General features: G+C 56.3%; 94 protein-coding genes and 1 tRNA gene (1 of these 95 running past the window's edge). 43 read left to right on the top strand and 52 right to left on the bottom strand.

All coding sequences use genetic code 11. The features are described from left to right. On the top strand, nucleotides 1-1,569 hold the 3' portion of the coding sequence (locus CA264_RS12375) for a polysaccharide biosynthesis protein (RefSeq protein ID WP_025607566.1). It extends 363 nt beyond the left edge of the window; 1,569 of the gene's 1,932 nt are visible here — the last part of the coding sequence; its start codon lies beyond the left edge, outside the window; it ends in the stop codon at nucleotides 1,567-1,569. Between the two features lie 184 nt (nucleotides 1,570-1,753). Here the strand turns inward: CA264_RS12375 and CA264_RS12370 are convergent, their stop codons facing one another. From CA264_RS12370 to CA264_RS12355, 4 genes are all read right to left on the bottom strand, one after another. Next, nucleotides 1,754-2,659 carry a flavin reductase family protein gene (locus tag CA264_RS12370; protein WP_036776124.1) on the bottom strand — a complete coding sequence of 302 codons (906 nt, stop codon included), beginning with the start codon at nucleotides 2,657-2,659 and terminating at the stop codon, nucleotides 1,754-1,756. A 41-nt stretch (nucleotides 2,660-2,700) separates the two neighbouring features. Beyond that, nucleotides 2,701-3,972: a fumarylacetoacetase gene (gene fahA, locus CA264_RS12365; RefSeq protein WP_025607563.1), complete on the bottom strand. Its 1,272-nt coding sequence runs from the start codon at nucleotides 3,970-3,972 to the stop codon at nucleotides 2,701-2,703. A 204-nt stretch (nucleotides 3,973-4,176) separates the two neighbouring features. Beyond that, nucleotides 4,177-4,446 carry a NifU family protein gene (locus CA264_RS12360; RefSeq protein WP_025607562.1) on the bottom strand — a complete coding sequence of 90 codons (270 nt, stop codon included), beginning with the start codon at nucleotides 4,444-4,446 and terminating at the stop codon, nucleotides 4,177-4,179. Nucleotides 4,447-4,451: 5 nt separating this feature from the next. Continuing rightward, entirely contained in the window at nucleotides 4,452-5,555 is a 1,104-nt protein-coding gene (locus tag CA264_RS12355; RefSeq protein ID WP_025607560.1) for an Mrp/NBP35 family ATP-binding protein, read from the bottom strand. Nucleotides 5,556-5,712: 157 nt separating this feature from the next. Here CA264_RS12355 and CA264_RS12350 point away from each other — a divergent pair, with 157 nt between their 5' ends. Both CA264_RS12350 and CA264_RS12345 read left to right on the top strand, forming a co-directional pair. Further along, entirely contained in the window at nucleotides 5,713-6,246 is a 534-nt protein-coding gene (locus tag CA264_RS12350; RefSeq protein WP_025607558.1) for an O-acetyl-ADP-ribose deacetylase, read from the top strand. A 197-nt stretch (nucleotides 6,247-6,443) separates the two neighbouring features. Next, a complete protein-coding gene (locus CA264_RS12345) occupies nucleotides 6,444-6,869 on the top strand; it encodes a helix-turn-helix domain-containing protein (RefSeq protein WP_025607556.1) in 426 nt (141 codons plus the stop codon). A 173-nt stretch (nucleotides 6,870-7,042) separates the two neighbouring features. On the opposite strand, the gene CA264_RS12340 is transcribed toward CA264_RS12345, so the two are convergent. The 4 genes from CA264_RS12340 to CA264_RS12325 all read right to left on the bottom strand — a co-directional run bounded on the left by CA264_RS12340 (nucleotide 7,043) and on the right by CA264_RS12325 (nucleotide 13,414). Next, complete coding sequence (locus CA264_RS12340) at nucleotides 7,043-7,666, bottom strand: hypothetical protein (protein WP_025607554.1); 624 nt, start codon at nucleotides 7,664-7,666, stop codon at nucleotides 7,043-7,045. Between the two features lie 156 nt (nucleotides 7,667-7,822). Beyond that, the gene (locus tag CA264_RS12335) at nucleotides 7,823-8,626 is read right to left on the bottom strand and encodes a relaxase/mobilization nuclease domain-containing protein (protein ID WP_025607551.1); all 804 of its coding nucleotides are present in this window, start codon (nucleotides 8,624-8,626) and stop codon (nucleotides 7,823-7,825) included. After that, on the bottom strand, nucleotides 8,601-8,981 hold the full coding sequence (locus tag CA264_RS12330; RefSeq protein WP_025607549.1) for a plasmid mobilization protein: 381 nt from the start codon (nucleotides 8,979-8,981) through the stop codon (nucleotides 8,601-8,603). Before CA264_RS12330 ends, CA264_RS12335 begins: the two co-directional genes overlap by 26 nt. A 563-nt stretch (nucleotides 8,982-9,544) precedes the next feature. After that, nucleotides 9,545-13,414: a phosphodiester glycosidase family protein gene (locus tag CA264_RS12325; protein ID WP_025607548.1), complete on the bottom strand. Its 3,870-nt coding sequence runs from the start codon at nucleotides 13,412-13,414 to the stop codon at nucleotides 9,545-9,547. 373 nt (nucleotides 13,415-13,787) lie between these two features. On the opposite strand from CA264_RS12325, the gene CA264_RS12320 reads away from it, so the two are divergent. Both CA264_RS12320 and dnaG read left to right on the top strand, forming a co-directional pair. After that, the gene (locus CA264_RS12320) at nucleotides 13,788-14,837 is read left to right on the top strand and encodes an acyltransferase (protein ID WP_084196219.1); all 1,050 of its coding nucleotides are present in this window, start codon (nucleotides 13,788-13,790) and stop codon (nucleotides 14,835-14,837) included. 151 nt (nucleotides 14,838-14,988) lie between these two features. Then, the gene (gene dnaG, locus CA264_RS12315; protein ID WP_025607544.1) at nucleotides 14,989-16,908 is read left to right on the top strand and encodes a DNA primase; all 1,920 of its coding nucleotides are present in this window, start codon (nucleotides 14,989-14,991) and stop codon (nucleotides 16,906-16,908) included. 1 nt (nucleotide 16,909) lies between these two features. Here dnaG and CA264_RS12310 read toward each other — a convergent pair whose 3' ends face one another. Further along, a complete protein-coding gene (locus tag CA264_RS12310) occupies nucleotides 16,910-17,845 on the bottom strand; it encodes a glycosyltransferase family 2 protein (RefSeq protein ID WP_025607543.1) in 936 nt (311 codons plus the stop codon). A gap of 184 nt (nucleotides 17,846-18,029) precedes the next feature. Here CA264_RS12310 and CA264_RS12305 point away from each other — a divergent pair, with 184 nt between their 5' ends. Together CA264_RS12305 and CA264_RS12300 are read left to right on the top strand one after the other, a co-directional pair. After that, nucleotides 18,030-19,277 (top strand): bifunctional 3,4-dihydroxy-2-butanone-4-phosphate synthase/GTP cyclohydrolase II, encoded by a 1,248-nt coding sequence (locus CA264_RS12305; RefSeq protein WP_025607542.1) that lies wholly within the window; start codon nucleotides 18,030-18,032, stop codon nucleotides 19,275-19,277. A 214-nt stretch (nucleotides 19,278-19,491) separates the two neighbouring features. Beyond that, nucleotides 19,492-20,220: a hypothetical protein gene (locus CA264_RS12300; protein ID WP_025607540.1), complete on the top strand. Its 729-nt coding sequence runs from the start codon at nucleotides 19,492-19,494 to the stop codon at nucleotides 20,218-20,220. Here CA264_RS12300 and CA264_RS12295 read toward each other — a convergent pair. Further along, complete coding sequence (locus tag CA264_RS12295) at nucleotides 20,173-20,943, bottom strand: ABC transporter permease (protein ID WP_025607538.1); 771 nt, start codon at nucleotides 20,941-20,943, stop codon at nucleotides 20,173-20,175. The two genes, CA264_RS12300 and CA264_RS12295, sit on opposite strands and share 48 nt — an antisense overlap. Then, nucleotides 20,943-21,842 (bottom strand): ABC transporter ATP-binding protein, encoded by a 900-nt coding sequence (locus CA264_RS12290; protein ID WP_025607536.1) that lies wholly within the window; start codon nucleotides 21,840-21,842, stop codon nucleotides 20,943-20,945. Before CA264_RS12290 ends, CA264_RS12295 begins: the two co-directional genes overlap by 1 nt. A gap of 347 nt (nucleotides 21,843-22,189) precedes the next feature. Between CA264_RS12290 and CA264_RS12285 the strand changes: the two genes are divergently transcribed. The 3 genes from CA264_RS12285 (at nucleotide 22,190) to CA264_RS12275 (ending at nucleotide 25,111) form a co-directional block, all read left to right on the top strand. Continuing rightward, nucleotides 22,190-22,837: an HAD family hydrolase gene (locus tag CA264_RS12285; RefSeq protein ID WP_025607535.1), complete on the top strand. Its 648-nt coding sequence runs from the start codon at nucleotides 22,190-22,192 to the stop codon at nucleotides 22,835-22,837. 2 nt (nucleotides 22,838-22,839) lie between these two features. Next, the gene (locus CA264_RS12280) at nucleotides 22,840-23,424 is read left to right on the top strand and encodes a DUF3267 domain-containing protein (RefSeq protein ID WP_025607533.1); all 585 of its coding nucleotides are present in this window, start codon (nucleotides 22,840-22,842) and stop codon (nucleotides 23,422-23,424) included. A gap of 199 nt (nucleotides 23,425-23,623) precedes the next feature. Continuing rightward, nucleotides 23,624-25,111, top strand: coding sequence for a S10 family peptidase (locus CA264_RS12275; protein ID WP_025607532.1), 1,488 nt, complete (start codon nucleotides 23,624-23,626; stop codon nucleotides 25,109-25,111). A 117-nt stretch (nucleotides 25,112-25,228) separates the two neighbouring features. Here CA264_RS12275 and CA264_RS12270 read toward each other — a convergent pair whose 3' ends face one another. Continuing rightward, a complete protein-coding gene (locus CA264_RS12270; protein ID WP_025607530.1) occupies nucleotides 25,229-25,855 on the bottom strand; it encodes an SDR family oxidoreductase in 627 nt (208 codons plus the stop codon). Between the two features lie 163 nt (nucleotides 25,856-26,018). Next, on the bottom strand, nucleotides 26,019-26,537 hold the full coding sequence (locus CA264_RS12265) for a cupin domain-containing protein (protein ID WP_036776118.1): 519 nt from the start codon (nucleotides 26,535-26,537) through the stop codon (nucleotides 26,019-26,021). A gap of 264 nt (nucleotides 26,538-26,801) precedes the next feature. Between CA264_RS12265 and CA264_RS12260 the strand changes: the two genes are divergently transcribed. After that, a complete protein-coding gene (locus CA264_RS12260; RefSeq protein WP_025607527.1) occupies nucleotides 26,802-28,109 on the top strand; it encodes a hypothetical protein in 1,308 nt (435 codons plus the stop codon). A 158-nt stretch (nucleotides 28,110-28,267) separates the two neighbouring features. After that, on the top strand, nucleotides 28,268-28,744 hold the full coding sequence (locus CA264_RS12255; RefSeq protein ID WP_025607525.1) for a Dps family protein: 477 nt from the start codon (nucleotides 28,268-28,270) through the stop codon (nucleotides 28,742-28,744). 66 nt (nucleotides 28,745-28,810) lie between these two features. Here the strand turns inward: CA264_RS12255 and CA264_RS12250 are convergent, their stop codons facing one another. From CA264_RS12250 to CA264_RS12240, 3 genes are all read right to left on the bottom strand, one after another. After that, the gene (locus tag CA264_RS12250) at nucleotides 28,811-30,568 is read right to left on the bottom strand and encodes a M14 family metallopeptidase (RefSeq protein ID WP_025607523.1); all 1,758 of its coding nucleotides are present in this window, start codon (nucleotides 30,566-30,568) and stop codon (nucleotides 28,811-28,813) included. 467 nt (nucleotides 30,569-31,035) lie between these two features. After that, a complete protein-coding gene (locus tag CA264_RS12245; protein WP_025607521.1) occupies nucleotides 31,036-31,488 on the bottom strand; it encodes a DoxX family protein in 453 nt (150 codons plus the stop codon). 40 nt (nucleotides 31,489-31,528) lie between these two features. Beyond that, nucleotides 31,529-32,134 (bottom strand): hypothetical protein, encoded by a 606-nt coding sequence (locus tag CA264_RS12240; RefSeq protein ID WP_025607519.1) that lies wholly within the window; start codon nucleotides 32,132-32,134, stop codon nucleotides 31,529-31,531. Between the two features lie 121 nt (nucleotides 32,135-32,255). On the opposite strand from CA264_RS12240, the gene surE reads away from it, so the two are divergent. Beyond that, nucleotides 32,256-33,032 carry a 5'/3'-nucleotidase SurE gene (gene surE, locus CA264_RS12235; RefSeq protein ID WP_025607518.1) on the top strand — a complete coding sequence of 259 codons (777 nt, stop codon included), beginning with the start codon at nucleotides 32,256-32,258 and terminating at the stop codon, nucleotides 33,030-33,032. A 78-nt stretch (nucleotides 33,033-33,110) separates the two neighbouring features. Here the strand turns inward: surE and CA264_RS12230 are convergent, their stop codons facing one another. The 6 genes from CA264_RS12230 to CA264_RS12205 form a co-directional block, all read right to left on the bottom strand. Further along, the gene (locus CA264_RS12230) at nucleotides 33,111-33,809 is read right to left on the bottom strand and encodes an energy transducer TonB (protein ID WP_025607516.1); all 699 of its coding nucleotides are present in this window, start codon (nucleotides 33,807-33,809) and stop codon (nucleotides 33,111-33,113) included. A 123-nt stretch (nucleotides 33,810-33,932) separates the two neighbouring features. Next, entirely contained in the window at nucleotides 33,933-34,205 is a 273-nt protein-coding gene (locus tag CA264_RS22015; RefSeq protein ID WP_237151216.1) for an energy transducer TonB, read from the bottom strand. Further along, nucleotides 34,115-35,209 carry a TonB family protein gene (locus CA264_RS12220; protein WP_025607514.1) on the bottom strand — a complete coding sequence of 365 codons (1,095 nt, stop codon included), beginning with the start codon at nucleotides 35,207-35,209 and terminating at the stop codon, nucleotides 34,115-34,117. Before CA264_RS12220 ends, CA264_RS22015 begins: the two co-directional genes overlap by 91 nt. Nucleotides 35,210-35,306: 97 nt before the next feature. Further along, nucleotides 35,307-36,617: a M56 family metallopeptidase gene (locus CA264_RS12215; RefSeq protein WP_025607512.1), complete on the bottom strand. Its 1,311-nt coding sequence runs from the start codon at nucleotides 36,615-36,617 to the stop codon at nucleotides 35,307-35,309. Further along, nucleotides 36,601-36,999 (bottom strand): BlaI/MecI/CopY family transcriptional regulator, encoded by a 399-nt coding sequence (locus tag CA264_RS12210; protein WP_025607511.1) that lies wholly within the window; start codon nucleotides 36,997-36,999, stop codon nucleotides 36,601-36,603. The genes CA264_RS12215 and CA264_RS12210 overlap by 17 nt, the downstream gene beginning before the upstream one ends. 315 nt (nucleotides 37,000-37,314) lie before the next feature. After that, on the bottom strand, nucleotides 37,315-37,899 hold the full coding sequence (locus CA264_RS12205; RefSeq protein ID WP_025607509.1) for a histidine phosphatase family protein: 585 nt from the start codon (nucleotides 37,897-37,899) through the stop codon (nucleotides 37,315-37,317). A gap of 359 nt (nucleotides 37,900-38,258) precedes the next feature. Here CA264_RS12205 and CA264_RS12200 point away from each other — a divergent pair, with 359 nt between their 5' ends. The 11 genes from CA264_RS12200 to CA264_RS12150 all read left to right on the top strand — a co-directional run bounded on the left by CA264_RS12200 (nucleotide 38,259) and on the right by CA264_RS12150 (nucleotide 50,639). Then, nucleotides 38,259-38,963, top strand: coding sequence for an SDR family oxidoreductase (locus tag CA264_RS12200; RefSeq protein ID WP_025607508.1), 705 nt, complete (start codon nucleotides 38,259-38,261; stop codon nucleotides 38,961-38,963). A gap of 83 nt (nucleotides 38,964-39,046) precedes the next feature. After that, nucleotides 39,047-40,165: an NAD-dependent epimerase/dehydratase family protein gene (locus CA264_RS12195; RefSeq protein ID WP_025607506.1), complete on the top strand. Its 1,119-nt coding sequence runs from the start codon at nucleotides 39,047-39,049 to the stop codon at nucleotides 40,163-40,165. 37 nt (nucleotides 40,166-40,202) lie between these two features. Then, a complete protein-coding gene (locus CA264_RS12190; RefSeq protein ID WP_025607504.1) occupies nucleotides 40,203-42,263 on the top strand; it encodes an SDR family NAD(P)-dependent oxidoreductase in 2,061 nt (686 codons plus the stop codon). A 3-nt stretch (nucleotides 42,264-42,266) separates the two neighbouring features. Then, nucleotides 42,267-43,277 carry an MDR/zinc-dependent alcohol dehydrogenase-like family protein gene (locus tag CA264_RS12185; RefSeq protein WP_211233396.1) on the top strand — a complete coding sequence of 337 codons (1,011 nt, stop codon included), beginning with the start codon at nucleotides 42,267-42,269 and terminating at the stop codon, nucleotides 43,275-43,277. Between the two features lie 4 nt (nucleotides 43,278-43,281). Further along, nucleotides 43,282-44,328 (top strand): Gfo/Idh/MocA family protein, encoded by a 1,047-nt coding sequence (locus tag CA264_RS12180; RefSeq protein ID WP_025607502.1) that lies wholly within the window; start codon nucleotides 43,282-43,284, stop codon nucleotides 44,326-44,328. Nucleotides 44,329-44,363: 35 nt separating this feature from the next. Beyond that, complete coding sequence (locus CA264_RS12175) at nucleotides 44,364-45,434, top strand: glycosyltransferase (RefSeq protein ID WP_025607500.1); 1,071 nt, start codon at nucleotides 44,364-44,366, stop codon at nucleotides 45,432-45,434. A 248-nt stretch (nucleotides 45,435-45,682) separates the two neighbouring features. Next, nucleotides 45,683-46,825: a CgeB family protein gene (locus CA264_RS12170; RefSeq protein WP_025607499.1), complete on the top strand. Its 1,143-nt coding sequence runs from the start codon at nucleotides 45,683-45,685 to the stop codon at nucleotides 46,823-46,825. Next, the gene (locus CA264_RS12165) at nucleotides 46,815-47,921 is read left to right on the top strand and encodes a CgeB family protein (RefSeq protein WP_025607498.1); all 1,107 of its coding nucleotides are present in this window, start codon (nucleotides 46,815-46,817) and stop codon (nucleotides 47,919-47,921) included. Before CA264_RS12170 ends, CA264_RS12165 begins: the two co-directional genes overlap by 11 nt. Next, nucleotides 47,918-49,027, top strand: coding sequence for a CgeB family protein (locus tag CA264_RS12160; protein ID WP_025607497.1), 1,110 nt, complete (start codon nucleotides 47,918-47,920; stop codon nucleotides 49,025-49,027). The genes CA264_RS12165 and CA264_RS12160 overlap by 4 nt, the downstream gene beginning before the upstream one ends. 121 nt (nucleotides 49,028-49,148) lie before the next feature. Beyond that, a complete protein-coding gene (locus CA264_RS12155) occupies nucleotides 49,149-49,964 on the top strand; it encodes a TIGR04290 family methyltransferase (protein ID WP_025607495.1) in 816 nt (271 codons plus the stop codon). Between the two features lie 111 nt (nucleotides 49,965-50,075). Next, nucleotides 50,076-50,639: an NUDIX hydrolase gene (locus tag CA264_RS12150; protein WP_025607494.1), complete on the top strand. Its 564-nt coding sequence runs from the start codon at nucleotides 50,076-50,078 to the stop codon at nucleotides 50,637-50,639. Between the two features lie 73 nt (nucleotides 50,640-50,712). Here CA264_RS12150 and CA264_RS12145 read toward each other — a convergent pair whose 3' ends face one another. The 5 genes from CA264_RS12145 to CA264_RS12125 form a co-directional block, all read right to left on the bottom strand. Beyond that, nucleotides 50,713-52,281, bottom strand: a complete 1,569-nt coding sequence (locus tag CA264_RS12145) for an NFACT RNA binding domain-containing protein (RefSeq protein ID WP_025607493.1) — start codon at nucleotides 52,279-52,281, stop codon at nucleotides 50,713-50,715. Nucleotides 52,282-52,382: 101 nt separating this feature from the next. Next, nucleotides 52,383-53,144: an MBL fold metallo-hydrolase gene (locus tag CA264_RS12140; RefSeq protein ID WP_025607491.1), complete on the bottom strand. Its 762-nt coding sequence runs from the start codon at nucleotides 53,142-53,144 to the stop codon at nucleotides 52,383-52,385. Next, the gene (locus tag CA264_RS12135) at nucleotides 53,141-53,416 is read right to left on the bottom strand and encodes a hypothetical protein (protein ID WP_025607489.1); all 276 of its coding nucleotides are present in this window, start codon (nucleotides 53,414-53,416) and stop codon (nucleotides 53,141-53,143) included. Before CA264_RS12135 ends, CA264_RS12140 begins: the two co-directional genes overlap by 4 nt. A gap of 3 nt (nucleotides 53,417-53,419) precedes the next feature. Continuing rightward, nucleotides 53,420-53,800: a response regulator gene (locus CA264_RS12130; RefSeq protein ID WP_025607488.1), complete on the bottom strand. Its 381-nt coding sequence runs from the start codon at nucleotides 53,798-53,800 to the stop codon at nucleotides 53,420-53,422. A 3-nt stretch (nucleotides 53,801-53,803) separates the two neighbouring features. After that, entirely contained in the window at nucleotides 53,804-59,026 is a 5,223-nt protein-coding gene (locus tag CA264_RS12125; protein ID WP_025607487.1) for a PAS domain S-box protein, read from the bottom strand. 284 nt (nucleotides 59,027-59,310) lie between these two features. Here CA264_RS12125 and miaA point away from each other — a divergent pair, with 284 nt between their 5' ends. After that, nucleotides 59,311-60,240: a tRNA (adenosine(37)-N6)-dimethylallyltransferase MiaA gene (miaA, locus tag CA264_RS12120; RefSeq protein ID WP_025607486.1), complete on the top strand. Its 930-nt coding sequence runs from the start codon at nucleotides 59,311-59,313 to the stop codon at nucleotides 60,238-60,240. Between the two features lie 127 nt (nucleotides 60,241-60,367). Here miaA and tamL read toward each other — a convergent pair whose 3' ends face one another. The 3 genes from tamL to pfkA all read right to left on the bottom strand — a co-directional run bounded on the left by tamL (nucleotide 60,368) and on the right by pfkA (nucleotide 69,028). Further along, nucleotides 60,368-62,746: a translocation and assembly module lipoprotein TamL gene (tamL, locus tag CA264_RS12115; RefSeq protein ID WP_025607485.1), complete on the bottom strand. Its 2,379-nt coding sequence runs from the start codon at nucleotides 62,744-62,746 to the stop codon at nucleotides 60,368-60,370. 7 nt (nucleotides 62,747-62,753) lie between these two features. Continuing rightward, a complete protein-coding gene (locus CA264_RS12110) occupies nucleotides 62,754-67,826 on the bottom strand; it encodes a translocation/assembly module TamB domain-containing protein (protein WP_472483255.1) in 5,073 nt (1,690 codons plus the stop codon). A 230-nt stretch (nucleotides 67,827-68,056) separates the two neighbouring features. Next, nucleotides 68,057-69,028 carry a 6-phosphofructokinase gene (gene pfkA / locus CA264_RS12105; protein WP_025607481.1) on the bottom strand — a complete coding sequence of 324 codons (972 nt, stop codon included), beginning with the start codon at nucleotides 69,026-69,028 and terminating at the stop codon, nucleotides 68,057-68,059. Nucleotides 69,029-69,343: 315 nt separating this feature from the next. Between pfkA and CA264_RS12100 the strand changes: the two genes are divergently transcribed. Together CA264_RS12100 and CA264_RS12095 are read left to right on the top strand one after the other, a co-directional pair. Next, nucleotides 69,344-69,772 carry a TerB family tellurite resistance protein gene (locus CA264_RS12100; protein ID WP_025607480.1) on the top strand — a complete coding sequence of 143 codons (429 nt, stop codon included), beginning with the start codon at nucleotides 69,344-69,346 and terminating at the stop codon, nucleotides 69,770-69,772. A gap of 8 nt (nucleotides 69,773-69,780) precedes the next feature. Then, the gene (locus tag CA264_RS12095) at nucleotides 69,781-70,116 is read left to right on the top strand and encodes a hypothetical protein (RefSeq protein WP_025607478.1); all 336 of its coding nucleotides are present in this window, start codon (nucleotides 69,781-69,783) and stop codon (nucleotides 70,114-70,116) included. Nucleotides 70,117-70,137: 21 nt separating this feature from the next. On the opposite strand, the gene CA264_RS12090 is transcribed toward CA264_RS12095, so the two are convergent. The 6 genes from CA264_RS12090 to CA264_RS12065 form a co-directional block, all read right to left on the bottom strand. After that, nucleotides 70,138-70,764, bottom strand: a complete 627-nt coding sequence (locus tag CA264_RS12090) for a hypothetical protein (RefSeq protein WP_025607476.1) — start codon at nucleotides 70,762-70,764, stop codon at nucleotides 70,138-70,140. 48 nt (nucleotides 70,765-70,812) lie between these two features. Beyond that, nucleotides 70,813-72,630 (bottom strand): SLC13 family permease, encoded by a 1,818-nt coding sequence (locus CA264_RS12085; protein ID WP_237151113.1) that lies wholly within the window; start codon nucleotides 72,628-72,630, stop codon nucleotides 70,813-70,815. Nucleotides 72,631-72,887: 257 nt separating this feature from the next. Further along, a complete protein-coding gene (locus tag CA264_RS12080; RefSeq protein ID WP_025607473.1) occupies nucleotides 72,888-74,084 on the bottom strand; it encodes an aspartate aminotransferase family protein in 1,197 nt (398 codons plus the stop codon). A gap of 265 nt (nucleotides 74,085-74,349) precedes the next feature. Next, nucleotides 74,350-75,531, bottom strand: coding sequence for an OmpA family protein (locus CA264_RS12075; protein ID WP_084196216.1), 1,182 nt, complete (start codon nucleotides 75,529-75,531; stop codon nucleotides 74,350-74,352). 12 nt (nucleotides 75,532-75,543) lie between these two features. Beyond that, nucleotides 75,544-76,539 (bottom strand): PorP/SprF family type IX secretion system membrane protein, encoded by a 996-nt coding sequence (locus CA264_RS12070; protein ID WP_025607470.1) that lies wholly within the window; start codon nucleotides 76,537-76,539, stop codon nucleotides 75,544-75,546. A 5-nt stretch (nucleotides 76,540-76,544) separates the two neighbouring features. Next, nucleotides 76,545-83,015: an Ig-like domain-containing protein gene (locus tag CA264_RS12065; protein ID WP_418313990.1), complete on the bottom strand. Its 6,471-nt coding sequence runs from the start codon at nucleotides 83,013-83,015 to the stop codon at nucleotides 76,545-76,547. A 103-nt stretch (nucleotides 83,016-83,118) separates the two neighbouring features. Here CA264_RS12065 and CA264_RS22120 point away from each other — a divergent pair, with 103 nt between their 5' ends. Next, nucleotides 83,119-83,325, top strand: coding sequence for a hypothetical protein (locus CA264_RS22120; RefSeq protein WP_211332053.1), 207 nt, complete (start codon nucleotides 83,119-83,121; stop codon nucleotides 83,323-83,325). An 873-nt stretch (nucleotides 83,326-84,198) separates the two neighbouring features. On the opposite strand, the gene CA264_RS12060 is transcribed toward CA264_RS22120, so the two are convergent. Then, entirely contained in the window at nucleotides 84,199-84,933 is a 735-nt protein-coding gene (locus tag CA264_RS12060) for a Dph6-related ATP pyrophosphatase (RefSeq protein ID WP_036776112.1), read from the bottom strand. A 241-nt stretch (nucleotides 84,934-85,174) separates the two neighbouring features. Between CA264_RS12060 and CA264_RS12055 the strand changes: the two genes are divergently transcribed. Further along, entirely contained in the window at nucleotides 85,175-85,363 is a 189-nt protein-coding gene (locus tag CA264_RS12055) for a hypothetical protein (protein ID WP_025607465.1), read from the top strand. Nucleotides 85,364-85,419: 56 nt separating this feature from the next. Here the strand turns inward: CA264_RS12055 and CA264_RS12050 are convergent, their stop codons facing one another. After that, the gene (locus CA264_RS12050) at nucleotides 85,420-86,517 is read right to left on the bottom strand and encodes an MBL fold metallo-hydrolase (RefSeq protein ID WP_025607464.1); all 1,098 of its coding nucleotides are present in this window, start codon (nucleotides 86,515-86,517) and stop codon (nucleotides 85,420-85,422) included. A 298-nt stretch (nucleotides 86,518-86,815) separates the two neighbouring features. On the opposite strand from CA264_RS12050, the gene CA264_RS12045 reads away from it, so the two are divergent. From CA264_RS12045 to CA264_RS12030, 4 genes are all read left to right on the top strand, one after another. Then, complete coding sequence (locus CA264_RS12045) at nucleotides 86,816-87,046, top strand: hypothetical protein (protein WP_025607462.1); 231 nt, start codon at nucleotides 86,816-86,818, stop codon at nucleotides 87,044-87,046. Between the two features lie 90 nt (nucleotides 87,047-87,136). Next, entirely contained in the window at nucleotides 87,137-87,397 is a 261-nt protein-coding gene (locus CA264_RS12040; RefSeq protein ID WP_025607460.1) for a hypothetical protein, read from the top strand. A 140-nt stretch (nucleotides 87,398-87,537) separates the two neighbouring features. After that, nucleotides 87,538-88,257, top strand: coding sequence for a dipeptidase PepE (pepE, locus tag CA264_RS12035; protein ID WP_025607458.1), 720 nt, complete (start codon nucleotides 87,538-87,540; stop codon nucleotides 88,255-88,257). Nucleotides 88,258-88,444: 187 nt separating this feature from the next. Continuing rightward, entirely contained in the window at nucleotides 88,445-90,253 is a 1,809-nt protein-coding gene (locus CA264_RS12030; RefSeq protein WP_025607456.1) for a DUF885 domain-containing protein, read from the top strand. Nucleotides 90,254-90,355: 102 nt separating this feature from the next. On the opposite strand, the gene CA264_RS12025 is transcribed toward CA264_RS12030, so the two are convergent. From CA264_RS12025 to CA264_RS11985, 9 genes are all read right to left on the bottom strand, one after another. Continuing rightward, nucleotides 90,356-90,811 (bottom strand): hypothetical protein, encoded by a 456-nt coding sequence (locus CA264_RS12025; protein ID WP_025607454.1) that lies wholly within the window; start codon nucleotides 90,809-90,811, stop codon nucleotides 90,356-90,358. Nucleotides 90,812-90,817: 6 nt separating this feature from the next. Next, nucleotides 90,818-91,246, bottom strand: a complete 429-nt coding sequence (locus CA264_RS12020) for a hypothetical protein (RefSeq protein ID WP_025607452.1) — start codon at nucleotides 91,244-91,246, stop codon at nucleotides 90,818-90,820. Between the two features lie 44 nt (nucleotides 91,247-91,290). Further along, nucleotides 91,291-91,830 carry an RNA polymerase sigma factor gene (locus tag CA264_RS12015; RefSeq protein ID WP_025607450.1) on the bottom strand — a complete coding sequence of 180 codons (540 nt, stop codon included), beginning with the start codon at nucleotides 91,828-91,830 and terminating at the stop codon, nucleotides 91,291-91,293. 416 nt (nucleotides 91,831-92,246) lie between these two features. After that, on the bottom strand, nucleotides 92,247-93,206 hold the full coding sequence (locus CA264_RS12010; RefSeq protein ID WP_025607448.1) for a transketolase family protein: 960 nt from the start codon (nucleotides 93,204-93,206) through the stop codon (nucleotides 92,247-92,249). Between the two features lie 59 nt (nucleotides 93,207-93,265). Further along, the gene (locus tag CA264_RS12005) at nucleotides 93,266-94,630 is read right to left on the bottom strand and encodes a vWA domain-containing protein (protein WP_237151112.1); all 1,365 of its coding nucleotides are present in this window, start codon (nucleotides 94,628-94,630) and stop codon (nucleotides 93,266-93,268) included. 68 nt (nucleotides 94,631-94,698) lie between these two features. After that, on the bottom strand, nucleotides 94,699-95,556 hold the full coding sequence (locus CA264_RS12000; RefSeq protein WP_025607444.1) for a transketolase: 858 nt from the start codon (nucleotides 95,554-95,556) through the stop codon (nucleotides 94,699-94,701). 163 nt (nucleotides 95,557-95,719) lie between these two features. Then, entirely contained in the window at nucleotides 95,720-96,169 is a 450-nt protein-coding gene (gene bcp, locus CA264_RS11995) for a thioredoxin-dependent thiol peroxidase (protein WP_025607442.1), read from the bottom strand. 96 nt (nucleotides 96,170-96,265) lie between these two features. Then, nucleotides 96,266-98,182: a M23 family metallopeptidase gene (locus CA264_RS11990; protein WP_025607441.1), complete on the bottom strand. Its 1,917-nt coding sequence runs from the start codon at nucleotides 98,180-98,182 to the stop codon at nucleotides 96,266-96,268. Beyond that, the gene (locus CA264_RS11985) at nucleotides 98,169-98,780 is read right to left on the bottom strand and encodes a fumarylacetoacetate hydrolase family protein (protein ID WP_025607440.1); all 612 of its coding nucleotides are present in this window, start codon (nucleotides 98,778-98,780) and stop codon (nucleotides 98,169-98,171) included. The genes CA264_RS11990 and CA264_RS11985 overlap by 14 nt, the downstream gene beginning before the upstream one ends. Before the next feature lie 369 nt (nucleotides 98,781-99,149). Between CA264_RS11985 and CA264_RS11980 the strand changes: the two genes are divergently transcribed. Together CA264_RS11980 and CA264_RS11975 are read left to right on the top strand one after the other, a co-directional pair. Continuing rightward, on the top strand, nucleotides 99,150-99,947 hold the full coding sequence (locus tag CA264_RS11980; protein WP_025607437.1) for a M48 family metallopeptidase: 798 nt from the start codon (nucleotides 99,150-99,152) through the stop codon (nucleotides 99,945-99,947). A gap of 14 nt (nucleotides 99,948-99,961) precedes the next feature. Continuing rightward, nucleotides 99,962-100,591 (top strand): hypothetical protein, encoded by a 630-nt coding sequence (locus CA264_RS11975; RefSeq protein WP_025607435.1) that lies wholly within the window; start codon nucleotides 99,962-99,964, stop codon nucleotides 100,589-100,591. An 88-nt stretch (nucleotides 100,592-100,679) separates the two neighbouring features. Here CA264_RS11975 and CA264_RS11970 read toward each other — a convergent pair whose 3' ends face one another. Both CA264_RS11970 and CA264_RS11965 read right to left on the bottom strand, forming a co-directional pair. Beyond that, complete coding sequence (locus tag CA264_RS11970; protein WP_025607433.1) at nucleotides 100,680-101,486, bottom strand: 3'-5' exonuclease; 807 nt, start codon at nucleotides 101,484-101,486, stop codon at nucleotides 100,680-100,682. Between the two features lie 3 nt (nucleotides 101,487-101,489). Beyond that, the gene (locus CA264_RS11965; protein WP_025607431.1) at nucleotides 101,490-102,875 is read right to left on the bottom strand and encodes a UDP-N-acetylmuramate--L-alanine ligase; all 1,386 of its coding nucleotides are present in this window, start codon (nucleotides 102,873-102,875) and stop codon (nucleotides 101,490-101,492) included. Between the two features lie 211 nt (nucleotides 102,876-103,086). Between CA264_RS11965 and dnaB the strand changes: the two genes are divergently transcribed. From dnaB to CA264_RS11940, 5 genes are all read left to right on the top strand, one after another. Beyond that, nucleotides 103,087-104,655, top strand: a complete 1,569-nt coding sequence (gene dnaB / locus CA264_RS11960) for a replicative DNA helicase (RefSeq protein WP_025607430.1) — start codon at nucleotides 103,087-103,089, stop codon at nucleotides 104,653-104,655. 306 nt (nucleotides 104,656-104,961) lie between these two features. Next, nucleotides 104,962-107,664: a D-alanine--D-alanine ligase family protein gene (locus CA264_RS11955; protein ID WP_025607429.1), complete on the top strand. Its 2,703-nt coding sequence runs from the start codon at nucleotides 104,962-104,964 to the stop codon at nucleotides 107,662-107,664. 148 nt (nucleotides 107,665-107,812) lie between these two features. Beyond that, nucleotides 107,813-108,541 carry a PASTA domain-containing protein gene (locus CA264_RS11950; protein ID WP_237151111.1) on the top strand — a complete coding sequence of 243 codons (729 nt, stop codon included), beginning with the start codon at nucleotides 107,813-107,815 and terminating at the stop codon, nucleotides 108,539-108,541. A gap of 120 nt (nucleotides 108,542-108,661) precedes the next feature. Further along, complete coding sequence (locus tag CA264_RS11945; RefSeq protein ID WP_025607426.1) at nucleotides 108,662-110,473, top strand: T9SS type A sorting domain-containing protein; 1,812 nt, start codon at nucleotides 108,662-108,664, stop codon at nucleotides 110,471-110,473. Further along, nucleotides 110,470-110,775 (top strand): rhodanese-like domain-containing protein, encoded by a 306-nt coding sequence (locus tag CA264_RS11940; protein ID WP_036776105.1) that lies wholly within the window; start codon nucleotides 110,470-110,472, stop codon nucleotides 110,773-110,775. The genes CA264_RS11945 and CA264_RS11940 overlap by 4 nt, the downstream gene beginning before the upstream one ends. A 211-nt stretch (nucleotides 110,776-110,986) precedes the next feature. Here CA264_RS11940 and CA264_RS11935 read toward each other — a convergent pair whose 3' ends face one another. Together CA264_RS11935 and CA264_RS11930 are read right to left on the bottom strand one after the other, a co-directional pair. Further along, on the bottom strand, nucleotides 110,987-112,273 hold the full coding sequence (locus tag CA264_RS11935) for a site-2 protease family protein (RefSeq protein ID WP_036776103.1): 1,287 nt from the start codon (nucleotides 112,271-112,273) through the stop codon (nucleotides 110,987-110,989). Further along, the gene (locus CA264_RS11930) at nucleotides 112,260-112,892 is read right to left on the bottom strand and encodes an HAD family hydrolase (protein WP_025607420.1); all 633 of its coding nucleotides are present in this window, start codon (nucleotides 112,890-112,892) and stop codon (nucleotides 112,260-112,262) included. The genes CA264_RS11935 and CA264_RS11930 overlap by 14 nt, the downstream gene beginning before the upstream one ends. A gap of 93 nt (nucleotides 112,893-112,985) precedes the next feature. On the opposite strand from CA264_RS11930, the gene CA264_RS11925 reads away from it, so the two are divergent. The 3 genes from CA264_RS11925 (at nucleotide 112,986) to CA264_RS11915 (ending at nucleotide 114,026) form a co-directional block, all read left to right on the top strand. Further along, nucleotides 112,986-113,059 (top strand) — tRNA-Ile (locus tag CA264_RS11925). Between the two features lie 155 nt (nucleotides 113,060-113,214). Next, on the top strand, nucleotides 113,215-113,418 hold the full coding sequence (locus CA264_RS11920; RefSeq protein WP_025607418.1) for an Arm DNA-binding domain-containing protein: 204 nt from the start codon (nucleotides 113,215-113,217) through the stop codon (nucleotides 113,416-113,418). 236 nt (nucleotides 113,419-113,654) lie between these two features. Further along, nucleotides 113,655-114,026 carry a hypothetical protein gene (locus CA264_RS11915; protein ID WP_157593699.1) on the top strand — a complete coding sequence of 124 codons (372 nt, stop codon included), beginning with the start codon at nucleotides 113,655-113,657 and terminating at the stop codon, nucleotides 114,024-114,026. Between the two features lie 414 nt (nucleotides 114,027-114,440). Here the strand turns inward: CA264_RS11915 and CA264_RS11905 are convergent, their stop codons facing one another. After that, nucleotides 114,441-115,019, bottom strand: a complete 579-nt coding sequence (locus CA264_RS11905; RefSeq protein WP_157593698.1) for a hypothetical protein — start codon at nucleotides 115,017-115,019, stop codon at nucleotides 114,441-114,443. Nucleotides 115,020-115,343: the final 324 nt, after the last annotated feature.

Raw genomic sequence — 115,343 nt, 5'->3', positions numbered from 1 at the left:
GTGTCTTCCACCTTGCTCACGCTGGTACGGATGGGAGCCAAAGCCCTGTTCGTGTTTATAAAACGCAGCTCCCCTTCCGTGAGGGAGAGAGTGCTGATCTACGGTGCCAACGGCTACTCTATCTTGCTGAAGCAGGCCCTGGAAGCCAGTGGCGAAGGCCGTTTCATTATCTGTGGCTTTCTGGACGACAACCCGAACAAGGTAGATAAGGACATTCACCAAAAGCGCGTTTACTACATCGATGATATTGAAAGGCTACAGCGGAAGCTCCAGGTTGATAAAGTGATCATTTTTTCAGAGGACCTCAAAACAGACAACCGAAAGCTGTTTGTGGAGCGGTGTATCGAAATGGGCATTAAAGTGCTCACCGTACCTCCTACAGAGCAGTGGATGTCCGGGCAGCTTAGCCTGAACCAGATAAAGGACCTGAAAATTGAAGACCTGTTGCAGCGCCCGCCGATTGTGATAGAGAACGACCGCATCTGCAGCGACCTGCGCAAGAAGCGCGTGTTGGTGACAGGCGGTGCCGGCTCTATCGGCTCTGAGATTGTAAGGCAGGTGCTGAGCTACGATCCGGCCCTCGTGGTTGTGTGCGACCAGGCGGAATCACCGCTGCACGAGCTGCAGCTGGAGATGGAGGAGCTCTACCCGGATGCGCAGATCGCCATCTTTATCGGCGATATCACGAACTCTGACAGAATGTACACTTTGTTTAAAGAGTATGAGCCGGACGTGGTGTACCATGCGGCAGCCTACAAGCATGTGCCGATGATGGAGAACAACCCTTGTGAGGCGATTCTGACAAACGTGCTGGGGACCAAGAACCTGGCGGACCTGTCGCTTACCTTTGATGTGGAAAAGTTTGTGATGATCTCTACCGATAAGGCGGTCAACCCGACAAACATCATGGGTACCTCCAAGCGCATTGCCGAGATCTACATACAGTCGCTAAACAACCTGCACCACGGCAAAGTTAACGGGCACACGCACCCTTACACCAAAGTAGTGCAGACGCGTTTTATTACAACGCGCTTCGGAAACGTGCTTGGGTCCAACGGCTCGGTTATCCCGCGCTTCCGCCAGCAGATCGAAAAAGGAGGGCCGGTCACTGTTACCCACCCCGACATAACCCGCTACTTTATGACCATTCCGGAGGCCGTGCAGCTTGTGCTGGAAGCGGGTACGATGGGTAACGGCGGCGAGATCTTTATCTTTGACATGGGCGAGCCAGTGAAGATTGTAGACCTGGCCAATAAAATGATCAAGCTCGCCGGGCTTATTCCTAATGTAGACATACCGGTTACCTTCACAGGGCTAAGGCCAGGGGAGAAACTGTACGAAGAGCTTCTGAACGAGGAGGAGCAGACAATTCCGACCCACCACAAGAAGATCAAGATCTCCAAAGTGCGCCACTACAGCTATGATGACGTGGTAAGCGATATAGACGAACTGATGAAGCTGAACAAGACAAAGGATGAACTGCAGGTCGTTAGAAAGATGAAGCAGATTGTACCGGAGTACATCAGCAAAAACTCCCGCTTTGAAGAACTGGACTTTCAGGTAAACTAGGTAAGGCCACTCATACATGTATAAAAGCAAAGGCCCGCTCCAATGAGCGGGCCTTTGCTTTTATACATGCTTACTGTTTGTGCAGTGGCCTTCTGCAACGTTGCAATGTGTGGGAGGAGGAACGTAGGCTGTGCTAAGGCAAAGACTTGAACCGCAGCACAAGCACCGTGTGCTGCGCCAGAGGCTACACGCTTCCGGCAAGCAGCAACACCTTCCATGCCTGCTCCACCTGGTTATCCTCCAGCAGCTTTTTTCCCAGCAGTTCCAGCTCCTGCCGGAGCTGGGCAGGTGTTGCTTTATACTTGTTCAGGATGTAACTCACGAGTGGATCGGCCCTGAAGGCTTCAGCCTCTGCTTCGGATGGCATCCTTTCTGTGTTGCCGAGCCGAGCCAGGTTGTTGCCGGTAAGGGTGTTGCTCTGCCGGATGTGGTCTGGTAACTGGTCAATGCCTATGCCCTTGTTGCGTATGGGCTTGGGCAGCTCAAAAATACAGTCACCGTTGGCGCGCAGGTAATAGTTGCCGCCCATACGAGCCACTGCGTCCAGCTTGTATGGGTCGATGCTGCCACCCTGGTCCAGCACGTTCTCATGGATGTGCATCAGCAGCACCTCACAGATTACCAGGTTGCCTGCGCCGCCTTCCGTCCCGAGCTTTACGACATCGTTCACTTTGCATTCGATGGCTACGGGAGCTTCCTGCACACGCGGGGGTTTTACCAAAACAGAGGCTTCGGGCGTTAAACCAGACTTTATAAACTCATTGATGCCCCGGTCATACTCTGTACTTGCCAGCGACATCTGCTCAACAATCGCGTGGTTTGCAATGTTGATAACCACTTCCCTTGTCTCCAGCACATTTTCCAGGGTGTGCTTCGACGAGTTGTCGCGGATGCGGCTAAGGGGAGAGAAAATCAGGATAGGAGGGTTGGAGCTGAACAGGTTAAAGAAGCTGAACGGGCTGAGGTTTACGTCGCCACCGGCATTGGTCGTGCTGGCAAAGGCGATAGGGCGCGGCGCTACTGCACCAGACAGTAAAGCATAAACTTCTGCCGTGCTGGCCTCTCTCGGATCAATCGTTATCGTACTCATTCTTTAGATTTATACTTGGCGGATCGTTAAACAGGTGGTGGCTACAGTGCCGGGAGTATCCGCGTCTTTACCTCCCCAAAGCCGATCCGGATGCCGTTGCGTTCGCCAAAGCCGCGCATGATCACAGTGTCGCCGTCGTTGATAAACTGGCGCTCAGAACCGTCTGAGAGCTGTATTGGCGCGGTGCCGCGCCAGGTAAGCTCCAGCATGGACCCGTAAGAGCCTTTGTCAGCGCCGCTGATGGTGCCGGAGGCGTACATGTCTCCCACCTGGATGTTGCAGCCATTGCTGCTCTGGTGCGCCAGCTGCTGGTTCATGTTCCAGTACATAAACTTATAGTTGGAGCGGCAAATGCTGTTCTCTGCCCCGCCGTCCGGCTGCAGCAGCACTTCCAGGTTCAGGTCGTAATTGTAGTTGCCGGTAAACTCCAGGTAGGGCAGGGGCTTTGGGTCCTGCACCGGGCCCTTTACCCTGAACGGCTCCAGGGCATCCAGCGTCACCACCCAGGGAGAAACCGATGAACCGAAGCTTTTGGCCAGGAACGGCCCCAGGGGCACATACTCCCACGTCTGAATGTCCCGCGCCGACCAGTCGTTGAAAAGCACGAGGCCGAAGATATAGTCGCTGGCCTCGTTCGGGCTGATGCTTTGGCCAAGCATTGTTTCTCTGCCCGTGATAAAAGCTACCTCCAGCTCAAAGTCCAACAGTCTGGAGGGGCCGAAGGTCGGCGTGTCCGCATCCGGGGCCCTTGTCTGGCCTTTCGGGCGGTGTATAGCGGTGCCCGAAACCACAATGGAGGAAGCACGGCCGTGGTAGCCAATCGGAATGTGTTTCCAGTTTGGCAGCAGCGCGTTCTTAGGGTCGCGGAACATGGTGCCGACGTTGGTGGCGTGCTCCATGCTGGAGTAAAAGTCCGTGTAGTTGCCCACCTTTACCGGCAGCAGCAGCTCCGCCTCGTCCTGCCTTACCAGCAGGGCGTGCATCAGATTGCTGTTGCCGCTGATCTCGTCGTTGTCATTCCGCAGGAGCTCCGAAACACGGTTGCGCACGGCACGCCAGACAGGTTTGCCCAGGGCAATGAAGTCGTTCAGGTACGGGCGGTGGAACACGTTTGGGTCCAGGTCTATGAGCTCGAAGAAGTCGCGGCGACCCAGCTCGCACAGGTCCAGGATATAGTCCCCGATGGCAACACCCACGCGCGGGTCGCGGTCTGGTGTGCGGAAAATGCCGAATGGCAGGTTCTGAATCGGGAAATCGCTTTTGGCGTCTATTTGTATCCAGGAGTGGAGCGAGGGGTCGTTAGCTTTTATCATCGTGTCAGAAGGTTCTGGTTAGCTATACAAATATAGCATTTTTACCTGCTGATGTTAAAGGTATCGGCTGTTTTCGCGGAAGGCCTGCTGGCGGCGAGGCAGGCAGGGACCTGGAGAGGGAGTGGTTTGAGCCACAGGTAAAAGCAAAGCGGGTGCAGCCACTCTCGTAACTGCACCCGCCTCTATAGTATCTGCTTCGTTTTGTTACACGGCAGTGGGAGTCACGTTTACGGCCTCCACCGCTTTTATCTCAGGTACCGCCTTCAGAACCGATTGCTCCACGCCGGCTTTCAGCGTCATGGCCGACATCGGGCAGGACCCACAGGCTCCCAGCAGTTCCAGCTTCAGCACCATTTCATCTGTTACCTCCAGCACTTTCACGTTTCCGCCATCGGCCTCCAGGTAAGGTCTTATCTGGTCGAGGGCCGACTCAATGCGGAGCATGAACTCTTGATCTACGTTTAGGACTGCCATGTATCTTAGCTTTTAATTTCTACTGGTTTTGTTCTGGCCATGGTCGCGTTGCGCAGCGACACTTGCTGGGCAACAGACTGGGCTAGCTCCTTGAAAACACCGCTTGCCGGAGAATCGTTCTGCATAACGACAGGAGTTCCGTTGTCGCCGCTTTCACGGATGCTCTGCACAATCGGCACCTGGCCTAGCAAGGCCACGTTGTACTTATCAGCAAGGGCCTTGCCGCCGCCTTCTCCGAAGATGTAGTATTTGTTCTCCGGAAGCTCGGCAGGTGTAAAGTACGCCATATTTTCCACAACGCCCAACACCGGCACGTTGATCTGCGGCTGGCGGAACATCTGCAGCCCCTTCATGGCGTCGGCCAGGGCTACTTTCTGCGGCGTGGTCACGATAACGGCACCGGTGACAGGCAAGGCCTGCACCATGGTCAGGTGGATGTCTGAAGTCCCGGGAGGGAGGTCCAGCAGCAGGTAGTCCAGCTCGCCCCACTCCACATCAGAAATAAACTGGCGCAGTGCCGAACTCGCCATCGGGCCTCTCCATACTACAGCGCCGTCCTGCGGCGTCAGGAAGCCGATCGACATCATTTTAACCCCGTGCTGCTCTACCGGCAGAATGTAGTTTTTGCCGTGGTCTCCCTGCACCATACGGGGGCGCTCCTGCTCCACACCAAACATGGTAGGGATAGAAGGGCCGGAAATATCCGCATCGATAAGGCCAACCCTTGCCCCGCTTTGCGCCAGGGCAATCGCCAGGTTAGAGGTAACCGTAGACTTGCCCACGCCGCCTTTACCGGAGGCCACTGCAATAATGTTCTTTACCCCGTGCAGTACCTCGGAGGTATCGCCGCGGCCGGAGGTTACCCGCGAGGTCATGTTCACCGTCACGTCCGCCTCTTTGTCTACCATCGTGTGGATGGCGGTAACGCAGGCATTGCGGATCAGGTCTTTGAGTGGGCAGGCCGGTGTGGTCAGTATAACCGTGAAGCTTACGTTCTTGCCGTCCACCTGCACGTCCTCCACCATGTTCAGCGTTACCAGGTCCTTACCCAGGTCCGGCTCCTCTACATAGCTGAGGGCTTTTAGTATATCTTCTTTTGTGATAGCCATAGGATGAATTTGCAATTGCTCTGCAAAGATACAAACAAAATATTCCTCTTGAAAAGGCAGAGCGTATACTGTGCAACAAGTTAGCGAAGGGATTAGTTTTAAATAGTGAAACTATGGCCTGGGCCACGCCACAGGCACAGCAGAAGCAACACGAACAATGGATAAGACAAGTATAAGAGTGCAGCAGGGAGATATAACGAAAGCAGCGGTGGAGGCAGTGGTTAACGCTGCCAACAGCAGCCTGTTAGGCGGTGGCGGTGTAGACGGGGCGATACATCGGGCCGGAGGGCCAGCCATTCTGGAGGAGTGCAAGCAGATCAGGGCCAGGCAAGGCGGCTGCCCCACCGGGGAGGCGGTGATCACCACAGGAGGAAAGTTGCCTGCCGCGTACGTGATCCATACGGTTGGGCCGGTATGGCAGGGCGGAAGCAAAGGTGAGCCGGAACTGCTGGCCAGCTGCTACCGCAACAGCTTAAGGCTTGCCGCGGAAAGGGGCCTGACAAGCATAGCCTTTCCCAATATCAGCACTGGCGTGTACGGCTACCCGAAAGACAAGGCCGCCAAGATAGCCGTGGAGGCGGTAAAACGATACCTGCAGGCGCATGAGACAAGTATAGCGCAGGTGGTGTTTGTCTGCTTTGATGATGAGAACTACCGCTTGTGTCGATCTCTTCTTGCAATCGACGCTTGATAGTTTAGGTAAAGAAGATACCGTTGGTAATATTGATAATAGCTTATATCTTTAGCAGCTTCTTTGCTGTTTGCCTAGGCTTACTACTGATCCAGACGACTCGCAGGGAAGTTTTTTTAAGTTTTAAACAGCTGATTTATTGTGAATTACACTCTTTTTAGATTGGGTAATTACAATAATATCAGTATATTGTATGTATGGAAACAGCAGTTAGAAAAAGACCCATACACCTGGGTGACCACGTAAGAAGAATGAGAACCGCTTTGGGAGTAAAGCAGGCTTCTCTTGCCAGTGAGTTGGGAACTACGCAGCAAAATATTTCCCGCATTGAACAGGAAGAGGAGATGGATAAAGCCACATTGGAGAGAATAGCCAAGGCCCTTGGCGTGACACCGGAAGCAATTGAGAACTTTACGGAAGAAGGCGCGATGTTTAACGTTCAGACATTGCATGACAATGCTTCAGGAAACCTTACTTCAGGAAATTTCAACAGTTATACTTTTAACCCCATAGATAAGATCGTCGAATTATACGACGCCTTGCTGAAAAGTGAGCGAGAGAAAAATGAGCTGCTGGAAAAACTGATGAGAGAAAAGGAGAGTAACAGCGCGAGTAGAGTCTGATATGTGGAGCTTCAAGCAAGCTACTGGTACAACTGTTAAGATCACTGTTACTCTTACTCTTACGACTATTGAGGCTGTGGACTTGTGGGTAACCCGACAGCGTTATCCATAAATCCACAGCTGTTTTTTGTCTGTGCCGCTACGAATGTGCAGGGCCAAATTGTCAGTCAAATTTAGCGGGAGGCAGGAAGCTTCTCTTTCCCATTCAAAAGCTGCTCTAGTTTCTGCGTAGCCTCCCTGGCCTCCTCTTGCTTGCGCTTCTCCAGTTCCTGTGCCTGCAGGATGGCCTGCTGCCTGGCCTCCAGACTTTCAACCAGCTGTCTTGTGCTGTCCGGGCTACGGGAATATGTGCTGTCCATCCAGCGGGTTATAGCCGGGTAGTAGAGCCGGGTCAGCCGGTACTTGAGGCTGCGTTCCTGCAGCAGGCTGTTTTCCCTGTAAAGGCTAAAGCAAAGACTGGCGGATACGGCCGTGAGAAGCAAAAGCACAAAGCCCCCTCCTATAAATCCCAGGGCGCTATCCTCAAGGTGATGGTGGTGTTTCACGGGCAACACCTTGGGTATTCCGGAGATGGTTTTGTGCAGCGCCTTGAGGTGGGCGTCTATCTTTAAAATAGGAAGCGCAGTGTGCTGCGTCCGGAGTAGCTGCTTGATTTCCTCGAAGCTGGCGGTGTAGTCGGGGATGTTGCAGGCAGGAGTCTTTATTTCCCGGTTCTCTACTTGCTTTAACCGCCTGTCCTGCAGCGCTAACAAGGCCTCTGCGTCCGTTAATCTTTCAGAGAGTTCTTCAGTTTCCATTTGCTTGTTCCTGTTAAAGTGTGACTGTTATACCGGAGGCAAAGCCTGATCTCTTCAAAGGGTGTTTGTGTGGCACCAGGCTGTTTGCCCCAAAATATCCTCCTGCCCGCCTTCCTAAAACCTGAAGAAGGGCTACGGCAGGTTGTAACCGTAATTTTATAATGAGCGCCTTTTGTGGCGGTGTGCCATACGCTTCCTGGAAGTCCTTTCCTTTGCCTGTGTCAACTGGAGCTGCAGGTTGCGCTCTAACTTACGGGCGATGTTGCCGTAGCTTAGCTTTGGGCTTATGCTTGATCCCTTCCAGCTGAGGTTTCCCATTTTAAAGCTAAGGCCCTGCACCTTGCCTGTGCCGCCTGCATACCGGCACCGCATCGTAATGCCCTTTCTTTGTAGCCCTGCCTGAAGCTCATCCCAGCTTTTGGCCTGGCTCAGGACCTGCTGGATGGCATCATGGAGCTGAAAGCGCACCTTGTCTACCCCTTTCAGGCGCTGGTGATCCCCCAGGTATTGGTTTTGAGGCATATGATAGCCATACTTCTGCCTCATTTCAGTGCATACTTTTACCGTGTGTGGCCACTGGCGCCAGTCGGGAATCACCTTACCTTGGTAACTGACCCTGTTGTAGAGAATGTGTATATGGGGGTGCTGCGTATCGCGATGCTCCACGATCAGGTACTGTGTGTCCTGGATCCGCATTTTTTCCATGTACTCTTTTGCCCGCGCCACCATTACCTGTGGTGTTAGCTTCTCCCTGTCAAGAGGGCTCCAGCTCAGGGAAACATGCCCTGCGACCCGCTGCAAGCCAGGTTTGAACCTGCACATCATTGCGAAATCACTTGCAATGGTCTGGCAACTGGCTGTCCTTACGCCGTCAGCTGCCAGGATCTGGGCGCCAGGTTTCTGCACAAGGTATTGCGCGCTCCTGGCGAAGCTTTTACTGATGAATGCCTTTCCGATCATCGCTGTTCAGGTATGATAGCAACTGATTGATTTTCTTTACTGTTTGGCGGCAGTTGTTTTGGAGCGATAGCAGCCCTTCCTGCGCAGCAAGCCCGGCTATCAGGTTCAGGTCATTGAACATGCCGGTAAGCTGACGCAGAACAGTCGCGTCCTCGGGTGAGAACTTGGGCGAAACCACTGCGGTTTTGGCCGCAGCACGGAGCCATTCGGCCGTTTTCATGCCTGCGCTTCTGGCTTTCCCGGTGATGAGGAGTTTTTCAGTAGTTGTCATGCGTACGGTTAGCATGCAGTTCTTGGGGTGCTTCTTTCGGCGCCTGGCTCTTTTGCCTTGCGGCACTGTTGTTTCTGTTTTCATGGGTTATAGGTTTAGGAATAACACTTGTCTGGGAGAGGGATTGAATTTAGGAGGAGGGGCCTTTTTTAAGGGAAGGGCGCCTGACGTATGGAAAAGAACCACTTTGGCTGGTTGCGGAGAGGCGACAGAGTTGCTTTCATGAGCTTCAAAGTTGGTGCAGCCCAATATGCATGATCAGCGCGTATGTTTTTCAGTAGTTCATAACAGCTACCAAAAAAAAATTTGCGTTTCGGCACAAGCCTGCTTCAGCTCTGCCTTATGGGTAGGGGCCTGTGTCACTGTGAGTGGAGGTAGACGCTTCACATCGGGCGCCTTCGCTTCGCATGGCAAAGCGGATCAAAAAGGCCTGTATGTTGGAAGGGTAAGTGGACTGCCAACTGCCCCTGCTTATACTTCCTTAGCCTAAACTGACGGCGCTTACACTAGCGCTCCAGTGATGGGTAGACTTATAAAAAGTCAGGCCCCTCCTTTGGTAAGGAGGAGCCTGAGATGCTTAATTCCGGTATTGCAGCGCTAGAGTTGTAAAGAGGCACCTTTCCATTACACCGCTCCACCGGCTGCTTTTACTCCTGCTGTTCAGCTGGCTGCAGTACATACTTGTAAAACCCGCCGCCTTTGTCCCAGCTGCAGAAGATGAGCGTATCGCCGTTGGCAGACACGCCCAGGCCCCGGGCCTCGGCGCCCTCTAACTCCGGCAGCTGCAGCGTCCACATCTTCTTGTTTTTTTCATCGCGGAAGTGGAACGTGGCGGGCACCACGCCGCTGGCCCGCACGGCTGTCCAGAGGGTGTTGCCCGGGCCAACTTCTATGGCGTTGCAGCCGGCAGCTGTGCTGGTGATGTTTTCCTGTTTTTTATACCTCGTGCCGTCTTCGCTGGTGTAGACCTGGATGTACGGACTCCCCGGGTTCGGGAAGTACAGCGTTTTACCGTCCGGTGCCATGGTAAACGTGCGGGCCAGGATGCGCTCGGGCAAGTTTAGCGTACGAACGAGGTCAAACTGGTGCGGCCGCTGTTCATTCTGCTTCAGCACATAGTTGGGATCCTCGCCGAAGAGCGACATAACGTAAATTTCCCCCTTGTCGTTTACACGCGGGGCCGTAATGGCGCGCCCGCCGTTTGGCACTTCCCAGGCCGCAATGCCCTGCCCGCTGGCGGCATCCACCTTGAGCAGGTGGCGGTTGCGCGCCAGCAGGATATTGCCGTCTGCGTCCACTCCGATGCCTCCAATCGTGCGCAGGTCGAAGGCTTCTCCGTTTACCGTAATCTGGCGCAGCGGCGAAAAGGGAGCATCGGTGCCGTCTGGCTTCTTGACATAGAGCGTGCCGTCGTAGCTGGCCAGCCACAGGTTGCCATGCTTGTCCCACCGGGCTCCGTAGCCGGCACCGGTTTCCTGCACCTTTCCGGCAAAGACGTAGTTCGGCGCGGGCACCTCCACAAAATCCTCCAGCGGCTCATTGCTTTTCATCAGCTGAAAAGGCTTGCCGGGGCCATAGGTGGTGTGTTTGCCGTCGGAGGTAATAATGCGGTGGTAGAAGGTAACCGGCTCGCCCTCGGCGGCATGCTGCAGGAGCGCGTACCACTCTTTTTCCTGTGGCTTTATACCAGGCACCCTGCCGGTGTTCTTGTGCCATAACAGGTTTTTAAAGTGCTCGTCGGATGCCAGTTGGTAGCTGTAGGACACAAAGTCCCCGTCCGGGTCGGTGGCTTTGTCCCAGCTGAGCCTGAAGAGCGCTTCGGTTTGGCGCACGGCGTACGCGTTCCGGCTGTTGTGCGAGCTAACGGCCACGGCAGCCGGAGCCTGGTTGGCAGCAGGGTACAGCTGCGCGCGCAGTTCCCCGTCCGGGTGCTTGTCTGTTTTGATGCTGACATAGTACGAGCCTACCGACAGCAGTTCCTTCTCATCGTCCTGTACCGCCATCCTGCCGCTGAAAGAGCCTTTGCGCCCATTTCTGGACTTTACCTTCAGGGCAAGCAGTGGCGCCCCCTGCTCTGTGTGGCGGCCGTGGTAAAGGGATACAGCACCTTGCTCTTTCAGCAGTTTCCCCTCCAGGCCGGTAAACTCGCCCGAGATGTACAGCTTGTCTCCGCGTACCTCCAAGGCTGCCGTGCCTGTTGCCGAGGCTCCCGGCGACAGTGCAGAGAAGATGCCTTTTGCCTCGCCAGTTACTGCGATGTCCCGCCGGATGAGGTGGCCGTTCACGCCCTCTATAACCGGTGGGAGGACTTTTTCATCAAACACTGCCATCTCTGCTGCACGCTCGGTGCCAATGTCGTAAGTCGTGTAAACGAGTGTGTCCTGCTCGTAAAAGATGTCCACCAGCGTCACGGTATTCACCGGCGTCTTGTCCAGCGTCAGCCAGGAGCGGGGGCCGGAGCCGGCAGCCCCGGCGTTCAGCAGCTCCAGTTTCCCGCGCTTACCCGGATAGTAGGCATGCTGGTGGCCGCTGATGTAGGTCTTTACCTTGTACTGCTCCAGGAGCTGCCGCAGCTTTTCCGGGTTGCTGAGCAGGTTGCCTTTGGAGTCGCGCTCCTGCGCCACGCTGTAGAGCGGCATGTGGCCGAGCACGAACCTGTACTTTGCCTGCCTTGCCTCCGGCAGGTTAAACTGCTCTGCCAGCCAACGCAGGTTTTCGTCGGTAATTTCCGGCGAGGAGGCCTCCCAGGAAACAAAGAACGCGTTGCCGTGGGTAAAGGAGTAGTAGTAGGGGAAGTGGCGCTTGTCGATGAACTGCAGCGAAGGCAGGTTCTTAGCGTCATTCCAGTAGCTGCCGGCGGCGTTTCGCTCCATGGCAAAAGAGCGAGAGCCATCGTGGTTGCCGAGCGTAAAGGCAAAGGGAATGCCAGCGGCACGTAGCGGCGCGGCGATATGGTCGTCGAAGCCCTGCCACATTTTGGTAAGCGTCTCCGTATCCGACACGCCCTGGCCGGCCACCATATCGCCGCCGCAGACTACCAGGTCTGGTTGCCAGATGCGCGGCAGCCGCTGAATAATGCTGTCTACCTGCCACTCATAGGTCGCAGCACCAAGGCCGGAGTTCAGATCGCTGATCACGGCCAGGCGCAGGTCTCCCCGGCGGGGCAGCTCCGGGAACTTTTCGATGCTTACCAGGCGCACGGCGTCTGCCACCGCCTTTTTTCCTTTGCCCTGGGCCAACAACTCCAGGTAATCGCCGGGGCCAAGTGTAAAATCTCCCAACACGTTCCAGCGGCCACTGGTGGCGTAGGTGTTCTGGTTTACCCGCAGGGTATCGGTTTTGCTGCCGCGGTGCAGCACGTACGGCACCTGGGCGGCATTGTGGCTGGTGTCCACCGTCCACCAGGTGGCCAGCTGGTACTTCCCTTTGGCTATACTTTTGAAATCATACCTGGCGCTGTTGTGGCTGTTGGCCGAGGCCTGCCGGGAGAGGGTGGAGCCGTAGTAGTTGGCGTGGTTGGTGTCTCGCCACAGCCCAAACTCAGTGTAGTTGGGGCTATCGGTGTCAATGTACGTTACCTGGCGCTTCGGGCTGCTCTCCCGCTGCGTCAGCACCAGTGCGTTGGCGTTCTTTCGGAGGCTGTGGCGGTTGCCGTTTGGCACATCTACCGGAATGTTCACAACCTCGTCTGCCGCGACCATGGCGGAGGAGCCGCCGCCGTCCAGGTTTACAGCCTCGCTGCATCCGAGTTCCCGCATCATGTGGGCCAGCTCCACGGTGGTTACGCCCGCGCTGGCACCCTGGCGACCGTCTACTACCAGCAGGAGCAGTGTGTGCTTATCCAGGTAGCCGATGGCGCTGCGCGGGTTGCGGCCGAGGTGAGCGGCGCCGAAGCCCTCCACGGTGCCCACATCCACTACCTTGCCTTGCTTTACCAGCACCGGCCCGCCGCCTACCGCCTGCCCCGGCAGCCACAGCTCACCGCCCCGCGTTGTCGGGGCCGGCTGCCCCGGCTGGGTGGGCTGGCTATACTTGTAGATCAGGTTGCCGATGGGGTTAGCGGTCCAGGCAATCTCCGGTTTGCCGTTCACGAGGCCAAAGGCCCCACGGGTAATGTTGTTGCCGCCGGACTTGCGGATGCCCGGCTCAATCAGATTCCCGTCAGAGATGTAGAGGCTTACGGACTTGGTCGGTGCGAAGTAGCCGCCGTTGATGGCCAGTATAGCGTTGTAGTCCTGGTAGTGCTCCAGGGTTGTTTGCCGGTTAGCGGGGTTGCCTACGGTCCGGAGCGACAGGTTTTCATCGCGCAGGTCCACGGTAGCGTACATGGCACGCACCGGGGCTCCGTCGGGTAAGCTGCCGTTGGCCTCGTGCACCCGCACCGAGGCCGGCAGGAGGATGTTCAGGTCCTGGCGCGGCTGCCAGGACAGGTTCAGCTGTTGGGCCTGTACTGCCTGCGTCCCCAGCACCAGGGCCAGCCAGGCTACTTTTTTTAAACGGGTAAATCTGTTTCGCATGGTTTGCCTTTGCTGCCACCGTGGCGGCAGTGTTACAAGTATGAATGTATGAGTCAGGGCGCACTTCCTGCTAAGCCTTAATGTGTTGACAGTCTAAAGATAGGAATTCTTTTATACTTGATGTTCTAACTTAGATGAGCTTGCCGGGATATTTTTATAGCTTTGTTCAGCAGGCCGTGCCAAATGCCGCTGCCTCGGGTTGCCAGCAAGGTTTTCGGAGGTGCCATGCGCGCAGGGGCAGTGCTGTACTTGGGGGCTCCGGCAGGAGAGCCAAACGGTAGGTGCAGCGCCGGGGGGAGCCATAAGGCGGCGCACCAGTGCCAACTCAGCGGCAGGTGTGAAAACAGCCTGTGTAGTGCCTTGAGCAATCGAAATGAAGCAACCATCACCAATGCCTATACCGGAAACGCTGCCAAAAGCGGGCATAGCGGAAAGGAACCACTCTCTGGACGTGCTGCGAACGCTGGCAATGCTGCTGGTGATACTCTTGCACGTGGCGGCCCCTTACGCGTCCGACGGGCTAGAAGACCGTGCCTTCGGCACAGGCTTTTGGGCGGGTAATGTGCTGAACTCCTTTGCAAGAGTGAGCGTACCGGTGTTTGTGCTCATCAGCGGGTCCTTTTTGCTGGGGAGAAGAGAGGCCTATGCCACCTTCTATCTAAACAGGGCTTCACGGATCCTCTGGCCGTTTGTGTTCTGGGTCGGGGCCTACAGCCTGTACGCGCTCTACTGCAGCTATGCGCTTACCGGCAGGTGGGCCGTTGCACCCGTGGCCGTAAAAGCGCTGACAGGAAAGCCGTTCTATCACCTGTGGTACCTCTACATGCTCCTCGGCCTGTACCTTGTAACGCCGGTCATAAGCAGGGCAATAGCGGGGCTGGCGCTGCGGGAAGTAAGTATGGCTGCCTGCTTTTTGCTGCTCTGCGGGTTTACCATAAATCTCTGGAACTTCTATGTTGGCAGCGGTTTTATTGTCCTTCTTTGGTTTACGGAGTACCTGGGCTATTACCTGATGGGCTATGTGCTGGCCCGTAGTGTGGCGAAGTATAGCCAGGTACTGCTGCTGCTGGTATACGTTCTCTTGTCGCTACTCACGGCACTGTTTGTGTACGCTACCCGAAGCATGTACTTCTATGAGTTTCTGTCGCCGCTGGTGCTGGTGGCCTCTCTGGCTCTCTTTAAGATGTTTTCGCAATTGCGTTTCGGCCCTAACCTGCTGGCTCGCCTGGCAAAACTGACGTTGGGTATCTACGTGGTACACGCCGGTGTTCTGGAGGCGTTTCAGAGGCTTGGCCAGAAGTACGCTTTGTCAACCGGTACGGCCCTGCTCGACATCCCGCTCAGGTTCTGCCTGGTGCTGCTTGTTTCTGTCCTCCTGGTGCAGGCTGTCAGCCGGGTGCCGGGGTTAAAGCGGGTTGTCTGAGGCTTGTTTTATATGGCACAGGAGAAGGGGAGGGCACAGAAGCCAGCGCGCTGCGCCCGGGAAGGCACCGGGTGTAAATTCACCTGTTTCCTGATGCGGTCGTTCGCACTATAACCTTTATCTTTGCCATCCGCTTATACTTTTTTTGCCCATGTCCCTTATCCCCAAAGAAGTAGTTGACCAGGTACTTGCCCAAGCCGATATAACGGAGGTGGTAGGAGATTTCGTGTCGCTTAAAAAGAAAGGGCAGAACATGTGGGCCTGCTGCCCCTTTCACCACGAAAAGTCCCCCTCGTTCTCGGTTTCGCCGGCCAAGGGTATTTACAAGTGCTTTGGCTGTGGCAAGGCGGGCAACTCGGTGCAGTTTATTATGGATGTGGAGGGAACCAGCTTCCCGGAAGCCATCAAGTACCTGGCCAAGAAGTATAGCATTGAGGTGCCCGAGGAGCAGCACGACCCCGAGTATGCCCGGGAGCAGAGCGAGCGCGACAGCCTTTTTATAGTCTCTGACTTTGCCGCCAAGCACTTCCAGCAGCGGCTGACCAGCCATGAGCAGGGGGCAATCGGGCAATCCTACTTAAAGCAGCGCGGCCTGAGCAGCAACACCATCCGCAAGTTTGAGCTGGGCTACAGCCTGGATGAGTGGACGGACCTGACGGACGCCGCCCTGAAAGTAGGGTACAAGCAAAAGTACCTGGAGGCGACGGGCCTGACGATAGCCAGGGAGGACGGCAAAAAGTATGACCGCTTCCGGGGCCGTGTCATGTTCCCGATCCACAACGTGTCCGGCCGGGTGGTGGGCTTCGGTGCCCGTACGCTCAAATCCAACGACAAGAAGAGCCCGAAATACCTCAACTCCCCGGAGTCGGACATCTACCACAAAAGCAACGTGCTCTACGGCCTATTTCAGGCAAAGCAGGCCATGCGCATGCAGGACATGTGCTATATGGTGGAGGGATACCTGGATGTGCTCTCGCTGCACCAGGGCGGTATTGAAAACGTGGTGGCCTCTTCCGGTACGTCGCTCACAGAGGGGCAAATCAAGCTGATTTCGCGCTATACCGAGAACATCACGGTGCTCTACGACGGGGATGCGGCAGGTATAAAAGCCTCCCTGCGCGGTATCGACCTCATCCTGGAGCTGGGCCTCAACGTGAACGTGGTGACCTTTCCGGCAGGGGAGGACCCGGATTCTTACATCCATAAGGTTGGCGACACGGCCTTTAAAACCTATATCAAGGAGCACTCCCAGGACTTTATCTCCTTTAAGACAAGCCTCTTTGCCGAGGAGGCGGCGGGCAACCCGGTTAAAAAAGCCGAGGCGATAAAAGAGGTCGTGGCCTCCATCTCGAAAATCCCGGATGCCATCAAGCGCACGGTGTTCTTCCAGAGCTGCAGCCTTATCTTCGATATCGATGAGCAGGTGCTTATATCCGAGTACAACAAAATGCACCTGCAGGGGCGGCAGCAGCAACCATCCGGCGGGCAGGCGCAGCACTACTCCGCGCCGGAACCCGCGCTCGAGCCAGAGCCGGAGAAGCCCGCCTCTGACACCGACGTCCTGAAAAGGTATGAGCGGGAAATTATCCGGATGATGATAAACTATGGGGCTAAGCCCGTGGATGAGCAGCAAACCGTGACGCAGTACATGCTGGAGCAGCTGGAGGATGTGGAGTTCGAGATCCCGATTTACGTGAAGCTCTACAACCTGATTCTGCGGCAGTTTAACCAGGGCTATGTGGTGAAGGGGGAGGACCTGGTGAACGACCCGGACGAGGAAATACGCTCGGAGGTGATCGAGCTGATCTCTAACCGCTACGACCTGAGCCACAACTGGGAAACGCACCAGATTTATGTGCCAAACGAGGAGGACCTGCTCATGTACGGCATTGAGCGTGCCATCCTGCGCCTCAAGCGCATGAAGGTGCAGATACTGCTGAAAGCCGAACTGGAGAAACTGCGCCTGGTCACCGACCCCGCCGAGCAGGACCGCCAGCTCAACTATATCCTCAGCCTCAAAACCTTTGAGAACCAGCTGGGCGAGATGCTGGGCATTGTGGTGAACAAGTAAGCTACTTTTTCTGAAGGAGACGCCTCAAGCTCCTTTTCACCCTGCTGAGCAGGAGCAGCGTTTTGGCTTTTACCTTTAGCTTACTGGTGGGGTGTAAGCGGACGGCCTTGTACCAGTGTTTAAAAAACTTGCCGGTAACAGGCTGCTCGGAGTACATAATGCCTTCGGCCTGTAGAAGGTGTATGGCTGCAAGCAGGTGGCGGCGCTCGGTTTCAGAGAGCTGCTTTATACCGCTCTTCTTTCTCCTTTCCATCGCATGCTCGATCGCTGTTAGCCGGTAGTCCCGGGAGCGCACAAAAGAATCAAAGCCCTGCGAAATCCCTCTGTCCCAAATGCGGTAGTAGTAGAGCGGCTCGTCCAGGTAAACCACCTCGCCCACCTCCTCCAGCTTGTAGTAAAGGTCTTTGTCTTCGGCTAACCTAAAGGCAGCGTCAAACCCGGCCGTGCGGTGGTAGGCGGCACTTTTGAAGGCGGCAAACGCAGATACCTTGTCTTCCTTTAAATCAGAATGGAGAATATGCCCTGCATGCTGCCTGACGCGCTGCGGCCTCAGGGCGCTGTCGCAGTAGTAGTAGCTGGTGTAAACCAGGCTGGCCTGGGGCTGCTTCAGGTGCTCCTGCATTACCTTGGCGACTGCCTCCGGGTGCAGGGCGTCATCCGGGTCACAGATGGCCATAACCTCTCCGCTCGCGTTTTCGGCAGCGGTTTTCTTGGCATGCCCCACGCCCATGTTCCGGGCAAGCGAAATGACGCGGTACTTTTCCCGGTGCTGCGAGGCGCTTATAAAGCTGCGGATCACCTCAAGCGAGTTATCGACGGAGGCATCATCCACAATAACAGCCTCCCAGTCGGGGTACGTTTGCGCCTCAATAGACTGAAGGGCAGTCGGTATAACGTCGGCATGGTTAAAGTTGGCAACGAGTAAGGAGCATTTCATAGGAACTGGGGCTGGTCTGTAAAGATAACCAATCACAGGCACATCGCGGGTGTCAACTAATCTCTCTTTAAAACTGTTATGCAATAAATAGCAGTTTTGCGGTATAAACTTTATAATTTTGCACCGCTTTACAAAAGATAAACAGCCCCGCTACCACGGGCAGTGTGGGCATAAAGTAAAAAGTATGGAAACCAATAAAACTGGTGATATAAGGCCGTTGGATAGCATCGAGGCCGCTATCGAAGATATACGCCAAGGCAAGGTTGTGATCGTGGTGGATGATGACGACCGCGAAAACGAGGGCGACTTTGTTTGTGCCGCCGAAAAAATCACGCCTGAGATCGTAAACTTTATGGCCACCCACGGCCGTGGCCTTATCTGCGCGCCCCTTACCGAGGAGCGTTGTGATGAGCTCGGGCTGGAGCTGATGGTGGGCCGCAACACCGCGTTGCACGCCACGCCGTTCACCGTGTCAGTGGATTTGATCGGGCACGGCTGTACCACGGGTATTTCCGCCTCCGACCGCGCCAAGACTATTTTTGCCTTGGTAGACCCCGCCACAGACCCGCACGCGCTGGGCAAGCCCGGCCACATCTTCCCGCTGAAGGCGAAGAAGGAAGGGGTGCTGCGCCGCGCCGGCCACACGGAAGCCTCCGTAGACCTGGCGCGCCTGGCAGGACTCGCCCCGGCCGGTGTACTGGTGGAGATTATGAATGAAGACGGCACGATGGCGCGCCTCCCGGACCTGGTGAAGGTGGCGGAGCGCTTTGACCTGAAGCTGATCTCTATAAAAGACCTGATTGCCTACCGCCTGAAGCAGGAGAGCCTGATAGACCGCGAAATAGTGGTGCAGATGCCAACTGACTTCGGGATCTTTGACCTGTATGCCTACACCCAGGTGAGCAACGGCGCCAAGCACCTGGCCCTGGTAAAGGGTACCTGGGAGGAGGACGAGCCGGTAATGGTTCGGGTACACTCCTCCTGCGTTACCGGCGACATCTTCGGGTCCTGCCGTTGCGACTGCGGCCCGCAGCTTCATGAGGCGATGCGCATGGTAGAGAAAGAGGGCAAGGGCGTTATTGTGTACATGAACCAGGAAGGCCGCGGAATCGGCCTGCTCAACAAGCTGAAGGCCTATAAACTGCAGGAGCAGGGGCTGGATACCGTAGAGGCGAACCTGGAGCTTGGCTTTGGCATGGATGAGCGCGACTACGGCGTGGGGGCGCAGATACTCCGCGACCTGGGCGTTACCAAGATGCGACTGATCTCCAATAACCCGCGCAAGCGCACCGGCCTGATGGGCTACGGGCTTGAGGTAGTGGAGCGCGTGCCGATTGAGGTGGTGCCTAACGAGCATAACCAGAAGTACCTGACAACCAAGCGCGACAAGCTGGGCCATGAGATACTAAAGAGCGCCACAATTACCAAATAAGCGCGCTTGAAACACACTTTAAAGACCTGCATAGGAGGCTGTTAGCCGCTTGTGCAGGTTTTTTTAGTCTTCAGGGGGAATAGTTAAGGCAAGCAGGCAACTTTTAAGGCTGAAAGTCATACAAATTATAGAGGCCTGTAGCAGGTGATGAAAGCTGCCCGTGCGGCTGAAATCTGGTGTTGGTTATTGTGTTACTTACAGCTCCCCCTATTCTATGAAAAACAAAACGACTACGCTGGCGTTTACCGCCGCTCTTGCATTTATTACCGCTATTTTGCCGCAAATGGCACAGGCCCAGTTCAGGTCTGCCATCGATGTTCAGGAATGGCCTTCGGGCAAAATCGTACTTGCCACAGGAGACACCATTTACGGCCCTGTTACCTTTCACCGCTCACAGGAAGTGATAAACGTGCAGAATGAGGACGGTTCCCTCAGCTCCTTCTCGCCTGTAAACGTGCAGTACTTTGTTGCCCAGGAGCAGCCTAGCGGCAGAGCCTATACGTTCCGCTCCCTGATGTGGGACATGGGGCGTGACTACTCAGACTTTAAGAAACCTACTTTTTTTGAGCAGCTGAACCAGGGGCCGCTCACCCTGATCATGCGCGAATCCTATGTGCATAAGGACTCCCGCGGCACATCGCCCTACTCTTCCCAAGGCTACCTGTACGACAGCAACTACTATGCGCCGGGCAGTGAATGGCTAAGCCAGATAAAGGAACTATACTACGTAATGCTGCCCGACGGTGAGATTGTGACGCTCCGGAATGTGCGCAAGGACCTGCACAAGCTTTTTGGCAAGAGGGCAAAGCAGATGAAAAAGTACGTGAAAGAGCACAAACTCAGCTATGAAAAGCCGCACCACGTGGTGGCTATCGTCAACTACTTTAACGCGCAGCTACAGGTCTCGGACCTTAAGCAGGTAGTAGCTCAGGAAGCAAAATAAACCGGCGTACCCGATGGATAGCAGGGCCGCCCACGGCAGAGAGAGCATTTCGGTGGGCGCGGTAAGCTGGTCCAGCACCTCCTGCGCCGGCATGGGCGTCAGGCTCTTGAAAACCTTGACAGGCATGTACTTGTCCACCGTATCGGGGAGGCGAAAGTGAATGAGCGGCTCCACCACCTGCGCGTAGGCAACGAAGGCGATGATAGCCAGGCCGCTTTTGCGGATGGCAAAGCCGAAGAGCATGGCCAGCGTCATGTACCCGACAGCCTGCACAAAGTAGTAGGAGAGGTGGTTGATCTGCCCGAAAACAGCGCCCAGGGTGTGCTGGCTGCCGTGCAGCAGGCCAAAGTAAAGGCCTAGCAAAAGCAGGAACACCGTGGCAAACAGACCCAGCCCCAGCACCACGTAAAACTTGGCAAGCACCAGCTCTACCCGCGTCAGGCCGTCTATCACCTGCTGGCGCAGCGTCCGGAAACTGTACTCATCCGACACCAGCACAATAAGCAGGATGCCGAAAAGCAGGTTGAAAAAGCTGGCGACATAGGCCAGTGTCTGCCAGAACCGGGGCAGGTCGTACATTCGGTTGCCCAGCTCCTGCCCGTTGATGCTGACGTTGCTGCTGGCGTAGAGAAGGAGAAGCATGAGGGCTACAAAAATCCCCAGTATAACCCACATGGTGCGGTAGGGCAGTAGTTTACAGAGTTCGATGCGGAGAAGGTTCATCAGGCTTGCTTTTTAATGATTTCCAGAAACTGTGCCTCCAGGCTTCTACGGCGCAGGGTAAGCTGCTGCAGTACGATACCGGCTTCAAACATGGCCTTGTTCACATCAGCGGGGCCGTACCCATCCTGCAGCGTCAGGAGCACCTGCCCGCGCTCCGCCTGCTGAAACGCCTCCACGAACGGCAGTTGCCGCAGCGCCTCAAGCACCTGCGGCACGTCACCGGCGCTGATCACGAGCTGGTCCTTGGCGGCAAGCACCGTGCTTACAGGGCCCTGGGCACGCAGCACGCCCTTTTGCAGCACGGCCACATGGGTGCATACTTTTTCCACCTCATCCAGCAAGTGGCTGGCAAGTATAACGGTTTTACCCTCGGCGGCAATCTTTAGGATAAGCTCCCGCACTTCGGCGATGCCTTCCGGGTCCAGGCCGTTCGTGGGCTCGTCCAGCACCAGCACCTCCGGGTCGTTTAGCAGCGAGGATGCCAGGGCCAGGCGCTGTTTCATCCCCAGCGAGAACCCTTTAAAAGTCGTGTGCATACGCTGGGAGAGGCCCACCAGGTGCAGTACCTCGGCAATGCGGCTGTGGCTGGCGCCTTTTATCTCGGCTACAATCTCCAGGTTGCGGCGGGCGGTGAGGTAGGGGTAGAAGTTCGGTGTCTCGAGCAGGGCGCCCACGCGCTTTTTGGTGGCAGGGGAGGCTGGCTGCCCGAACCAGGAAAAACTGCCTGAGGTCGGCCGGATCACATCAAGCACCATGCCCAGGGTGGTGGTCTTGCCGCTGCCGTTAGGGCCCAGCAAGCCGTAAATACTGCCTTTCTCCACCTGCAGCGAAAGCTTGTCTACGGCCTGTATGCTGCCGTACCGTTTGCTGAGCGTATGTATATCAAGTATAAGTGACACAAAGTTGGGCGTTACGTGGAGGCCCCCAGCGCGCTGCGGGAGCCTTAACAAATATAGCATTTTTGTGCTGCTTTCCTCCTGAAGCCCCTGATCTGATAAGCAGCGCGCTGGGGGCAGGCAGTAACATAGCCGGTAAAGCAGGCTACGTTTTGCACCTGTGGCATTCCGCGGCACCGGTTATACGTTGCCCTGCCGGGGCTGGAGGCACAACGTTTAGCGCCCCTTTTGTAAGGCGGGTTTTTACCTCCCGGCAATACCTGTTCCCTTTTTGCTTTTATAGGTGAGGTGCTTTCTCTAATTTGCGGGGAGGGCGGCAACTGTTCGCCCACATAACCAATTTGCAACACATGAACCCTACTACTTCTTACGATAGTCTTATTTTTGACCTGGATGGCACCCTCTGGGACTCTACCCAAACCATTGCCGATGCCTGGAACGCCGCCATCAACCAGTTCGACTTTGTAGACAACAACCTGACGCGCGAGGACATCCGCAACATTGCCGGCATGCCCTACGATGCCATTTACGAAAAACTTTTCCCGGGCCTGAGCACAGAGCAGCGGCAGGAGCTGCAGAAAACGGCCGCAGAGCTGGAGCTGGAGTACCTGTACAAACAGGGGGGCGAGCCCTATCCGCAGTTGCGGCAAACACTGGAGCTGCTACAGCCAAAGTATAAGCTGTGTATTGTGAGCAACTGCCAGAGCGGTTACATAGAGGCTTTCCTGCAGTACTTCGACCTGCAGTCTTACTTTACCGACATCGCCTGTTACGGCGACAAAAGCCTGTCGAAGGGCGAGAACATACGTGCCGTGGTGCAGCGCAACAACCTGCAGCGGCCTGTGTACATCGGCGACACCCAGGGCGACTATGATGCGAGCGTAAAGGCACAGGTGCCGTTTATACTGGCTGCCTACGGTTTTGGAGAAGTGCAGGCAGAGGTGCCGGCCATTGCCGCTCTGGCTGACCTGCAGGAGTTGGTGAGCACAACAGCGTAAGTATGGATGAGGCACAGTACGAGCAGACAGAGCTGACCGTTACGGCCGCGGCGGCTAACAAGCAGGCGCTGGCTTTCGTGCTCCCGATACTGGTGCTGTACATGGTGCCCTACTTTTTGCTGTGGCCGGAGCAGTTCAGCTGGCAGTTACTGGAGGGCTTTGTGCGTGCGCATGGTGTGGCAACGCTGTTTTACCCGCTCCTGATGCTGCTGGTTTTCATCCTGGGCGCGGTGGTGCACGAGCTGCTCCACGGCCTTACCTGGGCGGTGTTCTGCAAGCGCGGAGTAAAGGCTGTGACCTATGGCGTGCATTGGAGCTACCTGACGCCGTACTGCCATTGCCGGGAGGTGCTGCCGCTGCGCCCGTACATACTTGGCGGCCTTATGCCGGGGCTGGTGATGGGCCTGTTGCCGGCTTTGGCAGGCATGGCAACGGGCAAGCTGCTGTTGTTCCTGTTCGGGCTGCTCTTTACACTGGCTGCCTCCGGCGATCTGCTGGTGCTCTGGATGCTGCGCCATGCCAGGGCCTCTGACCTGGTGCAGGACCACCCGGAGAAGATTGGCTGCTATGTGTACCGGAGGAAGTAGGAGTACAGTGGGTTAACTGAGTGAGCTGCTTATTTCAAGAGGCTAATGCTGCCGCCCCTGCTATCCGGCAGGGTAGCCGGAGCGCCTCAGCTGACCACATGGTAAATAGAACTATCCTATTTTTTGTATATTGTGGATGAAGGCTGCAGCGCGTGCGTTCTGCAGTGTATTTTTGAATCCTACGTATATCCAATTGAACATGAGAAAGCTTCTGGCACTGGCCTTATTCCTGGCTGCTATTGTGCTTCCGGCAGCAGCGCAGCGCCGTACCATCAACCTTGACTCCACCGTCACGACCAAACACCAGGTAACGATAAAAGGGCAGAAGGTGCCGTACACTGCCACCACCGGCACCCAGCCCGTGTGGGGCGAAGACGGTAAAGCCGTTGCCGGCCTGTTTTACACATACTATGAGCGCTCAGACGTAAAAGACCGTGCGGCGCGGCCGCTCGTGATCTCCTTTAACGGTGGCCCCGGCTCCGCCTCGGTATGGATGCACATCGCCTACACCGGCCCCCGACTGCTGCAGATCGATGACGAAGGCTATCCGATCCAGCCCTACGGCATCCGCGAAAACCCGGAGTCTATCCTCGACATAGCCGACATTGTGTTCGTGAACCCGGTGAACACCGGCTATTCGCGAATGGCCGATGATGTGGATAAAGATAAAATGAAGGAGAAGTTCTTCGGTGTAAACGCCGACGTGAAGTACCTGGCCGAGTGGCTCAACACCTTTGTGACGCGCAAAGGCCGCTGGGCATCGCCCAAGTACCTGATCGGGGAGAGCTACGGAACCACCCGCGTATCGGGGCTGGCGCTGGAGCTGCAGAACTCCCAGTGGATGTACCTGAACGGGGTGATCCTGGTGTCGCCCACAGAGCTGGGCATTGAGCGCGAAGGGCCCGTGGAGGCTGCGCTGCGCCTGCCGTACTATGCCGCTACCGCCTGGTACCACCAAAAGCTGCCGCAGGACCTGCAGCAAAAAGACCTGACCGATGTGCTGCCGGAGGTGGAGGCCTTTACTGTAAACGAACTGATCCCGGCTATTGTGAAGGGCGGTTTCCTGGAAGGCTCGCAGAAGGAGGCGATTGCCGCAAAAATGGCGCGCTACTCCGGCCTTTCGGAAGAAAGCATCCAGCAGCACAACCTCGATGTGCCGCTCAACTTCTTCTGGAAGGAACTGCTCCGCCGGGAGAGCTTTACCGTAGGCCGCCTCGACTCCCGCTACAAAGGCATAGACCGCCAGGACGCCGGTGTGCGGCCTGACTTCAACGCGGAGCTGACGGCCTGGCTACACGCCTTTACACCGGCCATTAACCTTTACCTGCGCGATGAGCTGAAGTATAAAACCGACATCAAGTACAACATGTTTGGCCCGGTGCACCCCTGGAACAACGAGAACGATAACACCGGCGAGAACCTGCGCCAGGCCATGGCCCAGAACCCTTACCTGCACGTGATGGTGCAGTCTGGCTACTACGACGGCGCCTGCGATTACTTTAACGCCAAGTACAGCATGTGGCACCTGGACCCGAGCGGCCGCCTGAAAGACCGCCTGAGCTGGAAGGGCTACCGCAGCGGCCATATGATGTACCTGCGCAAGGAGGACCTGGTAATGGGGAACGAGGATATCCGGGAGTTTATCCGCGCTTCGTTGCCAAAGAAAGGCCAGCCGGCCATGTACTAATAACAGAAAAACCTTCACGTACCGTACTTCCGGATAAGAAGACACAGAGGCCTGAAAGCACAACCCCCGGCACACGTACGCATGCCGGGGGGTGTGCTTTTTTATGTTATGCTGTTGCTAGATTTGCTTCAGGGCCTCCTGTATCGGCGTGTTCCCGGTCAGGAGCTCAAAGGTCTTGTTCCTGGCGTTCTCCACCTCCAGCGACTTCACCAGCACGTGGGCTACATCGGCACGAGGTATCTTGGAGTCGCCGGCGCTGCTGAAGTGGTCTGCCGTTTTTACCTTACCCGTGGGGGCGTCGTTGCCTAAGTGGCCGGGGCGCACAATGGTGTAGGGTAAGCCGCTGTCCAGCAGGTGCTGGTCCGCCTTTGCCTTTGCCTCCAGGTACTCCTTTAGCTCCCCGCGCGGGTCGTCTACCCCGTAGGCGCTGAGCATCACGAAGTGCGACACGCCTGCTGCCTTGGCTGCGTCCACCAGCTTCTCAGCGCCTTTCTGGTCCACGCCCTCTACGTTCTTGCCTTTGGAGCCCGCTGCAAAAATAACGGCGTCCATCCCTTTCGTTGTTTCCGAAACATCCCCCTCGAGGTTAGCGACGACAACGTGGTCAGCCCCGAGCTTTTTCATTTCGGCTGCCTGCTCCTCCTTGCGAATCATGGCATAGGACTCATGCTTATCGGTCTCAGAAAGAAGCTCTACAATTTGTTTTCCGGTAGTGCCGTGTGCACCGGCTATCAGTATCTTCATGTTAATAGTTTAGCGTTAAAAATTACTTCCTGCACACACCCGTGGAGCGTGGGCAGGAAGTTTCCCTGTGGAGCAGTTTGGTAATTGCTCTACTATTGTAACGCCTCAGTGCCGGATATGTTTAGCACCCGTAAAGTGGTGGGGCGGCAGGTGCGGGGTGGCCTCAGGAGTGGCGCCAGTGCTGCAGCAGGGGCCCTTGCTTGCCGGCCACGGGGTCCGTTTCGGGAAGCGGTACCTGCGCAATGTTCTTCTTTTTTTCCTCCGGGTCGTCCTTCTCGGTGCACACGTCATAGTGCTCCTGCCCGGCGGGGTAAGCGCCCACTACTTTAAAGTCATCGGAGGCCGACTTCAGGCAGTGGCCTGTTCCTGCGGGTAACACGAGCATGTCGCCGGCCTGCACCTGCACCTCATCAGCGCCGGGGCCGCCTAACAGGAGCGTGGCGGCGCCGGAAGCCACGCCCAGCACCTCGTGCGACCTGCTGTGGTAGTGGTGGTAGCCGAACACGCCGTTTACCCAGCTGCCGCGCCAGTTATGCTGTGCGAAGGCTTCCTTAAATCGGTCTGCCAGGTTGTGGTGGCCTGGGAACACCTGCTGATACACCAGCACGGGGAGGCGCTGGTTGTTCGGGATTTTGCCGTGCGGCTGGAGGAGGTGCGGGGTGGTATTTATACTTTGTGCCATAGAGGTTTATACCGGATGAGTTCCTAATACGTTTGGCCTGTACAGGAGATAGGTTTGCAGGAGCCTGTATGTACGCCACTGGTCGGCTGGTGCTGGTCTTAGCGCACGATTGCGCTTTGGCTAAGCAACTGGTACCGAATAGCTAGACCTCCTTTTTACTCTTGCCGCGGTGCCATTTTCCCACTACTGCCTTTATTTCTTTTCTTCCTGTTAAAGGAAGCTTAACTTGAGTGGTGGAACCATACTTATACTTTGTTACCTACTATGAAAAAAGCACTACTACTGCTGCTGGCGGTTTGTTTCTGGGCCTGTACCTCCACCAAAGAAACGGAGCAGGCGGCCCTGCCGATGGATGAACTGGCGGAGCGTTACGTAAAAACCTTGTTGAAGCTGGGCCAGTACGACAGCGATATCGTGGACGCTTACTACGGCCCGGAGGAATGGAAGCCAACGGGTGAGCCGGCCGATTCGCTTCCGGGCAGGGAGTTCCTGGCCGAGCTGCGCCTGATACAGGGCAACCTGCAGGCCCAGCAAACGGATACCCTGACGGCGCTTGAAAAAAGAAGGTTGGCGATGTTCCAGAAGCAGGTGCTGGCCGCCATCACCAAGGTGGAGATGATGCAGGGCAAGGAGTTCCCGTTTGATGAGGAGGCCAGGCTGCTGTACGATGCCACGCCACCGCATTACGAGCAGGCGTACTTCGATTCGCTTTTAGCGGCCATAGATACCGAGCTGCCGGGCAAAGGCAGCGTGCCGGAGCGCTGGGCAGCCTACCAGGCAAAATTCGAAATCCCGAAAGAGAAGCTGGACACTGTTTTCCAGGCCGCCATCACCGAGGCCAGAAACAGAACCAAAGCCCACTACGACCTGCCCCAGAACGAGAACTTCAAGGTGGAGTTCGTAACCGATAAACCGTGGTCTGGCTACAACTATTTCCAGGGCAACGGCTACAGCCTTATCCAGATCAACACTGATTTCCCGATCTACATTGAGCGCGCCATAGACCTGGCCGGCCACGAAGGGTATCCGGGGCACCACGTGTTTAACGTGCTGCTGGAGCAGCACCTGGTAAACGAGAGAGGCTGGAAGGAATACGCCATTTACCCGCTGTTCAGCCCTCAGTCGCTGATTGCGGAAGGCAGCGCCAACTATGGCGTAAAGGTGGCTTTCCCGGCTGAGGAACGCCTGGCCTTTGAGCAGCAGGTACTGTTCCCGCTGGCTGGCCTGGATGCGTCGGAAGCGGCGCGCTACTACGGCATCCTGGGTAAAATAAGCAAGCTTGACTTTGCCGGCAATGAGGCCGCCCGGCGCTACCTGAACGGCGAGATCAGCCGGGAGGAAGCGGCAGAATGGCTCGTGAAGTATAACTTTTATGAGAAAGGCAAGGCTTTGCAACGCACCCGCTTTATAGACCGTTACAGAAGCTACGTGATTAACTACAACCTGGGGCAGGAACTGGTGCGGCAGTATGTGGAGGCAAACGGCGGCACGGCCGACAAGCCGGAAAAGCGCTGGGAGGTGTTCGGCCAACTGCTGTCTACCCCCAACACGGCCTCTATGCTACAGGAATAAAGCGGCTATACTTTTTACGGGAGCCGCCCCTGCACACAACCGCTGCCACAGACGTAGGTAATAAGGCGGCCAGGCATGACGAATGTCATTGGCCGTGTGGCCGCAACAGGCTACTTTCACGAGAGAACTTTGTTTCACCTATAAAGACCACATCAACAATGGCAACCAAAAACATGATTGGCATAGACGCCGGTAAGGCACAGCAGCTGGCAGACAAACTGAACACGTTGCTGGCTAACTATCAGCTGTTTTATATTAATGCAAGAGGCTTCCACTGGAACATCTCGGGGAATAAGTTCTTTGAGCTGCACGCTAAGTTTGAGGAGCTCTACGACGATGCGATCCTGAAGATTGATGAGATCGCAGAGCGTATCCTGACGCTGGGCCACACGCCTTACCATTCTTTTTCTACCTACCTGGAGAAATCCTCCATCAAGGAGGTAGACAACGTTTCGGATGGCAACCAGGCGGTGCAGGAGGTCCTGAACGGCTTTAAAGTGCTGATTGAGTCGGAGCGTGAGCTGCTGGCTCTGTCCGCCGACGCCGACGACGAAGGCACCAATGCGCTGATGAGCGACTACATCCGGGAGCAGGAGAAGCTGGTTTGGATGTACTCTGCTTACCTGAGGCGCTAAGGGGCAGTTTAGACTTGCACCGAAACGAAAAAGCCACCCCGCGGGGTGGCTTTTGTACTTTATGCGTTACAGCGGCAGCTTTACATCCTGCATCAGCCTGCCCACCGGGTACATGGTGTGGGTGTACTCGTAGTGCGGCGTGTTGCGGTACACGAAGTCCAGCTGGGCACGGGCACTCTTGGCGAACTCAGGGTCCTGTTTTTTGCGCGCCTCCAGCCGCTTGCGCAGTTCCGGGTCCTGCCGGAGGTACTCGGCAGCCAGGTCCTCGAAAACATAGCTGGAGAAGTACTCCTTCTGCATCAGAATACTGTCGAAGAAGTTCCAGTTAAAGTAGGAGTCCACGCCCTGCGGCTCCAGCGTTTCCACCAGAAAGCGGTTAGCCGGCTGGTTCAGGTACACAACGTAGTCGCCCTTGAAGAACTGGCGCGGCATGCGCCTGGTGTCTACCTGCACACCGTGGTGCAGGTAGTGGCCCTCGTACGGGCGCTCAAGGGTTTTATAGTCGGCAATGTAGTAGGTGTCCAGGGTGATGGTGGTGTCGCGCTGCAGCTGCTGTAGCTGCACCTTGTTGGTCTTCAGGCGCTCAATCACCTCACGCCAGGCCTGCGGAATAATGTAGGCCACCGGCTTTGCCACGGTTACGGTAGGGGTAAACTCGTCGTAGTAGTTCAGCATGGATTTGTACGGGGACTTGCGGTCGTAGTACAGGCGCTCCAGCCCGCTTACCTCGCTCGGTTTGTACTTGGCCTCGTAGCCCAGGAACGGAATCTTCGTAACCTTGGTCGTGTCCAGTTTCCAGTCGAGCGGGAATTTCTCCTGCGTGAGCGTTTCCTGCTTTGCCTGCTGGCGGAGTTTGCCTATTTCGTCGGCATCGCGGTGCACCGTCCCGATCATGTGCTCCATCAGCTTGTAAGTGGCCTGCACGCGCTGGTTAAACGGCTTCAGCATGTGGGTCTCGGGCACAAAGCCGATGGTGTTGTAGAGGGCCGTGTAGCCTGTGGCATAGCGCGGCGACTCCATGAAGCCAATAATGCCCTCGTCCGGTGTGTCGCCGGCGTGGTTCATGTAGGGCACCATCGGAAACTTGTCCTGCTTCATGCCCGCGTACAGCGCCGGCACCATTTTGCCGCTCAGGTACTCTGCCAGGGTCGGGTTGAGCTTGTTGTGCTGCGTGGCAATGAGCGTCATCACGTGCTGGTAATCGGCCCCGTTGGAGGTGTGGTTGTCCATGAACACGTCCGGGTCCCACTCCCGGAAGATCTGGTGAAAGGTCTGGGCGTTGCGCGAGTCGGTTTTAATGAAGTCGCGGTTCAGGTCCAGGTTGCGGGCATTGCCGCGGAAGCCGTAGCTCTCGGGCCCGTTCTGGTTGGTGCGGGTATGGCTGTTGCGGTTAAGGGCGCCGCCGATGTTATAGACCGGGATGATGGCCAGCACCACGTTGTCGAGCTGCTTGCGCCGCTTTTTGTCCTGCAGGTAGTCGCGCACGAGCATCATGGTGGCGTCTATGCCCTCCGGCTCGCCCGGGTGAATGCCGTTTTGGATAAGCAGGACGCGCTTGTTTTTCCGGTGGATAGAGGCCGGGTCAAAGTCTTTGTCTGTTGATACCACCACCAGGTGCAGGGGGCGGCCCACGTCGGTTGAGCCGTAGGGCATCATCTTCACTTCGTCGTAGGCCTCGTCCAGTTTCTGGTACCACTGGATCGCCTCATCATAGGTGGCCGTCTGGTTGCCGTTGCCTTGCTCGTAAGGGGTTTTCAGGTTGGGCTTACCCTGAGCAGGGCCACCCACCGATAGCATCGCGGCAAGTAGTAAGGTGCTTAACATGGTTTTGTTTCAGGTGATAGTGAACAGCAATGATAAGAATTTCTGAGGGGAAATAGTAGTTTGTTGGCAGAAGAGGGGGATAGGCCTGTCCAAAAGAGCCGCGTGGGCGGAGCAGGCCGGGCAGGAGTAAGGCAGAACTGGTGAAGGCTGAAAGTAGCCCAGCGAGGTACAACCAGCCGCCTCAGGTTAGCACCTTGTTACCGTTTGTTGCAGAAGGGGCTCGGGCCACAGTTCCGGAGGGTAAGCATAGCCAGAGCAAAACAGCCCAGAAGCGCTGTCAGGTATGTTTCCTGTACTTGTTGTCGTTATACTTTGACGGTCCAGGGCCACCATACAAGTGGCGTCAGGAATCAGCTTAACCCGGCCAGGCCACTAGCAGAATTGCCTTTGGAGTAGGTAAGCACCGGCGGCTACTAAGCCTATGAGCGGGGCTGCAGCGTGATGTTAGAAGGCGCTTCGGTACAACGCTACGCAAAGTACTTACGGGTTCTTCTGCCCTTGTCTTTCGGGAACACTTTGCTGTCGAGGCTGTACTTGCCGGGGCCGATGAAGAGCAGCGAGAGGAACAGGATAGCCGCCTCCAGGGCATGTGAATACCCGCCGAAGCCGTCGCCGGCGACCATGTGCTTTGTGGTGGCTACCAGCATGGTGAGCAGCAGCAGGATGCAGGCCGGGCGGAAAAAGAAGCCAAGCAGGATCAGGAAGCCGCCTACCGCCTCGGCAAAGCCAGCCATAAAGCCCCAGAACACCGGTGCAAACCCAATCCCGAAAACCCCCATGCTGTTGCCTATTGCCTCCCATCGCGCGGGGCCGCCTGCAAGTTTTGGCCAGCCGTGCAGTATAAACATGATACCGATGCCCACACGGAGCAACAACAATCCGAAGTTCCTGAGTTTGTAACCTGAGCGAAGTATAGCCATAGAGACAAGTATACGAAGAAGCTGCTAGTATAGCAATAGGCTAATATACTAAGATTTCTTTCACAACGGTGTTGGCAGGTAGGGTAGCGGCTGTAAAGTCTGGCAGTTTTCCGGAGGGGAGCTGGCTCTTGTCCAGCACGAAGCTCATGCCGGTTTCCGGGGCCAGGGCTACCAGGTTGCCCTCCTCAAAAGTGACGCTCCGGATGTTATAGGCCTGCTGCAGCTCACTGAACTTAGAGCCTACGCCTATGCCCTTTGCAGTTTTGAAGTCGGAGCCGAGCACCCTAATGCGCCATACGTGGCACGCGGTATCACAGCGTTGCTCTACCAGCAGGCCCTTGGGCTCGCCTTCTGGCCGGAGCACATAGGCCGTACTCTGCATCCCTTCCTGCATCAGGGTGGTGTCGGTCAGGGTGAGGCCCGCCGCGGGGTGCTCGCGCAGCTGCTCTACCGGGGTGCCCAGGCGCACGCTGCCCACATGGCCCCGCGCTATCACAAAAGTAGCAGGTGCCGCCGGGGCTGCGGGCGTGTCTAAACTGGTTTCTTCCGCGGGGGCGCTGGAGGTGGCGGGCTCTTTATCCTGTTGCGAAAGACAAGCCGCCATACTCACTCCCAGCAGCACCGCATAGATAATATTCTTCAACATGATGGCCTTGTCTCGTGATGTTATTTTAACTTTAAACCTTGATGTGCAGGAGCAGGTTGTAGTATATTAGCACGTAAATCGATTTAATTTATTTTGTCATACACCAACTAAAAATATCAAAATGGCTAAACCATTAATCTTGGTCTCCAACGACGATGGCATCACGGCACCGGGCATCAGAACGCTGGTGCGCGTGGCTATGCGGGTGGGAGAGGTTGTAGTAGTAGCACCGGACGGGCCACAGTCAGGCATGGGGCATGCCATTACCATCGGCAACACGCTGCGCCTGGACAAATCCATAGCCTTAGAGGACCTGGGCGTGGAGGCCTACGAGTGCTCCGGCACGCCGGCCGACTGCGTGAAGCTGGCCAAGCACCATGTGCTCCGCGAGCGTACGCCGGACCTGGTGGTGAGCGGTATCAACCACGGCTCCAACTCCAGCATCAGCGTGCTTTACTCGGGCACGATGTCGGCGGCCATCGAGGCGGCTATCGAGGGCCTGCCAGCCATTGGCTTCTCGCTCTGCGACTACGGCCACGAAGCGGATTTCTCACATACCGAGGAATTTGTAGAGAAGATCATCCGGCAGGCTGTTGAACACGGGATACCGGACAATACGGCGCTGAACGTTAACTTCCCGAAGAAAGGCGATGAGCCCATTAAAGGCATCAAGGTTTGCCGCCAGGCGCACGCCAAGTGGCAGGAGGAGTTTGATGAGCGCCTGGACCCGCACAACCGCAAGTACTTCTGGATGACGGGCAGCTTCGTGAACTTCGACAAGGGCGAGGATACCGATGAGTGGGCGCTGGTGAACAACTATATTTCGGTGGTGCCCTGCCAGTTCGACATGACGGCCCACCACGCGATCGGCATGATCAACGAAAACTGGGAGTTCTAAAGCCGCTTGGTTGTAAAGTATAAACGGCCCTGCTGCTCTTGTGCAGCAGGGCCGTTTTTGCATCAGGGTAGTATAAAGCTAGAAGAAAACCGGCATGTTGTACTGCACCTTTACGCGCTTCCCATCTTTTACCGCAGGAAGCCACTGGCCGTCCGTAAGTTTCGCCAGCCTGAGCGCTTCCTGGTCCAGGGCAGGCTCCACGCCACTCCTGACCTGGTAGTCACTTAGTGAGCCATCTTCATTGATCACGAAAGAAACCACCACTGTGCCATACTTGGTGCCTTTGCGGGGGTATCTGGCATGTTGTTTCATGAACGCTTTAAACGCCGCAACACCACCTTTGTACTCAGGCATGGTTTCGGGCGCACTGCCGTCTGGCCTGGGCTGGCCAAACTTAACCGGCAGCGTAAACCGGACCGGCACCGGCTTGCCGTCTTTCATTCCCGGTTTCCAGTGGCCGCCCATTGCTTTTACGGCGTTTACACAGGCGGCATCCAGCGCTGGGGTTAGGCCCTTTACGACCTCTACCGCATCTATGCCGCCTTCCTGATCTATAACAAAGCGAAGCACCACCATCCCCTCCGGCTGTGCATTGGAGTAGGTGATCTGTGCGTTGATAAACTGCATCATCGCGCCTGTGCCGCCCTCGTAGGCTGGCATTTGCTCCAGGTAAGTGTAGATTTGCTCAGAGTCTTGCCCGGGGCTTTCCTGGGCGAGGGCAGGTGTGGCTGCTAGGGCCGCCAGGAGTAAGGCAGCAGAAAGGAGTTTGTGTTTCATAGCGGGTAAAAATTATTTTCAGCCTAAAGATAGTATAAAGCAGATGTTCTGCCAAACACAGCTTTAGCGCTGCTTTGTTACCACCACGTCGGCTGCTACTTTTCTTCCTGCCAGAGATCGGTTCTACCTGTTCTTTGTGATGATGACATCGGCAGCCAAACGCTCTTTAGTGCCTGCCGCCTGGTTGCTGCCTTTGGCTATAAACCGGAACACCATGAAATTTAGCGTGGTGACCGGTTTGCCGTCCTTGTAGCCGGGTTGCCACATGTTGCTGCTTAGCTCCACCACCCGCAGTACCTCATCTTTCAGCACCTGGCCCATGCTTGTGCCAACCGACGGTTTTCCGGTGCTGCCGTCTTCATGAACAACAAAGGAAGCGGTAACGTCTCCTTCCAGCGATGTGTCGGGGTAGCGGATGTTTTTGGCAAAGAACTTCTTGGTGGCATTTCGCCGCCTTTGAAGGCAGGCCTTTGGTCCAGCTTGAAGGGCGGAACCACGCTTTCCGGGTTCAACTCCTTTGCGTTGGCTGCCTGTGTAGGGCTTTCCTGCCGCGTGTGCGAGCTGTTCCTTGTTTCTCCCAAACCTTCTACTGCCGAGCCTGAAAACTGCACCGGCAGGTACATCTCGGCGGCGACAGGAGCTCCGTTCCGGGTGGCGGGCTGCCATTGGCCGGAGGTGGTTTTAACGGCTTCGGCTGCGGCCTCGGCCAGTTTCGCCAGGATGGTTTTGTTCTGCAGGTTAAAGGTGGAGGCGTCCATATAATCCAGCTCGGAGCCAGGGCCCACGGTTTTCTTTAGCTTGGTGTGCTCCAGGCGTATGTCCGACACGCTGCCGTCTTTCTCCACGGTGAACTTCACCACTACCCGGGCGCTCAGGTGCTCCTTTTTCGCCTCCTGTGGCATCTTCAGGTTTTGGCTGATGGTGCGCAGCAACGCTTCCTGGCCCCCCTTAAACTGCGGCTGCCGGCCTGCTGAGCTATTTTCTTTTTTAACCGCATACCGGATAGGCAGCGTGTACCGCACAGGCACAGGCTTGCCGCCCTGCTTGCCGGGCTGCCATTGGCCGTTCATCAGCTTAACGACCCGGATGGCCTCCGCGTCGGTGCTTGGTGTCAGGCTTTTGACGAGCTTCACATCTGTAAGCGAGCCGTCCTGCTCCACCACGAAGCTCAGCACCACCAGCCCTTCTACGCCGGCCTGTTTGGCGTCTTCGGGGTAGCGGATATTCTCCCCCAGGAAACGAAGCATCTCGTTGTCGCCTCCCGTAAACGAGGGCATCTGCTCCACATACGTGTAGGGGTTCTCTGTTGACTGGGCCAGGGCGGCTGGGGCCGTAGCCAGGGTGGCGAAGCCAAACAGGGCTGCGGCGGCGAATTGCGAAAGAAGGTTAATTTTTTTCATCTGCGTGTCATTTATTTATACTTGGAAAAAGGCAATAGCTATCCTGTATCAGCCCAAAGCAGGCTGAAAAAAGGAAAAAACAAGGATGAACGGTGTATTATCTGATGGCGAAGCGGACCGGGATGGTGTAGCGTACCGGCACTGGCTGGTTGTTCTGCCTGCCCGGGCTCCACTTGCCGTCCATTCGTTTCACGACGCGCATAGCTTCGGCATCTATACTTGGCGATACCCCCTTAACCAGTTGAAAGTCATAGAGCGAGCCGTCCTGCTCCACCACGAAGCTCAGCACCACCAGCCCTTCTACGCCGGCCTGCTTGGCGTCTTCGGGGTAGCGGATGTTGGTACCGAGGAACTTCAGGAGTGCTGTATCCCCGCCTTCGAACGAGGGCATCTGCTCCACATAGGTATAGGGCTGGTCTTTGGCTGTTTCCTCCGAGGGCTGGGCTTCATCTGCGGCAGCTTCTGTAACCGCTGGTTTAACGGCTGTGCGTAAAGGTTGGCTTTGCATGGCGGCGGGCAGTGCCGCAGCCTGTTGCCGTGCCAGCATAAAGGCAAGGCCGCCAAGTAACGGCAGCACCAGCAGCGGGCGTATCCAGCTTGGTTTCTGCCCCTGGCGCTGCAGCATGTGCAGGCGCTTAAGCACCTGCGGCCTGGTAAAGTGGCTGCCCACCGGGAGCCCCATCGTAAGCAGTGCCTCCCGCGACAGCAGCGATGTATACTGCTGTGTTTGGTGCTCCTCCACCACAGCGGCATCGGCCTGGTACTCATGCACGTCGCGCAGCTCCTGCTTCAGTAGCCAGAGCGCAGGGTGGAACCACAGAACGGCGGAGAGCAGCTCGTAAAAGAGCACGTCCCAGGTATGGCCAAACTGTACGTGCGCCATCTCGTGCGCCAGTACCTGCTGCTGCTCTTGCTGGCTGAGTTGCGCCTGCTGTTTGCTCAGAAAAATACTGCTGCCGAAGGCGAAAGCAGGGTAGTGGGTGTGCAGTTGGTACACTTGTGCAGGTACCGCTGCCGGCACGGGGGTAGCGGCCGACTTCATTTGCCGGATCTGCCACAGCTGCCGCCCTAGCTTGGCAACAATCAGCAGTACGCCGGCCAGGTACAAGCCTGCAAGCACAGTGCTAACAGCGAAAGCTGTTCCCGGTGCTGCATTATCGGGGCGGCGGGCTGTCACCATAACCTCCCCGAGCCGCACTGCCTCCAGTGTCTGGGTAACGGCGGCCTCCGGGGCAAGTAGGGCGGGCCATGTGACAAGGGGCAGCAGCAGCGCGATGAGGGGCGCTGAGAGCAGGTAAGCCCGGTTGAAGGCAAAATTGTTCTGCCGGCGCAGCAGCGCGAAATAGAACAGGTACAGCGCCAGTAGCCCGATACCGACTTTAACGGTGTAGTTAAGTAGTGCTTCCATTGCTGTCTTTGTTTTGGTCCTGGTCCAGGTCCTGTTTTACATGGCGCATCAGCTCGTCCAGCTCCCGTACGTCCAGGTTGTTGTCCTTTGCAAAGAAAGAGACAAGCCGCTCGAACGACCCGCCGAAATAGCCGCGCATAAAGCTCTTCAGGAAGAAGCTCTTGTACTTGTCCTGCGCCACCAGCGGGTAGTACTGGTGCGATTTTCCGAAGGCCTCATGGCCCACGAAGCCCTTGTTCTCAAGGATGCGCACAATGGTGGAGACGGTGTTATAGGCCGGCTTTGGCTCCGGCAGCTCCTCCAGAATGTCTCGCACAAATGCCTGTTTCAGCTTCCACAGCACCTGCATGATTTCCTCTTCGGCCTTGGTTAGTTCTTTCATGTGAAGTATAAACGACTGTTAATCTGTTTCTAAATGTATAACTATTTACTTAGTTTTAAAACTAAATGTTTAGTTTATTTTTGGACAAAACTAAAGACTGCCAGCCGCAGCGCCTGCAGAAGCCGGTTTCCAGGCGGCGGTTTTAATGTGATCAGCCTTCTTTTTGCGTTGGCTGCCCCTGGCTTGCCTCGTGTTCTTTTACGGGGATGGGGCAGGAGGTGCTGTTGTTGGCAGCCAGGGGCTCTGTGCCTGCACCTGCGCCACAGCCTGTAAGCGGGAGGGGGTCTGCAACCCCCGGGCACGCTGCTGCCGGAGCTACTCCTGGCTAAGGACTTGCACAGAAAGAAAACCGTGGCCGCCTTTGCTGCTTTCCTGCCAGCCCAGGGCCTTCAGCTCACGGCGAATAAAGTTGTTGAGCAGGCCGTGTGCCACGAGTACGGTGGTGTGGTGCTCCTGGGCATCCTGGGCGAGTACCTCTGCAGCCCGGCGCGCGCGGGTGCGGGCTTGCCTGAACGTCTCAATGCCGCGGCTGTTCAGGCCCAGGAACCAAAGCAGGCGCGCGCTCAGCAACCAGAGCCTGATAGGCAGGCGCAGGAGGGGCAGGGTGAAGATGCGGCGCTCAAACTCCCGAAAGGTAGGGTCCACCCGAAGCTCTGCCTGCTCCCCGAAAATAGCCTTGGCCGTTAGCTGGGAGCGCACCAGTGTGCTGCAGTACACCTTCTCGACCGCTTGGTAGGGAATGCCCTCGTGCGCCATCACAAACTCCTCCACCTGGGCCGCATCGTAGTCCGAAATATACTGGCGGGCAGCCGCCGCATCAAAAAGCCCTTTCCGCGACACCCTGGGGCGGGCGTGGCGGATGAGGAAGATGCGTTTGGCGGTGGTGGGGGCTGTGTCCAAGTCGAGGTTGCTGTTGGCGATGTTGTGGCATACCTCCTAACGGCCGCTGTGGTTACAGGGGCTGTAGGGACGGGAGCACCCGCCGCCGCTTGTGGCCCCTAGGTTACGCGCACTTGCGCCACAGCCCCTGTCGGTTACTCTGCTGCTGCTCCTGTCACTGCAGTGCAACGAAAGGGGCCATTCTTTGGGGGGGAGGAAAGTGCAAAATCGGCGTAGGCGAACGCAAAAGCATGAATTAGACAGATTTTATATAGCCCTTTTTCAGCATCTACAACCCTATTTGCCTCTCCTACGTTCAACCTAACAGTTTAACAATTGGCTATATTCTATATAAGGAGGAAAAAGGTTTAAAGAAGAACGTGCAGTATCTGAAAGGCAAAAAGGCAGTAGTGAGTGGTGGAGGTTCTGGCATAGGCAGGGCCATCGTGGAGAAACTGTCTGCGGCCCAGGTTGCTACTGCGGCAGCAGATGTGCACTTCCCAACTGATTTCCCCTCCAGCACCCACCCATTTACATGCGATGTAACCAGCGGCGCCGCCGTGGATTCGCTTTTTGCCGATGTGCAGCAGCAACTGGGCACACCCGACATCCTGGTTTGCAGCGCGGGCCAGGGCGTACACGAGAAGCTTACCGAGGGTGACCCGGAGAAGTGGCAGCACATCATAAACACCAACCTCATGGGAACCCTGCGCATGATCCGCGCTTTTGTGCCAGCCATGCAGGCCGCGGGCACGGGCGATGTCGTGCTGGTGTCGTCGGTATCGGCGGGCCAGGCTTACCCTTACGGAGGCGTGTACGCGGCGACGAAGAGCGCACTGCAGGTTGTCGCAGAAACGCTGCGGCAGGAACTACTGCCCGCAGTACGCGTAACGGTAGTTGCCCCGGGCGTAACCGACACCGCTTTTTTCGGAAACACCCTTTCCGGCTCCCAGACGGTGGAGAGCATTGGCTACGGCGCCTTAACGGCCGGCCAGGTGGCCGATGCCGTGCTGTACGCGCTGGACAAGCCTCCGGAGGTATCCATCAACCAGATTACCCTAAGGCCGACGGCGCAGGGGTTTTAACCCGCTGTGCGCTCACGCCTAAACATAGGATCATATGATCCGGCACGATCAAACGAAACAGGTAATAGACTTAAAACTGAACTATGGAGAACAAAGTTTTGATAACAGGAGGAGCCGGCTTTATCGGCTCACATCTAGCAGACGAGCTGTTGCAGCATGGCTATGCCGTAAGAGCTTTGGATAACCTGAGCGAGCAGGTGCACGGCAAAGACTGCCAGCGCCCGGAGTACCTCCACCAGGACGTGGAGCTGATGATAGGCGATGTGCGCAACCCCGAGGATGTGGCCCGCGCCCTGGAGGGCGTTGACTATGTGTTCCACTTTGCGGCCATGGTGGGCGTGGGGCAGAGCATGTACGAGCTGAAAGAATACACGGATGTCAACAACATCGGAACGGCTGTCCTGCTGGAGGCCTTGATAAAGAAGCCCGTGAAAAAGCTGGTGGTTGCCAGCAGCATGAGCATTTACGGGGAAGGCATGTATAAAAGCCCTGCGGGCGAACTGACGGCTGGCCACGAGCGCTCGCTCGACCAGCTGAAGGCAGCAGACTGGGAGCTGCGCAACCAGGCAGGAGAGCAGCTGCAGCCGGTGCCTACCTCGGAGGGCAAAACACCTTCGCTTTCCTCGGTGTACGCCCTGTCTAAGTACGACCAGGAGCGCCTTTGCCTGATGGTGGGCCGCGCCTACAACATCCCGACAGTGGCGATGCGCTTCTTTAACGTGTACGGCACACGGCAGGCGCTTTCGAACCCCTACACGGGCGTGCTGGCCATCTTCGCCTCGCGTCTTCTAAACAACAACTCTCCTATGATCTTCGAGGACGGCTATCAGCAGCGCGACTTCGTACACGTGCGTGACGTGGCACTGGCCTGCCGCCTGGCGATGGAGAAAGAGGAGGCCACCGGCAAAGTCTTTAACGTAGGCAGCGGTAACAACTATACCATCCGCGAGATTGGCGAGCGCCTGGCGACGGTCATGGACAAGAAGCACCTGACCCCGGAGATCACCGGCAAGTACAGGGTAGGCGACATCCGCCACTGCTATGCAGACATCTCGCTGGCCAAAGAGGTCCTCGGCTTCTACCCTCAGGTAGAGTTCAATGCCGGGTTAGAGGAGCTGGCGAACTGGCTGGAGGGGCAGATTGCCTACGACCGGGTGAGCGAGGCCAGTGCCGAACTGGCTGCACGCGGGCTAACGGTTTAAGCCCCGCAGAATTCTATCATTAAAGTATCTGATGAGTATGAGCAAAGATATAGCTAAAAGTAAAGAGGCAACACTCCCCATCGTAGGCCTGGTAGAGTGGTTCCGGCCCGGCGAGTATGAGCACGTAAAGCAGACCCTGGCCGACCTGAAAGAGCTGGGCGTAACGGAGCTGCGCACCGGCGTGTCGTGGGCCGACTACTACAGCCCGGAAGGTAAAGGCTGGTACGATTGGCTGATCCCGACGCTGGCCAAGGAGGTAAACGTACTTCCCTGCTTTTTATACACACCGCCAAGTATAGCGGAGCGGCCCCGCACCTCCTCTCCCCCAAAAGACAAAAAGGCCTATGCCGATTTCCTGGATGTGTTTATCGCAGACCATGGGAAGCACTTTGAGTGGGTGGAGCTTTGGAATGAGCCCAACAACACCGTAGAGTATGACTTTACGCACGACTACGGCTGGCACAAGTTTGCCGAAATGGTTGGCGGCGCGGCGCACTGGTGCCAGAAGCTGGGTAAGAAAACCCTGTTGGGGGGCATGAGCCCGGTAGACCCGAACTGGCTGCAAACCATGTTCGACCGCGGCGTAATGCAGTACATCGATGCGGTGGGCATACACGGCTTCCCGCACGTGTTCGACCAGATGTGGGACGGATGGGAAGACACTATCAACTCAGTGCGTGAAGTGCTGGACAGAAACGGCAGCAAAGCGGAACTGTGGATCACAGAGGCCGGCTTCTCTACCTGGCAGCACGACGAGTACAAGCAGCTGGAGGAGTTTAAGCTGGCGCTGCAGGCGGATGCCAGCCGTTTGTACTGGTACGGGGTAAAAGACCTGGATGCCAGCCTGCCGACGGTAGCCGGCTTCCACCTCGACGACCGCGAGTACTACTTCGGCCTGAAGCGCGCCGACGGCACCAGCAAGCTGCTGTTCAGGCTGTGGGCCAAGCACGGCATCGAAAAGCTGCGCGAGCTGAGCTACATCAAACGCACGGTAGACGCTAGCCAGGAGCCGTACGCGCTGATTACCGGGGGGGCAGGCTTTGTGGGCACGAACCTGGCCAAGCGCCTGCTCGAGCAGGGTAAGCGCGTGATGGTGTTCGACAGCCTTAGCCGCGACGGTGTGGAGCAAAACCTGCAGTGGCTGCACGACACCTACGGCGACAGGCTGGAGGTATACGTCGGCGACATCCGGGACCTGCAGACGGTGCGCCATGTGATGAAGCGTGCCGAGCAGGTGTTCCACTTTGCGGCGCAGGTTGCCGTAACCACCTCGCTGGACCTGCCAATAAATGACTTTGAGATCAATGCCCGCGGCATTATCAATGTGCTGGAGGCGATCCGGGAGCAGGATAACCCGCCGCCGCTGGTGTTTACCTCCACTAACAAAGTATACGGAGGGCTAGAGGACCTGAAGTTCATCTCTAACGGTTCCCGCTACTACCCGGCGGAGGCAGAAATCAAGAAGTACGGTATATCCGAAGCGCGCCACCTGGACTTCCACAGCCCTTACGGCTGTTCCAAGGGCGCCGCTGACCAGTACGTGATCGACTATGCCCGCACCTATAACCTGCCGATGGCGGTGTTCCGCATGAGTTGCATTTACGGCCCGCACCAGTACGGCAACGAGGACCAGGGCTGGGTGGCGCACTTTGCCATCAGGGCCATTGAGGGAGAGCAGGTGAACATCTACGGAGACGGCAAGCAAGTGCGCGACATCCTCTTTGTAGAGGACCTGGTGGATGCGTTCCTGCTGGCGCAGCAGCACATGGACCAAGTGTCGGGCCAAGCCTTTAACATTGGCGGCGGGCCTGAGAACACCGTGAGCCTGCTGGAGCTGCTCAAAACCATCGGGCGCTACCGCGGAGAGGAAATCCCGCTTAAGTTCGGGGAGTGGCGCCCGGGCGACCAGCACTACTATGTGTCCGACACGCGCAAGTTCCAGAAAGCCACCGGCTGGTACCCGAAGCACAACGTGCAGGAGGGAGTGGCCAAGCTGTACCAGTGGCTGTGCGAGAACCGCGGCTACAAAGTGCCGATGACACTCACTGCCACCTTGAAAAATGACGAAGAACCTGTTAAGAAAGTAGCAGTTGCTTAACTTATGCAAGACACACTGACAAACGAACAAAGCGCTGTAGCAGACACCCGGGCTACAGCCATGAATGCCGCCGTGATCACGGCACCGAAACAAGTAGAAGTAAAAGAAGTCGCCTTGCCTGAGCCAAGCGCCGGGCAGGTGCGCATCCGGCTGCAGGGCTGTGGCCTTTGCGCCTCCAACATTCCTGTGTGGGAGGGCCGCGAGTGGTTCAGCTACCCGGTGGAGGCAGGCAACCCCGGCCACGAAGGCTGGGGCCTGGTGGACGCCGTGGGCGACGGGGTGACGGCCGTGAAGGTAGGCGACCGTGTGGCGGCGCTGTCCTACAACGCGTATGCCGAGTACGACCTGGCGGATGCCGACAAGGTGGTGAAGCTGCCCGAGTCCCTGGCCGGCAAGCCTTTCCCGGGCGAGCCCCTGGGCTGCGCCATGAACATCTTTCAGCGCAGCGACATCCGGGCGGGCCAGACCGTAGCCATACTTGGCGTGGGGTTCCTGGGCGCACTGCTGGTGCAGCTGGCGAAAAACGCCGGTGCCAGGGTTATCGCGGTGTCGCAGAGGGAGTTCTCGCTGCAGATGGCAAAGGAGTGTGGCGCCGACGAAGTCATCCGGATGGACGATCACTATAAAATTATAGAAAAAGTTAAAGAACTGACCAACGGAAACTTCTGCGAACGCGTAGTAGAGTGCACCGGAAAAGAATGGCCGCTGAACCTGGCCGGCGAGCTGGCCGCTGAGCGCGGCAGGCTCATAATCGCCGGTTTTCACCAGGACGGCATGCGCCAGGTGAACATTCAGCTCTGGAACTGGCGCGGACTCGACGTAATCAACGCACACGAGCGTGACCCACAGGAATACATTAAAGGTATAAAAGCAGCCGTTTCGGCCGTGGAGGACGGGAGAATCAACCCTGAGCCGCTCTACACGCATACCTACACATTAGGCAACATAGCGAAAGCTTTTGACAACCTCACAAACCGCCCGGACGGTTTTGTTAAAGCCCTTATAACTTACTAGACCCATGCAAGAAACCACAATCGACAAAGCAGAAGCCCTTTCAGCATCTTCTTCTTTAGCCGGAGGTAAGCCAAAGCTTGGCTTTTTAGGCGTAGGCTGGATCGGCCGCAACCGTATGGAAGTGATCGCAAAGCACGAGGCCGGCGAGGTGTCCTACATCGCCGACACCGCTGCCCAGAATGCGGAGGAGGCCCTGAAGAGCGCCCCCGAAGCAGCGCAGGTGCACTCGCTGGAGGCCATGCTGCACCAGCCGGAGGTGGATGCCATTGTGATCGCTACACCGAGCGCATTTCATGCCGAGCAGAGCACGCTGGCCTTGGAGGCCGGTAAGGCTGTCTTCTGCCAAAAGCCGCTGGGCCGCAACGTGGAGGAAACGAAGCGCGTGGTGGAGGCAGCCCGAAAGAGCAACAAGCTGCTGGGCGTAGACCTGTCGTACCGCTTCACGGAGGCGATGCAGCACGTGTACAAGGTAGTGCAGAGCGGGGAGCTGGGGCAGATCTATGCCATCGAACTGGTGTTCCACAACGCCTATGGCCCCGACAAGGCCTGGTTCTACGAGCCCAAGCTGTCCGGCGGCGGCTGTGTGATCGACCTGGGCGTACACCTGGTGGACCTGGCGCTTTGGAGCATGGGTTTCCCGCAGGTGAAGCAGGTGCAGAGCCACCTGTTCGCAAAGGGCAAGCCCATTAGTATGGCAGAGGGCAAGGTGGAAGACTACGCCTCGGCCAACATTGAGCTGGAAGGCAACACGCACATGCAGCTAAGCTGCTCCTGGAACCTGCCGGCCGGGCAGGAGGCCATCATCAGCGCCACCTTCTACGGCACCAACGGCGGCGTGGCTTTCAAAAACGTGAACGGCTCTTTCTACGACTTTGTGGCGGAGCGCTATTACGGCACTAAAACAGAGCGGCTCTGCTCACCGCCAGACGACTGGATGGGACGTGCCGGCGTGGCCTGGGCAGAGCGCCTGGCGAAGGGCGAGGGCTTTAACGAGGAAGCAGATGAGTTTGTGAAAGTAGCAGAGGTATTGGATAAAATTTACGGAAGATAAGACATATGGAAGCACATCATCCTTCAAAAATATTAATGACGGCAGACACTGTAGGCGGTGTTTGGAACTATTCGCTGGAGCTGGTACAGGCGCTGGCTCCCTTTAAAACACAGGTCGCCCTGGCCACCATGGGGGCCCCGCTCACGGAGGAGCAGCGCAGGCAGGCCGGTGAGATCGACAACCTGACCATCTACGAAAGCAACTATAAGCTGGAGTGGATGGAGAACCCCTGGGAGGACGTGGAGAAAGCCGGGGAGTGGCTGCTGAAACTGAAGGATGAAGTACAACCTGACCTGGTGCACCTGAACGGCCTGGTGCACGGGAGCCTGGATTTTGGCGTGCCAACCCTGGCGGTCGTGCATTCCTGCGTGCTGTCGTGGTGGAAAGCCGTGAAGGAGGAAGAAGCTCCCCAGGAGTGGGATAAGTACAAGGAGATGGTAACCAAAGGCCTGCAGTCGGCGGATGTGGTGGTGGCGCCAACACAGGCGATGCTGCACCAGGCCGAGCAGCTGTACGGCCCGTTCAAGAGCAGCGTGGTGGTGTACAACGGCCGCGGCCAGCACTTCTACCAGTTCGGTAAAAAGGAGCCGTTTGTGTTCAGCATGGGCCGTGTGTGGGATGAGGCCAAGAACATCTCGACGCTGGCCCACATCGCCTCTGACCTGCAGTGGCCTGTATACATTGCCGGCGATGCCAAGCACCCGGCCACAGGCAAAGAGGTGGAGCTGGAGAATGTGCACTTCCTGGGGCAGCTGCCGGAGAAAGAGGTGCAGGACTGGCTCTCCAGGGCGTCTGTTTACGCCTTGCCTGCCAAGTATGAGCCGTTTGGCCTGACCGTGCTGGAGGCCGCCATGTCGGGCTGTGCCCTGGTGGTGGGCAAAGCCGAGAGCCAGGCCGAGATTTGGGGCAACGCCGCCAAGTATGTTAACCCGAACGATGCCGATGAACTGCGCGATACGATTAACAGCCTGATTGAGGACGAGTTCGCCCGCAACATTATGGCCATGCGCGCCATCAAGCGCTCCCACGGCTACACTGCCGACCCCATGGGCCAGGATTACGACCACATCTACCGCCAGATGCTGAAGCAAGCGGTTGCAGTTTAATTTTGAATAGTTGAATAGCTGAATTTTGAATAGGGAATGAATAACCATGTGTAACGCTTCTCTTTTGTCATCCTGAAAGGATCTTGGCTGCATACTAAACTGCCACTGAACCTGGCCACTAAGATTCTTCCAGAATGATAGAAAGGGGGCATCTCACAGACAAAGCTCAACTACTCAAAAGCAGCGATTCAATTATTCAATAGTCATTTATTCAAAATTCAATCATTCAGCCATTCAAAACTGACCCTATGAACATCACCCTTTTCTATCACTCTATACTTTCTGACTGGAACCACGGCAATGCGCACTTCCTGCGCGGGGTGGTTCGGGAGCTGGAGGAGCGGGGGCACCAGGTGCAGGTGTATGAGCCGGAAAACGGCTGGAGCCTGCAGAACCTGATCGAAGGCTATGGAAAAGAGAAGCTGGAAGAGCTAAAAGAGTACTACCCCAACATCAAAACCAACTTCTACACCTTAGACTCCCTTGACCTGGATGCGGTGCTGCGCGACGCGGACCTGGTGCTGGTGCACGAGTGGAGCGAGCACGAGCTGGTGAGGCGCGTAGGGGAGCACAGGGCCAACGGAGGCAAGTATAAGCTGCTGTTCCACGATACCCACCACCGCGCCGTGACAGAGCGCGAAAGCATGGCCAAGTATGACCTCACGCATTACGACGGGGTGCTGGCCTTCGGGCAGAAGATCCGCGATTTATACTTGCAGGAAGGCTGGACGCAGAAGGCCTGGACCTGGCACGAGGCCGCCGATACCTCTGTGTTCTACCCGCACGAGCAGAAAGACTTTGAGGGCGACCTGGTCTGGATCGGGAACTGGGGCGATGAAGAGCGTACGGCCGAGCTGCACGAGTTCCTGATAAACCCGGTGAAAGAGCTGGGGCTGAAGGCCAAAATATACGGGGTGCGCTACCCCGACCATGCCCGCAAAGCGTTGGCCGACGCCGGTATTGCGTACGGCGGCTGGCTGCCTAACTACAAAGCGGCGGAAGAGTTTGCCAAGTATAAGGTAACCGTGCACGTGCCGCGCCGGCCTTATGTGGAGGCGCTGCCGGGTATCCCGACCATCCGCCCGTTCGAGGCCATGGCCTGTGGCATTCCGCTGATCTCCTCGCCCTGGGATGACGCCGAGAACCTGTTCACACCCGGAAAGGACTTCCTGGTTGCCCGCAGCGGGGAAGAGATGAAAGAGCAGCTGAAAGCCATCCTGAACAATCCTTTTAAAGCAAAAGAAGTAGCGGCACATGGTTTAGAGACCATCCGCAGCCGCCATACCTGTGCCCACCGCGTAAACGAGCTGGAGAGCGTGTGTGAGGAGCTGGGCATAGCAACGTCAAAAATCTATCTCACCCAAAAAGAGCAAGTCCTGAATGAAGAGTAAAAAACTGAACATCGCCTTTTTCGGCTCCAGCCTTGTTTCTGCCTACTGGAATGGCGCTGCCACGTACTACAGAGGTATTGTAAGGGCTTTGAGCGAGTGCGGCCACCATGTTACCTTTTATGAGCCGGATGCCTACGAGCGCCAGCAGAACCGCGACATGGAAGACCCGGATTGGGCAAAAGTAGTGGTGTATGAGGCAACCGAAGAGGCCGTTTATAAATGCCTGGAGGATGCTGCCGGTGCCGACATGGTGGTAAAAGCCAGCGGCGTGGGCGTCTTCGACGAGCTGCTGGAGCGCGAGGTGCTGAAGCTGCAGACCGATGAGCGCCTGGTGGTGTTCTGGGACGTGGATGCGCCAGCCACGCTGGACCGCGTGCACAACGACCCGAACGACCAGTTCCTGGAGCTGATCCCGCAGTACGACATGGTGCTGACCTACGGCGGCGGCGACCCCGTGGTAAAAGCCTACGAGGCGCTGGGTGCGAAGAAATGCGTGCCGATCTATAACGCGCTGGACACAGCCACCCATTTCCCCGTGGAACCGGATGCGCGCTTCGCCTGCGACCTGGCCTTTCTGGGAAACCGGCTGCCCGACCGCGAGGCGCGCGTGGAAGAGTTCTTCCTGAAGCCGGCGGCACTCAACATGAACCAAACCTTCATCATCGGGGGCAGCGGCTGGGGCGACAAGCAAATGAGCGACAACGTTAAGTACGTCGGCCACGTCTATACTAAGGACCACAACGCCTTTAACTGCACCCCGAAAGCGGTGCTTAACATTAGCCGGGAGAGCATGGCCCGCTATGGTTTCTCGCCGGCCACGCGCGTGTTTGAGGCGGCTGGCGCAGGGGCCTGCATCATCACCGACTACTGGGAAGGGATCGATTTCTTTTTTGAGCCGGGGAAAGAGATACTTGTGGCCAGGGATGGGGCAGAAGTGGCCGCCATCATGGCAGATTTAACAGAAGCTAAAGCGAAAGAAATAGGAGAGGCAGCATACAGGAAAGTTCTTTCCGCGCACACGTATAAACACCGTGCGGAGCAACTGGAGCAGCTGCTGTATGCAAAAGTGAAACGGACTAAAGAAGCATTGGCATGAACATCGTAATTCTCGGTTTATCCATCACCTCGAGTTGGGGCAACGGCCACGCCACCACATTCCGGGGAATGGTGAGAGAGCTAAACAAGCAAGGCCATCAGGTACTTTTTCTGGAGCGCGACGTGCCGTGGTACGCCGGAAACCGCGACCTCCCCAACCCCGAATACTGCCAGACAGAGCTTTACCAGTCGCTGGCGGACCTGCAGGCCCGCTTTACCGAGCAGGTGCGCGAGGCCGACATGGTGATAGTGGGCTCTTATGTGCCGGAGGGTGTGCCGGTAGGGGAGTGGGTCGTGAAAACCGCCCGGGGCATCAAGGCCTTCTACGATATCGACACACCGGTAACGCTGGCCAAGCTGGAGCGCGAGGACTACGAGTACCTGCACCCGGACCTCATCCCTAAGTACGACCTGTACCTGTCGTTTACCGGCGGCCCAACGCTGGACCTGCTGGAGCAGAAGTACAACTCTCCGATGGCGCGCCCGCTGTACTGCTCCTTCGACCCGGAGCTTTACTACCCGGAGCTGATGGAGGCCAAGTGGGACCTGGGCTACCTGGGCACTTACTCCGACGACCGCCAGCCGCCGCTGGAGAAGCTGATGCTGGACGCCGCCCGCAAATGGCCGGAGGGCCGGTTTGTAGTGGCTGGGCCGCAGTACCCGGCAAGTATAAAATGGCCGCAGAACGTGCAGCACATCCACCACCTGCCGCCTGCAGAGCACAGGCACTTCTACAACAGCCAGCGCTTTACGCAGAACATTACCCGGGCCGATATGATCAAGGCGGGGTATGCGCCAAGCGTGCGCCTGTTCGAGGCCGCTGCCTGCTGCACCCCGATCATTTCTGACTACTGGGAGGGGCTGGACACCTTCTTTGAGTTTGACACGGAGATCCTGATTTCCCACTCTGCCAAAGACACGCTCCGGTTCCTGCGCGAGATCAGCAAAACAGAGCGAAAGCTTATTGCAGAGCGCGCCCGCAAAAAGGTAATGGCGCACCACACGGCTGCACACCGTGCGCAGGAGCTGGTGGGCTACGCCAAAGAGCTGATGACGGTACAGCAGTCGCTGTCCAGGAGCTCGGGCATGGTAAGCCAGGAAGCATAGCAAAACCACACAGCAGCTGCCACTTCTCTACACACAGGAGTGGCAGCTGCTGCTTTAGGTGCATCATTATCGGCTTCGGCTGCGTAAGCACATCCATAACACAAATTCACACTTTTTACTTATGACGGAGATCGATCAGTTAGGCCCTTGGTTTCATAATTTGCACTTGCCCAACGGGGAGCAGACGGCTCCAAATCACTTCTTAGGTGATTTCCCGAAGTTTAAATGGCAGGAGATGGAGCCATACATCCCTGCTGATTTGTCTGGGTGGAACGTGCTGGACGTGGGCTGTAACGCCGGTTTCTACTCCATAGAGCTGGCCAGGCGCGGCGCCCAGGTGCTCGGCATCGACGTGGACCCGCACTACCTGCGGCAGGCGAAGTGGGCGGCAAAGCAGTTTGGCCTGGAAGATAAGATCGAGCTGAAGCAGATGCAGGTGTACGATGTGGCCCACCTGGAGCGGGAGTTTGACCTGATCTGGTACATGGGCGTGCTCTACCACCTGCGTTACCCGCTGCTCTCGCTGGATATCCTCTCGCAAAAGTGCCGCAGGCAGATGGTTTTCCAGACGCTGACCATGCCCGGAAACGAAGCGGCAGACACCCCGGACGACTTCGACATTAACGATCGCCAACGCATGCTCGGCGAGAGCTGGCCTAAAATGGCCTTCATCGAAAAGCGCATGGCAGGCGACCTGACCAACTGGTGGGCACCCAACCACGCCGCCATTGAGGCGATGATGCGCTCCTGCGGGTTGCGTGTAAAAGAGCGCCCGGGCCATGAGCTGTACGTGCTGGAGGTAGACGAAGAACTAAAGCAGCACCAGCAGTGGAACCGGTCGGAGTACCTGTCTGCCACTGGCCAGGACTGGCAGGAGGCCGTGCAGCACAAAGTGGAAGGCAAAAACACCTACATGCTGGACCGGCACAAGAAATAAACTTCCCGATAGGTGCCCTGCGCCGGTTTGAGAAAAGCCGCCCGGGCCTTACCGACAGCAGCCATGCCTTTGCATGGCTTTTTTTACGCGTAATAAGTATAACTTGCGATTATGTCAACAAAGAATGATACCCCACAGCCCTGGACGATCCTGAAATCGGAGATGGTGGTGGACGAACAATGGTACAAACTGCGCCGCGACGAGGTAGAGCTGCCGAACGGCGTGGTGCTGGACGATTACTACGTGAGTGTGCGCCCGAACGTGGTGCTCATCTTTCCGCTAACCGAAGACAACCACGTGATCTTCGTGCGCCAGTACAAGCATGCCGCCGGAGACGTCTTTATCGAATTGCCGGGAGGCGTGGTAGACGAGGACGAAGCAGCGCCTCTGGCAGCTGCGAAACGCGAGCTTCTGGAGGAAACGGGCTATATTTCGGATGACATGGAGCCTTTGCTGGAGGTGATTGACAACCCCACCAAAGACACGAACAGAATCTACTATTACCTGGCGCGCAACGCCCGCAAGGTAGCAGAGCAGGACCTGGATATCAGTGAAAACATTGAAGTACTGAAAGTGCCGTTGCAGGAGGTGGAAAGCATGGTGATGAGTGGAAAGGTTAACGTCTCCGGCTCCATCGCCCTTAGCCTGCTGGTCCTGCGGAAGCTGGGGGTGTAAAGCAACGTACCGGTGGCCCAGGCCCGGGCTTCTCCGGCGTGGGTAAGGGGGCAGAGCGTCCGGAAAGGCCGGGTTATACTTTGGCGAAGGGGTTCTCCGGCTTTACCAGCAGCACCTTCTCCCGCTCTACCACCACAGAGCCGGCAGGGGAGCCCTTGGGTTTCCGTACCCATTTCTTGGGTGTGTAAATAACCGGGCACAGAGAGTCGGCCTTGCGCTTGCTGTAGTAGGCTGCCAGCTGTGCAGCCTTTTCGAGTACGGTTACCGGAATGGTTTTACCCGCCTGGTGCTTGATAACCACATGTGAGCCGGACACATCCTTGGCATGTAGCCAGATATCCTCTTTGTACGTATGGCGCTGCGTTAACTGGTCGTTGTTCTGGGCGCTCTTGCCGACCAGTATTTTAAAGCCTTCGCTCTCGAACACCCGGAACGGAACCTGTTGCTGCTCCTGCTGCTTGCTGCCCAGCAAATGGTTGTACTCGCGCAGGTAGGCTTTCAGCTGTTTATAGTTCTCCACTTCCCTCAGCGCCTGCAGCGCATCCTCCAGCACGATCAGCTCTTCCAGCTTGCGCTCCACCTTTTCCTCCAGTTGCTTTACCTCTACGTGCTGGTTTTTGGCTTTGCGGTACAGGCGCTCGGCAAACTTCTGCGGCGTTTCGTTTTGCTTGAGCTTATAGGTGCGGTTCTGATCGGTGTAAAAGTCGTAGAGCTCTACCTCTGTGGCGCGCGGTGGAATGTTGGTGAGGTTGGCCATGATCACGTCAGCGGTCTGGGAGTAGGAGCGGTCGTGGCGCAGCTCCTGTAGCTTTTGCTCGCTTTGCTCCATTACCGTCTGCGTTACCTGCCGCTTGCGCTCCAGCACCTGGCTGGCCTGCCCGTACTGCTGCTCAAAGCCTGTTTCGGATAAGTAGTGCCGGGTGTAGTGGTCTGCTGCCTCCATGGGGCCGGAGTACGTATGCAGTACCTCCCCCACGGGCAGGAGCGAGAGGCGCAGTTTCCCGTTCAGGCGGATGATGTAGTACGCCTCCGGTGCCTGGAGTACGTCCAGCGTGTCCTGCACCAGTTCCCACTTCTCCTCCAGGCTGGCCTCCTGGTACCCCCGCTCCTCCAGGTACAGGGCCGGTACATCGCCAAAAGTAGGGTATACCTTGCGCAGGTTGCCGTTTGCGTTGGCAAAAGCCTCGGCGTTCTGCTGCAGCGGGCGGTCCATCTGCAGCGGGTTCAGCGCGGCGTCGGCGGCAAACTTATGCTGGAACAGCTCTACCGCCTCCTGCCCCTGGTACAGTATGATGTTGGACCGGTTGCCAAACAGCTTAAAGAGCAGCAGGTAGCCGCCGCTCAGCTGGAAGTAAAAGCTGCGCTCGTTGCGGTGCTGCACCACGTCTTCCACGGTTTGCCCCTGCATTGCCTGCATCAGCTCCACGCTGTTGGCACGGGCCCTTCTGAACTCAGCGGGGAAGGAGAGCGAGGTAAACTGAGCGCCCAACTGCGCCCGGATATAGAGCTCTTCCCCTTGCCGGGCAAAGCCAAGTATAAGTTCATCCTTGTTCTGGCTGAAGGCCGTAATCGCCTGCATGCCGAGCACCTTCGCGCGCAGCGCCTGTGTTAATTGGCGTAAGAAGTAGTAGTTTAAATGCATGGTAGGATGAAAGACTGTTGGACAAAAGACAAAAGGCATGCACACCGACAGACTACCAGGCAGGCCGTTTGCCCTGAGGCTAGCTACTCCTTCGTCAAAAGCTATACTTCTATCTGCAGGCCGTCGTAGCCCAGGCGTATGAAGTCCGGGAGTTGCAGCTCCACTTGGCGGTGCAGGCCCATCAGGTGACTGATGTGGGTGAGGTAAGCCTGCTCCGGCTGCAGTTCCTCCAGCAGGGAAACCGCCTCTTTCAGCGAGAAGTGCGAGATGTGCGGCTCGTGGCGCAGGGCATCCATCACAATGACTTTGGAGCCGCGCACCTTTTCCTTCTCCGCCTCGGAGATGTAGTTGGCGTCGGTAATGTAGCTAAAGTCCCCGATGCGGAAGCCGAGCACGGGCAGCTTGTAGTGCATGACCCGGATAGGGGTGAACAGCACGCCCTCCACCTCAAAGGGGGCCTCGGTAATCGGGTGCAGCTGCACCTGCGGGATGCCCGGGTACTTGTAATCTGCGAAGATGTAGGAGAACTCCCGCTTCAGTTGCTCCAGCACGCGCTCTTCGGCGTACAGGGGCATGTCCTTCTTCTGGGAGAAATTGTAGGCGCGGATGTCATCCAGGCCGGCGGTGTGGTCCTTGTGCTCATGCGTGAAGACGAGGGCGTCGAGCGTTTTGATACGCTCACGCAGCACCTGCTGCCGGAAGTCGGGGCCGGAGTCGATGATAATGCTCTTGCCCTCGACCTGCAGGTGCACCGATACGCGCAGGCGCTGATCACGGTAGTCTACAGAACGGCAAACCTCGCAAGTGCACCCAATAACTGGTACGCCCTGCGAGGTGCCCGTGCCTAACAATGTTATCTTCAATTGGCGTTCTCTTCGTTGCGGATTTCAAGATAAAGCTGCCTGGTCTTGTCGCTCAGGCGGCTTTCATCAACAGAAATGGTGCGGAGAATATCATACAGGCAGTTGATCTTGCCCTCCAGGCTGTAGTACTTGTTCACTACCGCCACCTTCATATCCCGTAGCACACAGTAGCCGGCTTTAAAATTGCCCTTCTCGTAGCGCAGCACAAAATCCGACTCTGCAAAAATATCCTCCAACTTGTTTAAAAATGGCCGCGTGTACTTAAGCTGCATTCTTTACTTTACAGTATACTTCTTAACCGTTTCTACCAGCATGTCAAAGTCCAGTGGCTTAGGCAGGTAATCGTTGATGCCAACAGCCTTAAAGTCGTCCATGCTGTAGTTGTTGGCGTTGCCTGTCACAGCGATGATCGGAATGTTGGCCACCTCAGGGTTCTTGCTCGCACGAATTTCCTTGGTGCAGTCCATGCCGTTTTTCACCGGGATGTTCAGGTCCATCAGGATCGCATCGATCTTGTTGGATTCCACCTGCTTCAGAACCTCGCCGCCGTTTTTGGCCACCAGAATTTTGTAGTTCTGTAGCTCCAGGATTTTCTTCGTTAGGTTCAGGATAACAGAGCTATCCTCAGCGATCAAAATAGTTTTGCTTTCTGCCATTTGCTAACTGAATATAATGTCCTTGTAAGATTTTCTATAGTTTTCGTACTGCATCTGCAATTTGGAGAAATTTTCATCTATATACTCCAAATGCTCGTTTTTAATGTCGTGCTCTAGTTGTTTGGCAAGTTCTGCGAGTGGATTAATGCCCAACGTGAAGCCAGTGCCTTTAAGCTGATGCAATGTACTTAAAATCCCTTTGTAATGTTGTACGCTGAGTTCTTTTTTGGCTTCCGCGATGAGTTCAGCGGCCTCTTCCTCAAACTCAGTATATAATTGCTTGGTAAAATCCTCTCCGCCTATCTGCTTGAGCTGCTCTACCACGGCCAGGTCGATGATGGGCTCCCCGGTTTCCGTATCCGGGGCTTCTTCTTCGGTTTCCGGCGCGGCGTGCCAGGTGGTGTTTTCCCATTTGCTGATCATGGCGTGCAGGTCGGAGCTCTTCACCGGCTTGGACACGTAGTCGTCCATGCCCTGGCCCATGAACTTGGCGGCATCGTCCTTCATGGAGTAGGCCGTCATGGCGACGATAGGGGGGCAGGCCGAGCCGAGCTGCTCTTTGATGTGCTTCGTTGCCGTTACACCGTCCATCTCCGGCATCTGTATGTCCATGAAAATGATGTTGTACTTCTTGGTGGTGGCCCGCTCAATGGCCTCGTAACCGTTGGAGGCTATCTCGGTGATACAGCCCAAGCGCTCCAGCTGCTTCTGCGCCACCTTCTGGTTGATCTGGTTATCGTCCACCAGCAGCACGTAGGGGGTGTAAGTAAGCGACTCTACCTCCTGCAGCTGTTGTTGCTGGCGCAGCTGCTGCTGCTCTACCTCCAGCGTGCTGGCCAGGCGCACCTTGATGTTAAACCAGAACACGCTGCCGTCGCCCGGTATGGACTCCACGCCGATATCCCCGCCCAGTAAGTGCGTGAGCTGCCTGGAGATAGCCAGGCCCAGCCCCGTGCCGCCGAAGGTCTTCGTCGACGAGTTGTCAAGCTGGGTAAAGTCGTTGAACAGCAGCTCCTGGCCCTCCGGCGAAATGCCTATGCCGGAGTCCTTCACGCGCACATGCAGCCTGAAGTGCTTTCTGTCCAGCTGCTCGGCCCCAACATGGATGCTGACCTCGCCGGCGTTGGTAAACTTAATGGCGTTGGAGGTCAGGTTGGAGAGCACCTGCAGCAACCGTGTCTCGTCGGTTACAACGTGGCGCGGCACATTGGGGTCGATGGCATAGGTAAAGGTCAGGTCTTTCTGCTGGGCGCGGTTCACGAACAGGGAGTGGATCTTGTCCAGTGTTTCGTGGAGGTCCACGCCGCTCTCGTGCAGCACCAGCTTGCCTGCCTGTATCTTGCTGAGGTCCAGAATGTCGTTCAGGATGGCCAGCAACGCGTCGGACGACTTGCGGAGCGTGTCGATGTACTCGCTCTGCTCCGGGTCGGTGTTGATCTGGCTCAGGAGGTCTATCATGCCGATGATGCCGTTCATCGGGGTGCGCAGCTCGTGGCTCATGTTGGCCAGGAACTGCGTCTTCACCTTGAGCAGGTTCTCGGCCTCCTCCTTGGCCGTTAGCAGCGCTATCTGCGTGCGCTTCAGCTCAGACACGTCGCGGGCCACACCCTCCATGGCAACCGGAACGCCGTGTTCGTTATAGACCAGTTTGGCATCGAGCACAATCGTTTTTGGGGTTCCGTCCTTACAGACCATCTCCACCTCTATGTCGCGCACGGTATGCTCGGCAGCCACAAGCTGCCGGATGCGCGTCTGATCTTCGGGGTTGGTATAGAAGAGGAGGGTGCTCTGCCCGAGCACCTCGTGCTCCTCGTAGCCTAGCAACTGGGTAATAGACGGGCTTATGAGCTCCAGCGTTCCGTCTTCGAGGGAGGAGCGGTAGTACACGTCCTGGAACGACTCAAATATCCTACGGAACTTCTCCTCGTTCTCGGCCAGGGCGAGCTGCGATTTCTTCTTGTCGGTTATATCCAGCGCTATACCGGATACCTCCTCAAAGGAGCCGTCCTCCAGGTAAATCGGGTTGAGGTATACCTCGCGCCAGCTCTCCGGGTACTTCAGCTGGATCTCAAAATGCTGCGGCTGCCCGGCAAAGGCCTGCTTATACTTGTCCTCCCAGAAGGCGTAGCTGCTTTCATGCACCATGGAGTCGTCATTGATGGGGGTAAACTGCTCCAGCTGCCGCGAGTTGCGCGACTCGAATGCCTGGGCGAAGTTGCGGTTAAACGAGGTAAGCTCATAGTGCCTGTTAAGCGACCACATGTGGTGCGTGCCGGACTCAAAGATGGCGTTGAGGCGGGCGTTCTGCGTGTTAATCTGCTCCTCGTTGCGCTTGCGCTCAATAGCCAGGGCCACCTGGTTTGAGATAAAGTGCAGGATCTCGATGTCCGTGTGCACGTAGGCGTCCGGGTTCTGGTAGTCCTGCAGCGTAATCACACCGATAATGCGCTCGCCGATGGCAAGCGGGGAGCAAAGGATAACCTCTGGCGTTGCCCCGTGCACGGTAAAGCCCTCGCGGCTGGCCAGCTCCAGCAGCTCCTGCTTCTGCATGTACAGTGGCTTGCCGGTTTCGATTATGTACTCCGACAGGCCTACCGAGAACGGCCGCTTCACCTGCGATTTGGAGGCCTTGTCGATAAACTGGTCTACCAGGTACACAAAGTTGAGGAACTTGTGCTCGTTATCGCAGAGGGCAATGTAGATGTTGCGCGTTTCGATGATCTTGCTGAGCTCCCGGTGGATAGCCGAGTAAAGCGAGTTCAGGTCCTTGCTGCTGATGGCCAGGTTGGCGATGCTGTAGTATACTTTCTGCAGTCGCTCCGCCTTGATGCGGTCCGTAATGTCGTGCAGGATGGCGCGGGTGGCTACCGGCCGGTCATCCTGCCAGCTGCAGGTGATACTCCCGATGAGGTGCACCGGCTTGCCCGCCTTCGTGAGGAACACCGTCTCGATCTTGTTCACGTTTTCGCCCTTGTACAGGTTGCGCAGCTGGTAGATCAGCTTTGCCTTGTAGTACGGGTGCACGATGTCGTTCAGCGTCAGCGACTCTATATCCTGGTCGGTGTAGCCAAGGCGGTCTTTCCAGGCCTTGTTTACGAAGATAAACTTGTTGTCTACCGAGATGTTCTGGATCAGGTCGTGGGCGTTGTCGAAGAGGTCCTGCAGGCGGATCTTGTTGTCCTTGAGGGCCTCCATGGCAATGCGCTTGTCGGTCATGTCCTTGCCCACACTGGTGAGGCCGGTAACCTCTCCCTCCTGGTTGTACTCGAACATGCAGTTCCAGCGGATGGTCTTCAGCTGCCCGGACTTCGTGACAACGTCCCGTTCGTAGTAGGAGCTCAGGTGCTTGGTTTCCATCGCCTTGTGGAAGTCCTGGAGGCGCTGCGCCCGGTCATGCTTCGGCACGAGCAGCTCGTAGAAGTTCTGTCCTATCATTTCCTCCTCCGTGTACTCCACATACTTCATGAAGTAGTTGTTGGCGAAGGCGATATTGCCTTTCTTATCGAGGCTGTAGTAAATCAGGTTTACCTTGTCGAGGAAGTTGCGGAACTGATCCATCGACTCGCGCAGAACCTCCTCGCGGCGCCTGGCCTGCTGCGCCAGCTTGCGCTGCGTAATATCCCGCTTAAACGCCTGTACATAGTACTCCCCATCCAGGATGAGGCGGTTTACGGTAATCTCCGTGTCAAAGAGGGTGCCGTCCTTGCGGCGGTTCTTCCACTCAAACGTGACGGAGCGCCCCGTTGTCAGCAGGTCACGCATGAGGCGCTCGGTTTTCTCCACAGAGTTCTGGCCGTCTGGCTGAAATTCGGGAGAGTAGTCCTTGGGCGACTTGCCGATGAGGTCTTCGCGCGTGCAGCGGAAAAACTCAATGGCCTTGTCGTTGCACTCCACCACAATGCCGTCCTTAAACAGCAGAATGGCGTCGTAAGACGACTCAAAGAGCATCTTATACTTGTCCTCGGTCCGGATGAGCTGCTTCTGCAACTGGTGGCGTGCAATGTAGTTGCCTATGGCCGTGCCTATAAAATCCAGCAGCGCCACAAAAGACTGCGACATGCGGGTTTCGTTGCCCGGCCACACAAGTATAAAGGCGAGCACCTGGCGGTCGGTGGTGATGGGCACCACCGTGAGCTTGCGGTTTAGGTGCACATGCAGGTGCTCCTGCAGGCGCTTGAGTGCTTTCCGCTTAGACGTATGCAGCTGCTCTATCAGCTCGGGGTCAAAACCTACTTCTTCCGGCAGCCCCGTATCGCCCACCTGCCCGGCAGAGTAGGAGAGTTGCGCCGTGCTCTCCAACTCGCTGTAGGTGTACACGCAGCCACCGGTGATGTCGCTCTTCTCCAGGAGTTCATCCAGGGTGTTGTGCAGTACCTCGTGTTGGCTGTCGGAGGTGGAGAGGTTGGTAATGAGCTGGTTGACAAACTCCAGCTGGTGGTTTCTGAAACGAATATCCTGCTCCGAGTCTATCAGCTCGTTCAGGTTCTTCACTGAGCCGTACAGCACATCCTCGCCCTTGAACTTGCCTTTCTGCAGGGTAACCTCCACCGGGAGCAGCTCGTGGTTGTTCTCGTGCAGCCACCACTCAAACTTTTGCTTGCCGGTGTGCAGCGCCTGCTGTATCTGCCCCTTCAGGGCAACGCGCTCAAACAGGTTTAGCTCAAATGTGCGGAATATGGAAGAGCCGCTCAGCTGCTCCTTCTGAACTTTTATCAGGAGCGAGGCGGCATGGTTGATATCGATAAAGTTGCCCTCGCAGTCGAGCAGGAACATAGGCTCTGAGTTCGCCTCAAACACCTCATGGTAGCTGTCGCCGTCGTAGGGGAGCAGTGCCGTGGCCTGGCCGATGCTCGCCAGCTCCACGCAGATGAACACCTCCTCCTGGAAGTGCACCATCCGGCAACTGTAGGTATAGGAGCTGCAGTGGGCAGTGGCGTTGTACTCTACCGCACCGGTATACTTGCGCTGTTGGTGCAGCTCATCCAGAATCGTCTGAAACCGCTCCGGCGAAACTCCCAGCAGGCTACGCAGGTGGCGGGTGGTGTTAAAGTCTGAGTCAGTAGGTTTGTAGTTGATGGTCTGCGCATTTGCCGACAGTACCTGCCCCGTGGGCAGGGCCACCACCACGCCATGCGAAGGCTTGGCCAGTTGCACCAGCACCTGCAGTAAGGAGGAGGCGAGCTGGCCTGCTTTTTCGTCTTGTAACCTACTTGGTATGTAAGGCATCTTAAGTGTCTAAGGTTCAAAGCTGGCGTACTGCTGCAATCAGGCGCCGTGGCTTTGTAAGTTTTAATAAATAAAGCGATAATTTAGCAAAAAATCATAACGAAGGCTATCGCTGGCAGTGCTAAAACAACGAGGCGCCGCTGTTTGTGCATTTTGCAAAAAAAATAAAGCAACCTTGCCCCACGCGCTTGCCCAGTGCCGGGAGCCGGCGTGTTTGTTGCTGCCTCAGGATGCAGGGGATACGTGCTGGCGTAGGGGTAAAGCTGATAGAATTGACTAAAACTATGGATCGTATCGAGAAGCAGAAGCACCTGGTGGTGGTGGTGGGGCCAACGGCCGTGGGCAAAACAGACCTGTGTGTGCGGCTGGCAAAGCACTTTCGCACGGAGATCATTTCAGCTGACTCGCGGCAGTTCTTCCGGGAGATGGCCATCGGAACGGCCAAGCCCACCGCAGCCGAGCAGCAGGGGGTGCCACACCATTTTGTAGACTCCCATAGTATAAAGGAGACGTACAACGCCGGCGCTTTTGAGCAGGACGTGCTGGCACTGCTGGAGAAGCTGTTTGAGCAGCATGAGGTGGTGCTGATGACGGGGGGCTCAGGACTCTACGTGCGCGCCGTGCTGGAGGGCATGGATGAGATGCCTGAGGTGGCCCCAGAGGTGCGGCAGGCGCTCACACAGCAGTATGAGAAAGAAGGGCTGCAGCCCCTGCTGGACAAGCTGCAGGAACTGGACCCGCTCTACTTTGCGCAGGTGGATAAGGCAAACCCGCAGCGGGTGGTGCGGGCACTGGAAGTATGCCTGAGCAGCGGTTTGCCCTACTCCTCGTTCCGCAGCAGCGAAAAGCAGGGGCGCCCGTTCAACATCGTTAAAATCGGCCTTACCCGCGACCGCTCCGAGCTGTACGGCCGCATCGACCAGCGCATGGACCTGATGCTGGAGCAGGGGCTGCTGGAGGAGGCAAAGGCACTGTACCCGTACCGGGCGCACAATGCCCTGCAAACCGTTGGCTACAAAGAGATATTCGACTACCTGGAGGGCAGGTACGATTGGGAGGAAGCCGTGCGCCTGCTAAAGCGCAACAGCCGCCGCTATGCCAAACGCCAGCTCACGTGGTTTAACAAAAGCCCGGAAGAGTACACCTGGTTTCACCCGCAGCAATGGCAGGAGATCGTGGCGTTCATTGATGAGCGAGTGTTGAATTTTGAATAACTGAATTTTGAATGAGTGATTGAGTGAATTGTGCTAAACAAGTATAGTCTTAACGGAACCTGTCAACACATCACACACTCCTCTTTTAGATGCAGACTCAGTTATTCAATTATTCAGTCACTCAAAGTTAGAACGGATAGCCGATGGCAATATTCAGCACCATGCTGTTTTCCCCGCTGAAGCTGCCGTCAAACTCGCTGAGCACAAAGCGCTCCCCTTTGGGCAGGTAAGGCACGCGCACCGGGATACCCACATCCAGGCGAATCACAAAAAACTCAATATCGATGCGTAGGCCAAGCCCGGTACCTACGGCCAACTCGTTAAGCACATCCTTTGCCTCAAACTTGCCGCCCGGCCTGACAACCTCGCCTTCTTCGGTGTATGTGTCGCGTAACAGCCACACGTTGCCCGCGTCTACAAACGCGGCGCCTTTAAAGAAGCCGACAATCGGGAAGCGGTACTCCAGGTTGGCCTCCAGCCGGATATCGCCTGTCTGGTCGAAGTAGGAAAAGGCCAGGTCGTCGGGAATGTCGTAGGTGCCCGGGCCGACGCTGCGCGCCCTGAAAGCCCGGATGCTGTTGGGCCCCCCGATGGAGAACTGCTTTACATAGGGCATGGTGTTGGAGTTGCCGTAGGAGTAGCCCACGCCCGTTACCAGGCGTGCTACCAACTGGCTTTCCTTCCCGATGTTCAGGTAATGGCGGAAGTCGTTGTCGAACAGCACGTACTGTGCGTACGGGTCCCCAAAAAGCGTTCGGGGGTCGTCGTCGGTCGGTTTATGTGCGCCAGCCACCGACTGTAGCGCACTCACCACATTGCCCGAAAGGTCCAGGGTGACGCGGTCGAAGATCTGGCTTGTGCGCTCCTCAAACATCTGGGTGCTGTACGTCAGCTGGTAAATCGAGCCGACGATAAACTGGTTTTCAAAGCTGCGCTGCAGGTAAGGGTTCTCCAGTAGCAGCGTATCAAAGGCAGGGGAGGTTTGGCGCAGGCGCACGTACTGCAGGTTTATTGGCGTAACGTCGAAGGTTAGCGTCTCTTTTGGTCTCCAGCTATAGCCGTAGGAGGCGTTGTAGGAGTTCAGCTGAAAGAAGTTAACCCGGTTCAGGAAATTAAAGCCCAGGCCAATCCGGGTCTGTGGCACAAACTCGGTGCGCAGGTTCCGAAAGTTGAAGGGCGAGACAATGCGCGGAATAGACAGGGTGGTTTTTACGCCCAGCTCATAGGAGGTGAGCTTATCGCTGCCGGTGTCCTCCACGCCGTCCGGTGCCGGGCCGGTGCCGGTGCCGCCGGTAAGGGTCTCAAAGCTCCCGGTAAACTCCACGTTGAGCAGCTCAGAGCCTTTAAAGGTGTTCCGGTTCCGGAAGGACACATTGAGGCCTGGCCCGGCAAAGTTATTTGACTTGCTGACCATCTGCGCCTCCGCCCGCAGCGATTTCTTCAAGGCTGGGGTAAGGTACACGAACGCGTCCAGCTGGTTGGTGTTGGTAGAGTCTATCTCATAGTCGATGTTCACAAACTTGTAGGCCGAAAGCCCGTTCAGGCGCTTGATCGTTAGCAAGTGGTCTTCCCGGGTGTAGAGGCTGTCCTGCTCCAGGAAAACACCGTCCAGCAGGTGGCGGGCCCGCACGTAGTTTTCGTTCGGGATGTAATGATAGCCCTTAAAGTCGATGGTGTCGTTAACGGAGAGGCTGTCGCCGACGGAGTAGTTGGCGAAGATGTAGATGTCATCCAGCGTGTAGGGTTTAAGGGCCTTTTTGGAGGCGGCCTGCTTGATGCGCAGCAGTACGTCGGCCTGCCGGTTACCCACGGTGGTGTCCACGCTGTAAAGAAGCAGGTCCGGGCTAAAGAAGTAGTAGCCCCTGTTCTTAAGCGCGCCGTCTATGCGTATCCGCTCCTGCGTCATCGCGCTCAGGTCGTAGGGGTCGCCGGGGTTAAGCAGCGACTCGGGCTGCACCTCCTCAATGGCCTGCTGTACCTGCAGCGAGTCGTGCCAGGTATACTTGATGTTGCGCAGGCGGTAAGGCTCCCCCACGCGCGCAGTCCAGCTAATGAAGGCTTTCTTGTTCTTTATCTCTGTGCTGCTGTTGACGGTGTTGTTAAAGTAGCCCCTGTTGTGGAGGCGGTTGCTCATCACCGTGCTGATGCTGCCCGTGTCTACCTCCGAGAACAGCACGGGGGGCTCGCCCAGCTTGGTCATGATCCAGTGCTTCAGCCCTTTCTCCTTCTCGGTATAGAATGCGTTGTAGATGCCGAGTTTGGGCCGCCAGCCAAGTATGGAGGCGTTTGGCTCCGGGTTCACCGTGGCGCTTAGCTCGGTCTCCAGGGCTGCGCCGCGGTTGCTGCTGTCGTTCTCGCCCTTTACCGTTACGTCAAAGCCGGCGAACAGGGCATCGCCCTCCGGCACGGTCTTCGTAACATTGCATCCTGAAAAAAGCAGCAGCGCCAGGATAAGTGGCGTAACGGAAATGCGTGTAAGCCTCACCCAGGGTTGAGTTTCTGTCATATCTTACTTATTGTATACCTTCTTCTTGAAGTTTCTTTTCCTCCTTTTTGATTTCCTCCTCTTTGAGCTTCTGCACCTCCTCCAGTTTGCGCTCCTCCTCCCGGGCCTGCCGGGCCTCCAGGCTTCGGAACAGGTCGGAGAAGTTGTTGTACTCCCGCACGTAGATCAGCGACAAACCGGTGGCCCGCACGTCGCCGCCCTCGATGATGCCCTCGTACTGGTTGCGCTGGAAGCCCCGCACGCGGAGCCGGCCATCCTCGGTTAGGGAGTACTCTACCGAAATGTCGCCGCCGAAGCCGCTCATACTTTGGTTCGACTGGTTGCCGCCCTCAAGGCCGATATCGGTGCCCACGCGTACGGTAAGCCTGTCGTTGAGGAACTGCTGGCGCAGGGCCACATTCAGGTCGGTGCGGCCCTGGGCGGAGCCGGAAGAGTAATCCTGGTATGAGTCCACCCCGAGCTCCAGGCCCAGCCCGCCGGCGTACCGGTTTGTGAGCTGGCTCAGCTGGTCGGAGAGCACGTTGCTCAGGCTGTTTCGGGCGGTGCCCTCAAAGCCGCCGCCGGAGCTGGCCAGCGGGTCCGGTGCCAGGAACCGCCCCAGCACCAGCAGCGCAAACACCTGCTTGTTCTGCTGCGACTCATCCTGGCGCAGCTCCTGCAGGGCGCTGACCACAACCGGCGGCACGCTTCCTTTCTCATCCTCCGGAAGCTGAATGTCAAAGCTGATCTCCGGGGTAAGGAGGTCTCCCTCTACATAGACCAGTACCTGGAACGGCGCCTGGTTTTTGAGGGCAGGGTCCAGCGTGCCGCCCGCCTGGGAAGCAACCAGCTCCTGTGGCGCGGCTTCCACTGTGTAAACAGCGGTAATGTCCATGGTCGCCTGTAGCGGGTCGCCGTTCCAGTTAATGTAGCTTCCCTCAACAATGTCCAGCTCGCGCGAGGCCAGATCGTAGAAGTCCATGCTGTATCGGCCGTCCTCCACGGTGTAGCGGCCCGTCATGTTGATCTCGCCGCTCGGGCGTATGCCAATGAAAAGCGGGTCGGCGGTGCCGCGCACGGTAAGCTGGTCACCGGTTACAGGGTCGATGATGATGGTGACGGGCGTGGTTTCGGTTATGTACAGCTGTGTTTCGATGTCTGCCCCGACAAAGCCGGTCACCTCCACTGTGTCCTGCGCTGCCTGCTGCCCCAGAATGCGGGTCATCTCGGGGTTCATGTTCACAAACTCCACGATGCCCTCCCGCTCGGCGGCGCCTACCTGGTCTGCCGGTACAACGGCCGTAAAGTCGGAGCCATCCAGCACGCGCACCTCCGCCTCAATCACCGGAACTTCCAGGTTGCCTGTTATAGTTGCCTCGGCAGCCAGGTAGACGGTGCCATAGTATAAGTCGTTGTTGGCGGCAGTGGAGTTCATGGCCAGGAACCGCTCCGTGTCTACCTCCAGGTTAAACCGGAAGTCTGTGTAAGACTCCGTCAGGATGGTGCCTTCCACCACCAAATCGTTTCCAAGCGAGTCGGTGATCGTGAAGTTCGGGAAGCGGATGCCCTCTTCGGTAAACAGCAGCCGCTCATCCTCCAGCGTGAACAAAGAGCCCAGCATGGTGAGGTTAAACTGCGCCTGGTCAAAGGCAAGGGGGCCAACGATCTGGGGGTTGTCCAGGGTGCCGGTAATGCGCAGGTCCCCCCTGGCCAGGCCGTCCATGTCCTGTATCGTGCCGGCCGTGAAGCCTTCCAGCGCGCCGAGGTTGAGGCTGGCGATGTTGGCATCCAGGTTCAGGAGCGTGGCGTTTGGCTGCATCTCCACAAACCCCTGTAGCGTCACCTCGTTGCCGTTGTCGGTGAGCAAGGCATCTATGTTGTAGCGGTTGCCACCCGTGTTGCTCGCCTCCAGCGCCAGGTCGCCCACCGGCACGCCTTCATACACAAAGTCCGTCACGGTCAGGTCAGAGGTAAAGGCAAGGGTGCCGGACATGATATCGGTGAGGGTGGCCGTGCCGTTGATCGTGCCGTCCATCAGGCTGTCCTGCGGCTCCTGGAAAGTGCTCAGCAGGTAGCCGATGTCTACGTTGTCGAGCCCCACCTGGAGCGGTGCGCCCGGAGCCACCGGGCCTGTACTGTTAAGGGCAATGGTCTGGTTGTTGTGCGATAGCCTGATATTGTTGGCATAGAGCAGATCAGTGCTGAACTGCAGGTAGTTGTCCTGCGGCACATCCCAGTTGTCTCCGTTGATCACCAGCTGGTCCGGGTTAAAGGAGAAGCGGTAGCCACGGCCCAGGCTGTTGAGCACGCCGCCCAGCACAAACCGCTCCCCGTCCTGCAGGCTGTCTCCGGCAACAGCCAGTTTCACGCTGAGCTCATCGTCCCGGGCCGCGCCCTCCAGCGACACGTTCTCCACGTTCAGGGACGGTGAAATGAGCTTTTGCAGGTCGATGTTGTAGGCGAGCTGCTCGTTGTCGCCGCGTACGCGCAGGTCGATGTTCTGCAACGTATAGTCGGTGTACACAAGTTTGCTGATATTGCCGATCATCCGCAGCCGCTGGGTTTCGCTGTCGTAGCTCGCGGTGATGGGGCCGGAGGTTTGCAGTTGCTCCAGGCCCGGTACAAACGCCGTCACAATGCCCGTTTTTTTCAGGTCCAGCGTAAAGGTAAAGTCCTCCAGGTTGGTATCGGCAGGGTAGGGCGGGTCTGGCTGTAAGTCAAAGTAGTTGGAGAAGTACTTTTGCATGGCCGTTGGCAGCGTCGCCAGCGAGTTCTCAAAGCGTACCTGCCCGTCTGCAATGTCAGACCGGATATCCAGCTCCGACACTTCTCCCGTCTGCTCCAGGGCCATCACCAGCGTGTCGATCGGGAAGAGCCTGTCGTTCGTCTGCACCACCAGTTCTTCCGCCACCAGCGTGCCGCTGATGGTGCTGGCGTCTGCTCCTGTAAAGTTGCCTTCCAACTGCCCTTGTATGGAGAGCGAGTCGGGGTAGAAGTTAAGCGCGTGCAGGTTCGCCTCTTTCAGGTCAAGGTTAAACGCATAGGCCGGCTGCAGCGTGTCGCGCATGTCAAAGGTCCCCGCCAGTTCGAAAGCCAGGTTCTCATCCCCTGATACAGCCTCCACCGTGTAGAGGCCTTTGTTGATGTCGGCATCAAGAACGATGTCGTTGTAGGTGTAGTTGTTGTAGCTAAAGCGGTTGACCGTTGCGTTTACGTTTGCGACCAGCTTTGCCGGTTCCGTTAGGTTGGCCCCCGAGGCTTTGGCTGTAAACGCGATCTCTCCCAGGCCCAGACTGTCGGTAAACAGCTGGTTCAGCGCAAACCCCTCTGAGCTGGCGGAGGCGGTGAAGCGTCCGTTTGGCTTCGTGTCGACGTCCAGGTTCAGGTCGCCGAAAGAGCTTCGGAGGCGTGCGTTGGTATCAAAGGAGGTGAGGGAGCCTGTGTAGTTCCCCTGCAGGCTGAGCCGCCCCGGCAGCCTGAAGCCCTCGGGGATGGCGTCGTCCGGCAGCAGCGCCTCCACATCCGTGCGGGTGGTGGTAAAGCGGTCTATGTCCAGGTCGAGGTACAGGTTTTCCGGGTCCATGGCGTTACGTATTTCGCCGCTCACATCCACGTTCGTGTTCTGTAGCCCTGCCAGCTGCAGGTTCTGAAGCTGCAGGTTCTCCAGCGTGCCGGTTACGGCGGCCTGCACCTTTACGGTGGAGCCTGCTATCTTTCTGAAAGAAGGGTCCTTGGCGAGCTCAGGCATCAGCAGCTGTATGTCCTCCATCCCGATGTAGCTCTTGTTGATATCTGCCTTCACACCTACCTGCGCAGGCTTTTCCGTGATAGTCTCCAGCGAAGGGTAGGTTAGAGCCAGGTCGCTTTGGATCAGGCTGTTATGGGTCTGCAAGTCCAGGTTGGTGAGGCTGGCGCTGGTGGTGTCCACCTCCACTAGGGCCTGCAGGTTTATCAGCTCAAAGCCGCTTTGCTCCTGCAGCGTGAGCTGGTTGATGTCGGCCTGGTACCGGTTTAGGCTGTAGAAAATGTCTTCCGCATCAAGAATCACATCCGTAAACCTGAGGTGGTCGTAATCCATGCCGCGCGGCTGTTTCGGCGCGTTAAAATTATCGAACAGTACGTCCAGCCCCGCCACATCGATCTCTCCCAGGGTCACCACCCAGTTCACGGGCGCTCCCTTTGCCTGCTCTACCGACTGGTCCAGCTCCTTTGCCGTTTTGGCAGGGTTTACGGCCAGAGAGTCCACCGGCTTGTACTTCTGCTGAATGTACTTGAGGTCGGTGTCTTGCAGGGTAAAGCTTGCCAGGTCCACGCGGGCCTCCTTTAAGTTGATGTTATCGGCCACCAGCTCCGACTCTCCCAGGGCCAGCTCGATGCGCTGGTCGGCGGGGCGGCTCAGGTAACTGAGGCGGATGTTCTCCAGTGCCACGCGGTTCAGGCCAAAGTCCAGCTCCAGCGGCTCGGTGGCGGCGGTGTCGGGCGGGGGCAGCTTTGTCTGCTCATAGTCTACCCAGGTGTTAGCCAGCTCGATTTCGTCCACCAGGTAGCGCTGCTCTTCGAGGTTTATCTCTTCCATGGTGGTGGTCAGCTCTCCCACGCGCGTCCGGATGAAGTTTCCCCCGGCCTCATCCTGGTACACCAGGTACACGTTGTTCAGGTTCGCGATGCCCAGGGAGAACTGCATGGCCGAAGCCGTGTCAGCAGGCTGCGCGGCGGCGGTGTCGGTGGCAAAGGCCTCGGTCACGAAGTCGAAGTTACTCGTGCTGTCCTGCCGGATGTGCAGCTTTACCGTGGCGTTGTCCAGGTCTACCTTGCGGATGTTTACCTCGCCGCTGATCAGCGAAAGTATGGCCATGTCTACTCCCAGCCGCTCGGAGTACCACAGCGTGTCCTGCTGCTGGTCCTCAATGTAGACATCTTTCAGCACCAGTGTGTTGCGCCAGTCGGTGGTAAAGCCGCCTATGTCCACCTGTGTGTCAAGCGTGTTTTCAAGGTAGTTCTCAGCCTGCCTGGCCACATAGTTTTGCACCACCTGGAACTGCAGCGCGATAATGATGAGGAGAAGCAGCGCCACTATGACAGCCAACGGCCACAGTATGATTTTCAGGATTGTTTTACCGATATGTTTAGCAGATGCGATAGCTCAAATGTTTAGGTTCGTGCTCTGCTTTTACGGATTTGTGCGGATAGGGATAGTCTTTTTAGAATATAAAGGCGTTTTGGCCCGTTAACGTACTTTCACGGGAGGTGCAAAACAGCTACAGCCGCCCTTCGCCTCCGTAAAAAACGCAGGAGCAGGGCGGCTGTAGCCAACCGTTTAGGCTATGGTGCCTAAACCGAAAGGATGTCTACCATCTTTACGTACTGCGGGTTGATGAGCTTATCCTTGGTGATGGTTTCTATAAACGGAGTGTACGTTAACTCCCCGTTGATGATGCCGGCCATTTCGCATTTGTGCCCGCCTATGAGGCCTTCCACACAGGCAATGCCCAGCTGGCTGGCCAGCATGCGGTCTGCGGCTGTAGGGGAGCCGCCGCGCTGCACGTGGCCAAGTATGGTAACGCGGGCATCCATGTGCGGCAGCTCGTGCTGTACCTGGGCGGCCACCTGTGTGGCGTTGCCGGCATCGTCGCCCTCGGCCACAATTACGATAAACGAGGTTTTAGAGCGGTTCCAGCCGGTGCGCAGGGTGTCTACCACATAGTCAATGCTTGTCTCGGTCTCCGGGATCATCACAATCTCAGCCCCGCCACCGATGGCGCAAGGGATGGCAATGTAGCCGGAGTCGCGGCCCATCACCTCGATAAAGAATACGCGGTCGTGGCTGTCGGCCGTGTCGCGGATCTTGTCGATGGCGTCCAGGGCGGTGTTCACGGCGGTGTCGTAGCCGATGGTGTAGTCTGTGCCGAAGAGGTCGTTGTCGATGGTTCCGGGAGCTCCGACAGTCGGAATGCCGTACTCCTCGAAGAAGATATTAGCACCGGTAAAGGTACCGTCGCCGCCAATGGCCACCAGCCCCTCTATGCCGTGTTGTTGCAGTTGATCATAGGCTTTCTTGCGCCCTTCCGGCGTCATGAACTCCTTGCTGCGCGCAGAGCGCAGAATGGTGCCGCCCTTCTGAATGATGTTGCTCACCGAGTGCGAGTCCATGCGGTAAATCTCGCCCTGAATCATGCCTTTGTAGCCCCGGTGGATGCCATATACTTCTAACCCATGATAAACGGCTGTTCTTACTACTGCTCTGATACATGCGTTCATGCCTGGTGAGTCGCCGCCCGAAGTAAAGACTCCAATTCTTTTCATGGTGTTGTTGTGTCTTTTAGTTGAGGTATAGATACTAAATAAGTCGTAAAGATACGTTAAATAATCGTTAGCATATGCTGCACCAGGGGTAGGACGCGCTCAATTTGCACCAGAAAGAAAAACTGGCGCTAATCCACGACTTTAAATAGCGAAAGTCGTATGTTATAACCAAGGCGCCAACTGCTTGTTTTCTGTGGGAGGTACTGCCTTGTGGCGTTTTGCCACCGGAAGAGAAGTCTTACCGAAAGAAAGCGCATGACCTGTGTCAGCACAACGAAAGTCCAAGTAAAGTAATTTAACCTATAGAGGCAACGTATGTTCGGTTTTTTTGAGAGCGAAGAAACAAAAAGATTAAGAAGCCACATCACCAACCTGGGTGCTCTGGCGAAAATTGACGGCCACTTAGACCCCTCCGAGATGGATTTTATAGTAGGTATCGGTAAAAAGCACGGAATGAAGCCGGATGAAGTGCGGGACCTGGTTTCGAGTGTCAAAGCCTCTGACTCTCAGCTGCCCACCAACGACTCGGAACGCTTTGACCAGATCTACGACCTGGTGGAAATGATGCTGGCTGACGGCATTGTGGATGAAAACGAAATGGACTTCTGCATTAACATGGCCGCAAAGCTCGGCTTCAAGAAATCCATTGTGGGCGTTCTGGTCCGTAAAATCTCGGTGGGAGTGAAGGACGGGCTTACCAGGGACAACATTAAAGAGGAGGCACAGGCATTTCTGAATTACTAGCAGACCGGATGAGGCAAAACGCACAGTACTACTTTCTGTTACTCTCGCTCTATGGGAGCGTCCTGATGGCTTTGGCCGCTTTTTTCCTTGCCGCCGAGCCTTTGGTGCTGCACACCCTGTCGTATTACCGCCTGCCGCTGGCGTTTATCATGCGGTTCAGCACTTTCTGGTTCTGCAGCTTTATACTGGCCATACTTGCCTTCCTGTTCTATGTCCGCCAGCAGGCCCATGTTATTCCGGAGCTGGACAGGCGCCGGGCGCTCCGGCTAAGCGCCTATGCCTTTAGTATAGGCACTGTTGTGGCCGTTGTGGTGGCCTCCATGTTCTTCCTGGCCTACTCCTGAGAGTGCCGGCCCCTGCCCAGCCTAGTTTGCGATCGTGTAGCTTTGGAAGCTGCCGTTCTGATACACGTAGGCCGTGGTGTTGCTCTCCATGCCGATGGCCAGCGCATCGTGGGCCAGCTCCATCTCCTGGCCTGTTTCCTCGCTCTGCAGCTCTTCGTCCTGCGGCACTGTAAACAGGTAGTACAGGCTCTTAAGCGTGCCGCGCTCATTAAACAGGATATCCCGCCTCAGCTCTACCAGCTCATACTCATAGTCGCCCGTCTGAAACGCTACGACCATCACCACGTCCTTGCCCTGCTGTAGCTGCAGGGCCACGTCCTGCCATCCGTCGCCGTTAAAGTCGCCACGGGCCACAGCCGCGGTGCTTTCGTGCGCTTCCGCCTGCCGCAACGCATTGGCGGCGATCTCCGGTTTTTCCCAGCCCCTGTACTTCTCAGACAGTAGCTCCATTACCGGCTGCGGCAGCGGTATGGTGGGCTTTATGTCGTTTTCATCGGTTTTTACGGCATCCTTGGGCACATTGGCAATAGAGTCGAGGGCGTCTGCGGGAGGGGCAGCGTCCACGTACTCATCTTTTACCTCTTCGTTTTCCGGAGAGCAGGCCAGCAGGCAGAGTGGCAGCGCCAACAGGTAGGGTATATGTTTCATTTTCTGAAAGATTGATCCTTTTACTGTACTGCCATTTAGCCTGCGCTGTTACACAGGCCAGAAAACGGGCACCAGCACCAGGATGACGATGATGAGCAGAAGGGTGAGCGGGGAGCCCACTTTAATGAAGTCGCTGAAGCGGTACTTGCCGGGGCTGTACACCAGAATGCAGGCGGGCTCAAAAGGGGTCACCAGCGACACGGAGGCGGCCAGCATAATGGCAATCGCAAAGGCGCGGGGGTCCGAGCCGAGCGAAGCCGCCGTGCGCAGCGCCACCGGCACGATTACCAGCGCCGCCGCCGCGTTGGACATGGGCTGTGTGAGCAGCACCGTCAGCACAACAAAGCCCGCCAAAACGGCCATTTTTCCTAGCGGCCCCAGTACGTCCACAATGCCCTGCGCCAGGAAGTCAGCGGCACCGGAGTTTTCCATGGCGGTGCCAAAGGCCGTCATGCCCCCGATCAGGACCAGGAGCTTGAAGTCGATGGCGGCATAGGCCTTCTCCGAGCTGATGCAGCGGAACAGGATGGTGCAGATCGCGGCCAGCAGAAAGGCAACGGAGAGGGGGAGCAGGTCCATGGTGCCCAGCAGAATGGCTATGGTAAAGCACGAAATGGCAATAATGCCTTTGCGCTTCTTGAAGAGCAGGGGCTCAAACTCGCCCAGCAGCGCCACATTGCTGGAGGTGCGCAGCTGGCTGAAGCGCTCCGGGGAGCCCTGCACCAGCAGCAAGTCGCCGATCTGCAGCTGGATGCTGCCGATCTTGCTGCGCAGCGTTTCGCCGTAGCGGGAGATAGCCAGCACCACCAGGCCGTAGCGCTGCAGAAAGTTCACCTCCTTCACCGTGCGCCCAATCAGGTCCGACTGCCGGACAACGAGTAGCTCCGCCAGCCGGATGTTGTCCGTCACCAGGTCCTTCTCCAGGATGATGTCGGCCATAATGTCTATCCCCTTCGTTTCCTTTACCTTGATGAGGTTGTCCAGGTCGCCCTCCACCAGCAGCACGTCGTTGGCGGAAATACGGGTGCGGAAGTCCGGCAGAAAGTTATCCTTGCCCCGGATGATGTTGAGAATCCGGAAGTGCAGCGAGGTCAGGTCGGAGGCGAAGACGAGCTGGCCCACCAGTGGCGAGTCGGGTCTGATGATGATCTCGGTCAGGTACTTCTGCAGCTTGTACTCCTCGGCCAGCTTCTGGTCTTCGTGTTCCGGGAGCATGCGCTGCCCGATCGTCATCATGTAAACAACGCCTACCAGAAAGATGATAAAGCCTATCCCCGAAATCTCGAAAATACCGATAGGCGGCAGGCCGCTTTTGGCGATGTAGCCGCTCACGGCCACGTTCGTAGAGGTGCCGATCAGGGTGCAGGTGCCTCCCAGTATGGCCGCGAACGCCAGTGGCATCAGCAGCTTGGAGGGGCTGGAGTTGATGCGCCGGGACAGGCCCACGAGAGGGGTAACGAACATGGCCGTGACGGTCGTGTTGTTCATGAACGCTGATACGACACCTGTTACAATCATTACCGTGAACAGCATCAGGTTCCGGCTCTGCTTGGCCAGCCGCACCAGCCGCACCACGGCAAAGTCGAGTACGCCCGTTTCCTGCAGGGCGGCACTAAGTATAAAGATGGAGGCTATAATGATGAGAAAGTCGCTGCTGAAGCCGGCAAAGGCCTCTTCTGCCGTGATAATACGGGTGCTGGCAAGTATGATGAGCATAAGCAGCGTCACCAGCTCGACAGACAGCTTCTCTGTGGCGAATAGCACCACAGCGATCACCAGCAGTGTTAGCACCAGGGCTATTTCCATAAAGTTTCTGATAAGCCTATACTTCAGGATGAAGTATACAATGTCGGTTATTACGTGCAATTGATGTTGCGGTTGCTGCTGCTGCAGGGATATAATTTGCCGGCTCCACAAGCCACGGCTCTATACTTTAGCACAGCTGGGGCAAGGGGCAGGTTTTGGCTGTGGCTCCTGGCATGCGTGCAGCGGTGCAAACTTAAGGAGGGAAAAAGGCGGAGAAAGCTCCTGTAGGAGTAAAGCAGGTACGGTGGTGCGTAAAAGTGAAAGGCCCGGGTATTCCTGCGAGCACCCGGGCCTTTCACTTTATCAAATCCAGCAGACTAATCCAAAGCCGCCGTTGCCTCATCAATGGACTTAAGGATAACCGCGCAGGCTTCACGAATCTCGTCTTCGGTAATCACCAGCGGCGGCGCAATGCGCATGGAGTTGTCGCAGAACAGGAACCAGTCTGTAAGCACACCATTGAGGATGGCCCTGTCGATGACGGCTTTGAGCACCTCAAAGCTCTCGAACTCTGCGGCCATCATCAGGCCGCACTGGCGGAGCTCCTTAATGCGCGGGTGCACCAGCAGCTCCCGGAACAGTTCGGCTTTGCGGGCAACTCCCTCCAGTAGTTTATCCTCCAGTATGGTTTGCAGGGTCGCCAGGGAGGCGGCGCAGCTGACAGGGTGGCCGCCGAAGGTCGTGCAGTGGCCCAGTATAGGGTCGGTTTTGAAGGCAGCCATAATCTCCTGGGGAGCTATAAAAGCACCGATAGGCATTCCGCCGCCCATTCCTTTGGCACACAGAAGTATATCCGGCTCAATGCCGAACTGCTCAAAGGCCCAGAAAGTGCCGGTGCGGCCAAAGCCGTTCTGTATCTCGTCCAGTATCAGCAGGGCGCCCACCTCTGTGCAGCGCTCCCGCAGGTGCTGCAGGTAACCGTCTGTTGCTACGCGTACGCCGGCCTCGCCCTGTACCGTTTCTATGATAACGGCGGCAGTGCGGGTGGTAATGTCCTGCAGGTCGGGGAGGTGGTTAAAGCGGATGTGCCGCACATCGGGCAGCAACGGGCGGAATGCGTTCTTAAAGCCTTCGCTTCCGTTTACTGACAGAGCTCCCTGTGTGGAGCCATGGTAGGCGTTCCGGCAGGAAATAAGCTCGGTACGGCCGGTGTAGCGTTTGGCCAGCTTCAGAGCGCCTTCCACGGCCTCCGTGCCGGAGTTTAGGAAGTACACATTGTTGAGCCGCTCAGGCAGGGTGCTGGTGATAGCCTGCGCCAGCATGGCCTGCGGGGCCTGCACAAACTCTCCGTACACCATCAGGTGCAGGTATTTGTCCAGTTGCTCCTGTATGGCCTTCAACACGCGCGGGTGGCGGTGCCCTACGTTACTCACGCCAATGCCGGAGATCAGGTCAAGGTAGCGCTCGCCCTTGCTGCCGTACATGTACACACCCTCTGCCTTCTCTACTTCAATCATCAGCGGAAAGTCTGATGTCTGCGCCACATTCTGCAGAAATAATTGCCTCATCGAAATCATGCTACAAAGGTACAGAAATAAGTGCGAAAGGCAGAGCCGGTCCTGCGCCGTGTATCGGGCGCGTCTTGTTTTTGCGCACCAACAGCCTAAAACCGCGCGGCGCAGTGCCAGAGGTGAGGAGGCTCTGTCGTATAAGTATAAGTATAAGTGCTTTTTGCATGATGCTGTGGAGGAGCACCTGAAAAGGAGTAGGAGAGGGTGATAAACAAAAAGCCCTCACCAGATGGCAAGGGCTCTTTTGTTTAGATGTGCAAGTATAACGCTACTGTACTTTTAGCTCCACACGCCTTGCCTGCTCACCCACCTGCTGCAGTACCTCACTGCCGGTCTTTGTCTTAAAGCTCTTATGGTTGAATTTGTTGAGGATGTACCACTTGACGAAGGCGGCGCGCTGGCGGCTGACGCTGACCTTGCCCGCCTCGGGGCCCTGCGCGTCGGAAAAGCCCTCCACAAAGATGGCCGCACCGTTTGGCAGCGCCTCCAGAAAGCTCCGCAGCTGTTTTTCCGACTCCTCGTTCATATACACCTGGTTAAAGCCGTAGGTAAGCTGGAGCACCGCATCTTCAGAAACCGGCCCGGCCGCTGTGGCTGTGCCCGACGCCACGGCTGGCCCGGCGGCGGCTACAGTTTCTGCTGCCGGCTCCTCGGAAGGCTCCGCTTTCGGCGCCTCCTTCTCCGTCAGGTAAGCTACGTAGCTATCTGCGGCGGCAGACACCCACAGCTCCTGCTCCCCAGCCTTTTTGTAGTAGGCGTTGAAGGCGCCCTCGCGGTTAACCTGCCCCTTCAGCTTCACGGGCTCTCCGGCAGGGGTACCGCCTTCCCGGAGCGGCACGGTGTACACATAGGCCGCCTCTCCCTGCTTGCGCGAGAAGAAGAGCGAGTCGCCCGACACGTAGGGGGCAAATTCCGCGGCGCGGCTGTTTACCTCCTTGCCCAGGTTCTTGGGCTTGCTCCACCTGCCGTTCTGCCACTCACTCAGGTACAGGTCGTCGTAGCCTTCGGATTTGGCCAGCTCCGCTGTAATGAGCAGGCGCTTCCTGTCTTCCGAGAGGTGCATGCCCAGGTTGGGGGAGTGGTTAAGGAAGCGGGGTGCTTTGCGCTCCTCCGTTTTGGTGAAGGCCCCGTTCTCCAGCCGGTACACGGCAATGCGGCCCGAGCGGCGCCCGCTCTGCTGGTAAACGTACAGCTCGTTGCCCGCCGCGTTGGTGCCCACCGCGGTGTTAACAGTGCCGGCGTTGAGCTGGGGATCCTTCTCGGCGTGGCCGCTTCCCTTCTCTTCGCGGTACAGGTACTGGCCCTGGTCTTCCTTCTTCGTGTAGATCAGCAGGTGCTCGCCCAGCAGGGTCACGTCCGCTATTTCCTCCCTGGCTTGCTTGATGGGTGTCTGCGCCTGCGCGGAGGCCGCGGCCAGCAACAGAGTTATGGTGTAAATTGCTCTTTTCATGTTTCTATTGGGTTACCACATGGTTACTTTCTTGCCGTACTTAGGGTATTTGACCGGTATCAGGTTATAGGTCAGGGTGAGCTCGTTGGTGCTGCGGCCAACCTGCGCCGCGTCCTGCACCGGTGCCTCGTACACATAGCTCACCTTAAACTGGCTGAGCCTGGCGCCCGCCCCGAGGGTGTAGGCCAGGTCCTTGCGGTAGCCGGCGCTGGCCCAGAAGGTGTTGGCGAACACCCCCTTCAGCTGGCCCTCCACCGTCTCTCCCAGGTAGGAGTCGTAGCGGTACACGGCGTTGGCCACCACGCCCAGCTGCTCGGTAAGCCCTCTGCGGTAGCCGGCCTGCACCACGTGCTGGCGGGCGTAGGTGTCCTCCAGGTAGCTGTCGCCGGTGCTGATGAGCTGGCCCTGTGTCACGTCCTGCATGGCGTAGCCCAGGTAGTAGTCCTGGGCCGTGAGCGTCAGGCCCAGGCTAACATCGGCCTTGCCTGTTTTGCCCACGCTGCCCAGGTAGTCCTGGAACATCGGGTCGCCTTCCTCGTCCACGGTCAGCATGTTGCCGTCCAGGCGGTTGGCGCTGTAAGAGGCCGCAGCGCCCCAGCGCAGGGCCAGCCTGTCGGACAGGCGCACACGCATGCCGTAGCTCAGCTGCACCTGCGTCTCGGAGAAGGCGCCGAACTCGTCGCGCAACAGGGCCAGCCCGAAGGCGTGCGCCGCGCCGGACTGGCGGTCGTAGGTGTCCTGTGCCGCGGTCTTGACGGTGTTGTCGCTCTGCCAGGCCCTGATGTCGGCCAGGTCCAGCTCGGCGGAGGCGAAGATCGTTTTCGGCGCATCCTCGTAGCCGGTCCACTGGTTGCGGTAGTAGGTTTTGAGCATGGAGCCTTCATAGCCCGTCAGCGAGGGGTTAAAGTACTGCTGGAACAGGGGGAAGTTGGCCACGTGCTTTCTGTTCTGGGCCTGCAGGCCCAGAACAGAAAGGATGAATGCAATGGTTAAGGTTACTTTTTTCATTTTGATTACTTGCTAAGGATTGTCACGACGCCTCTTTTCACCCAGTTAATATCCCTCACCTCCACAATATAAAGGAAAGGCCCTTTCAGTATCTGCCCATCGGTGCTGCGCCCGTTCCAGCCCGTCTCCGGGTCTGTTGTTTCGAACACGCGCACGCCGGAGCGGTCGAACACCTGAATGTGCACCTGGTTGTAGAAGCGCAGCTCCGGGATCGTCCAGTTGTCGTTCACGCCGTCGCCGTTCGGAGAGAAGGCGTTCACGATCCTCAGCTCCTCCTTCGGTACCTGGTAGGCCGTCTTCTTCAGCGTGAATACCTGCTCAAAGGTGTTCTGGTAAGGGTCGGTTGAGCGCACACGGATGCTGTAGTCCACTTTACCCGACAGGCCGTTGTTGGATTTCAGGTGAAGCTCTTTGCCACGGATCTCGAAGAGGCTGTTGTCTGTGTCTCCTTCGCCGTTTGCCAGCGTGTACACATGCTCCTGGTAAAGCGGGGCGGCAGGGTCATCGGCGTCTGCGGTAGAGAACTCCCCGATCACATCAGCAGGGGCGGTGCCCGGGCCGAAGGCCGCGTTACTCAGCGCGATGGCGGTAGGGGCCTTGTTAGGCTGTACCGCCACGGTGATGCTGGCCGTGTGGCCGCTCAGGTTCGTGGTCATCGGCTTCAGCTCCAGCTCGCCCGTCAGGGTGTAAGCGCCGGCCACCAAACCGTTGTAGTTGCCTTCCTGCCAGTTTACCTGAACTGCTTCCTTCTCACCGGTAGTATAGGTTACTTCCACCGTTGCTGGCAGGCCAGCGTTGGCGAAGCCCGTGCGGATAGGCACCTGCAGTGCGGCAGGCGTCGCCACAGCGGCAACGTCGCGCATGATCTTGGTCACCTGCGCCGTGGCCGCGGCACCTTTGTTCCCGGCGGCATCCACCAGGTAGAGGCTAACGGTCAGGGTGCCGTCGCTGAGGCCGGTCAGATCCGGGGCGTCGATGGTAAAGGCTTCTGTCGCAACAGCGGCCGTACCGGATACTGGGGTGCCGCCCTGGTTGCTCTCAATCGTGTAGAAATAGGTAGTGCCAGGCTCCGCACCCGTCACGGCCACGGCCATGCTGCCGGCGTTGCTAACATCCATGCGGCCGGTGTTGAAGGCGATGGCGTAGCCGGCAGGGGCTGTGGCATCGTACTGCAGCGTGATGGTGTTGGAGGCGGTGTTGCCGTTTGCGGCTGCATCCGCTGCGATGTTCGCTGCCATGGAAATACTCACTTCGCCGTCCGCGGCAGGTGAAATCACAGCAGTATACTTCGTCTCGCCTACTTTCGTCAAAGCGGTAGCCGATCCGTTGGTAACGGTGAAATCCGCTGCATCCAACCCGCTCACGGCTTCGCTGAACTCCACCGTTACCCCGATGGCGGTGTTGCCCGGGTTGGCGGCTGTCGCGGTCAGTGTTACGGCAGGGCGTGTGCCGTCGTAGCGTATGGTGAGCGGCTGGGCTGCCTCGCTTTCGTTTGCAGCGTTATCCCGTGCCGCGCTGGCGGCAACTGAGACAGTTACTTCACCGTCTGTCGTTGGCGTAACAAAAACAGTGTAGTGCGCCGCGTCTGCCTGCGTGAACATTGAGGCTGCGCCGTTTGCAACGGCTACGTCTGTTAGGTCAAACCCTGCGACAGGCTCGGAGAAATTAACGTGTACTTCAAAGCCTGTGTTTACAGGGCTTGAGGCCGTGCTTGCCAGCTGTAGTGTAGGTTTGGTGGCATCGTAGTGTCGGGTAAGGGTGTTGGAGGCCGTATTGCTGTTTTTGGCAACATCCGCTGCTACATTAGCTGCCACCGAAACGCTTACCTCACCGTCGGCAGCCGGGGCGATCATGACCTCGTACTCCCGGGCATTTGTTTTGGTGAAGCTGCTGACCGCACCGTTTGCCACAGTCACATCCGCTGCTGTAAAGCCCGTCACGTCCTCTGTGAAAGATACTCCCACGTTGAAGTCGCCGTTGAGTGCGGCAGGAGCGTTGCTGTTAAGCGTTACAGCCGGCTGCGAGGCGTCGTAAAGAAGCGTCAGGAGGTTAGAAGCCTGGTTGCCGTTCGTGGCCGCGTCCTCGGCTGCATGCTCTGCAACAGAGATTTGCACTGTGCCATTCGCGCCAGGAGTGATCAGGGCTGTGTATACCTGGTCGCTCACTGCAGTAAAGTCTCCCGCTGTTCCGTTTGTTACCTGCAGGTCTGCTGCGGAAAAGCCGGTTACGGCCTCCGAGAATTCTATGCTTAACTCGAAAGCGGCGTTAACAGGGCTGCCGGCTGTTGTGTGTAGCGTGATCTCCGGGCGTACGTTGTCGTAGAAGCGGGTAAGGATGTTTGACGCTTCGTTGCTGTTGTGCGCGGCATCCTCCGCGGCGTTGGCGGCCACGTACACCAGTACCTTGCCGGTTGAGGCCGGTGTTACTGTCAGGGTGTAGTGGGCTTCGTCCTGCTTGGCAAAGGCGCCGGCGCTGCCATTGGTGACTGTCACATCCGACAGTGTGAAATTGTTGACAGGCTCCGAAAAGTTAACCTGTACCTCAAAAGCCTTGTTAACCTGGGTAGCCGCTGTGGCAACCACTTCTACGGAAGGACTTGTGGTATCGTAAATGCGGGTCAGCGGTGTGGATGCAAGGTTACCGTTGGTGGCGGCGTCCTGTGCGACGTGGGCGGCAACATAGATGGCCACTTCACCCTCCGCAGAAGGTACTACGAAGGCAACGTATTGGCGGGGGCTGACGGCGGTAAAGCCTTGCAGGGTGCCGTTGGAAACGGTTACATCCGCCTGCTCAAACCCGGTAACACTCTCTGTAAAGTTGATGGCTACGCTGAACATTCCGCTAAGGGAGGCTGGTGCATTGCTGGTAACGGTTACGCCTGGCTGGGTCGTGTCATAAAAGATGGTGCTGCTAACGAGCGATACGTTGCCGGCCGCGTCCTTCAGTTCCATGCTGACGGTCTTGCTTCCATCGCCGCCTGGCAGGCTCCAGGTTTTGCCGGCTGTTACAGGTTCCCATTCGGTTGGGGTGCCGCCTTCATTCAGGAAGCGGGCTCCCGTAACTCCTGTGCCTGTACCATCGGTAGCTGTTATACTTAGGGCCACCTCTGCCGTGTTCGTGTAAGCGGCGCCGTTGTTGATGGCAAGGGTGCCTGTAGGTGCCGTTTTGTCGAGGCTGTACACATCGCCGGAAGTATAGGGCGTGCGGGCGTGCGGGCTTATTCCGGTGATGCCGGTGAAGTCGAGGCGAAGTATACCGTCACCGCTTCCGGTGTTTACGGTTACAGTGTAAACTGCCCCTGCCCCGGACATGCTTTCTATGAAGGCACCCGTGAGGCCTGTTGTAGCGAGTGTAAAGTCAGAAACATCCAGCCCTGTAACCGGGTCGGCGAAGGTAACGGTGTAGCCTACAGAGGCGGCACGGCTTGGGCTAAGGGATGTGCGGGTAATAGAGGCTACAGTTGTGGACTCATTTACGGTGATGGTGGCCTGTGCTGTACCCGTTGAGAAGGCTGTCGTGCCCCCGTTGCTGGAGACGCCGGCTGTCGCGCGCAAAGTGTTTGATGAGGGGCTTCCAATGGTTCTGTCCCAGGCGCGGAAGGCAATCGTAGCCGTCTCACCGTTTGTGCCCGCTGCGTAGCGCAAGAAGGAGGCATCGCTTAAGAGCAGAGCCGACGTCGGGGCAACAGTACCTACGTTTCTCCAGGTGGTTCCGTCTGCCGAATACTGCCAGCCACTGCCGGTTGTACCGGTAACCGCAATGCCTCTTGTGTCGTTCTCATCCACCTCATTGTACACCATGGCATCCAGGATGGCAGAAATGGCCTTTCCGGCGGATTGCGTATTGCCCTCTATGTTAGGGAAGCTATAAGGCCCCCCGCTGAGCACAGGCGCATCGTTCACGTCGGTTACCGTGAGCGTGGCCTGGTCTGTTGCCGTAGAGAAAGCGCTTGAGCCGCCACTCACACTTGTGTTGGCAGTTCCTCCGGCAGAACCCACTGTCTGGTCCCAGGCTTTGTAGGTGATGGTCGCTGTAACGCCGTTCTTGCCGTCCGGCAGGAACTTAACCCAGTCCTGCGGGCGGAGAAGGCGGGCAGCAGAAACACTGAAGGCCCCGGTCGTTGTCCAGGTAGTGCCGTTGTCAGTGGAGTAGAGCCAGTTGCCTTTTTCGGAGGAGGCCCCCGTGATTGCCATGCCTACCTGCATCCCCTGGTCTGCATCGTAAAAAGAGCTGCCAAGGATAGAAGCCACCTGATACCCCTGGTGGTTATGGTGATCTTCATGAATGGTCGCCAGCGAGGGGCTTACCAGTGTTAGTACGGGCGCAGCGTTAGGTGCCCTGGTAATTGTTAGCGTGTAGGTTTGAGTCGTGCCGTTTTCTGCCCTAACAGCAATGGCTGCCGTGTTGCTGCCCACGTTTAGCGGGATAGCTACAGCGCTTCCGCTTAGCGTAGCAGTACCATTTACCGTCACAGTTGCCCTTGCGTCCGCAACTGTCGGGGTCAGGCTAAGGCTTGTAACCTTGTTGCCCACGGTAGTAGTGTAGCTCGTTGTATTGGCGGCGAAGGCAGGGGAGAGGGAGCCGGCAGATAGCGTCAGGTTTGACAGGTTGGCGTTGGATGACAAGAAGTAGTTGTACAGCGTCCCGTGCAAAGCGTTTGCAGAGTAGTCGGTAAGCCTTCTTGTTACGGCATTCGCCTGGCTTGTGACGCCTTCATCAACCGGGAAGTATGCCACTAAGCCTGTGCTGGCCGGGTTTATAGCGGTGCCCATGTTACCGTGTATCTGGCTTGCCGTTCGGGCCGTGTTCCAGATGCGGACTTCGTCCATAGCGCCTTTAAAGTACTCGCTATTCGAATTTGTCACCGAAGCACCAATTTTTAGGTCATCCCCTTTTTTAAAGGAGTTCATACTTATGTTGACAGACCCGATGGAGGCGCCATTAACGAAAAACTCTGTAGAGCTGGCGCCAATTACCGCCGCTATGTGGTACCACTGCCCCCTTACAAAATTGTAAGGGCGGGTGAGGTACTGGCTATTGTTCCAGATACCGATGCCCTGCAGGCTGTTCTCCATGTGCAGGCTGAATCTTGTTCCGCTGGATGACCTTTCGGAGATAAGGCAGGGGTTGGCCCCTTTCGTATTTGCAGCCCAATCTGGCTGCACCCACATTTCGATGGTGCCAGCCGTGAACTCAAGTGCAGCGGTGTTTGGCACGGCAACATATTGGTCGGTTCCGTTGAAGGGTAAGGTGTGCAGTGGGAATATACTGCGGTTTACTGTAGTAGTGTATGTTCTTGTCGTACCGTTCTGTGCCGTAACCACCGTTGTAATAGTGTTGCTACCTACTTGAAGAGCGATGGGCGCCGAAGCGCTTACGCTGCTTATCGGCGAGCCATTCACGGTAACTGTTGCTGTATTGTCAGCGGCTGTGGGTGTAACAGAAACCGATGAGACGCTAGTGCCAACGTTTGCTGCATAACTGGTAACACCAGAAGAAAACGCAGGGAAGAGTACACCGTTATTCAGTGATAAACCTGCTAGGTCTGCGTTGGCTGAAGGAGCAGCACGAGTTATTGAGACAGAATAGGTCTTTTTTGTTCCATCCTGTGCGGTAACTACTACTGGGATAGCGTTGGAGCCTATGTTTAAAGTAACATAATGCGCTGTTCCGCTAGCTACGTCAGTGCCTTGTACTTTTAAAGTCGCGTTGGCATCGGCAAGGGTTGGCGTGATCGTTAAACTTTCCGTTTCATATGGAAGCTGAGCGGTGTAGTTCACCGTTCCTTCCGTAAAGGTGGGGGTAAGGGTACCCTTGGATAGTGCTATGTTTGATAGGTTAGCGTTAGAGGAAAGAGCACTGCCCGTCACTATAACCAACTGAGGCTGGCTTGTGGTCCTCTCCATTGAGTTAAAGTACACCTCACCAGGGTTCAGTGAAGTGTTTCCTGTAACGACCAATGAAGCTACCTTACTGTCTTTCACTTTGGCATCGATATAATCTGTCACATCTATCTCAATCCAATTACCAGCTGTGGTAACAGCTACTTGGCCTAAAGCTTGATCTTGAGCGGGTGGGGAAGTAATGGAGGAGGTCCATGTTTCATCTGTAGATGACCATACTTTGGCAAAAACATTGCTTCCGTTTTTTAAATTTACATATAGCCTCAGTTTGGCAGAGGTTACTGTGCCAGTCACAGGTGTCAATGAAAACTTGAGGGCTGCCGTTTGCTGACCGTATTCAGGAGTATACCCAACATAGCAACTGGGGTCAGATGGATATGAACCAGCATTATCAAAGGAGGTGTCTATGGTTGGTAAAAGTGTAAGCGGCCCTGAACCATCCGTTGTCTTAAATGACACCTGATTGCCATAAGCTGTACCTGCAGAGTTGATCGCGTAAGAACGGATGTAATAGGTGGTATTTGCTGCAAGTCCTGCTATCTGTCCGGAAAAAGAGCCTGTGCCGCTGCCCATGCGCTGCCTGTTATTGGCAGTCGTTGGGTTTTGTGCAGTTGACCATACTATACCCCGCTCAGTTACGGTACCGCCACCGTCGTTTGTAACACTACCTCCTGCCGTGGCAAAAGTAGCGTTGATGTTAGTTGCACTTGTGGTGGTTAGTGTTGGAGGGGAAGCGATGGCTGGGCCAACAATTAAGTTGTCCAGATATAACCTATCAAGTCCTCCAAAGCTAAGCGAAACAGAAGTTACATTTACGTTCTTTGAAAGAACAGTAGTTGTATTTCCTCCGAAGGTTTGTTGTGGGTCAGAAGAACCACTGTAGTTTACTCTAAGATCCTTGTTTGGGTAGTTAGAGTAGTTTGTGTACTTTAACCAAACACCATAGAACTGAAACCGTTGATTATCCTTTCTTTTTAGAGTAACACTTACGTCACCTCCTCCTATACAGGTGATGGATGCACTATTTGATTCCCCACCTGTCGAAGAGTGAGTCCAGTTTGTTACCTGGCCTACTGTAACGTCATACTCGGTGCCGCCAATAGTTACAGTAGCGTGTGTTTTGGCGCCGGACCAAAACCCCTCATAAAAAACCGGAGAGGATGTAAAGTTAGCAGTATACTGTTGTGCTTTCGTCTGATATGAGCTTAACAGACACCACATAATTAAAAAGCACATAGTTAGCCATCTCGAGCGAGTGCCTGAGCGGGTACACCACATGCTTTTAGCCTCTAAGGAAGAGGCAAAAGGCTTGGTTCTCATAAAAAGGTTGGTTGTAAAGGTTTAACTCTATAAGGTGGTTGGATTAAAACGACGACAAAATAGGTACTATGAATTATCTAATCCAATACTGTATGCTAATATGTTATAATAATTATATCGTAGTGTGCTTATATTTAAATAAAACTGTCGGCTCTATTCTTCTGAACTCACTTAGACCAGTGTTTTGTAAAATGCTATAAGGCAGGTTGGTGTAAGTGTGGCGCATCCCTTTGCAGGTAGGATCATACAATCTGCGTGCATAGTAAAAGTATCGCTATATGTTTTATTGAACTTTATTGAGAAGAGGGTTCTGCGGGATTGTACCAGATGGGAATTTGGTTGACGTTCTCCAAGGAGTGTAGCAGCGAAAAAATGACAGGTGGGGATTAAAGTAGCAGTTGTGCCAGGTAAGGTTGCACTTTGGTTTTGTGATCTACTACGCAGGCAGCAGATCACAAAACCAGAAAGCAGTATCAAAAACAGGTTCGTCTTCCTTTTTAAAGCAGTGATCGTCTTTAGAAGCTGGAGGGCCGTAGCTTTTGCGCACTTTCTCGCCTGGTGTATAGGGGATAGGCTCTTTAAAAATCGGGCCGTCGTACACAAACGTATGGAACTCGCCGTTCTCGCCGGCAGGGTCCACGCCGGCGGGCAGGTCACGGAGAAAAGCCGCATCAAACGGGCGCCCTGCAAAAGAGGCATCGAGTAAGCGCTCGTTCACGCAAACCACCACAGCTTTAAAGCCCAGGCCCATAAACTCCTGCACGAGCTCAGTGGTGGAGCGGCCCCACAGCGGGAAAACGGCCTCCATGCCAACCTGCTGCAGCTGCTGCTCCCGGTAAGCGCGCAGGTCCTCCAGGTTAATGTCGCCGAAAACAGCGTGCCGGATACCCTGCTGCTGTAGTGGGCGCAGCGTTTGCTCCATCAGGCTATTGTAGGCACTCATGCTGGCTTGCTCGGGCAGGTAAAGCTTCCGGAGGGGGAGACCCAGGCTCCTTGCCTGGAGTTCGAGCAGTTCTTCCCGCACCCCGTGCATGCTTACACGCTGTGTTGTGCTGCTCAGGGTTGTGAGCAGAGCCTCTACTCTGTACTCTTGCTGCTGCAGTACGTGGTGCAGGCACAGCGAAGCGTCCTTTCCGCCGCTCCAGTTAAAGATACTTTTCTTCTCCAGCATGTTTTTATGCGTTATCCCAGCCCTTAAGGTAAGGGAAGGCAGGCACTTTTAAAAACCGCGGGTACAAGCACTTTGCCGGAGGGGCAGCCAAGCGAATGCTTCCGGCATACTTCGGTGCCTGATAACCTTGCCGGTAGCGCCTGTTGTGCGAACAGGCTATCGTTTTACAAAAGTGCACGTAAACCAGATGGAGCTTTAAGAATCTGAAAATGATGTCGCACGAAAAAGAAAGGACTAAGCAATGGCAAGAGGAGATAAATCAGCCTATACGGATAAACAGAAGCGTAAGGCAGAACATATTGAGGAAGGGTACGAAAAGCGGGGCGTAAGCCACAAGGAGGCGGAGAAACGCGCCTGGGCAACCGTAAACAAACAGGACGGAGGCGGCAACAGGAGCGGCTCCGGCAGAAAGAACCACAGCAACGATTAGGTAAAGGTGATTGCAATAGAAAACGGCCAGAAGAAAGCTTCTGGCCGTTTTGTTTATCATGGATAGTTGTTGGTGTGTGCGTGCGGGTTGTCGTGGTCAGGGTCTACGTTGGCGGGCATTCCCTGCATCACGCGGTTGTGAGAGTAGGGCCGCTGTGCGGGCGGCTCGTGCTGCCGCTTGGCGTAGCCGTACCCCTCTTTGTAGTTGTCGCGTCTTTTCCAGGCGGCCCATGCCAGCCCCGCTATGGCCACAGCACCTGCCACTGCCATTACCTTCGGCACGGGGTTGCTGGCTGCTGGCGGCACCGATATCACGCCGTACTCATCTGTTACGGCGGGCTCGTGTATATAGCGGCCGTGCTTCGGTACGGCCACGATCCAGAACTCATGCACCAGGCGCTCCAGTTGCTGCTGCAGCTCTCTGCCGCGCATGGGCATGCCGTGCCCGGAGGCGGCAATCTCCGGCTGCAACTCATAGAGCTTTTCTACGGAGTGGTGCGCAGAGCCCCAGTCCGGTGTAAAATACGCCGGAGGCCCGTGTACTTCGCGCTTCTCCGTCATCACGGCCACCGCCGACTCCGCATCGCGGGTGCTGAAGGCGTCGCCCACGATCAGCGTCCTGTCCTCCTCCCGGAAAAAAGAGACGTGCCCCGGGCTGTGGCCGGGGGTGTGCAGCCACTTCCAGCCTTCCAGGCCCGGAACAGACCCGTCCGGTGGCAGCAACTCCACCCTGCTTTTAATGTTGATAGGTTTTTTGGGGTAGGCAAACGCCATGTAAGCCATCGCACCGCCGCCTACACTTGGGTCTGGCGGGGGGTAGCTGGACAAGCCGGTGATATATGGAAGTTCCATGGGGTGGGCGTACACCGGCACATCCCACTCTTCGGCCAACTCCTTAACGGAGCCAATGTGGTCGAAGTGGCCGTGGGTGAGTAAGATGGCGCGTGGCCGGTTGTCCTTGCCAAAGATCTCCTCTGCCGCCTGCTTCACCTTCGCGGCCGAACCGGGCACGCCTGTGTCTATCAACACCCAGGAGCCATCCGGGTTTGCCGCGTAGTAAAGGTTTACAAATACCGTTTTGAGCCCCCACACGCGCGGTGCCGCGACAAAGGAGTGCCTGTGGCTGCTCCTGCTTTTTTGTGATGCTGCTTCCATAAGCCTGTTTTATTATGCTATAGTTCAAACTCGAACTTGTTCATACGGAACATCTGCCGATTAAGCTGCCAATTCCGGGGGAGTACTTCGCCAGTACGGCCATAAGGTACGCCAGCGTGTCATAATTTCTGTAAACCTCTGGTGCGTTTGCAGGTTATACTTGCCGAGGCACGCTTTTTGAGTTTCGGCGTGTGGGCCGCATAAATATGGCACCGCTAATTTCCTGTTATGCAGGAATTTTTTATCTTTCTGGAAATGTTTATCTAATATGGTTAATTTATTCGTACCCCCAAGCTATATGGCCGTTTACGCGAAGTGCGTGGATGCGTCGATGCCAGCCTTCGCTCCGGATGAGTGGATCGAAGAAGGAAAGGTGTATCCTGTGAAGCACTTCACGGAGCCTCTTAACCAGGGCGACGGATTTGCTGTCACTATCATGGATGAGGATGGGATAGAGATTCACCCCTCGCCGTCGCACTGGAGTTTTGCCTCTACACGCTTCGAGCTGTACACCCTGCACCTGAACTAGACCAAACTCAGGAAATTTACGTTAAACTATAAAGGCTGCCTTGCGCAGCCTTTTTTATAAAATGTTGGATAGTGAAGTAGATATTTACCCATGACTGCCGAAGAATTTAATGAGCTGCCGCCACACCTGCAGGCTGAGCTGGCCCTGGAGCAGGGGCATTACCTGCACCATCGCATCAAGGGCTGGTGTAAGATAGATCTCTACTGGCTGCACGACTTTTATGTGGAGCTGTGGTTCCTGTATGACCTTAAGAGCATTGGCCTGGTGCGCGCGCTTACCAGCTACCGCCAGCTGGACCCCTACACCGAGACAATCAAGCTCAGGCTCAAGCACCACAAGCGAAAGAAGTAGTGCCGCAGTAAAGGCAGTTGCGGCCATGGGGCGTGCTTTGAGCCTGCTGCAGCTGTTAATTTCCCGGCCCTCTCCTAATTCCCGGCAATCAAAATCGGCTTGCTTGCTCCTTCACCCACTCAAAATTTATACCTTTGGGTATGAGCAGAAACTTACTATTGATCAGCACCTCGACCACGCACGGCACCGGCTACCTGGAGCACGCCGAAGAAGAGATAAAGTCCCTGCTGGAAGGGAAAAAGAGCATCCTGTTTATACCTTACGCCCGTCCGGGAGGCATTTCGCACTCCGACTACACCGCCAAGGCGCGTGAGGCATTCGAGAGGTGGGGCATCAGCGTGAGCGGCGTGCACGAGTACGACGACCCGGTGAAGGCCGTAAACGAGGCAGAGGCCGTGTTTATTGGCGGCGGCAATACCTTTGTGCTGCTGCGCAACCTGTACGCCAATAAGCTGGTGGAGCCGCTGCGCCACCGCGTGCTGAAGGGCATGCCGTACATGGGCACCAGCGCCGGCACAAATGTGGCAGGCAGAACCATCGGCACAACCAACGATATGCCCATTGTGCACGTGAAAACCTTTGACGCGCTGCAACTGGTGCCTTTCAACATCAACCCGCACTTTCAGGACCCGGACCCGAACTCCACGCACATGGGCGAAACCCGGGATACCCGCATCGCTGAGTTTCACCACCATAACCGCCAGCCGGTGATCGGCCTCCGTGAAGGCAGTATGCTGCGGGTGAAGGGCGATGGCGTAAAGCTGCTGGGGCCACACACGGCACGCGTTTTCCTGCAGGGCCAGAAGCCGATGGAGTTTAAAACTACGGAAGAAATTCACTTTCTTATGGATGCGTACTAGCCAATACCGGTTTGCCTTCCTTTGGCCACGCGGTGTACTTTGGAAGGACCGAAGCAAAGCAAGAAGGCAGATAGCACCTATGGAGGAGGTGAGGCGTAAAGTCTCACCTTTTTTTGTTATTTTAAGGCATAGATGGAGTGCTTTTCTCTTTAGAGTGCCCTCTTTCCCGTTTTTAAATCAAAAGCCTATGAAAAAACATCGACTCACTTTATGTGCCGTGCTGGTGGCGGCGTCGCTCGGCGCCGTTAGCTGCTCCCGCACATCCGAACAACAGCAAGGCTCTGAAGCGGTGGCCGCTGAGCAAAACCTTGCCCGGCTCTTTGAGAACTACTATGAGGAGCGCCTGAAGCTGTTTCCGCTGGAGGCTACTGCCATCGCCGATAACCGCTACAACGATCAGTTGCCCAACGACCTGAGCCAGCAGCACCAGGAGCAGGTGCGCCAGCTGTATCAGCGCTACCTGGGCAAGATCAAAGCCATCGACCGCAGCCAGCTTAACGAGCAGGAGCAGGTCAGCTACGATATCTTTAAGTATGAAATGGAGGTGTCGCTGGAGGGGCTGGAGCAGCCTGCCAGCCTGCTGCCGATTAACCAGTTCTGGAGCCTGCCTATCACCATGGCACAGCTGGGGTCTGGCTCCAGCAACCAGCCCTTTAAAACTCCGGAAGACTACCAGGACTTCCTGGGGCGTATAAAAGGCTTCACCGTCTGGGGCGATACGGCCATAGCCAACATGCGCAAAGGGATACGTATGGGAGTCGTGCTCCCGCGCACCCTCACCCAAAAAGTACTGCCCCAGCTGCAGGCCATGGTGGTCGACGAGCCCACCAAAACCATTTTCTGGGCTCCGGTGGAAAACCTGCCGGATAACTTTACCGCTTCGCAAAAAGACAGCATTCGCCGGGCTTACACCAAGGCCATCCAGGAGGAGGTGATCCCGACCTACAAAAAGCTGTATGACTTTATGCAGCAGGAGTACCTGCCCAAGAGCCGTGCCACCACCGGTATTAGCGGCATCAAGGGGGGCGATGAGTACTACAGGTTCCTGGTGCGCTACTGGACTACCACTGACATGACGCCCGACCAGATTTTTGAGATAGGGCAGCAGGAGGTGGCCCGCATCCGGGGTGAAATGGAGCAGGTAAAAGAGCAGGTGGGTTTTAAAGGTGATCTGGCTGCGTTCTTCAAGTACGTCAACGACAACCCGAAATTCACTCCCTTCAACTCGCCGGAGGAGGTGCTTGGCGCCTATGATGCGATAGCGCAGCGCATGGAGCCGCAGCTGGGCAAACTGTTCGGCATCACCCCAAAATCGAAGTTTGAGGTGCGGCAGACGGAGGCGTTCCGGGCGGCATCGGCGAGTGCGGAGTATAACCCGCCTGCGCCGGACGGCTCCCGGCCGGGAATCTTCTATGTGCCGATTCTGGACGCCGGCAAGTACAACATGGTAGGCATGGAGTCGCTCTTCCTGCACGAAGCCATTCCGGGGCACCACTACCAGATCTCCATTCAGCAGGAGCAGGAGGGTTTGCCACGGTTCCGGCAGTACGCCTGGTACGGCGCCTTTGGCGAGGGGTGGGCTTTGTACGCGGAGAGCCTCGGCAAAGAGCTGGGCCTTTACACAGACCCCTACCAGTACTTCGGGCGCCTGAGCGATGAAATGCACCGGGCCATCCGGCTGGTGGTGGATGTAGGGATGCACGCCAAAGGGTGGACCCGGGAGCAAGCCATCCAGTACTCACTGGATAACGAGCTGACGAGCCGCGAGGCCGCCGTGGCCGAGATAGAGCGTTACATGGCCCTGCCGGGGCAGGCCCTGAGCTATAAAATAGGGGAGCTGAAGATAAAGGAACTGCGCCAGCGGGCAGAGCAGCAACTAGGCGACAGGTTCTCCATCAGTGCCTTCCATGATGTGATCCTGAAAGGCGGCGTTATGCCCCTGGCCGTGCTGGAGAAGAAGGTGGATGAGTGGATTGCCGAGCAGAAGAACTCCTGACAAAGATGCTTTTCTGATCTGAAGCAGAGAAAGTATAAAGAAAGAGAAAGGCACTCCGGTTACGGTAGTGCCTTCTCCTTTTCAACTTTAGCCAATTGAAATTCAGTTGCTTGCGCTTCTGTCATCCAGGCGCTTCAGGAGCATTTTGGTAAACTCCCGCTCGCCGCGGTACAGCTTTATCAGCTGCTTGGAAGAAATGATGCGCAGGTACTTGTTGGCGTATTCCTTCTCCAGGTTCAGTTCTCGCTCTTTGATGACGAACATATTGTCTAGCCTGGTTTTTGCCTCCTGCTCGCTCAGCTCCTCCACATTCTCTCTGTAGCCGCTGCGGTAGCCTTTAACGAGGGTGCGCCGCTTGCTCTCGTACTCGTTGTAAAGGGGCCAGAACTTTTGGGCCTGCTCTGCTGTAAGCTCCATCTTATCCGTCAGGAAGGCCGTTTTTGCCGCCTCCACGTTTTCCCGGCGTTCCTGTTTGCTGCCCTCCTGCGCCAAGGCAGCTGTACTGCCAAGGGTGGTGAGTGCGCAGCATAAAATCAAAATAAAAAGGTAATGCTTCATGGGTGATTAGTATTCAATATCGTCCAGGGTATAATATTCCAGCTCCTCTTCGGCGGCTGTTGCACTCACGTTTAAAAGCTCGGCGGGCAACTCCTGTTCCCGCAGGGTGCTGAGCTCTTCAAAGTCCGTTGTTTCCAGTGTGGCGTAGGTGCTCAGGTACTGCACAATGTCCGTGTCAGAGACCGCGGCCAGGTTTACTAGCTGCTGCTCCGGCTGCTCCGGCAGGTTGGCCACATACACGCCCGCAAGAAGCAGTAGCAGGGCCAGCGGAGCCGTTGCCAGGCGCACAGGCCGCCACAGCACCTGTTGCCAGGCTGGCTTTTCACGGGAGGCGGTTTGCTCCATCACACGCATCGGCAGGCGGTCGAAGTAGCCTTCGGGCACCTGGTACGGGTTGCGCTTTGGTATGTCGCTGAGCTTTAGGTTTTTATTCATGTTGGTGAACTCTATATCGTTAGATGCGCCTCGTGGTTTAAAGTTTAATCCTGCTTTAGAAATTCCTCTACTTTTTTCACGGCAATGTGGTAAGAGGCCTTCAGGGCCCCCACGGAAGTGCCCAGTATCTGCGACATCTCCTCATACTTCATCTCATCAAAATACTTCATGTTGAAGACGAGGCGCTGCTTGTCGGGTAGGCGCAGGATGGCTTTCTGTAGCTTCTGCTGTACTTCATCGCCCGCCAGGTCGGGGGAGGACGCCACCTTTTCCATCAGCTCGGCGGTTACATCGTTCAGGGGCAGGAAAAACCTCCGTTTTTTGCTGGAAAGGAAGGAAAGGCACTCGTTGGTGGCAATACGGTAAATCCAGGTGTATAGCTGCGCATCCTGCCGGAAATTGTCCAGGTTCTTCCATACTTTCAGAAATACCTCCTGCGTCAGGTCGTCGGCGTCGTCATGGTCGATCACCATCTTGCGGATGTGCCAGTAGATCTTTTGCTGGTACTTGCGCACAAGTTGGTTAAAGGCCATGTTACGGCTCTCAGGCTGGGCGAATTTCTCTAAAAGCTCTTTGTCTTCCAAGGGTGTTTCAGCTGCTGGAAGGTGCTGGGTGATGTCCACACCTCCGTTACAAATATAATGGCTTTGCCTAAAGGTTCGGCCCGCCGGCGCTATTCTTTCCTGTTGCACCGCTCTGGAGGCCATGATGTAACTGCTGGTTCAGGAGAAACTCCTGCGTTGCCGCTGCCTTCGCTTAAATAGTTGGAAGCCTGCAGCCTAAAACACCTTCTGCCCATGTTGATGGAGAGCTCTGCAGTTGCCAGAAAGGGGGTTAGGCAGAGGTGGCGGAATGGCAGTAGAAGCAGGGACAGGCGGGGGAACAAGCGGGGGGGGGCGCCAGAATGCTCCTCCATAAAAAGAAAAGAGCCGCAGGAAACCTCCTGCGGCTCTTTTCTATGGTAAGCTATCGTTGCCGAAGCAACAGCGCTGCTTGCGCTTTAGCCGTTCTTTCTGCTGATAGCGCGTTCGGCGGCAGCCACAATGTCGTTTTCGCTCAGGCCGTACTTCTCCATCAGCTGCTCCGGTGTGCCAGACTCGCCAAAGGTATCGTTTACAGCCACATACTCCTGCGGAGCCGGCTTGCTTGTAGCCAATGCCTGCGCAATGCTATCGCCGAGGCCGCCGATGCGGTTGTGCTCCTCAGCCGATACCACACAGCCTGTTTTAGCAACCGATGCCAGTACGGCCTCTGTATCCAGTGGCTTGATGGTGTGAATGTTGATGATCTCTGCAGAGATGCCTTTGTCGGCCAGGATTTGACCGGCGAGGATGGCTTTCCACACCAGGTGGCCTGTCGCAAAGATACTCACGTCAGTTCCCTCGTTGAGCATCACCGCTTTGCCGATTTCGAACTTCTGGTCTGCAGGCGTGAAAATAGGCACAACCGGGCGGCCGAAGCGCAGGTACACCGGCCCGTCGTACTCGGCGATGGCAATGGTGGCGGCTTTGGTCTGGTTGTAGTCGCACGGGTTGATAACGGTCATGCCCGGCAGCATTTTCATCATGCCGATGTCTTCCAGGATCTGGTGCGTGGCACCGTCCTCACCCAGGGTGAGGCCAGCGTGCGAAGCACAGATCTTCACGTTTTTACCGGAGTAGGCGATAGACTGACGGATTTGGTCGTATACGCGGCCCGTTGAGAAGTTGGCAAACGTACCGGTGTACGGGATCTTACCGCCAATGGTCATACCGGCGGCAAGGCCCATCATGTTCGCCTCTGCGATACCCACCTGGAAGAAGCGCTCCGGGAACTCTTTCTGGAAAGCGCCCATTTTCAGGGAGCCGATCAGGTCGGCGCAAAGGCCTACCACGTTGGGGTTCTGGCGTCCAACCTCCAGCAGACCGTCCCCAAAGCCGGAGCGCGTGTCTTTTTTCTCTGTATAAGTATACTCTTTCATCTTTATCATATTCTTCTTAAGGTCAGGAAGAACGCGTATGCCGCGGCATGCGCGTTTTATTATCTGTTGAAAATTTTAACGGTTGTTGTGGCGCCCGACCGAATAGTGAAGTCCTGTACAAAGGTGAACTTGCTCGACTGGGCTGATTTCATACGGTACACTAATTTATACTTGCCCGGCTGCAGGGCAAGGGTCACTTTGCTGTTGTCTTCCGGTAAGTTGCAGAGCCAGCGCTGGCCTCCGCCTTCCACCAGCTCATACACGCCGCCAAAGCCCTGCACCTGCGAGGGGATGGCCAACTGGCCCGGCGGCGGAATGGTCACCGTGTTGGTTTTCCCCTGCTCCAGCGTTACCCCTTTGAGCTGCATGCGCGGCATCGTCAGGATCTCCAGGTCATACTTGCCGGTCAGGTACTTTTGGCTGTTGCCGAAGCGCTGCACGTTCAGTGTCTCGTCCGAGCCGGCCTGGCGCACAATGGCATTCAGCTGCCCGTAGGGCGAAGGGCCGTCCTGGCGCAGGTATAACTCACCCTGGGGCGCTTGTACCTTCACCACGTTGTGTTTACCGGGCGTGATGTTGAGGTTGCGCTCCAGCACCGGCGGCACGGTGTTTACCTGCAGGTGGTAGGGTAGGAGCGCGTCCACATCCAGCACGTCTGGCTTGCCCTTACCATCCAGGTAGTGCACGTAGTTATACTCGGCTTCGCCGGTCAGCGCATTTACAAACGTCATGTTCACGTTTGTCTCCGTTGGCCGGTTCTGGTCATCGAGCAGCTCTACGCTTACGGTGGTCTGGCTCAGCGCCTGCGTCACAATCTCGGTGAGCACCGTCTCAAACGTCTCGACATCGGCAGCGTTAAAGTACTGGCCGATGCAGCTTAACTGCTTCTCGTGCTGCGGCTCTATGCCGATGCCGATTACGAAGGGGCGCAGGAAAATCCGCTTTTTCTGCAGGGCCTCCGATGTGGCGCAAGGGTCGCCGCCGCAGGATTCCAGACCGTCCGTTATCAGGATGAGCACGTTGCGCGAACGCTCTTCCGGGAAATCGCCCGCCGCCTGCTGCAGCGAGTACGTGATGGGCGTGTTTCCACGTGGCACAATCTCCACCAGCTTCTTCTTGATGGCCTCAGCGTTATCCTCTCCGAAAGCCACCTCCAGCTTCGTGTCCTTACAGTCGTTGCGCTCGCGGCCAAACTGGTGCCCGTACACCCGCAGTGCCACCTCCACGTTCTCGTGGCGGTCCAGGGAGTCTACCAGGTGCGCCAGCAGGTTCTTAGCCACCTCCATGCGGTCGCTGCCTTCCCACTTCGCCAGCATGCTCCCCGAGGCATCCAGCAGGAAGAGGATGCGCGTTTTGGGCTTACCGTCCTGGGCAAAAGAGGCCTGTGCTGCCGAGAGCATCAGCAACAAAAGCAAGGCTACCATTCGCGTGCACCAGTTTGCCATTATACTACCACCGGAAGACAGACGGGTTTTTGGCCCTAAAGTATAAATTAATAGTCAGCGGCTACGTTAACGGCCAGCTGCTGCAGGGCGATCTCCAGCTGCTCGTCGTTCGGAGCCACGCCATGCCATTTGTGAGAGCCCATCATGAAATCTACCCCGTAACCCATTTCTGTGTTCATCAGGATGATAACCGGCTTGCCCTTGCCTGTTGCGGCTTTGGCTTCTTCCAGTGCAGGCAGCAGCAGCTCAAAGTTGTTTCCGTCGGCTTCCAGCACGTGCCAGCCAAAGGCCTCGAACTTAGCGCGCAGGTCGCCCAGGTGCATTACTTCCTCCGTCGAGCCGTCAATCTGCTGGCCGTTGCGGTCCACCGTGGCAATCAGGTTATCCACCTTGTGGTGCGGGGCATACATGGCCGCCTCCCAGATCTGGCCTTCCTCCAACTCTCCGTCGCCCATCAGCACGTACACCAGGCTGTCGTCGTTGTTAAGCTTCTTTGCCTGTGCGGCACCAACTGCGGCAGAAAGCCCCTGGCCCAGGGAGCCGGATGCAATGCGCACGCCCGGAAGCCCTTCGTGGGTGGTCGGGTGGCCCTGCAGCCTGGAGTTCAGTTTGCGGAAAGTGGCAAGCTCTGCTACATCAAAGAAACCGGCGCGGGCCAGCGTGCTGTAAAAGACAGGGGAGATGTGGCCGTTGGACAGGAAGAACAGGTCTTCGCCTTTGCCGTCCATCGTGAAGTCGGTGCTGTAGTTCATCACGCGGAAGTAGAGCGACACGAGGTAGTCTGTACAGCCCAGGGAGCCGCCCGGGTGGCCAGAGTTAACGGCATGCACCATGCGCACGATGTCGCGGCGTACTTGTGCGGCGGTCTGCTTCAGCTCGTCAATGCTTTGATTGTGTGGATTCACAGTTTGTAAGTTAAAGAATTATGGATTGAATAAAGGTTTTCCTCACTTGTTGTACGTTGGCTTTATGCTTGAGTAAGTGAAGCTTAGGGCCTTCGCAAGGGTAAATATAACAAAAAAAACGCAGCCACCTTGGTCGGATAGCTGCGTTTGCATGTTTGCTCTGTTACTTGAGGATCTGAGCGGCGTGCTCTTTCGTTTTCACCTTCGTAATGATGTCCTGTATCAGGCCGTTCTCATCGATCACAAAGGTGTAGCGCATGGTGCCCATGTACTTGCGGCCGTACATCGATTTTTCCTGCCACACGCCGTACTGCTCCACGATCTGCTTATCGGTATCGGCTATGAGCGTAAAGGGCAGCTCGTGCTTGCCGATAAAGTTCTGGTGAGACTTCTCGCTGTCGGTGCTCACCCCGATTACCTCGTAGCCCTGCTGCTGCAGGCCTGTGTAGTTATCGCGCAGGTTGCAGGCCTGGGCGGTGCAGCCGCTGGTGTTGTCCTTCGGGTAGAAGTACAGGATCACCTTTTTGCCGCGGTAGTCGCTCAGCTTTACCGTATTGCCGTTCTGGTCTTTGCCTTCGAATTCGGGTGCTTTGTCTCCGGTGTTCAGTTGCATAGTTAATCGTTCGCTATTTCGTATCAAGAATCACGACGCACGTACCACGAGGTAATTCAAGTCTTGAATCGTGATGCGTGTGTCGTGCTTCAAAACTTATATCCTGCCCGTATAGGTGGCCTCGTTGCCGGCGTTATCCTTTACCTTCAGAATTACTTCACCCGACAAAGGTACACTTTTGTCTAGCTTTTCAGACCAGATGGTGGCGGTTTTGTGCTCATACTTCATCAGAATCCACTTGCCGTCCACCCAGGCGTCAAAAGAGTTCAGGCCCGAGAGATCGTCTGATACCTTAAAGCTGATGCCGTTGCGGCTCTTGCTCACCAGCCTGATGTACGGGGGCCTGGTGTCTTCGAGCACTTTGAACTTGCCCATGTTTTTGGTGGTGAAGGTGATGGTGTTGCCCTCCCACTTGCCGCCGGTGTAGCCACGGCCGCGGCCGGTGCCCAGGAAGTATACGGCGGCCTTGCCCAGGTCCAGGCCAGCGGTGTCGGGCCGGATGGTCACCTTCATCGCCTTGTGCAGGGGCGTAAAGTAGTCGCCGATCGTGTACACGCCCTTGTCCAGGTCTGTTTGCAGGTACAGCGTGTCGTAGAGCGACTCCTTGTCAAACTGCACCTTCATGTCGCGGTTCGAGAACATGAAATCCTTGCCCGGCGGCACCATCCGCTTCAGCTTAAAGTCGGTGCTCAACCCGCAGAAGCGCATGGAGTCCGGCAGGCCGGCGCGCAGGTCGTAGAGGCTCACGGAGGTGGAGTTCTTCATATAGCTCGGCACCAGCATCAGTGCCTGGTTACCCACATACAGTTCAATGTTCTGCGGGGTGGCATTGGTGTCGGTGGCGCTTATCTTGAGCACGTTTCCCATGATCTCGTAGTCCAGGGCCGGCTTTTTAACGTTGGCGGCCACCGTTTGGGTAAACGTGGGCTTCTGCCCCTTCACCACAAAGCTGAGCGTTGAGACGTTGTTGTAAGAGTCGCGGGCCACCAGCTGTACTTTGTACACCGAATCCGGTTGCACCGTCAGGCGCCCGTCGCGCTCCTTGGTCTTGTAGAGCGGCAGGTCGTTGCCATAGTCCACAAAGGCCTTCTGGAATGTGCGCCCGCGCATTTTGTACTGGTTGTAGTTGATGTGCTGCGACACCTGCCGCGACAGCTCGAAGGGCACCTGGTCGATGTAGTGGCGGTAGAGTTCCTCCCCGTTCACCACCAGGGTTACCTCCTGCGTGCCGTTTTTATTCGCGGCACCGTCCAGGCGGTCAATCGTCTGCAGCTCCAGCCCGATCAGGCCGTGCGCGTACACGGTGTCTGCTATGCTGTAGTTGGAGCCCACCTGTTTGGTGCGCAGCTCTTCGCGGCTGAACTCATTGTTTACGCGGGCGTAGATGTTGAGCGGCGAAATGCCCAGGCTGTAGATGTCCGGCGGCGTGGTGTCGATCACCTCCGAGAACTTATACTTGAGCGGGTTGTACAGGCGGTCCTGCTTGTCTCGGATCTCGAAGTGCAGGTGCGGCCCTCCTGAGCCCCCGGTGTTGCCGGACAGGCCGATCACCTCGCCGCGCTTCACAGGGAACTGCCCCGGCTCCGGAAACAGCTCCAGGTCAAAGGCCTGCTTCTCGTACTGTTTCTGCAGCATGTAGGCGGCCAGCGGTTTGTAGTACTCCAGCAGGTGCGCGTACGTGGTTACCAGCCCGTTCGGATGGGTAATGTAGATGATGTTGCCGTAGCCGTAGCTGGACTGCTTTACCCGCGACACATAACCGTCCGCGGCGGCATGCACCGGCAGCCCCACGCGCTGCTCCGTTTTTATGTCCAGGCCGCCGTGGAAGTGGTTAGAGCGAATCTCCCCCATCGTGCCGGACAGGTAGTTGCGCTCCCCGGGCTTAATCGGGAACAGAAAATAATTTGACTCCGCAGGGGCTGACGGCGCGGCTGGAGGAGCCTGCGCCTCGGCACCCCAGGCGGTAAACAGGGCAAGTACAGCCGTGGCTAGCTGCTTCTTATTTAACTTCAAAATTGAGGAGTTTCTTATCTTCAACATATCCTTCCAGTCTGTCTCCTATTTTAACAGGGCCTACGCCCTCGGGTGTTCCCGTGTAAATGATGTCCCCTTTCTTCAGGGTGATGAACTTTGAAATGTAAGCGATGATATCGTCGAAGTCGTAGAGCATCATGCCGGAGTTGCCCCGCTGCTTCGTTTCCCCGTTCACTTCCAGGCGGAAGCCGATGTTCTGCAGGTCCGGGAAGTCAGCCAGCGGCAGAAACTCAGAGACTGGCGCGGAGCCGTTAAAGCCCTTGGCCAGCGTCCAGGGCAGGCCTTTGGCCTTCGCCTTTGCCTGCAGGTCGCGGGCGGTAAAGTCAATGCCCAGGCCGATTGCGTCGTAGTACTTGTGCGCGAACTTCTTCTCGATGTTTTTGCCCTCCCGGCCGATGCGCAGGAGCAGCTCCACCTCGTAGTGCACGTCGTTGGAATACTCGGGGTAGTAAAACGGCTCGTTGTTACGGAGCACGGCTGTGTCGGGCTTGAAAAAGATCACAGGCTCGTCCGGAACCTCATTCTTAAGCTCTGCAATGTGCTCGGCATAGTTTCTGCCGATGGCAAGTATCTTCATGTAAAGGGCGTTAGCTGTTTTGTCTTCTGTTATGTTTTCAAAAATAGGACTTTTAACGTAGAGGCCCAGCAAAAGGGCGGTAAATTTTATCCGCCGGATTAGGGCCTGCCGTCTCTCGTTCTACCTCCTGTAACCGCGTAGCCGTACATTTAGTATCCGCCTGGGGCACTATAACATTTTAAATGCACCGTGACGTATACCTGAACAGGTGCGGCACCCTGTGTCGCGCCGGTAGTGAGTGCGCATGACAGCATACTTCGAATGTAAGTATATAGTTATGTTAATTTAACCATGTATAAATGCTTGGTTTTTGAAAAATTGGTTCAAAATTTGAATCCGGTTTTTTAGTAGCCACTAAATTTTAGAACGATGTACAAGAAATCAATTGCTTTTATAGTTGCCGTGGTGATGCTGGCAGCATGTACCACGGTGCCGATTACGGGCCGCCGCCAGCTAAACCTGGTGTCTGATGCGCAGATGCAGTCGCTGAGCTACGATGCCTATGACCAATTCCTAGCCGAGAACAAGCTGTCTCGGGACGCGCAGGCCACGGCCATGGTGAAGCGCGTGGGGCAGCGCATCCAGAACGCAGTGGAGCGCTACATGGCCGCCAACGGGCTGCAGGACGAGCTGGCGGGTTTCCAGTGGGAGTTTAACCTGGTGCAGGACGACCAGGTGAACGCCTTCGCCATGGCCGGTGGTAAGACGGTGGTATATACCGGCCTTCTGCCTGTGGCGCAAAACGAGACGGGGCTTGCCGTGGTGATGGGCCACGAGATTGCCCACGCCATTGCCAAGCACGGCAACGAGCGCATGAGCCAGCAGCTGGCGCAGCAGTTTGGAGGCCAGACACTGTCGGCACTCGCCGGTGCCCAGCCGGGCACGGCACAGAACCTGCTGATGTCGGTGTATGGCGTTGGCTCCCAGCTGGGCCTGTTAAAGTACGGCCGCACGCAGGAGTCGGAGGCTGACCGGCTGGGGCTGATTTTTATGGCCATGGCTGGATATAATCCAGAAGAAGCTGTATCTTTCTGGCAGCGAATGGAGGCGGAAAGCGGGGGGCAGGCGCCGCCTGAGTTCCTTTCTACCCACCCAAGCGCCGGCACCAGGCAGGCTGCCCTGAGGGAGCACATGCCGGAGGCGCTGAAGTATTACAAGGCCAGATAACACAACACACCTGCATGGACGGAATCAAAAAAAGCAGCACGCCCTTTGCTGCCCTTAAGTTCGGACACTTTTTATACCTGCTGCTTTTCCTGGCGGTAGCCGCCGCCGGCTGCTCGGGCCGGGAGTTTATACAGGAAGAGGCAAGCACCGACCCTGAGGGGCCGGAGGCGCCGCCGCCGTACGACGGCCGGCTGCTGGCCCAGGTCGTGTTCGACAGCGTGGACTATATTGTGCCCACCACACAGCTGATGCAGCCGTTTATCCGCGAGTTCGGAGACGGCACCGTGGTAGACAAGGTGATGATCCGCAAAGTGCAGGAGACGAAGGAGGACGAGCCGGCCTACTACCTGGTGGGCTTAGGGATGCAGAACGGCGCTTTCAGAAGCATGGCGCTGGAGCTGGACCTGGCGGCTGACAACAGCCTGTACCTGAGCAGCAACGGCGCCAAACACATGTGCAAGTCGTCTGCCGGCTGTGGTTTCTGCTATTTTACTTTCTCCGGCAACCGCATTACAGGCTGCGAGTGCTCCTCCAGGGCACCGGGCAATAACTGCGAGCACAGGTTTACAGAGAAAAACACCCTGCTGAAGGATGTGCCGGTGCTCCGGTCTACCCGAGAGGGCAGGGGGGCAGGCAAAAGGTAGCCGCTCTTTATACGTCACATAGTCCTTTCAACAGAAAAGGGCCGCTGTACATGTACAGCGGCCCTTTTCTGTTGGAAGGATTGCAGCCTTAGGACATTTGCATGTTGCGGAGCCTGATGCGGGTCAGCACCTTTTTCGTGTAGAGCGGGAACTCGCCCTTCATCATCCAGTCGTAGTAGCTCGGTTCTTTCTTGAGCACATCCTCCACAGGCACGTTTTTATACTTGCCGAAGTTAAACACCTCCTGCCCGGAGTTATTATAGACGATGCGGCCGGAAAGGTCTGCCGTTTTCTGGAAGGTGAACTTGTGCAGCGCGGACATATCGTTCTGCACCGGGTACTCCGTAATTCCCTCGGAGGTCTCAAACGGCGCTTCCTTGTAATGGTCCAGCTGCGCCATCAGGATGTGGTAGGTGGCCACGGTGTCTGCCTCTGCACTGTGGGCGTTGTCCAGCTGCTTGTTGCAGTAGAACTTGTAGGCCGCCGACAGGGTGCGCTGCTCCATCTGGTGGAAAATACGGCAGGCGTCCACAATGTGGCGGTTCTCAATGTCAAAGTCCACATCGCAGCGCAGAAACTCCTCGGCCAGCAGCGGAATATCGAACCGCAGCACATTATAGCCTCCCAGGTCACAGCCTTCCAGAAACTTGTCGAAGTCTTTGGCGATCTGCTTAAAGGTAGGGCAGTCGGCCACATCCTCGTCGTAGATCTTGTGGATCAGGCTAGACTCCAGCGGAATCGGGATGGTGGGGTTGATGCGGCGCGTCTTCAGGATCTCCTCCCCGTTGGGCATTATCTTCAGGGCGCTCAGCTCCACGATGCGGTCCTTGCTGATGTCGGTACCGGTGGTTTCCAGGTCAAAAAAAACGATGGGGCGTTTCAGGTTCAGTTTCATATGCTATGCTTTCAGAACCGCCTGTGTCAGCGCCTCCAGGTTAATGTTGTTATAGGTTCCGGAGCTCATAAGCAGCAGGTTGGCGTTCTGCCAGCTGCGCTCCAGCAGGTGCTGCTGCAGTGTCTCGGAGTCGGTGTATACTTTCAGGTTCGGGTTCTTGAAGGCCGCCTTCAGTTCCTCTTGCGTGAGCATCTCCATGCGTTTGTGCTCCAGCGTTTTCGGGCTGAAGTAAACGATGGGCTCGTCGGCCAGGTCCAGGGCGCCGGCGTACTGCGGGATAAAGCTTTTGTTCAGGCTGCTGAAGGTGTGCAGCTCCAGCACGGCCACCAGCGTCCGCTCCGGGAACTGCTTTTTCACGGCCTCCGTGGTGGCTCTCACCTTGGACGGGGCATGGGCGAAATCGCGGTAAATGTTAGCCGTGGCCGACTCTCCCAGCTTCTGCAGGCGCTTGGCCGCTCCCTTAAAGGTTTTCAGCGCTTCATAGAAATCATGCGCTTTCACGCCTATCTTTTTGCACACTTCTTTCGCCGCGTTGATGTTGCGCAGGTTGTGCTCCCCGAAGAGCTGCACCGCTACATCGCCGTCCTTCTTGGTGTGGAGGATGGTCTTGCCGTCGCGGATGCTGTGCTCATGCACGCCGTAGCCGATGTAGGAGATATCGGCCGGGTTACGCGGCACGCTTACCAGCTGCACCTGCTCATCGTCCTGGTTGTAGATGAGCGTACCGGCTTTCGGGGTCATCTCCGCAAAAATGCGGAACTGGTCGCGGTATATGTCCGGGTCCGGGAACACGTTGATGTGGTCCCAGCTGATGCCGCTGATCACGCCTATGTGGTGGTGGTACAGGTGGAACTTGGGCACGCGCTTGATTGGGTCAGACAGGTACTCGTCTCCCTCGATGATAATGACCGGCGCATCGTCCGAGAGTTTCACCATGCGGTCGAAGCCCTCCAGCTGCGCGCCTACGGCGTAGTCGAACTTGCGGCCGATGTGCTGCAGCACGTGCATGATCATGGAGGTGATGGAGGTTTTGCCGTGGCTGCCGCCGATTACGACGCGCTGCTTGTCGCGGCTCTGCTCGTAAATGAACTCCGGGAAGGAGTAGATCGGGAGGTTCAGCTCCTGTGCGCGCAGCAGCTCCGGGTTGTCGGCGCGGGCGTGCATGCCCAGTATAACGGCATCGGGCCCGGCATCCAGTTTCTCCGGAAACCAGCCTTCCTGCTCCGGCAGTATGCCTGCGGCGGCCAGGCGGCTTTTGGCGGGTTCGTAAATCTCATCATCCGAGCCCGTCACTTTCAGGCCCTTGTCGTGCAGGGCCAGCGCCAGGTTGTGCATGATGCTACCGCCCATGGCGATAAGATGTATGTGCTGAAAATCCTTCTTCTCCATATGCAACACTGTATGTTCTCAAACAGACAAAGTTATAAGTACTTACTTAATATAAAATAGCTATACGTTAATATGTGGATAGTTTGTGGATATGTGTATAATCATGTGGATATCCTGTGTAAAGGTCCCGCGTTCGCTGTTGAAAGCCGGGTTGGCAATTTTTACGAACATTTTTCGGGCATGGGATATATAAGGATATATCTTTGTGCTTATGGAGGAGATGAAAATGAATGTGCGGCCTGCGGGAAACCGAAACGGATGGCAGAAAAAGGCACCCGTTGTATCGGAGTTAGGTAAAAAGCCACCGCAGGCGCTTGATTTGGAGGAGGCCGTGCTAGGCGCTCTGATGCTGGAGAAGGACGCCCTCACCAACGTAATTGACATTCTGCGGCCACAGAGCTTTTACAAGGAGTCGCACCAGCGTATTTTTAAGGCCATTCTGGCGCTGTTCGACAAGTCGGAGCCGATCGATATTCTGACGGTGACCCATGAGCTGCGCGAGCACGGGGAACTGGAGCTGGCCGGCGGCGCCTACTACGTGACCCAGCTGACCACCCGCGTTAACTCGGCCGCCAACATCGAGTACCACGCCCGTATCATAACGGAGAACTCCATTAAGCGCGACCTGATCTCGATCTCTTCGGAGGTGCTTTCCAGCGCTTTTGAGGATACTACGGACGTTTTCGAACTGCTGGATAAAACAGAGGCCAAGCTGTACGAAGTATCGGAATCCAACATCCGGAAGAACTTCGACGACATGCGCTCGCTCATGCACCAGGCCATTAAGGAGCTGGAGGAGAAGCGCAAGCAGTCTGACGGCCTGACCGGTGTGCCGAGCGGCCTTATGGCGCTCGACCGGGTAACCTCCGGCTGGCAGAAATCGGACCTTGTTATACTTGCCGCCCGCCCGGCGATGGGTAAAACAGCCTTCGTGCTCTCGTGCATGCGCAACGCGGCGGTGGATTTCGGCAAAGGCGTGGCGATCTTCTCCCTGGAGATGTCCTCGCTGCAGCTGGTAAACCGTCTGATTTCCTCGGAGGCGGAGCTGGAGTCGGAGAAAATTAAAAAAGGAAGCCTGGAGGAGTATGAGTGGGCACAGCTCAACCACAAAATCTCGAAGCTAACCGAAGCGCCGATCTATATCGACGACACCCCGGGCCTTTCCATCCGTGAGCTGCGTACGAAGTGCCGCCGCCTGAAGGCGCAGTTCGACATACAGATGATCATTATTGACTACCTGCAGCTGATGAGCGGCAACGCCGACGGCAAAGGCGGTGGTAACCGGGAGCAGGAGATCGCCTCCATTTCGCGGGCCCTCAAAATGCTGGCCAAGGAGCTGAACGTGCCGGTGATCGCGCTGTCGCAGTTGAGCCGCGCCGTGGAGACCCGTGGCGGCGACAAACGCCCTATGCTGTCTGACCTTCGTGAATCCGGCTCCATTGAGCAGGATGCCGACATGGTGCTTTTCCTCTACCGCCCGGAGTACTACGGCATTACCGAGGATGAGATGGGCAACCCAACCGCCGGCGTGGGGGAGGTGATCATCGCCAAACACCGTAACGGCTCACTGGAGAACGTGCAGCTGAAGTTTATCGGTAAGTACACTAAGTTCACCAACCTGGATAACGACTTTGGCGGCGACGCTATGGGCGGCTTCAACGCATTGCCGAACAGTACCTTCGATGCCGATGCACCCGGCTCCATTCGCCTGGGCAGCCGCATGAACGACGGGGGAGGGGGCTTCCCGGCATCTAACTTCGACGAAGAGCCGCCGTTCTAGGCCGGACTTGCGATATAAAGTATAAGGCAATAGCCTTCCTGCTACTCCGTTAAGGAGATAACAGAGGGTAGCGTCATTAAAGAATAGCCAGAGGAGGGATTAGCCGTTGCGCCGAAGAGCCAACGGCTTTTCTTGTTTCTGAGGCAGTGGTGCGCTTCTTTGCGAGGCCAGTGGAATAGAACGGGGCGCAGCGTTGTTGTGTGGTCTGGGGAGAGTGGGAAAGGTTCTGCTTCTTTTATACAGTATAGTTTCTTAAATTTTGGCCTTCTAACTAATTTAGGAGCTCCATTTGTTACCTTTGCGATAATGAAAATAGGTATAATCTTCGGTGGGCCGTCGCGTGAGCGTGAGATCTCGTTTGCGGGTGGTCGTACAGTTTACGATAATTTAGATAAGTCTCTGTTTGAGGCCGTTCCCGTGTTTGTAGACAGCCTGGGCAACTTTATCCTGCTCGACTGGCAGTTTATTTACAAGGGCACTATCCGCGATTTCTACCCGCCGGTGGAGGCACTGCCCGAGAGTGAGCACGGGCTTCAGATTTACCTGGAGTCGCTGGGCGAGCTAAGTATAGCGGAGCAGGACCAGATTATAGCCCGGGCCGGCAAGCGCCTGCAGCCGAACGAGTTCAAGCTGCACTTCGACTTTGCCTTCCTGGCGCTGCACGGCCCGTACGGCGAGGACGGCAGCATACAGGGCCTGCTGGAGTGGTACCACATCCCGTACTCAGGCTCAGGCATACTTCCGTCTGCCATCGGTATCGACAAGGCGGCGCAGAAGGAGATGCTCAGGCAGCACGGCTTCCCGACGCCGGACTACAGAACGATACAGTACGCCGCGTGGAGCGACAAGCAGAACCGCCGCCAGATTTTTGAGCAACTGAAAGAAGCCCTGAGCCTGCCGCTGGTGCTCAAGGCCCCGCACCAAGGCTCCTCTATCGGTGTGTCGATTATCAAAGAGGATGATTTCGACGCTTTTGAGGCCGGCGTGGAGCGCAGCTTCTTCACCAAAACCATTTACAAGAGCCACTGGCTGGCAATGGGAGAGGAGAAGCAACTGATGAGCATGAAGCAACTGGTGGATATCCGCGAGGGGATCGGGATGCCGGTCGTGCTCGAGGATAGAACGGTTATCCATCACCCGGAGGCGCTTTTTAACTACATCAACCATACGTTCAGCACCACGGCTACCGACAGCATTACGCTGACAAACGTGGAGCATGAGCAGCAGATCCTGGTCGAAGCCTTTATCCAGGGCCGGGAGTTCTCCTGCATCGTGGTGCAGGATGAGCAGGGCCAGCCGATTGCCCTGCCGCCAACCGAGATCGTGAAGGGCAGCGAAGTGTTCGACTACCGCTCCAAATACCTGCCGGGCCTGAGCCGAAAGATCACGCCGATCAACCTGCCCACGGAGCAGATACAAGCGATACGAAAAGCCACCAGCAGGCTGTTTACGGCCTTTGGCTTTAACGTGTACGCCCGCCTGGACGGCTTTATCACCGAAAGCGGCGACATCTTCCTGAACGACCCGAACACGACGTCGGGCATGCTGCCGTCGTCGTTCTTCTTCCACCAGGCCGCTGAGATCGGGCTGAACCCATCGCAGTTCCTGACCTATATCATCCGTACCTCTGTGGCCGAGCGCCTGAAAACCGGTAAGGATACCGTAAAGCTGACGCAACTGCTGCAACAGCTGGATAAAAGTATAAAAGACGAGCAGGCCCACCGCCAGGAGAAGATACGCGTGGGCGTGATCATGGGGGGCTATTCTTCGGAGCGCCACATTTCGGTGGAGAGCGGGCGCAATATTTACGAGAAGCTGTCGTCTTCTGTAAAGTATGAGCCGCTGCCCATCTTCCTGACCGGAAGCAACGAAGCGCACCGCCTGTACGCCATTCCGATCAACATCATGCTGAAGGACAATGCCGACGACATCAAGGAGAAGGTGTTATACTTTGAGCAGGGTGGAAAGCCGCACCCGGTGCTGGCCCAGATTACGGAGGAGGCTGCCAGTATAACCCGCAAGTATACCGGCCGCAGCCTGCAGGAGCCGCAGCGCATCACCTATGAGCAGCTGAAGAACCTGGTGGATGTGGTGTTTATCGCCCTGCACGGCAGACCGGGTGAGGACGGGGCGCTGCAGCAGGAGTTGGAGAAGCTGTACATCCCGTACAACGGCTCCGGTATCCGCTCCTCCCAGATCACCATCAACAAGTATGAAACCAACGAGCTGCTCGGCCGGCACGGTGTACCGGTGGCCAAGCACGCCATGGCCCTTAAAGAGGACTGGCTGCAGGACAAAGAGAGCTTCTACCAACGTATAGAAGCGGAGTTCCCGTACCCGTTTATCGCCAAGCCGGCAGACGATGGCTGTAGCTCGGCCGTGAAGAAGGTGAAGAACCGTCAGGAGCTGGAGGCCTTCTCCACACTGATGTTCCGGGAGATGGAGGAGCTGGACACGGAGTGTGCCCGTACGCTGTCGCTGGGCTTTAAGGAGGAGTTCCCGAACAAGGCAGGCTTCCTGGTAGAGACGCTCATCAGCAGAAACGGAGCCAAGCACTTCCTGGAGATTACCGGTGGCCTTTTGACCAGGTACAGCCCCGATGGCACGGTGGATTACGAGGTGTTTGAGGCGTCTGAAGCGCTGGCCGAGGGAGAGGTGCTGTCGCTGGAGGAGAAGTTCCTGGCCGGCGAGGGGCAGAACATCACGCCTGCCCGCTATGCTGCTGACCCGGAGCGCCGCCAGAAAATTTCTGACAAAGTGAAGGAAGACCTGCGGCGTGTGGCCCAGATTTTGAACATCGAAGGCTATGCGCGAATCGATGCCTTTGTGCGCGTGCTGGAGAACGATGCGGTGGAAACCATCATCATTGAGGTGAACTCACTGCCGGGCATGACGCCGGCTACCTGTATCTTCCACCAGACGGCCATCAACGGCTATAAACCATACGATTTCATTGACCGCATTCTGAGCTACGGCATAGAGCGCACCAGGATGAAAGCGGAGCTGTAGTGTTGTTTAAGAGTTAAGTTATAATTTTGAAATACCGGATACGAAGATAAAGGCTGAAGTCTTGCGTCTTGTGTCTTAAATCTTGTGTCTTACAAAATCCATGTTTAAAGCGAATTCATTTTTAGATGTTGTCAAGCATCTGCTTATTATGGGTGTCATTGTGGCGGCCCTGATATTAGGCTTTTTTTACTATTACCTGCCCTCCACCACCAACCATGGCGAGAGTATTTCTGTGCCGAAGATAACCGGCATGCAGTTGCAGGACGCGGATGCCTTGCTGGAGGAGCAAAGCCTGCGCTACTTTATCAACGACTCTACCTATAAGCCCGACCAGAAACCGTTCGAGATCCTGACGCAGGATCCGGCGCCGGGGGCGAAGGTAAAGGAGGACCGCAAAATCTACATCTCGGTGAACATGAAAAACCCGCCGATGATCAAGATGCCGAAACTGATAGACGGTTCGGTGAAGAACGCGGAGCTGATCCTGAAGAGCTATGACCTGCGCAAAGGCAAGATCACCTATGTGCCGGACCTGCAGCAGAACGCCGTGCTGAAGCAGTTTGTAGGCGGCCGTGAGGTGAAGCCGGGCGAGATGGTGCCGAAGGGCGCGTTGGTAGACCTGCACGTGGGCGATGGCCTGGGCAATACGGAGTTCGAGATGCCAAGCGTGGTAGGTATGCCGGTGGATGAGGCCTCGGTGCTGCTGGTAGGCCAGGGGCTGCAGATAGGCAACATTATTTATGTGCAAGGCAGCGATGAGCCGAACGGCACCGTGCTGAAGCAGCGCCCGTTTGCCGAGGTAGGGGCCAAGATACGGGTAGGCGAACTGGTGGACCTTTGGGTTGCCGGGCAGGAGCCTGTGCAGGGCATAGATTAAAAAGAAACAAAAATTCAGGAAGCGCCTGCCAGAAATGGCGGGCGCTTTCGTTCTTATAGAAGGGCAGTGCCGTATGCGGTACTGTGGCAAATCCTTAACTTTTGTGGATGACCTGTTGATATGAGAAAACAGCTGGCGTTTATACTACTTATACTTTGCAGTGCGGCAGGAGCCAGGGGGCAGGCCGTGCTACAGCCCCTGCAGCAGGATGTAAGCCAGCTGCAGCGCCAGAAAGTAGCGCTCAGGCAGACGGAGGACGCCCTGAGCCTGCCCTTCTTCGACGACTTCTCGGGTGCAAACACCCTGAACCCGGCCCGCTGGAACAGTGCGGGCGTGTTTCTGAACAACCGCTTCGGATTTGAGCCGATCACCATTAATGTAGCGACCTTTGATGGCTTAAATGCCTTCGGCCAGGCTTACCTGCCGAACGCCGTGACGGCGGGGGCCTCGGACACGCTTACCTCTGCCCCCATACTGCTGGGCAGCCTAACGCCAGCCGACTCCGTGTACCTTAGCTTTTACTGGCAGTCCGGCGGGCTGGGAGACGTGCCCGACCTGACGGAGAGTAACCTGCGCTACCTGGTGCTGGAGTTTTTGGATAACACTGAAAGCTGGCAGGAGGTATGGCGGCAGTCTGCCGTGGGCGAGGTGACGGATTTTAACCAGGTTTTTGTGGGCCTGAAGGAAGCAAAGTATTTCCACAGCGGGTTTCGCTTTAGGTTCCGTAACGTGGGCTTGCGCAGCGGCATGCTTGATGTGTGGAACGTGGATTACATTGAGCTGGACCAGAACCGCAGGAAAGGCATGAACACCACCCGCGATATTGCGATCAGCGAAGGGGTGAGCCGGCTGCTGAAGAACTACACTGCGATGCCGGCCAGGCAGTTTCTGCCAAACCCGGAGGGGGAGCTGGCCGAGGAGGTGCGGGCCACCCTGAATAACCTGGGAGACTTTCCCGGTGCAATTAGCTGGCGAGGCTATATCCGCAGGTACGCACAGGCGGCCGCCGACACCTTTCTGCGGGAACAGGCGCTCGTGCCGGGCCTGGCCCGGCAGTACCCGGTTACCGGTACCCCGCGCCTCGATGGAATCCCCCTGCCAGGCAGCGGCCCTTTTTCGCTGCTCCATGGCATTATACTGGATACAAAAGAGCAGAACCCGCTACAGCGAGCCAACGACAGCACCGAGCGCAGAACCGAGTTTTCCGACTATTTCGCTTACGACGATGGCACCGCGGAGGCCGGCTTTAGCTTTGTGGGCACGGGCAACACCCAGGTGGCACAGCGTTATGACCTGAACCAGCCGGACCAGCTAACGGCTTTCCGGGTATACTTCCCGCGCATCGGCAAAGATATCTCCGGCACCGCCATCACGTTCAGAGTATGGCGCAACGCCAACGGCGTGCCAGGCGAAACGCTGCACCAGCAAAGCTTTAAGATACAGTACAGCGATACGTTAAACGAGTTTTACGAAGTACAGCTCGCCAACCCGGTGCCGGTGAGCGGCACCTTCTTTATCGGCTGGACACAGGCGGGCTCGCAGTACATCAACATCGGGTTTGATAGAAATGAGCATGCTGTAGGGCGGCGGTTCACCTATACTGCGTCCGGCGGGTGGGCAGAGGAAACCAAGTATGAGGGGGCGCTGATGCTGCGGCCGGTGTTGACAGGCGAAGCCCTCGGAGTGGAGGACGACATCTACGCCGCCGCCATGCGGGTGTTCCCAAACCCGAGCACGGGTACGGTAAACCTGAGTGAGCCGTACGAACTGGTGCGGGTGTTTGATCTGCTGGGCCGTTTGGTGCACAGCGAGCAGTACAAGGGGGGGCGGCAGCCACTCCAGTTGGGGCACTTGGCACCGGGGCTTTATACCTTGCGTATTCAGAACAGAAAAGCTATTATCACTAAAAAACTAATTCTTACTAAACCATGATTGCATCAGCAGACATTACAGCAGAAGAGCTAAAGGACCGTTTAAACAAGGGAGAGACCCCCGTTATAATCGATGTGCGCGAAGACTGGGAGTACCAGGAAACCTGCATCCCCGGAGCGCAAAACATCCCGCTGGGCACGCTGCCGCAACGCGTGGAAGACCTGGAAGACCTGAAAGAGCAGGAGGTGATTGTGCAGTGCCGCTCTGGTGCCCGTTCTGCCTCAGCCAAGGCCTATCTGCAGCAGCAGGGCTTTAGTAACGTCAGGAACCTGGTAGGAGGGATTCTGGCCTACAACGGGTAACTAAAAAAGGAGCGGGAGCCGTTAACAAAACGGCTCCCGCTCCTTTTTTAGCTTTTATAAGGGCTGTGCGGAGTGCTACCGCCGAGCCGGAGCCTCCTGTCACTGCATGGCAGCCTTCCTTTGCTTTTGCCACACTCAAAGTGCTGTATTATAGCTTTTACCTGTTTGTGCTGGAGAAGCGCCTACAGGCTTTTCTCCACAGCGCAGACCATTACTCAATAATAAAGGGCGAAGGGCTGAAACAAAGTATAAATACGATGAAAGCGAAGATACCCAGTGCCTTTCTAAACGGCGTCAGCGGGCGCTCATCGGGGCACGAGGGGTGGAAAATACCCATCACACGCGATAACAGCAGTCCGAACACCAGCCAGCCGCTGTAGCCATCCGCCTCCGGAAAGAGCAGGGAAATAGAAAACTGTGCCAGGAGCACGCCCGCGGCTAGGTACAAGGTTCGCTTAATGGTTGGCGTGGCCGGCTGAAGCACGAACACCAGGTAAAGCAGGTAAAAAGGCCACAGCCAGAAATACGCCTCAAGCTCGGGGAAGAACGCTGCCAGGCTGTACTGCAGCAGGAGCATGGCCATGGTGGCAGACAAAGCGAAGTTGCGCTTGCCGAGCAGCTTGAGGTAGGCCCAGTAGGTAAAGGGGGCAAACACCACCAGTAGCTCTTCTTCCCAAACCGGGTTGCTGTAAGGCGATATCACCCCCAGCCCTGCATAAAGTATAAAGAAGGCAAAGAAGATAGGGGAGAGCCTGTTAAAGCGCCTGTGCCCGATAAGCCCATACAGCACATGGCCCCCGTCCAACTGCCCGATCGGCAGCAGGTTAAGGGCCGTAAAGAAAAGGGCGAGATAACCTGCAAACACGAAGGGGTAGTGGATAACCTCATAATGGTTGGGCACCAGCGCCGGGTCTGCCACAAACTTCTCGAAGAACATGAAGAGCAGGTTCTTACCGATGGCAAAGCTGCCCACGGTGTCCTGGTACACATACTGCGCATAATCCATTCCGAAGCGCTTGTACTCCGGGTGCACCCTGAAGATATACTCCGGCTGTGGCAGGTGCGTAAAGGCATAAACCAACAGCGGAACAGCAACAGCAAAGCCTGCCAAAGGCCCAGCCACACCAATGTCAAAAAACTCCCGCCGCGAGAATATCCGCTCTTTGATGCGGATAAAAGCCCCCATTGTGCCGATGGATGAGGTAATGCCAAGCCACAGCGGAATGTAGTAAGGCAAGGTTACCTCTGTGCGGTAGTAGCGCGCCGTGAGGTAGTGGCCAAACTCATGTACCGTCAGCACACCCAGAAAGGGCAGCGAAAAGTACAGGCCTGCTGTAAACTCGGCCCAGGTAAGCGTGCCCATCCAGTCGAAGCCCTGCGGCCCGAGAAAGAACAGCTTCCCGAAGCGCCACTCAGCGCCGGCAATGGTTGTGGTAATCAGCGTAACGCAAAACAGCAGCAGGTGTAGCCCATACTGTCGCCGCTTAGACTGCAACATCGGCAAAAACTTTGTTGATGGTCAGCGGCGCCTGCAGGTGCAGTGTTTGCAGGCCAAGTTTATCAGCGCTTTTGATGTGCTGCACACTGTCGTCGATGAACAGTGTCTCGGACCTGTCCAGGTTGTTCTCTGCTAGTATCTGCTCGAAAATGGGGGCATCAGGCTTGCGTTTTCCCACCAGGTGCGAATAGTAGCTTTTTTCAAAGAGCGAATCGAGACTAGGGATCGTGAAGCTGTGGGCCACGATCTCGTTAAAGCGCCGGAGGTGAATGGCGTTGGTATTGCTGAGTAGGAAAATACGGTACTTTTTACCCAACTCTAACAGCAGGTCAATGCGCTCCTTGGGGATGTCGAGCAACATGGCGTTCCAGGCGTGGTCAATCTGTTCGTCTGTCGCCTCAATGTTGTAGGCTTTGCGGAGGCTGTTGCGGAACTCTTCGTCAGTGCTAACCCCGGTTTCATAAAGGTCGAATAGGTGCGACTGCTCCTTTTGGCTGAACTCTATGGTACAGTCGTTTTTGCAGAACTTTTGCAGCTCCTGTATGCTTTTATCGTAGTCGATGTTGATGATTACCCCTCCGAGATCGAAGATTATATTTTTGGTTTGTTTTAAGTCCACGTAAAAAATATTGGTTGTGTGTTTGATATATTGAATGCAAATATGTAAAATTGCACTCCCAATTCAAAGGAAGCACATTCCAAAGTAGGGAACGGGCCTATAGCTCATTCGGTTAGAGCAACTGACTCATAATCAGTAGGTGCCTGGTTCGATTCCAGGTGGGCCCACGGTCAACATAAAGCCAGATCACGAAAAGTGGTCTGGCTTTATTGCTTTCAGCCCTTTTGCTTATCTTGTTAGTATACCGCATCATAGGAATTTATCGCACTTTATACATGCTTGCGGCACACTTTGCGGAGTAAATACGGCACACCGCAATTTTATGATTCCGATTCGCCTCCACCTCCATACGAAACAAAGCAACAAAGGCACCCATTCGTTCTACATGGATGTGCACTGCGACGGCGTAATCCTCCTCCGGCAGTCTGTGGGGGAGACCCTCAAAGTGGAGGATTGGAACCCCACACGCATGAAGTTGCGCGTCTCTCACCCTTATTTAAAAGAAATAAACGCACGGCTGGAGTAGCTGCATCTCTACGGGGAGGGGCTTCAGGACAGCACGGTGGGTAGGCACCTGCAGGCCTGGAAGGTGACCCTTCGAAGGCGGGGCTAGTGTTACCTCTAAAGGTGCTGATAAGCCTGTGCAACTGTTTTAGTTGTTGGTAACCAGCTTGTTTTACGTTACTTTTCATCTGTAACCTTCCTGGAAAAGTATGCTGTGGTTGGTTATGTTTAGGTATGTTGAACCTAAAAAAGTTAACCATGAAGAACAAATTTCTACTCACGGTGCTGGGAGTCTTTCTGCTCACGTTTGGTGCCTTCTCCCCGAATGAAGCCGCGGCCACTGATGTAAACGTCAGCGTGAACGATGACAGTTACTGGTATGATATGGGGTATCAGGATGGTTGGGAAGACGCCGTCTCAGGAAGGCCTTACCTCTACACGCAGCAGAGAACCTTCATCCATGCAGACTATTTGGATTCATACATGGCAGGGTACAACCTGGCGTGGCAGCAGGCCGGGGGAGGCTCAGGGACTGGCTCCGGTGGCGGAAGCACTGGCGGTGGAGGAACAGGCGGTGGCCCAGGCACCCCACTCACGCCAAAACCTACCGAGCCTGGGACTGTGAACTAGGTAAATGAAACAAAAAGCCCCTGTATAGTAGCAGGGGCTTTTTATTCGCTTTTGTTAGGCTTTGCCTCATGAACTCGATCAGCCTCCTGCTGCCCTCCTGGTTGTAGCTCCTGGAGATGACGGGGCTCTGCCTGTGTCCTTATAGGTGATCCTTACCTTCTCGCCGAACAGGAAAGGAGAGGGCATGTGGAAGAGGTGCCAGGCCAAGAAAAAGCAGGAGAGGAGCAGGGCGATGGTGCTGATTAGCGTTCCGGTTTCCAAAGTATAAAGATAGACGCAAAACAGCTAGTTTCTATAATACTTATCTAGAAACTGCTCGAAAGCTACAACCATGTTCTTGTTTTCTTTTTTGCGTAGGCGATGTAACCGGAGTCCTGCTGTTTTAAATACTAAGTCTTTTGTCTTGTCATTGTTTCAGTTCCGCTCTAGGTCGTGCCAGCTGCTGTCGAGCGCAACAGAGAAGATAGGCATGTAAGTGCTTTGGTCTAGAATGCATAAATCAACAGTAGATTTGAAAAAGAAAGTAGATGCTTCCCGATCAAGTAGAGCACAAACTTTTGAGGCAATTATTGTGCTTAGTGCTGCATTAGGTAAAAGAATTACTTTGTTCAGTTTATTTTGAGCCGCTAAATAAAGTTCTTTCTCCTGAGGTGAATTGCATACTTCCTTATGAAACAGGAGGTAAACAGTTTCTCCAACTTTAACATCTAGGTTTGCTCCAGTGCTGATTGTTTCTATCTGAGATATTATATTCTTGTTATGCTCTTGAAGAAACTTCTGAGCCTTGTGGTTGTTCTTTAATGCTTGAGCATACGGAACTGTTGGATACTTTTCGAAAAGATATTCTGCTATTCTTTGAATAATATCTTCTGAAAACTTTAAGGAGGAGTTTGTATCGTGGAGTAGTTGAAATAACCTCGCTAACACCTCAAAAACATATAAAAGAGCAAAATTTAGTCTTGTCCAATGAGCTATATGTACTTTGTGCACCATAGTCATCAACTTTTATCGTTACTCTATAGAAGTCTACTGGATTACCTCCGGTATTAATGTTTTCTACACCTATCTTGAAAGTTGTGTTATCAGGATTCTTGATCACGGCTCAGCCTGTACTTTAAGGGAAAACGCGTATTGCAACGTCCACCTTAGCCAAAGCCGGATCAGGTAAGCGGTACAACCTGTGTTTTACGTCTGCACCGGCAGGCGTTTGCCCCCTGTGCCACGGCAACTACTCTGTGTGTTGGCCCAATGTTACGGCAGCGCGCTTTGGAAAAATATTCCTGTATACTTCTGTAAATAAATACGTATTGTCTATAT

Origin of the sequence: Pontibacter actiniarum, from assembly GCF_003585765.1 — a bacterium.
Classification (GTDB): domain Bacteria; phylum Bacteroidota; class Bacteroidia; order Cytophagales; family Hymenobacteraceae; genus Pontibacter; species Pontibacter actiniarum.
Note: the sequence above shows the minus strand (reverse complement) of the source record. Positions and strands in the feature narration are given on the sequence as shown.

Excerpts from the sequence above, each read along its gene's own strand:
- CA264_RS12370 (WP_036776124.1), bottom strand. The coding sequence starts at position 2,659 with ATGAGTACGATAACGATTGATCCGAGAGAGGCCAGCACGGCAGAAGTT.
- fahA (WP_025607563.1), bottom strand. The coding sequence starts at position 3,972 with ATGATAAAAGCTAACGACCCCTCGCTCCACTCCTGGATACAAATAGAC.
- CA264_RS12360 (WP_025607562.1), bottom strand. The coding sequence starts at position 4,446 with ATGGCAGTCCTAAACGTAGATCAAGAGTTCATGCTCCGCATTGAGTCG.
- CA264_RS12355 (WP_025607560.1), bottom strand. The coding sequence starts at position 5,555 with ATGGCTATCACAAAAGAAGATATACTAAAAGCCCTCAGCTATGTAGAG.
- CA264_RS12350 (WP_025607558.1), top strand. The coding sequence starts at position 5,713 with ATGGATAAGACAAGTATAAGAGTGCAGCAGGGAGATATAACGAAAGCA.
- CA264_RS12345 (WP_025607556.1), top strand. The coding sequence starts at position 6,444 with ATGGAAACAGCAGTTAGAAAAAGACCCATACACCTGGGTGACCACGTA.
- CA264_RS12340 (WP_025607554.1), bottom strand. The coding sequence starts at position 7,666 with ATGGAAACTGAAGAACTCTCTGAAAGATTAACGGACGCAGAGGCCTTG.
- CA264_RS12335 (WP_025607551.1), bottom strand. The coding sequence starts at position 8,626 with ATGATCGGAAAGGCATTCATCAGTAAAAGCTTCGCCAGGAGCGCGCAA.
- CA264_RS12330 (WP_025607549.1), bottom strand. The coding sequence starts at position 8,981 with ATGAAAACAGAAACAACAGTGCCGCAAGGCAAAAGAGCCAGGCGCCGA.
- CA264_RS12325 (WP_025607548.1), bottom strand. The coding sequence starts at position 13,414 with ATGCGAAACAGATTTACCCGTTTAAAAAAAGTAGCCTGGCTGGCCCTG.
- CA264_RS12320 (WP_084196219.1), top strand. The coding sequence starts at position 13,788 with ATGAAGCAACCATCACCAATGCCTATACCGGAAACGCTGCCAAAAGCG.
- dnaG (WP_025607544.1), top strand. The coding sequence starts at position 14,989 with ATGTCCCTTATCCCCAAAGAAGTAGTTGACCAGGTACTTGCCCAAGCC.
- CA264_RS12310 (WP_025607543.1), bottom strand. The coding sequence starts at position 17,845 with ATGAAATGCTCCTTACTCGTTGCCAACTTTAACCATGCCGACGTTATA.
- CA264_RS12305 (WP_025607542.1), top strand. The coding sequence starts at position 18,030 with ATGGAAACCAATAAAACTGGTGATATAAGGCCGTTGGATAGCATCGAG.
- CA264_RS12300 (WP_025607540.1), top strand. The coding sequence starts at position 19,492 with ATGAAAAACAAAACGACTACGCTGGCGTTTACCGCCGCTCTTGCATTT.
- CA264_RS12295 (WP_025607538.1), bottom strand. The coding sequence starts at position 20,943 with ATGAACCTTCTCCGCATCGAACTCTGTAAACTACTGCCCTACCGCACC.
- CA264_RS12285 (WP_025607535.1), top strand. The coding sequence starts at position 22,190 with ATGAACCCTACTACTTCTTACGATAGTCTTATTTTTGACCTGGATGGC.
- CA264_RS12280 (WP_025607533.1), top strand. The coding sequence starts at position 22,840 with ATGGATGAGGCACAGTACGAGCAGACAGAGCTGACCGTTACGGCCGCG.
- CA264_RS12275 (WP_025607532.1), top strand. The coding sequence starts at position 23,624 with ATGAGAAAGCTTCTGGCACTGGCCTTATTCCTGGCTGCTATTGTGCTT.
- CA264_RS12270 (WP_025607530.1), bottom strand. The coding sequence starts at position 25,855 with ATGAAGATACTGATAGCCGGTGCACACGGCACTACCGGAAAACAAATT.
- CA264_RS12265 (WP_036776118.1), bottom strand. The coding sequence starts at position 26,537 with ATGGCACAAAGTATAAATACCACCCCGCACCTCCTCCAGCCGCACGGC.
- CA264_RS12260 (WP_025607527.1), top strand. The coding sequence starts at position 26,802 with ATGAAAAAAGCACTACTACTGCTGCTGGCGGTTTGTTTCTGGGCCTGT.
- CA264_RS12255 (WP_025607525.1), top strand. The coding sequence starts at position 28,268 with ATGGCAACCAAAAACATGATTGGCATAGACGCCGGTAAGGCACAGCAG.
- CA264_RS12250 (WP_025607523.1), bottom strand. The coding sequence starts at position 30,568 with ATGTTAAGCACCTTACTACTTGCCGCGATGCTATCGGTGGGTGGCCCT.
- CA264_RS12245 (WP_025607521.1), bottom strand. The coding sequence starts at position 31,488 with ATGGCTATACTTCGCTCAGGTTACAAACTCAGGAACTTCGGATTGTTG.
- CA264_RS12240 (WP_025607519.1), bottom strand. The coding sequence starts at position 32,134 with ATGTTGAAGAATATTATCTATGCGGTGCTGCTGGGAGTGAGTATGGCG.
- surE (WP_025607518.1), top strand. The coding sequence starts at position 32,256 with ATGGCTAAACCATTAATCTTGGTCTCCAACGACGATGGCATCACGGCA.
- CA264_RS12230 (WP_025607516.1), bottom strand. The coding sequence starts at position 33,809 with ATGAAACACAAACTCCTTTCTGCTGCCTTACTCCTGGCGGCCCTAGCA.
- CA264_RS12220 (WP_025607514.1), bottom strand. The coding sequence starts at position 35,209 with ATGAAAAAAATTAACCTTCTTTCGCAATTCGCCGCCGCAGCCCTGTTT.
- CA264_RS12215 (WP_025607512.1), bottom strand. The coding sequence starts at position 36,617 with ATGGAAGCACTACTTAACTACACCGTTAAAGTCGGTATCGGGCTACTG.
- CA264_RS12210 (WP_025607511.1), bottom strand. The coding sequence starts at position 36,999 with ATGAAAGAACTAACCAAGGCCGAAGAGGAAATCATGCAGGTGCTGTGG.
- CA264_RS12195 (WP_025607506.1), top strand. The coding sequence starts at position 39,047 with ATGGAGAACAAAGTTTTGATAACAGGAGGAGCCGGCTTTATCGGCTCA.
- CA264_RS12190 (WP_025607504.1), top strand. The coding sequence starts at position 40,203 with ATGAGCAAAGATATAGCTAAAAGTAAAGAGGCAACACTCCCCATCGTA.
- CA264_RS12185 (WP_211233396.1), top strand. The coding sequence starts at position 42,267 with ATGCAAGACACACTGACAAACGAACAAAGCGCTGTAGCAGACACCCGG.
- CA264_RS12180 (WP_025607502.1), top strand. The coding sequence starts at position 43,282 with ATGCAAGAAACCACAATCGACAAAGCAGAAGCCCTTTCAGCATCTTCT.
- CA264_RS12175 (WP_025607500.1), top strand. The coding sequence starts at position 44,364 with ATGACGGCAGACACTGTAGGCGGTGTTTGGAACTATTCGCTGGAGCTG.
- CA264_RS12170 (WP_025607499.1), top strand. The coding sequence starts at position 45,683 with ATGAACATCACCCTTTTCTATCACTCTATACTTTCTGACTGGAACCAC.
- CA264_RS12165 (WP_025607498.1), top strand. The coding sequence starts at position 46,815 with ATGAAGAGTAAAAAACTGAACATCGCCTTTTTCGGCTCCAGCCTTGTT.
- CA264_RS12160 (WP_025607497.1), top strand. The coding sequence starts at position 47,918 with ATGAACATCGTAATTCTCGGTTTATCCATCACCTCGAGTTGGGGCAAC.
- CA264_RS12155 (WP_025607495.1), top strand. The coding sequence starts at position 49,149 with ATGACGGAGATCGATCAGTTAGGCCCTTGGTTTCATAATTTGCACTTG.
- CA264_RS12150 (WP_025607494.1), top strand. The coding sequence starts at position 50,076 with ATGTCAACAAAGAATGATACCCCACAGCCCTGGACGATCCTGAAATCG.
- CA264_RS12145 (WP_025607493.1), bottom strand. The coding sequence starts at position 52,281 with ATGCATTTAAACTACTACTTCTTACGCCAATTAACACAGGCGCTGCGC.
- CA264_RS12135 (WP_025607489.1), bottom strand. The coding sequence starts at position 53,416 with ATGCAGCTTAAGTACACGCGGCCATTTTTAAACAAGTTGGAGGATATT.
- CA264_RS12130 (WP_025607488.1), bottom strand. The coding sequence starts at position 53,800 with ATGGCAGAAAGCAAAACTATTTTGATCGCTGAGGATAGCTCTGTTATC.
- CA264_RS12125 (WP_025607487.1), bottom strand. The coding sequence starts at position 59,026 with ATGCCTTACATACCAAGTAGGTTACAAGACGAAAAAGCAGGCCAGCTC.
- miaA (WP_025607486.1), top strand. The coding sequence starts at position 59,311 with ATGGATCGTATCGAGAAGCAGAAGCACCTGGTGGTGGTGGTGGGGCCA.
- tamL (WP_025607485.1), bottom strand. The coding sequence starts at position 62,746 with ATGACAGAAACTCAACCCTGGGTGAGGCTTACACGCATTTCCGTTACG.
- pfkA (WP_025607481.1), bottom strand. The coding sequence starts at position 69,028 with ATGAAAAGAATTGGAGTCTTTACTTCGGGCGGCGACTCACCAGGCATG.
- CA264_RS12100 (WP_025607480.1), top strand. The coding sequence starts at position 69,344 with ATGTTCGGTTTTTTTGAGAGCGAAGAAACAAAAAGATTAAGAAGCCAC.
- CA264_RS12095 (WP_025607478.1), top strand. The coding sequence starts at position 69,781 with ATGAGGCAAAACGCACAGTACTACTTTCTGTTACTCTCGCTCTATGGG.
- CA264_RS12090 (WP_025607476.1), bottom strand. The coding sequence starts at position 70,764 with ATGAAACATATACCCTACCTGTTGGCGCTGCCACTCTGCCTGCTGGCC.
- CA264_RS12075 (WP_084196216.1), bottom strand. The coding sequence starts at position 75,531 with ATGAAAAGAGCAATTTACACCATAACTCTGTTGCTGGCCGCGGCCTCC.
- CA264_RS12070 (WP_025607470.1), bottom strand. The coding sequence starts at position 76,539 with ATGAAAAAAGTAACCTTAACCATTGCATTCATCCTTTCTGTTCTGGGC.
- CA264_RS12065 (WP_418313990.1), bottom strand. The coding sequence starts at position 83,015 with ATGGGCAGCGGCACAGGCTCTTTTTCCGGACAGATAGCAGGACTTGCA.
- CA264_RS12060 (WP_036776112.1), bottom strand. The coding sequence starts at position 84,933 with ATGCTGGAGAAGAAAAGTATCTTTAACTGGAGCGGCGGAAAGGACGCT.
- CA264_RS12055 (WP_025607465.1), top strand. The coding sequence starts at position 85,175 with ATGGCAAGAGGAGATAAATCAGCCTATACGGATAAACAGAAGCGTAAG.
- CA264_RS12050 (WP_025607464.1), bottom strand. The coding sequence starts at position 86,517 with ATGGAAGCAGCATCACAAAAAAGCAGGAGCAGCCACAGGCACTCCTTT.
- CA264_RS12045 (WP_025607462.1), top strand. The coding sequence starts at position 86,816 with ATGGCCGTTTACGCGAAGTGCGTGGATGCGTCGATGCCAGCCTTCGCT.
- CA264_RS12040 (WP_025607460.1), top strand. The coding sequence starts at position 87,137 with ATGACTGCCGAAGAATTTAATGAGCTGCCGCCACACCTGCAGGCTGAG.
- pepE (WP_025607458.1), top strand. The coding sequence starts at position 87,538 with ATGAGCAGAAACTTACTATTGATCAGCACCTCGACCACGCACGGCACC.
- CA264_RS12030 (WP_025607456.1), top strand. The coding sequence starts at position 88,445 with ATGAAAAAACATCGACTCACTTTATGTGCCGTGCTGGTGGCGGCGTCG.
- CA264_RS12025 (WP_025607454.1), bottom strand. The coding sequence starts at position 90,811 with ATGAAGCATTACCTTTTTATTTTGATTTTATGCTGCGCACTCACCACC.
- CA264_RS12020 (WP_025607452.1), bottom strand. The coding sequence starts at position 91,246 with ATGAATAAAAACCTAAAGCTCAGCGACATACCAAAGCGCAACCCGTAC.
- CA264_RS12010 (WP_025607448.1), bottom strand. The coding sequence starts at position 93,206 with ATGAAAGAGTATACTTATACAGAGAAAAAAGACACGCGCTCCGGCTTT.
- CA264_RS12005 (WP_237151112.1), bottom strand. The coding sequence starts at position 94,630 with ATGGTAGCCTTGCTTTTGTTGCTGATGCTCTCGGCAGCACAGGCCTCT.
- bcp (WP_025607442.1), bottom strand. The coding sequence starts at position 96,169 with ATGCAACTGAACACCGGAGACAAAGCACCCGAATTCGAAGGCAAAGAC.
- CA264_RS11985 (WP_025607440.1), bottom strand. The coding sequence starts at position 98,780 with ATGAAGATACTTGCCATCGGCAGAAACTATGCCGAGCACATTGCAGAG.
- CA264_RS11980 (WP_025607437.1), top strand. The coding sequence starts at position 99,150 with ATGTACAAGAAATCAATTGCTTTTATAGTTGCCGTGGTGATGCTGGCA.
- CA264_RS11975 (WP_025607435.1), top strand. The coding sequence starts at position 99,962 with ATGGACGGAATCAAAAAAAGCAGCACGCCCTTTGCTGCCCTTAAGTTC.
- CA264_RS11970 (WP_025607433.1), bottom strand. The coding sequence starts at position 101,486 with ATGAAACTGAACCTGAAACGCCCCATCGTTTTTTTTGACCTGGAAACC.
- CA264_RS11965 (WP_025607431.1), bottom strand. The coding sequence starts at position 102,875 with ATGGAGAAGAAGGATTTTCAGCACATACATCTTATCGCCATGGGCGGT.
- dnaB (WP_025607430.1), top strand. The coding sequence starts at position 103,087 with ATGGAGGAGATGAAAATGAATGTGCGGCCTGCGGGAAACCGAAACGGA.
- CA264_RS11955 (WP_025607429.1), top strand. The coding sequence starts at position 104,962 with ATGAAAATAGGTATAATCTTCGGTGGGCCGTCGCGTGAGCGTGAGATC.
- CA264_RS11950 (WP_237151111.1), top strand. The coding sequence starts at position 107,813 with ATGGGTGTCATTGTGGCGGCCCTGATATTAGGCTTTTTTTACTATTAC.
- CA264_RS11945 (WP_025607426.1), top strand. The coding sequence starts at position 108,662 with ATGAGAAAACAGCTGGCGTTTATACTACTTATACTTTGCAGTGCGGCA.
- CA264_RS11940 (WP_036776105.1), top strand. The coding sequence starts at position 110,470 with ATGATTGCATCAGCAGACATTACAGCAGAAGAGCTAAAGGACCGTTTA.
- CA264_RS11935 (WP_036776103.1), bottom strand. The coding sequence starts at position 112,273 with ATGTTGCAGTCTAAGCGGCGACAGTATGGGCTACACCTGCTGCTGTTT.
- CA264_RS11920 (WP_025607418.1), top strand. The coding sequence starts at position 113,215 with ATGATTCCGATTCGCCTCCACCTCCATACGAAACAAAGCAACAAAGGC.
- CA264_RS11915 (WP_157593699.1), top strand. The coding sequence starts at position 113,655 with ATGAAGAACAAATTTCTACTCACGGTGCTGGGAGTCTTTCTGCTCACG.
- CA264_RS11905 (WP_157593698.1), bottom strand. The coding sequence starts at position 115,019 with ATGGTGCACAAAGTACATATAGCTCATTGGACAAGACTAAATTTTGCT.